The organism is Blautia sp. AF17-9LB (assembly GCF_003479185.1).
In the GTDB taxonomy this organism is placed as follows: domain Bacteria; phylum Bacillota; class Clostridia; order Lachnospirales; family Lachnospiraceae; genus Fusicatenibacter; species Fusicatenibacter saccharivorans.
The window spans coordinates 1-92,929 of record NZ_QUGU01000016.1 but is presented as its reverse complement, the minus strand read 5'-3'; the positions used below and the strand labels follow the sequence as shown (position 1 = coordinate 92,929).

Annotated in this window: 89 protein-coding genes, 1 pseudogene and 1 riboswitch; of the genes and pseudogenes, 85 read left to right on the top strand and 5 right to left on the bottom strand. The window is 48.3% G+C overall.

Annotated elements, in window-relative coordinates; all coding sequences use genetic code 11:
* Positions 1-283 precede the first annotated feature (283 nt).
* From DWX00_RS15685 to DWX00_RS15630, 12 genes are all read left to right on the top strand, one after another.
* The gene (locus DWX00_RS15685; protein WP_055220827.1) at positions 284-766 is read left to right on the top strand and encodes a helix-turn-helix domain-containing protein; all 483 of its coding nucleotides are present in this window, start codon (positions 284-286) and stop codon (positions 764-766) included.
* Positions 767-961: 195 nt separating this feature from the next.
* Positions 962-2,314: an acyclic terpene utilization AtuA family protein gene (locus tag DWX00_RS15680; RefSeq protein WP_118595679.1), complete on the top strand. Its 1,353-nt coding sequence runs from the start codon at positions 962-964 to the stop codon at positions 2,312-2,314.
* A 133-nt stretch (positions 2,315-2,447) separates the two neighbouring features.
* Positions 2,448-2,747, top strand: coding sequence for an AtuA-related protein (locus tag DWX00_RS15675; protein ID WP_022462826.1), 300 nt, complete (start codon positions 2,448-2,450; stop codon positions 2,745-2,747).
* Between the two features lie 4 nt (positions 2,748-2,751).
* Positions 2,752-4,446 carry a CocE/NonD family hydrolase gene (locus DWX00_RS15670; protein ID WP_158578883.1) on the top strand — a complete coding sequence of 565 codons (1,695 nt, stop codon included), beginning with the start codon at positions 2,752-2,754 and terminating at the stop codon, positions 4,444-4,446.
* Between the two features lie 149 nt (positions 4,447-4,595).
* A complete protein-coding gene (locus DWX00_RS15665) occupies positions 4,596-6,269 on the top strand; it encodes an alpha-glucosidase (protein ID WP_118595677.1) in 1,674 nt (557 codons plus the stop codon).
* Positions 6,270-6,382: 113 nt separating this feature from the next.
* Entirely contained in the window at positions 6,383-8,872 is a 2,490-nt protein-coding gene (locus DWX00_RS15660) for a GH39 family glycosyl hydrolase (RefSeq protein WP_158578881.1), read from the top strand.
* A gap of 165 nt (positions 8,873-9,037) precedes the next feature.
* Positions 9,038-10,588, top strand: coding sequence for a carboxylesterase/lipase family protein (locus DWX00_RS15655; RefSeq protein ID WP_117761434.1), 1,551 nt, complete (start codon positions 9,038-9,040; stop codon positions 10,586-10,588).
* A gap of 350 nt (positions 10,589-10,938) precedes the next feature.
* Complete coding sequence (gene rpoB / locus DWX00_RS15650; protein WP_117510452.1) at positions 10,939-14,778, top strand: DNA-directed RNA polymerase subunit beta; 3,840 nt, start codon at positions 10,939-10,941, stop codon at positions 14,776-14,778.
* A 38-nt stretch (positions 14,779-14,816) separates the two neighbouring features.
* On the top strand, positions 14,817-18,542 hold the full coding sequence (rpoC, locus tag DWX00_RS15645) for a DNA-directed RNA polymerase subunit beta' (protein WP_118595675.1): 3,726 nt from the start codon (positions 14,817-14,819) through the stop codon (positions 18,540-18,542).
* Positions 18,543-18,850: 308 nt separating this feature from the next.
* Positions 18,851-19,087 (top strand): hypothetical protein, encoded by a 237-nt coding sequence (locus tag DWX00_RS15640; protein ID WP_055266947.1) that lies wholly within the window; start codon positions 18,851-18,853, stop codon positions 19,085-19,087.
* 21 nt (positions 19,088-19,108) lie between these two features.
* Positions 19,109-20,323, top strand: a complete 1,215-nt coding sequence (locus tag DWX00_RS15635; protein WP_118595674.1) for a hypothetical protein — start codon at positions 19,109-19,111, stop codon at positions 20,321-20,323.
* Positions 20,324-20,795: 472 nt separating this feature from the next.
* A complete protein-coding gene (locus tag DWX00_RS15630; RefSeq protein ID WP_117761431.1) occupies positions 20,796-21,887 on the top strand; it encodes a polysaccharide deacetylase family protein in 1,092 nt (363 codons plus the stop codon).
* 87 nt (positions 21,888-21,974) lie between these two features.
* Here DWX00_RS15630 and typA read toward each other — a convergent pair whose 3' ends face one another.
* Positions 21,975-23,804, bottom strand: a complete 1,830-nt coding sequence (gene typA, locus DWX00_RS15625) for a translational GTPase TypA (protein WP_055266953.1) — start codon at positions 23,802-23,804, stop codon at positions 21,975-21,977.
* Positions 23,805-24,209: 405 nt separating this feature from the next.
* Between typA and DWX00_RS15620 the strand changes: the two genes are divergently transcribed.
* The 10 genes from DWX00_RS15620 (at position 24,210) to DWX00_RS15575 (ending at position 37,959) form a co-directional block, all read left to right on the top strand.
* Entirely contained in the window at positions 24,210-24,839 is a 630-nt protein-coding gene (locus DWX00_RS15620; protein ID WP_055220802.1) for a single-stranded DNA-binding protein, read from the top strand.
* Positions 24,840-24,894: 55 nt separating this feature from the next.
* A riboswitch (Lysine riboswitch) is annotated at positions 24,895-25,069 on the top strand.
* Positions 25,070-25,220: 151 nt separating this feature from the next.
* Positions 25,221-26,111, top strand: coding sequence for a 4-hydroxy-tetrahydrodipicolinate synthase (gene dapA, locus DWX00_RS15615; protein WP_022461866.1), 891 nt, complete (start codon positions 25,221-25,223; stop codon positions 26,109-26,111).
* Between the two features lie 35 nt (positions 26,112-26,146).
* Positions 26,147-26,908 carry a 4-hydroxy-tetrahydrodipicolinate reductase gene (gene dapB, locus DWX00_RS15610; protein ID WP_055220800.1) on the top strand — a complete coding sequence of 254 codons (762 nt, stop codon included), beginning with the start codon at positions 26,147-26,149 and terminating at the stop codon, positions 26,906-26,908.
* A 389-nt stretch (positions 26,909-27,297) separates the two neighbouring features.
* Complete coding sequence (locus tag DWX00_RS15605) at positions 27,298-28,227, top strand: ABC transporter permease (RefSeq protein ID WP_117801346.1); 930 nt, start codon at positions 27,298-27,300, stop codon at positions 28,225-28,227.
* Positions 28,228-28,239: 12 nt separating this feature from the next.
* Positions 28,240-29,160: a carbohydrate ABC transporter permease gene (locus tag DWX00_RS15600; RefSeq protein WP_022461863.1), complete on the top strand. Its 921-nt coding sequence runs from the start codon at positions 28,240-28,242 to the stop codon at positions 29,158-29,160.
* Positions 29,161-29,370: 210 nt separating this feature from the next.
* Complete coding sequence (locus DWX00_RS15595) at positions 29,371-30,954, top strand: ABC transporter substrate-binding protein (RefSeq protein ID WP_118595673.1); 1,584 nt, start codon at positions 29,371-29,373, stop codon at positions 30,952-30,954.
* 201 nt (positions 30,955-31,155) lie between these two features.
* Entirely contained in the window at positions 31,156-32,130 is a 975-nt protein-coding gene (locus DWX00_RS15590) for a LacI family DNA-binding transcriptional regulator (RefSeq protein ID WP_055227760.1), read from the top strand.
* Positions 32,131-32,151: 21 nt separating this feature from the next.
* Positions 32,152-33,873, top strand: a complete 1,722-nt coding sequence (locus DWX00_RS15585; RefSeq protein WP_117761430.1) for a glycosyl hydrolase 53 family protein — start codon at positions 32,152-32,154, stop codon at positions 33,871-33,873.
* 4 nt (positions 33,874-33,877) lie between these two features.
* Positions 33,878-35,944, top strand: coding sequence for a beta-galactosidase (locus DWX00_RS15580; protein WP_022461859.1), 2,067 nt, complete (start codon positions 33,878-33,880; stop codon positions 35,942-35,944).
* Positions 35,941-37,959: a beta-galactosidase gene (locus DWX00_RS15575; RefSeq protein ID WP_055266955.1), complete on the top strand. Its 2,019-nt coding sequence runs from the start codon at positions 35,941-35,943 to the stop codon at positions 37,957-37,959. Before DWX00_RS15580 ends, DWX00_RS15575 begins: the two co-directional genes overlap by 4 nt.
* A 69-nt stretch (positions 37,960-38,028) precedes the next feature.
* Here the strand turns inward: DWX00_RS15575 and DWX00_RS15570 are convergent, their stop codons facing one another.
* Positions 38,029-38,946 (bottom strand): metallophosphoesterase family protein, encoded by a 918-nt coding sequence (locus DWX00_RS15570; protein WP_117761429.1) that lies wholly within the window; start codon positions 38,944-38,946, stop codon positions 38,029-38,031.
* Between the two features lie 203 nt (positions 38,947-39,149).
* Between DWX00_RS15570 and DWX00_RS15565 the strand changes: the two genes are divergently transcribed.
* Positions 39,150-39,794: a DUF4317 family protein gene (locus tag DWX00_RS15565; RefSeq protein WP_055220785.1), complete on the top strand. Its 645-nt coding sequence runs from the start codon at positions 39,150-39,152 to the stop codon at positions 39,792-39,794.
* A 131-nt stretch (positions 39,795-39,925) separates the two neighbouring features.
* On the opposite strand, the gene DWX00_RS15560 is transcribed toward DWX00_RS15565, so the two are convergent.
* On the bottom strand, positions 39,926-40,354 hold the full coding sequence (locus DWX00_RS15560; RefSeq protein ID WP_118595672.1) for a hypothetical protein: 429 nt from the start codon (positions 40,352-40,354) through the stop codon (positions 39,926-39,928).
* Between the two features lie 167 nt (positions 40,355-40,521).
* Between DWX00_RS15560 and DWX00_RS15555 the strand changes: the two genes are divergently transcribed.
* The 10 genes from DWX00_RS15555 to thiI all read left to right on the top strand — a co-directional run bounded on the left by DWX00_RS15555 (position 40,522) and on the right by thiI (position 50,731).
* The gene (locus DWX00_RS15555; RefSeq protein WP_117801352.1) at positions 40,522-40,755 is read left to right on the top strand and encodes a hypothetical protein; all 234 of its coding nucleotides are present in this window, start codon (positions 40,522-40,524) and stop codon (positions 40,753-40,755) included.
* Positions 40,756-40,792: 37 nt separating this feature from the next.
* Entirely contained in the window at positions 40,793-42,016 is a 1,224-nt protein-coding gene (locus DWX00_RS15550; protein WP_118595671.1) for a chloride channel protein, read from the top strand.
* 265 nt (positions 42,017-42,281) lie between these two features.
* A complete protein-coding gene (gene rfbA, locus DWX00_RS15545; RefSeq protein WP_022461852.1) occupies positions 42,282-43,172 on the top strand; it encodes a glucose-1-phosphate thymidylyltransferase RfbA in 891 nt (296 codons plus the stop codon).
* 180 nt (positions 43,173-43,352) lie between these two features.
* Positions 43,353-44,222: a dTDP-4-dehydrorhamnose reductase gene (gene rfbD / locus DWX00_RS15540; RefSeq protein WP_022461851.1), complete on the top strand. Its 870-nt coding sequence runs from the start codon at positions 43,353-43,355 to the stop codon at positions 44,220-44,222.
* A gap of 268 nt (positions 44,223-44,490) precedes the next feature.
* Positions 44,491-45,852: an MFS transporter gene (locus tag DWX00_RS15535; RefSeq protein WP_022461850.1), complete on the top strand. Its 1,362-nt coding sequence runs from the start codon at positions 44,491-44,493 to the stop codon at positions 45,850-45,852.
* A 112-nt stretch (positions 45,853-45,964) separates the two neighbouring features.
* Positions 45,965-46,921, top strand: coding sequence for a 50S ribosomal protein L11 methyltransferase (gene prmA, locus DWX00_RS15530; protein ID WP_022461849.1), 957 nt, complete (start codon positions 45,965-45,967; stop codon positions 46,919-46,921).
* 42 nt (positions 46,922-46,963) lie between these two features.
* Complete coding sequence (locus tag DWX00_RS15525) at positions 46,964-47,716, top strand: 16S rRNA (uracil(1498)-N(3))-methyltransferase (protein WP_118595670.1); 753 nt, start codon at positions 46,964-46,966, stop codon at positions 47,714-47,716.
* Complete coding sequence (locus DWX00_RS15520) at positions 47,716-48,870, top strand: cysteine desulfurase family protein (RefSeq protein ID WP_055266965.1); 1,155 nt, start codon at positions 47,716-47,718, stop codon at positions 48,868-48,870. Before DWX00_RS15525 ends, DWX00_RS15520 begins: the two co-directional genes overlap by 1 nt.
* 16 nt (positions 48,871-48,886) lie before the next feature.
* A complete protein-coding gene (thyX, locus tag DWX00_RS15515; RefSeq protein WP_022461846.1) occupies positions 48,887-49,543 on the top strand; it encodes an FAD-dependent thymidylate synthase in 657 nt (218 codons plus the stop codon).
* A gap of 9 nt (positions 49,544-49,552) precedes the next feature.
* Positions 49,553-50,731 carry a tRNA uracil 4-sulfurtransferase ThiI gene (gene thiI / locus DWX00_RS15510; RefSeq protein ID WP_082424694.1) on the top strand — a complete coding sequence of 393 codons (1,179 nt, stop codon included), beginning with the start codon at positions 49,553-49,555 and terminating at the stop codon, positions 50,729-50,731.
* Between the two features lie 133 nt (positions 50,732-50,864).
* Here thiI and DWX00_RS15505 read toward each other — a convergent pair whose 3' ends face one another.
* Entirely contained in the window at positions 50,865-51,098 is a 234-nt protein-coding gene (locus DWX00_RS15505; RefSeq protein WP_022461844.1) for an HPr family phosphocarrier protein, read from the bottom strand.
* Positions 51,099-51,260: 162 nt separating this feature from the next.
* Here DWX00_RS15505 and mtaB point away from each other — a divergent pair, with 162 nt between their 5' ends.
* The 5 genes from mtaB (at position 51,261) to DWX00_RS15480 (ending at position 55,889) form a co-directional block, all read left to right on the top strand.
* Positions 51,261-52,595 (top strand): tRNA (N(6)-L-threonylcarbamoyladenosine(37)-C(2))-methylthiotransferase MtaB, encoded by a 1,335-nt coding sequence (mtaB, locus tag DWX00_RS15500; protein ID WP_118595669.1) that lies wholly within the window; start codon positions 51,261-51,263, stop codon positions 52,593-52,595.
* A gap of 262 nt (positions 52,596-52,857) precedes the next feature.
* Positions 52,858-53,769, top strand: a complete 912-nt coding sequence (gene murB / locus DWX00_RS15495; RefSeq protein WP_438266870.1) for a UDP-N-acetylmuramate dehydrogenase — start codon at positions 52,858-52,860, stop codon at positions 53,767-53,769.
* A gap of 29 nt (positions 53,770-53,798) precedes the next feature.
* The gene (gene rapZ, locus DWX00_RS15490) at positions 53,799-54,680 is read left to right on the top strand and encodes an RNase adapter RapZ (protein ID WP_022461841.1); all 882 of its coding nucleotides are present in this window, start codon (positions 53,799-53,801) and stop codon (positions 54,678-54,680) included.
* A 10-nt stretch (positions 54,681-54,690) separates the two neighbouring features.
* Positions 54,691-55,629 (top strand): DNA-binding protein WhiA, encoded by a 939-nt coding sequence (gene whiA, locus DWX00_RS15485; protein WP_055220767.1) that lies wholly within the window; start codon positions 54,691-54,693, stop codon positions 55,627-55,629.
* Positions 55,626-55,889 (top strand): HPr family phosphocarrier protein, encoded by a 264-nt coding sequence (locus DWX00_RS15480; protein WP_022461839.1) that lies wholly within the window; start codon positions 55,626-55,628, stop codon positions 55,887-55,889. Before whiA ends, DWX00_RS15480 begins: the two co-directional genes overlap by 4 nt.
* A 99-nt stretch (positions 55,890-55,988) precedes the next feature.
* Here the strand turns inward: DWX00_RS15480 and DWX00_RS15475 are convergent, their stop codons facing one another.
* Positions 55,989-56,744 (bottom strand): GNAT family N-acetyltransferase, encoded by a 756-nt coding sequence (locus tag DWX00_RS15475; protein ID WP_118595667.1) that lies wholly within the window; start codon positions 56,742-56,744, stop codon positions 55,989-55,991.
* Positions 56,745-56,931: 187 nt separating this feature from the next.
* On the opposite strand from DWX00_RS15475, the gene DWX00_RS15470 reads away from it, so the two are divergent.
* From DWX00_RS15470 to DWX00_RS15235, 47 genes and pseudogenes are all read left to right on the top strand, one after another.
* Positions 56,932-57,990, top strand: a complete 1,059-nt coding sequence (locus tag DWX00_RS15470; RefSeq protein ID WP_118595666.1) for a hypothetical protein — start codon at positions 56,932-56,934, stop codon at positions 57,988-57,990.
* Positions 57,991-58,499: 509 nt separating this feature from the next.
* Complete coding sequence (rpsJ, locus tag DWX00_RS15465) at positions 58,500-58,817, top strand: 30S ribosomal protein S10 (RefSeq protein ID WP_117510469.1); 318 nt, start codon at positions 58,500-58,502, stop codon at positions 58,815-58,817.
* 193 nt (positions 58,818-59,010) lie between these two features.
* Positions 59,011-59,646 carry a 50S ribosomal protein L3 gene (rplC, locus tag DWX00_RS15460; protein ID WP_022461666.1) on the top strand — a complete coding sequence of 212 codons (636 nt, stop codon included), beginning with the start codon at positions 59,011-59,013 and terminating at the stop codon, positions 59,644-59,646.
* A gap of 26 nt (positions 59,647-59,672) precedes the next feature.
* Positions 59,673-60,293: a 50S ribosomal protein L4 gene (gene rplD / locus DWX00_RS15455; protein WP_055220759.1), complete on the top strand. Its 621-nt coding sequence runs from the start codon at positions 59,673-59,675 to the stop codon at positions 60,291-60,293.
* Positions 60,293-60,592: a 50S ribosomal protein L23 gene (gene rplW, locus DWX00_RS15450; protein WP_022461664.1), complete on the top strand. Its 300-nt coding sequence runs from the start codon at positions 60,293-60,295 to the stop codon at positions 60,590-60,592. The genes rplD and rplW overlap by 1 nt, the downstream gene beginning before the upstream one ends.
* 61 nt (positions 60,593-60,653) lie before the next feature.
* A complete protein-coding gene (rplB, locus tag DWX00_RS15445; protein ID WP_055266980.1) occupies positions 60,654-61,499 on the top strand; it encodes a 50S ribosomal protein L2 in 846 nt (281 codons plus the stop codon).
* A gap of 11 nt (positions 61,500-61,510) precedes the next feature.
* Positions 61,511-61,792, top strand: a complete 282-nt coding sequence (gene rpsS, locus DWX00_RS15440) for a 30S ribosomal protein S19 (RefSeq protein ID WP_022461662.1) — start codon at positions 61,511-61,513, stop codon at positions 61,790-61,792.
* Positions 61,793-61,825: 33 nt separating this feature from the next.
* The gene (gene rplV / locus DWX00_RS15435; RefSeq protein WP_022461661.1) at positions 61,826-62,212 is read left to right on the top strand and encodes a 50S ribosomal protein L22; all 387 of its coding nucleotides are present in this window, start codon (positions 61,826-61,828) and stop codon (positions 62,210-62,212) included.
* A 12-nt stretch (positions 62,213-62,224) separates the two neighbouring features.
* Complete coding sequence (rpsC, locus tag DWX00_RS15430; protein WP_022461660.1) at positions 62,225-62,881, top strand: 30S ribosomal protein S3; 657 nt, start codon at positions 62,225-62,227, stop codon at positions 62,879-62,881.
* Positions 62,882-62,883: 2 nt separating this feature from the next.
* Positions 62,884-63,321: a 50S ribosomal protein L16 gene (gene rplP / locus DWX00_RS15425; protein WP_022461659.1), complete on the top strand. Its 438-nt coding sequence runs from the start codon at positions 62,884-62,886 to the stop codon at positions 63,319-63,321.
* Positions 63,311-63,520: a 50S ribosomal protein L29 gene (gene rpmC / locus DWX00_RS15420; RefSeq protein ID WP_022461658.1), complete on the top strand. Its 210-nt coding sequence runs from the start codon at positions 63,311-63,313 to the stop codon at positions 63,518-63,520. Before rplP ends, rpmC begins: the two co-directional genes overlap by 11 nt.
* A 16-nt stretch (positions 63,521-63,536) precedes the next feature.
* Positions 63,537-63,794, top strand: a complete 258-nt coding sequence (gene rpsQ, locus DWX00_RS15415; RefSeq protein WP_022461657.1) for a 30S ribosomal protein S17 — start codon at positions 63,537-63,539, stop codon at positions 63,792-63,794.
* A 35-nt stretch (positions 63,795-63,829) separates the two neighbouring features.
* Entirely contained in the window at positions 63,830-64,198 is a 369-nt protein-coding gene (gene rplN, locus DWX00_RS15410) for a 50S ribosomal protein L14 (RefSeq protein WP_022461656.1), read from the top strand.
* A 10-nt stretch (positions 64,199-64,208) separates the two neighbouring features.
* Positions 64,209-64,550 (top strand): 50S ribosomal protein L24, encoded by a 342-nt coding sequence (gene rplX, locus DWX00_RS15405; protein WP_022461655.1) that lies wholly within the window; start codon positions 64,209-64,211, stop codon positions 64,548-64,550.
* Positions 64,551-64,570: 20 nt separating this feature from the next.
* Positions 64,571-65,110 carry a 50S ribosomal protein L5 gene (gene rplE, locus DWX00_RS15400; RefSeq protein WP_022461654.1) on the top strand — a complete coding sequence of 180 codons (540 nt, stop codon included), beginning with the start codon at positions 64,571-64,573 and terminating at the stop codon, positions 65,108-65,110.
* Positions 65,111-65,126: 16 nt separating this feature from the next.
* Entirely contained in the window at positions 65,127-65,312 is a 186-nt protein-coding gene (locus tag DWX00_RS15395; protein ID WP_022461653.1) for a type Z 30S ribosomal protein S14, read from the top strand.
* 24 nt (positions 65,313-65,336) lie between these two features.
* A complete protein-coding gene (gene rpsH, locus DWX00_RS15390; protein ID WP_022461652.1) occupies positions 65,337-65,738 on the top strand; it encodes a 30S ribosomal protein S8 in 402 nt (133 codons plus the stop codon).
* Positions 65,739-65,818: 80 nt separating this feature from the next.
* A complete protein-coding gene (gene rplF / locus DWX00_RS15385) occupies positions 65,819-66,358 on the top strand; it encodes a 50S ribosomal protein L6 (protein ID WP_022461651.1) in 540 nt (179 codons plus the stop codon).
* A gap of 17 nt (positions 66,359-66,375) precedes the next feature.
* On the top strand, positions 66,376-66,744 hold the full coding sequence (gene rplR / locus DWX00_RS15380; RefSeq protein WP_055220751.1) for a 50S ribosomal protein L18: 369 nt from the start codon (positions 66,376-66,378) through the stop codon (positions 66,742-66,744).
* 20 nt (positions 66,745-66,764) lie between these two features.
* Positions 66,765-67,274, top strand: a complete 510-nt coding sequence (gene rpsE / locus DWX00_RS15375) for a 30S ribosomal protein S5 (RefSeq protein ID WP_022461649.1) — start codon at positions 66,765-66,767, stop codon at positions 67,272-67,274.
* Between the two features lie 14 nt (positions 67,275-67,288).
* Positions 67,289-67,471, top strand: a complete 183-nt coding sequence (gene rpmD, locus DWX00_RS15370) for a 50S ribosomal protein L30 (RefSeq protein ID WP_022461648.1) — start codon at positions 67,289-67,291, stop codon at positions 67,469-67,471.
* A 12-nt stretch (positions 67,472-67,483) separates the two neighbouring features.
* A complete protein-coding gene (gene rplO / locus DWX00_RS15365) occupies positions 67,484-67,924 on the top strand; it encodes a 50S ribosomal protein L15 (protein WP_118595665.1) in 441 nt (146 codons plus the stop codon).
* The gene (secY, locus tag DWX00_RS15360) at positions 67,924-69,240 is read left to right on the top strand and encodes a preprotein translocase subunit SecY (RefSeq protein ID WP_022461646.1); all 1,317 of its coding nucleotides are present in this window, start codon (positions 67,924-67,926) and stop codon (positions 69,238-69,240) included. The genes rplO and secY overlap by 1 nt, the downstream gene beginning before the upstream one ends.
* Positions 69,241-69,407: 167 nt before the next feature.
* Positions 69,408-70,052 carry an adenylate kinase gene (locus DWX00_RS15355; protein ID WP_022461645.1) on the top strand — a complete coding sequence of 215 codons (645 nt, stop codon included), beginning with the start codon at positions 69,408-69,410 and terminating at the stop codon, positions 70,050-70,052.
* A gap of 3 nt (positions 70,053-70,055) precedes the next feature.
* On the top strand, positions 70,056-70,826 hold the full coding sequence (gene map / locus DWX00_RS15350; RefSeq protein ID WP_022461644.1) for a type I methionyl aminopeptidase: 771 nt from the start codon (positions 70,056-70,058) through the stop codon (positions 70,824-70,826).
* Positions 70,823-71,074: a KOW domain-containing RNA-binding protein gene (locus DWX00_RS15345; RefSeq protein ID WP_022461643.1), complete on the top strand. Its 252-nt coding sequence runs from the start codon at positions 70,823-70,825 to the stop codon at positions 71,072-71,074. Before map ends, DWX00_RS15345 begins: the two co-directional genes overlap by 4 nt.
* A 3-nt stretch (positions 71,075-71,077) precedes the next feature.
* Positions 71,078-71,296: a translation initiation factor IF-1 gene (infA, locus tag DWX00_RS15340; protein ID WP_022461642.1), complete on the top strand. Its 219-nt coding sequence runs from the start codon at positions 71,078-71,080 to the stop codon at positions 71,294-71,296.
* Between the two features lie 683 nt (positions 71,297-71,979).
* Positions 71,980-73,446 (top strand): VanW family protein, encoded by a 1,467-nt coding sequence (locus tag DWX00_RS15335; RefSeq protein ID WP_158555030.1) that lies wholly within the window; start codon positions 71,980-71,982, stop codon positions 73,444-73,446.
* A gap of 292 nt (positions 73,447-73,738) precedes the next feature.
* Entirely contained in the window at positions 73,739-73,852 is a 114-nt protein-coding gene (rpmJ, locus tag DWX00_RS15325) for a 50S ribosomal protein L36 (RefSeq protein WP_003022746.1), read from the top strand.
* A 297-nt stretch (positions 73,853-74,149) separates the two neighbouring features.
* Positions 74,150-74,518, top strand: coding sequence for a 30S ribosomal protein S13 (rpsM, locus tag DWX00_RS15320; protein ID WP_117510474.1), 369 nt, complete (start codon positions 74,150-74,152; stop codon positions 74,516-74,518).
* A gap of 50 nt (positions 74,519-74,568) precedes the next feature.
* On the top strand, positions 74,569-74,961 hold the full coding sequence (gene rpsK, locus DWX00_RS15315) for a 30S ribosomal protein S11 (protein WP_022461574.1): 393 nt from the start codon (positions 74,569-74,571) through the stop codon (positions 74,959-74,961).
* A gap of 16 nt (positions 74,962-74,977) precedes the next feature.
* Positions 74,978-75,571, top strand: a complete 594-nt coding sequence (rpsD, locus tag DWX00_RS15310) for a 30S ribosomal protein S4 (protein WP_022461575.1) — start codon at positions 74,978-74,980, stop codon at positions 75,569-75,571.
* A 72-nt stretch (positions 75,572-75,643) separates the two neighbouring features.
* Entirely contained in the window at positions 75,644-76,606 is a 963-nt protein-coding gene (locus tag DWX00_RS15305; protein WP_117510475.1) for a DNA-directed RNA polymerase subunit alpha, read from the top strand.
* Between the two features lie 104 nt (positions 76,607-76,710).
* Positions 76,711-77,247 (top strand): bL17 family ribosomal protein, encoded by a 537-nt coding sequence (locus DWX00_RS15300; protein ID WP_022461577.1) that lies wholly within the window; start codon positions 76,711-76,713, stop codon positions 77,245-77,247.
* Positions 77,248-77,433: 186 nt separating this feature from the next.
* A complete protein-coding gene (locus DWX00_RS15295) occupies positions 77,434-78,333 on the top strand; it encodes a diacylglycerol/lipid kinase family protein (RefSeq protein ID WP_022461578.1) in 900 nt (299 codons plus the stop codon).
* Positions 78,334-78,512: 179 nt separating this feature from the next.
* Positions 78,513-79,376 carry a class II fructose-1,6-bisphosphate aldolase gene (fba, locus tag DWX00_RS15290; RefSeq protein ID WP_022461579.1) on the top strand — a complete coding sequence of 288 codons (864 nt, stop codon included), beginning with the start codon at positions 78,513-78,515 and terminating at the stop codon, positions 79,374-79,376.
* 415 nt (positions 79,377-79,791) lie between these two features.
* The gene (locus DWX00_RS15285) at positions 79,792-81,906 is read left to right on the top strand and encodes a glutamine synthetase III family protein (RefSeq protein WP_118595664.1); all 2,115 of its coding nucleotides are present in this window, start codon (positions 79,792-79,794) and stop codon (positions 81,904-81,906) included.
* Between the two features lie 205 nt (positions 81,907-82,111).
* Complete coding sequence (locus tag DWX00_RS15280; protein WP_117761414.1) at positions 82,112-82,798, top strand: WecB/TagA/CpsF family glycosyltransferase; 687 nt, start codon at positions 82,112-82,114, stop codon at positions 82,796-82,798.
* A 5-nt stretch (positions 82,799-82,803) separates the two neighbouring features.
* Complete coding sequence (locus tag DWX00_RS15275; protein WP_117510478.1) at positions 82,804-83,673, top strand: YitT family protein; 870 nt, start codon at positions 82,804-82,806, stop codon at positions 83,671-83,673.
* A gap of 185 nt (positions 83,674-83,858) precedes the next feature.
* Complete coding sequence (locus DWX00_RS15270; protein ID WP_118595663.1) at positions 83,859-84,947, top strand: PucR family transcriptional regulator; 1,089 nt, start codon at positions 83,859-83,861, stop codon at positions 84,945-84,947.
* 26 nt (positions 84,948-84,973) lie between these two features.
* Complete coding sequence (gene ftsE, locus DWX00_RS15265) at positions 84,974-85,657, top strand: cell division ATP-binding protein FtsE (RefSeq protein ID WP_022461638.1); 684 nt, start codon at positions 84,974-84,976, stop codon at positions 85,655-85,657.
* Positions 85,647-86,561, top strand: a complete 915-nt coding sequence (gene ftsX, locus DWX00_RS15260) for a permease-like cell division protein FtsX (protein ID WP_022461639.1) — start codon at positions 85,647-85,649, stop codon at positions 86,559-86,561. The genes ftsE and ftsX overlap by 11 nt, the downstream gene beginning before the upstream one ends.
* Positions 86,562-86,644: 83 nt before the next feature.
* Entirely contained in the window at positions 86,645-87,904 is a 1,260-nt protein-coding gene (locus DWX00_RS15255; RefSeq protein ID WP_055220738.1) for a S41 family peptidase, read from the top strand.
* 119 nt (positions 87,905-88,023) lie between these two features.
* Positions 88,024-89,268 carry an aminopeptidase P N-terminal domain-containing protein gene (locus DWX00_RS15250; protein WP_118595662.1) on the top strand — a complete coding sequence of 415 codons (1,245 nt, stop codon included), beginning with the start codon at positions 88,024-88,026 and terminating at the stop codon, positions 89,266-89,268.
* Between the two features lie 27 nt (positions 89,269-89,295).
* Positions 89,296-90,174: a NifB/NifX family molybdenum-iron cluster-binding protein gene (locus DWX00_RS15245; protein ID WP_055220733.1), complete on the top strand. Its 879-nt coding sequence runs from the start codon at positions 89,296-89,298 to the stop codon at positions 90,172-90,174.
* 228 nt (positions 90,175-90,402) lie between these two features.
* Positions 90,403-92,478: an efflux RND transporter permease subunit gene (locus DWX00_RS15240; protein WP_118595661.1), complete on the top strand. Its 2,076-nt coding sequence runs from the start codon at positions 90,403-90,405 to the stop codon at positions 92,476-92,478.
* Positions 92,479-92,542: 64 nt separating this feature from the next.
* Positions 92,543-92,686: pseudogene (locus DWX00_RS15235) on the top strand (transposase); the annotation flags it as partial.
* Positions 92,687-92,929 lie beyond the last annotated feature (243 nt).

Sequence of the window (92,929 nt, the reverse complement as noted above, 5' to 3'; positions counted from 1 at the left end):
CAGGCGTATCCGCCGATATTTGGTCTGCCGCTTAAAGCGGCCGGAAGCACGTGGCTTTAGTCATGTGAGGTTCACCTGAGTCCATACTTTGTGGCAATAAAGTTAAAAATTGCCGGAAGGTATGGTGATGCCATGTGGTATCAAAATGTAATTGCGACCGTGGAGATAAAATTGAGAATGTGATCTATTTATACAAGACATTTAAGGAGGAGTATAAGGGCTAAATATCCTCATGACAGAAAGACTCCGAGAGTACAGAAAGAGAAAACGGGAGGAACGAAAAATGCAGGTACATTCCGTTCTGGAATCTCTACAGCAGGGAATCCTGATCTGCGATCAGCACAGCAGGATTGTGTTCTTTAATCAAGTCTACAGCGATTTCATCGGCGTTCCGCTTGAAACCGCGAAAGGTCATAAAATCACGGATTACCGCAAATCTGCCATTGCTCCGGAAGTCATTTGGAGCGGCATCCCGGTCGAGGGAATGGTGCGGAGAGAGGGAACGCAGGAATACTTTGCAAGTGTTTATCCGATCTGGGAAGAGCATCAGATCCGCGGAAGCATCTCAATTGTGACGAGTCTCGTACAGTTTGAAAAACGGGAATCAGAGGCTCACATGACGCTGGAAGAGCGGGTGCGCCGCTTTGAACGGCAGGAGATCCAAAATACGTTGTTGCTGTACGGACGGGATATGGAAGGGAAGCAAAAAGCGGCAAAGGAACTCGGAATTTCGCTGGCAACGTTATATAATAAAATCAAAGAATAAGACAGAAGGAGAATGAAATGCCGGAATTTCTGCAGCTTTGGGGCTTTGTGGTATTTTCTGTCTTTGCTGTAACAGAACTCACATAAAAGAGGGATCATGATTTCTAAAATTTTAGAAATTACGATCCCTTTTGTAGTATCTGCCCGGATATCGCATTACAATGATCTCAGATCAAAGAAAGCGAGGCCATAGAACATGAAAAAAATCAGAATCGGAAGCGGCGCAGGCTATGCGGGAGACCGCATTGAGCCGGCAGTGGAGCTGATGGAAAAAGGAAATCTGGACTACATTATTTTCGAGTGTCTGGCGGAACGCACCGTTGCGATCGGGCAGCAGGACAAAGAGAAAGATCCGTCGAAGGGATACAACCAGCTGCTCGACTACCGAATGGAAAAAATTCTCCCGCTGATGGCGAAAAACAAAGTAAAAGTCATTACCAATATGGGAGCTGCCAACCCGGTATCTGCTGCCGAACGGACGTGTGAAATTGCCAGAAAACTGGGTGTCGGAGGATTGAAAATTGCCTGTGTGACCGGCGATGATATTACAGAAGAGCTGGACAAATATGAAAATGAGAAGGTGCTGGAGGATGGCACGCTGTTAAAAGAGAAAAAAGATGTTCTGATTTCCGCAAATGTCTATATGGGCGCAGAAGGCATCACAAAAGCGTTGAAAGAGGGCGCCAATCTTGTCATTACCGGTCGCGTTTCCGATCCTGCACTGACGATCGGACCGCTGGTATATGAGTTCGGATGGAACATTGACGACAACCCGGATCAGATGGGACAGGCGGTTCTGGCAGGCCATCTGCTGGAGTGTGCCGGACAGGTGACAGGCGGCTATTTTGCGGATCCGGGCTACAAGGATGTGCCGGATCTGTGGAAACTTGGATTCCCGCTCATTGAGATCGACGAGACAGGCGCATTTACCGTGACAAAAGTCGAGGGAAGTGGCGGACTGGTGAGTGTGGATACCTGTAAAGAGCAGATGATCTACGAAATCCACAACCCCAAGGCTTACCTGACCCCGGATGCAACAGCGGACTTTTCAAAGGTGACGTTCCGGCAGATCGGGGAAAACCAGGTTCGCGCCGAGCATGCGACAACGCATGGAAGACCGGAAACTTTGAAAGTGAGTGTCGGCTACAAGGACTGCTTCATCGGTGAGGGTGAAATTTCCTATGGCGGAAGCAACTGTATGGCACGGGCGGAGCTGGCGGCGGAGATTCTGGAGAAGCGGATTGAACTGACAGGCATCGAGCTGGAAGAGTACCGTACTGATTTTATCGGATGCAATTCCCTGTATCGTGATGCAATTTCCAAGGAGATCGGAAGTGGAACTCCGTGTGAAGTGCGTCTCCGCGCCGCAGGCAGAACGAAAGACCGGAAAAATGCCGTTCTGCTGGCAAATGAAGTCGAAGCTCTCTACACCAACGGTCCGGCAGGGGGAGGCGGAGCTGTGAAACGGGTGTCCGAGGTTGTCTCGGTCTGCTCAATTTTTGTACCGCGGGATGACGTAACACAGAAGATTCGGTATTTTGAAGTTTGATCGATGCCTCTGATCTTACGGTCAGCAGGAGAAGAGCTGGGATTGTTATAAAACGAAGAGATTGCCGGAACGTGTCTGGAAAACCATTTTCCGCAATCGACAGACAGTAACGAAGGACAGGAAAGGAAGAAGTATGAAATTAAAAGAAATTGCACATGCAAGAACGGGTGACAAAGGCGAGATCTCCAATATTTCGGTGATCCCATATGATGAGAACAATTATGAAATGCTGAAAGAAAAAGTAACAGAAGCACGCGTAGCAGAATACTTCCGCGAAATCTGCCACGGAAAAGTAACCCGCTACGAACTGGATGGAATCCATGCGCTGAACTTTGTCCTCGACAAGACACTCGGCGGCGGTGTCACAAGATCGCTGGCGCTGGACAAACATGGAAAGACACTCGGCATGGCACTGCTGGAAATGGAGGTTTAGGGCAATGGCAGAAGATTTTATGGCGGCAGTGGTAAAACGCGTGGAGGAACAGTTTGCGAAAAGCGGCGTTTCCGAAAGCTGTGCAGCATTTGAAAGAAAAGACAGCCAGATCGAGATGCGCGATGGTGTGAAGCTGCATACAATCTATTATTTTCCAAGGGAAGGCGGATCAGGAGAAAACAAGAAATATCCCGTCATCCTGACTCGTACCTGCTATCCGGGCAACGACCGTATTCACCGTGCCTACGGCGAGGGACTGGCGCGCAGGGGTTATGTGTATGTCTACCAGTATTGCCGCGGCAGAGAGCAGTCGGAAGGAAAATGGGAGCCAAACATTAATGAGCGGAACGATGGCATTGACACCATGGATTACCTTGTGGAGCAGCCATGGTGCGAAATCTTAGGCTACTGGGGCCATTCCTACACAAGCATGACCGGCTGGGCGTTCGCTGATGCCGCGGAGGGGAAAGTTGCCACAATGTTTCTGGAGGACTATGGAACGGATCGTTTTGTATCAGCCTACGAGAAGGGCTGCTTCCGCCACGATATCCTGACCGCATGGTCGATGGAAAATGCGGAAAAACCAGTGAATGCTGACTATCGCGAAAGCTGCCGTTATCTGCCGCAGATTGAAGTGGACGAGGCGCTGTGGGGACAGCGTGTTCCGTCCTACCGCGAATACATCACAAGCCCGAGCCCGGATGCGGCACTCTGGCAGACGGGCTGGTGGAAACAGTTACGGGAAATTCCATCAAAAACGAAGGTTCCGATTTATCTTTTAAGCGGCTGGTACGATCATCACCACGGCAGCAGTATGAAAACGTGGGAGCGGCTGAACGCGGAAACAAAACAGCACAGCTGGCTCGAAATCGGCGCCTGGAACCACTTTTTCCAGATCTGCCTCGAGGGCAAAGAGGTGCTGCACCCGCAGAATGAAGAAATTCCAAAGATGCTGGAATGGTTTGAGCTGACGCTGAAACAAAAAGAAATCCCAACACAGCGGATCCGTGCCTATGAGATCGGCTCAGACCGTTGGATTGATAGCGTGTCCGACGGACTGGGAGAAGAAGAAACTGCGGGAAGCATGACGCTGTATCTGGATGAGAAAACACTGCGGGAAGACGCGCCGGAACGGGAAAAAACGAGAAACTACACGTTTGACCCGGCCACTCCCGTCGAGAGCATCGGCGGAGAAGCCCTTCTGCATACGATGCCGCAGATCGGCAGCCATCTTCAGCCGGAACCGGATTATCGTGAGGATGTCCTGAGCTTTGTATCAGAACCGCTGGAAGAAACTTTCACGCTGAACGGAAAAGCTTCCGTCCGTCTGTTCGTGGAAAGTGATTGCGAGGATACGGCATTTACCGCTAAAATCATGGAGGTAACGCCGGAAGGAAAAGCGTACAACATTCGTTCCTCGATTGCAACATTGGAGCAGGGAAAAACGGAGGCTGGAGCCTATGAACCGGGCAGCGTGGCAGAGGTACAGATTACTATGTGGAATATTGTATACACGATTCCAAAGGGTTCCCGCATTCGTGTAGATATTTCCTCTTCCGACTTTCCGCAGTACCATGTCCACAGCAATCAGAAAGGGCTGTGGTCGGAAAAAACGGAAAATAAAATTGCACATCAGACCATTCATATGGGCGGAAAAGCTGCTTCCTGCGTGATTTTGCCGCTGATGAAAAAACAGTGAGCCGTAACGGTAAGGCGAACATAGGAAAAATCAAAAAGAAAAAAGTAGCACAATCCATTCTTTTGTGATATAGTGAAAATACTATAGGTTTTGCGGTAAACCTAAAGAACGGCCCGCATCATAAAAACAAAATGAACAGGAGAAAAGCAATGGAGAAAAAGTGGTGGCACAAAACGGTTGGATACCAGATTTATCCGAAGAGTTTTCAGGATACCAACGGAGATGGAATCGGGGATCTGAAAGGCGTGATCCGTCATCTTGACAAAATAGAAAAGCTGGGAGCCAATGTCATCTGGCTCTGCCCGGTGTTTGCATCCCCGATGGTAGATAACGGATACGATATTTCCGATTACATGGATATCGACCCGTCGTTTGGAACGATGGAGGACATGAAGGAGCTGATCGCGGAGGCAAAAAAGCGCGGCATCCGCATCCTGATGGATCTCGTCGTGAATCATTCCTCTGACCGGCATGCGTGGTTTCAGGCGGCACTCAAAGATCCGTTTGGAAAGTACGGAAAGTATTATGTGTTCCGGGAAGGAAAAGACGGCAAAGAGCCGAACAACTGGCGGTCGATTTTCGGCGGCAGCGCATGGGAGAAAGTACCGGGATATGATAATCTGTATTACCTCCACATCTTCACAAAAGAGCAGCCGGATCTCAATTGGGAGAATCCCAAATTGCGGGAAGAAATTTATGAGATGATTTTAAAATGGATGGATCTGGGACTTGGCGGATTCCGTCTTGATGCGATCAGCCATCTGAAAAAGAATTATCAGTACACCAACCTTCCGCCGGATGGACCGGACGAGTACAATATGGCGTTCGAGTATTTCAACAATGTAGACGGTCTTGCCGATATCTTGTGTGAAATGAAGGAGCGCACCTTTGCACCGACCGATGCGCTGACGATCGGAGAGTACGATCACATGGGACCGGAGGATGTGGAGGATGTGATTGGGGAAAACGGCAGTTTCTCGTCCGTTTTCGATTTTTGTCACACCCTCGACAATGTGCGTAACCCGAAATGGGGCAATACCGTGGCGCTGTTTGACGATTATCGCGATCAGCTTTTTGCGGCACAGAAAATCGTGGATGGCCGCGGCATGCTCTGTAATTTCCTTGAAAATCATGACAAACCGCGCAGCATCGACCGGTTCCTGATGCCGGAGGATCAGAACCTCTACAGCGAAAAAATGCTTCCGGTCACTAATTTCTTCCTGCCGGGTATTGTGTTCCTGTATCAGGGACAGGAAATCGGCATGCGCGACGACCCGAAACAGTCCATTCAGGGATTCGTCGATAAACCGACCTTTGCTATTTACGACCGCCTGATTGCTGAAGGAAAAACGGATGCGGAAGCGCTCGAGCAGATCAACCGCGAGAGCCGCGAGCACAGCAGAACTCCGATGCAGTGGGATGCATCTGCCGAGGCGGGATTCACAACAGGTACGCCGTGGTTCCCGGTGAATAAAAACTATACGGAACTGAACTATGAGACCGAGGAAAAAGATCCTGATTCCCTGCTGTGGTTCTACCGCAAAATGGTGGCGGTAAGACGACGTGAAGATCTGGAAGAAACCTTCCTCTACGGAACGCTGATTCCGGAATACGAGACGGTAAGCGGCGTTCTGGCGTACCGCAGGAAGGATGAGAAGAATAATATTCTGATCCTTACTACTTCTCTTGCGGATGGCATTACATTGCCATTTACAGATACAATCGAAGAAGTACTTCTGAATAACTATGACACCTGCGAGGCGGGCGAGGAAACGATCCGTCTGCAGCCGTATCAGTGTCTGGTGCTGAAGGTGAAGGAATAATTGCAAAAACTAAAACAAAAACCGAAAAATCGGTCCCACAAAAGGAGAAGATCTTTTTGTGGGATCTTTTTTGTGGTACAATACAACAGAAAAAATCTATTATGAGGTGTGGAATGGAAAGAGACGAAGAAATAATGATGAGAGGAACAAAACAGGAAATGCCGGGATTTCGTTTTCGGCTACTCCGGCCGGAGAAGAAACGGGAACTGTGGAATCCGGATTTTGAACTTTTATTTCTGCTTCGTGGGAGCGGAAGAGTCAGCTACGAGGACGGGGAAGTTCACAATCTCCCGATGGGATCTATCTTTGCGATCAACCGGTTTCAGATCTGTGACCTGGATCTGGACGAAGACGGACTTGCTCTGTCGCTCTGCGTTTCAGCGGAGATGATTGATTCATTTCACATTAAGCTGCTGAAATGTGAAGTCAAATGTCAGTCGTTTTTTTATATGGAAGATAAGCAGGAAAAATTTGATTTGATCCGGCGGGATATGGCACGGATCTTTCTTGAGATGTACAAGAATAATGAGGAACAACCGATCTATATGAAAAGCCGTGTGACGGCGCTTCTGGAGGATCTGCTTTTTTACTTTACATCCGGGGAAAAGGTGGAACAGGGCCGGGGCGGAAGGGAACGCATTCAGCGGGCATCAGACTATATTCTGCAGCATTGCCGGGAAGAGATTACGCTGGAGGATCTGGCGGATCATCTTTATCTGAGCCGTGCCTATATTTCACGGAGCTTTCCGCAGTATTTCGGTGTATCATTTCGGGAGTACGTGACGCAGGTGCGCCTGGCGCATGCCGTACAGGAAATGCACAGCGGCGCAACGCTGACGGAGATTGCCTATCACAATGGATTTGTCAATGAGACGGCGATGATCCGCGCATTCCGCAAATACCGCGGTATGACACCGAGCGAATACCGGAAGCAGATGGAATATACAGTAAAACAGCGTGAAAAGAAAGGAAAAGAGCGGGAAGAGGCGGCGGGAGACCATGATATTTTCCAGAGTCTCCTGCAGTATGCAGCGGTCACGGAGCAGGAGATTGAGACGATAAATGAGAGTGCCGTTTCCGTGACAGCGGCAGTAAACGGACGGAAACCAAGAGTGGCAGGCCACTGGAAGCGCGTGATCAATGCTGGCTATGCGGCAAGTGTGCTGAACCGCGAGGTGCAGGATGAGCTGGAACAGCTGGTGCAGGAGCTCGGCTATGAGCTGATCCGCGTAAAAGGAATTCTTGATGATGATATGTGCGTACTTCGGCGGAATATGTGGGGCGAGATTCAGTTCTGCTGGAACTATATTGATGAGGTGATCGATTTCATCCTTTCCACGGGAGCGAAGCCGTTGCTGGAATTCGGCCATATGCCGTTGCTGCTGGCAAAAACAGACCCGGGAAGAACGATGCGTCCGGCGCTAAGCAGCTCTCCGCGAGATCTGGCTGAGTGGCGCATGCTGATCAAAAACCTGATGGAACATCTAAGGGAACGGTATGGAATCAACCAGATGCGGCGCTGGATTTTCAACCCGTGGATCAGCGGAGACGTGATCACGATTGATGGAGGAGATGAGTTCTTTGAGACGTGGAAAGCATCGTACGAGGAGATGAAACGTGTGAGCCCGGATCTTGTAACATGTCTTTCCTTTGGTCTTGGACCGGAGGAACATCTCAAAGCCTTTATCGAAACTATGAAGGAAAAGGAATGTGTGCCGGAAATTTTTGCATTCCGCTCGTTTGGCACGGTGATCTATGGAGAGGAAGAGGAGAAAATGAATCTGATCCAGAACAACGAGAGCGTCAATATGATTGTGAGCCGCGACCCGGATTTTCTGCGGAACCGCGGGGAGAAGGTAAAAGGTCTGCTGCAGAAGGCTGGGCTTGGTGCACTGCCGGTTCTGGTGGATGAGTGCAGCAGCAACATCTGGCAGAGGGATCTGTGCAACGATACCTGTTATAAAGCGGCATGGCTGTTTAAAAATCTTCTGGAAAATGAAGAGGCGCTGCAGGGAATTGCGTATTTCTCGGTCAATGACCGTTTGGATGAAGTATTTCCGGCGCGGGAAACGTATCATGGAGGTTTTGGGCTGTTCACGATGAACGGCATTCCAAAGGCGGTCTGCACTGCGCTGCGGCTGCTCGGCAGAATGGGATCTCGTCTGGTGAAGCGTGGGGACGGCTATTTTATCAGCACGGAGCCGGAGAAAAACCAAAGCCAGATTTACCTGTACAACTATGTTCACTACGATATGCTGTACCGCTACCGCCATGCCGTGAATATTTCCCGCACGGACCGTTACCGCGTATTCAATATGGGGGAAATCCGGACCTTTTCAGTGAAACTGACCGGACTGGAACCGGGAAAATATTGCCTGCGGCTGTATAAAGTGACAAAAGAGCACGGCAGCAGCTACGATGCGTGGGTGCGGATGGGAGCTCCGGAGCGGATGAACCGGATGGAGCGCGCGATGCTGTGCCACAGTGCGGACCCGGAATACCGTGTCTGGGAGCAGGAAACCGACCCGGAAGGCAGCCTCACGGTGCAGGAACGCCTGGAGCCGCACGAGACGGCGCTGATTGAGGTGGAGCAGATTCTGTAAAATCTTCAAAAAATTGCACTCGCGGTGGGAGAATACAGAGAAAGAGTGGAAAAAAAGCAACAATATAAGAAGATCTTGCGACAATTCGAGTAGAAAAGGACGAAAATATTGTTTATACTGAAAACAACATAAATGCTAAATTCTACAGAAAAGAGGTATTTCAAAATGGGGAAAATATTTGATTACGATGGCGTGCCGGTGCTGCATACCACATCCGGCGATTTAAAAGGTTATTTTTATGACGGTGTTTACATTTACAAAGGAATTCCGTATGCATACGCAGACCGTTTCCAGATGCCGGTTCCGTCCAAATGGGATGGCGTGAAGGATGCGACAAACTACGGCTTTGTATGCCCGCTTCAGAACCAAGATACACCGAACGGCGAGCTTATGGTTCCGCACCGCTACTGGCCGCAGGATGAGCACTGCCAGTCCTTAAATATCTGGACAAACAAACTTGATCCGGAAGCCAAAAAACCGGTTCTCGTATGGTTCCACGGCGGTGGATACGCAGCGGGATCTTCCATCGAGCAGGTTGCGTATGACGGCGTCAGCATCGCAAAGAAAGGTGATTCGATTCTTGTTTCTGTCAACCACAGACTGAATATTTTAGGATATCTGGATCTGTCTCCGTTTGGGGAAAAATACAAAAACTCCGCAAACGCAGGCCACGCCGATATGGTGGCAGCCCTGCAGTGGGTACATGACAATATTGCCCTGTTCGGCGGCGATCCGGAGAATGTAACCATTTTCGGCCAGTCCGGCGGCGGAATGAAGGTGATTGACCTGATGCAGATTCCATCAGCAGACGGCCTGTTCCAGAAAGGCCTTGTCATGAGCGGTGTTATGGAGGACGATCCGCTCGGCGCAGGAGAGAAAGACGGCACGGAGATTATTACGGCAATGATGAAAGCGCTCGGCTTTGACGATGTGGCTCAGCTGGAAACTGTACCGTATCCGCAGCTTGCTGCTGCATATGCAAAAGTGGCTCCGGCGATTGCACAGAGTGGCGGCTACATCGGCGGCGGCCCGAAAAAGGGCGATTACTTCTATGGAAATCCATTCGACGCAGGCTTCCGTGAGCATGCACATCAGATTCCGATGATGATCGGAACCGTATACGGCGAGTTCGCAACGTTTGCACCGGCAGCTTATGATAAGAACAAACTGACAGCGGAAGAGATTCTGGAAATCCTCAAAAAGGTTTATGGAGACAATGCCGAAAAGGTTCTGGACGCTTTCAAAGAAGCATATCCGGAGAAGAACGGCGTAGATGTTCTTGCCATCGACCGTGCAATGCGTGAGCCGACCGTAAAACTTGCCAAACTGTTCGCAAAAGGCGGCGGCAAAGCATATCTCTACAACTTCGCTCTGGAATTCCCGTTCCAGCACGGCAAGCCGGCATGGCACTGCTCCGATATCCCATATTTCTTCGGAAACGCAGATCTCGTAGAAATTTGTGGCATCCCGGATGTCAGCGATAAACTGGAAAGCGAAATCTTCGGAGCACTTCTTGCCTTCGCAAAGAACGGCACCCCGGATCATGCCGGACTCCCGCACTGGCCGGAAGTAGAAGCAGAGGATGCGGATACCATGGTGTTTGACCGCAAAACGGAAGTAAAACACAACTACGATGATAAAGTGTTTGCAGAGATCAACAAAGTTCTGAAACCATGGAGCTTTATGGACATGATGGCTGACAATATTCAGCATTAAAAAGAACGATTCGACGCGGCATAAGCGAAATCGGGATGGAGCTCTGAAATATTAAAAAATTAGAATAAAAAAACCGCCTGTTTGATTTGAAAAATAAAAAAATCAAACAGGCGGTTTTTTCTGAAAATTCGGTGCTTTCAATCACATCTAAAGTATTATTCTAACAGGGTCACGGAAGAAAAACCAGTAAAAAACAGATTGTACTGAAAAAAATACAATCTGTTTTGTTGACACACTTGAAAAAACATGATAATCTAGAAAATGCACTATTATGGCAAGATATGCCTAAAACCTTTTGTTCAGGCATGAGCGGTAATAAATATATTATAACACAAGGGGTGACAACGTCAATGGAGAAAAACAGAATACGTCCGATACCTACCGGAAAAAGTATGCGAATGAGTTACCAGAGACAAAAAGAAGTATTGGAAATGCCCAACTTGATTGAAGTCCAGAAGGATTCCTATGACTGGTTCCTGAGAAGCGGACTCAAGGAAGTCTTTGATGACATTTCACCAATCTCCGACTACGGCGGACGGCTGAGCCTTGAATTCGTAGACTTTACACTGTGTGAAGATGACGTAAAATACTCAATCGAAGAGTGTAAACAGCGTGACGCTACTTATGCGGCACCGTTAAAGGTAAAAGTAAGATTATATAATAAGGAAAAAGACGAGATCACAGAGCACGAAATTTTCATGGGTGATCTGCCGTTGATGACAGCAACAGGAACATTCGTTATCAATGGTGCAGAGCGAGTAATCGTCAGCCAGCTGGTACGTTCCCCTGGTATTTATTACGGCATCGCACATGATAAGCTCGGAAAGAGACTGTTCTCCTGTACCGTAATCCCGAACCGTGGAGCATGGCTGGAGTACGAGACCGATTCCAACGACGTCTTCTATGTCCGCGTAGACCGTACCAGAAAAGTTCCGATCACAGTCCTCATCCGTGCACTTGGAGTAAGCTCCAATGCAGAGATCGTAGAGCTGTTCGGTGAAGAGCCGAAGATTCTTGCAAGCTTCACCAAAGATACTTCCACCAACTATCAGGAAGGTCTTCTCGAGCTGTACAAGAAAATTCGTCCGGGCGAGCCTCTCGCAGTAGAAAATGCAGAGAGCCTCATCATGAGCATGTTCTTTGACCCGCGTCGCTATGACCTGGCAAAGGTAGGCCGTTATAAATTCAACAAGAAACTTGCACTGCGCAGCCGTATCCGCAACCAGATCCTCGCTGAGGATGTTGTAGATCCGTCCACCGGTGAAATCCTTGCAGAAAAAGGCACCACCGTTACTCTGGAACTCGCAGACAAGATTCAGAACGCAGCAGTACCGTATGTATGGATTCAGACAGAGGAGAGAAACGTAAAAGTTCTTTCCAACTTAATGGTAGATCTGAAAGCATGGGTAGATGTTGACGAGGAAGAACTTGGCATCAACGAGAAAGTATACTATCCGGTTCTGGAAAAGATCCTGGAGGAGAATACCGATATCGAAGAGATCAAACAGGCGATTAAACGTGACATTCACGACCTGATTCCGAAACATATCACAAAGGAAGATATTTTCGCTTCCATCAACTACAACATGCATCTGGAATACGGCGCAGGAAATGCCGATGATATCGACCACCTGGGCAACCGTAGAATCCGTGCCGTAGGTGAGCTGCTTCAGAACCAGTACCGCATCGGTCTGTCCCGTATGGAGCGTGTGGTACGTGAGCGTATGACAACACAGGACATCGACGGAATTTCTCCGCAGTCCCTGATCAATATCAAACCGGTTACAGCTGCAATCAAAGAGTTCTTCGGATCTTCCCAGCTGTCCCAGTTCATGGATCAGAATAACCCGCTTGGAGAGCTGACGCACAAGAGACGTCTTTCCGCCCTTGGACCTGGCGGTCTGTCCCGTGACCGTGCCGGATTCGAGGTTCGAGACGTACACTACTCCCATTACGGAAGAATGTGCCCGATCGAGACTCCTGAGGGACCGAACATCGGTCTTATCAACTCTCTGGCATCGTATGCGCGCATCAACGAGTATGGCTTCGTTGAGGCTCCATACAGAAGAATTGACAAATCAGATCCGAAAAATCCGCGTGTTACCGACGAAGTAGTCTACATGACCGCAGATGAAGAGGATAATTACCATGTAGCACAGGCAAATGAGCCGCTGGATGCAGAAGGACACTTCCTCAACAAGAACGTTTCCGGACGTTATCTGGATGAGACCCAGTCCTACGAGCCGCACATGTTTGATTACATGGACGTGTCTCCGAAGATGGTATTCTCCGTTGCTACGGCGCTGATCCCGTTCCTTCAGAACGACGATGCGAACCGTGCGCTGATGGGATCCAACATGCAGCGTCAGGCCGTACCGCTGATGATCACCGATGCTCCTGTTGTAGGAACCGGTATCGAAGCAAAAGCAGCCGTAGACTCCGGTGTCTGCGTCGTTGCAAAAAAAGCAGGAACCATTTCCTATTCCTGCTCCAACGAGATCCGCATGAACAATGATGACGGAACAAAAGATGTTTACCATCTGACCAAATTCATGCGAAGCAACCAGAGCAACTGCTACAACCAGAAACCGATCGTATTTAAAGGTGACCATGTAGAGGCCGGCGAAGTAATCGCAGACGGTCCGTCTACCTACCAGGGCGAGCTTGCTCTTGGTAAAAACCCGCTGATCGGATTTATGACCTGGGAAGGATATAACTACGAGGACGCCGTTCTTCTTAGCGAGCGTCTGGTACAGGATGATGTTTACACTTCCATCCACATCGAGGAGTACGAGGCAGAGGCCCGTGACACCAAGCTTGGACCGGAAGAGATCACAAAAGACGTTCCGGGCGTCGGCGATGAAGCCTTAAAAGACCTGGACGAGCGTGGAATCATCCGCATCGGTGCAGAGGTACGTGCCGGTGATATTCTGGTCGGAAAAGTAACTCCGAAGGGAGAAACCGAGCTGACCGCAGAGGAGCGTCTGCTCCGTGCCATCTTTGGCGAGAAAGCAAGAGAAGTACGTGATACTTCCCTGAAAGTACCGCACGGTGAGTATGGTATCATCGTGGACGCCAAAGTATTTACCCGTGAAAACGGCGACGAACTTTCTCCTGGAGTAAACCAGGCAGTCCGCATCTACATCGCACAGAAGAGAAAAATCTCTGTCGGCGATAAGATGGCTGGTCGTCACGGAAACAAGGGTGTCGTTTCCCGTGTACTTCCGGTAGAGGATATGCCGTTCCTGCCGAACGGACGTCCGCTGGACATCGTGCTGAATCCTCTGGGTGTGCCGTCCCGTATGAACATCGGACAGGTGCTGGAGATCCACCTGAGCCTTGCAGCAGCAGCGCTTGGATTCAACGTTTCCACTCCGATCTTCGACGGCGCAAACGAGAAAGATATTCAGGATACCCTGGAACTGGCAAACGATTATGTAAACATGGAATGGGATGCATTCTCCGAGAAATATAAAGATATTCTGCTTCCGGAAGTATATCAGTATCTGGAAGAGCATCTGGATCACAGAGAACTGTGGAAGGGTGTTGATATCGCAAGAGACGGTAAGGTACAGCTCCGCGACGGACGTACCGGTGAGCCGTTCGATGGAAGAACGACAATCGGACACATGCATTACCTGAAACTGCATCACCTGGTAGACGATAAGATTCATGCCCGTTCTACCGGCCCATACTCCCTCGTTACACAGCAGCCTCTGGGTGGTAAAGCTCAGTTCGGTGGACAGCGTTTCGGAGAGATGGAGGTTTGGGCTCTTGAGGCGTACGGTGCATCCTACACGCTGCAGGAGATCCTGACTGTGAAGTCTGACGATGTGGTTGGCCGTGTGAAGACATACGAAGCCATCATCAAGGGCGACAATATTCCGGAGCCTGGTATTCCGGAATCCTTCAAAGTATTGTTGAAAGAGCTGCAGTCCCTGGCACTCGATGTCCGCGTACTGCGTGATGACAATACCGAAGTTAAAATTATGGAATCAGTTGATTACGGTGATACCAACCTGAACCACATCATCGAGGGAGACCGTTACTCTGACAGAGAGGACGAGAGATTTGGTGACTATGGATTCTCCAAGAAAGAATTTGACGGAGAAGAAATGGTAGATGTGGAAGAGGATGAAGAAGAAGACTCTTATCTTGATCTGGATGAAAGTTCAGATGATGACATGTAACTTGTAGATCTTCGCTTTGCGAGGAAAGGGGTAATCAAATGCCAGAAACAGCAAAAAAAGAAAATTACCAGATGAGCTTTGATGCCATCAAAATAGGACTTGCCTCCCCGGAGAAAATCCGGGAGTGGTCCCATGGCGAGGTAAAAAAACCGGAGACCATCAACTACAGAACGCTGAAACCGGAAAAAGACGGTCTGTTCTGCGAAAGAATCTTCGGACCAAGCAAAGACTGGGAGTGCCATTGCGGTAAATATAAGAAAATTCGCTACAAAGGCGTAATCTGCGACCGATGCGGCGTAGAAGTAACAAAATCCAGTGTGCGCCGTGAGCGTATGGGACACATTGAGCTGGCAGCTCCGGTATCCCACATCTGGTATTTCAAAGGAATTCCGTCCCGTATGGGACTGATCCTGGATCTGTCTCCGAGAACTCTGGAGAAGGTTCTGTATTTCGCAAACTACATCGTTCTTGATGCAGGCGATACCAAATTACAGTACAAACAGGTTCTGACCGAGAAAGAATACCAGGATGCCAGAGAGGAGTTCGGAAACGGCTTCCGTGCAGGCATGGGTGCTGAGTCCATCAAAGAGCTTCTGATGGCAATCGATCTGGAAAAAGAGTCTGCTGAATTAAAGGCAGGTCTCAAAGATTCTACCGGACAGAAGAGAGCCCGCATCATCAAGAGACTTGAGGTTGTTGAGGCATTCCGTGAGTCCGGAAACCGTCCGGAGTGGATGATCCTCGATGCGGTTCCGGTTATTCCGCCGGATCTGCGTCCTATGGTACAGCTTGACGGAGGACGTTTTGCAACATCCGACCTGAATGATCTGTACCGCCGTATCATCAACCGTAACAACCGTCTGAAGAGACTGCTGGAGCTCGGTGCACCGGATATCATCGTGCGCAACGAGAAACGTATGCTTCAGGAGGCAGTTGATGCCCTGATCGACAACGGACGCCGTGGCCGTCCGGTTACCGGTCCTGGAAACCGTCCGCTGAAATCTCTGTCTGACATGCTGAAGGGTAAATCCGGCCGTTTCCGTCAGAACCTTCTTGGTAAACGTGTTGACTATTCCGGCCGTTCCGTTATCGTCGTAGGACCGGAACTGAAGATTTACCAGTGCGGTCTGCCGAAAGAAATGGCAATCGAGCTGTTCAAACCGTTCGTTATGAAAGAGCTGGTTTCCAACGGTACTGCACACAACATCAAAAACGCAAAGAAAATGGTCGAGAAACTCGAGCCGCAGGTATGGGACGTTCTCGAGGACGTCATCAAAGAGCATCCGGTTATGCTGAACCGTGCCCCTACACTGCATCGTCTGGGTATCCAGGCGTTCGAGCCGATTCTGGTAGAAGGTAAAGCAATTAAGCTTCACCCGCTGGTTTGTACCGCATTCAACGCCGACTTCGACGGTGACCAGATGGCTGTCCATCTGCCGCTGTCTGTAGAAGCGCAGGCAGAGTGCCGTTTCATGCTTCTTTCTCCGAACAACCTGCTGAAACCGTCCGATGGTGGTCCGGTAGCCGTTCCTTCCCAGGATATGGTTCTTGGTATCTACTATCTGACACAGGAGCGTCCGGGCGAGAAGGGCGAAGGAAGCTTCTTCCGCGATATGAACGAAGCCATCCTGGCATACGAGAACGGATACATTACCCTGCAGACCAAGATTACCATCCGCTGCGAAAAAGAGATGGAAGATGGTACTGTAATGCAGCAGAACGTAAGCTCCACACTCGGAAGATTCCTCTTCAATGAGATTCTGCCGCAGGATCTGGGATACGTAGACCGTACGGTTCCGGGTAACGAGCTTGCGCTTGAGGTTGATTTCCTCGTTGCAAAGAAACAGCTGAAACAGATTCTGGAAAAAGTCATCAATACACACGGAGCTACCAAAACCGCAGAGGTTCTGGACTATATCAAGGCAACCGGATATAAATACTCCACCCGTGCAGCCATGACCGTATCCATTTCCGATATGACCGTGCCGCCGCAGAAGCCGGAGATGCTCGCCGAAGCACAGGCAACGGTAGACAAGATTACAAGAAACTTCAAACGTGGTCTGATTACAGACGAAGAGCGTTACAAAGAGGTTGTAGATACTTGGAAGAAGACCGACGATGCGCTGACAAAAGCACTGCTCGACGGACTGGATAAATACAATAACATCTTCATGATGGCTGACTCCGGAGCCCGTGGTTCCGATAAGCAGATCAAACAGCTGGCCGGTATGCGAGGACTGATGGCCGATACAACCGGACACACCATCGAGCTGCCGATCAAGTCAAACTTCCGTGAAGGTCTTCAGGTACTGGAATACTTCATGTCCGCACATGGAGCACGAAAAGGTATGTCCGATACCGCGCTTCGTACCGCCGACTCCGGTTACCTGACCCGTCGTCTGGTAGACGTTTCTCAGGACCTGATCATCCGTGAAATCGACTGTGCCGAGGGCAAGGACGAAATTCCGGGTATGTGGGTCAGCGAGTTCACAGACGGAAAAGAGCAGATCGAGAGTCTGCAGGATCGTATCACAGGTCGTTTCTCCTGCGAGACGATCAAAGACAAGGACGGCAATGTCATTGTAAAAGCAAACCATATGATCACCCCGAAACGTGCTGCCCGTGTCATCAAAGACGGCATCAACGAGAACGGTGAGCATTATACAAAAGTAAAAATCCGTACCATTCTTACCTGCCGTTCCGGTAACGGAATCTGCGCAAAATGCTATGGCGCCAACATGGCAACCGGCGAAGCAGTACAGGTTGGTGAGTCTGTCGGAATTATCGCAGCACAGTCGATCGGTGAGCCTGGTACACAGCTGACCATGCGTACCTTCCATACCGGTGGTGTTGCCGGTGGAGATATCACACAGGGTCTTCCTCGTGTCGAGGAGCTTTTCGAGGCAAGAAAGCCGAAAGGACTTGCTATCATCACCGAGATCCCTGGTGTTGCACAGATCAAAGACACCAAGAAAAAACGCGAAATCGTGGTTACCAATCCGGACGATGGCGTATCCAAGACATACCTGATCCCTTACGGATCCCGTATCAAGATCGCTGACGGAACGGTTCTGGAAGCCGGAGACGAGCTGACCGAAGGTTCTGTAAACCCGCACGATATCCTGAAGATCAAAGGCGTACGTGCCGTTCAGGATTACATGCTCCGCGAGGTACAGCGAGTTTACCGTCTGCAGGGTGTAGAAATCAACGATAAGCACATCGAGGTTATCGTTCGCCAGATGCTGAAGAAGATCCGCATCGAGGAAAACGGAGATACCGAATTCCTTCCGGGCGACATGGTAGACTTCCTGGAGTATGATGAGACCAACAAAGCGCTGATCGCAGAAGGCAAAGAGCCGGCAGAAGGAAAACAGGTTCTGCTTGGTATTACCAAAGCATCCCTGGCATCCGATTCCTTCCTGTCCGCAGCATCCTTCCAGGAGACCACCAAGGTTCTGACCGACGCTGCTATCAAGGGTAAGGTTGACCATCTGGTAGGCCTGAAAGAGAACGTTATCATCGGTAAACCGATCCCGGCCGGTACCGGTATGAAGTGTTACAGCAACATTCATCTGAATACCGACAGCATGATCGAGGAAGAAGAGGACGAGGATCTGATTCTGACCGAAGATCTTGAGGACGATGCTCCGGCAGCTCCGATGGCAGAAGCTCCGGTTGAAGAGCCGTCAGCTGAAGAGGAAGAGCCGATGCTCGACTTCGACTTTGAGGAAATGATTCCGTCAAAGGATGATACCGAGGAGTAAACCCTTCAACAAATAATAGCAAGGATTCTCCCACCTCTATAGGTGGTGAGATGAATTGCAAATAAGAAAGTTAACGGCAGTGGCGGGCGGAGAGAAATCGGTATCCCCCACTGACATGAGGCAAACCACAGTCAGCATTCTGCTGACATGTCAGACTCTGTGAAATTACCGACTGTGGATTGAAACAAGGTTAAAAAATAAATATGTCATTTGTGAAAAGCAGAGAATTTTCGGTTCGCCGGGGTCTCTGCTTTCCTTGTGTTTTCGGGAGCATTTTGTTACAATGGAGACAGAAAAGAGGGAAGCCTATGTGGATAAAAAAATTACCTGGCATCGTGGCAAATGCGGCGGTACTGATTCTGGATATATTTGTGATTCTGATGATTGCAGCGCTGTTTCTCCACCAGCAAACGGCGGGAGAGCGTGTGAAAGAGACGATTACGCGTTTTTCCACGACATCGGAGGAGTATTATTCCGAGGGAGAGGCATACAGCCAGAAGAGCGACCGGGTGCATACGTATGCGGTGAAAGAACAGTCTAAATAAGAGGAAAAGATGAGGTAAACTATGCTCCAGAAGTGGAAAAGAAAAGGAAAAAGATTCCGCCATGTGGAAAAAGACGGAGAAGAGACGACGGAGCTTTCTGTGAAAATACGGGCGGCAAAATTTCGTGATCTGCCGATGAGTCTGCGGATTCTGATCGTGAATCTCAGTCTGTTTCTGATTCTGTGCGCCGTATTTTTTATGGCAGGCGCGTATCTGTATGCGCCGCAGGCGGCAGGACGGAATTATGTGGAAGCATGCCTGGCAGGAGACTGGAACAGTGCATACGATGTATGCCAGTTCCCGGACAGCACGTTTCTGTCGCGGAAGAACTACGTCAATGCAATGACCTGGAAAGCAAAACAGGACGGCACTGACGGGCAGGAAACACCGGAGATCAAGAGCTTTTTCATGCGCAGAAAACAGAATCTTGAGACCGGGGAAAACAGGATTTATACTGTGCGGTACACGTTAAAAGGCGTGAGCGACTCGCAGGAAGAAACATTGGAGATCGCCGCCGGGGATACCGTAAAATGGAACTTCAAAGAGTGGTACGTTGTGCCGAAAGACAGCTGCGTGACGGATGTCGAAATCACCGTCCCGGCGGATGCCTCGTTCTATCTGGACGGCGTGCAGGTCGGGAAAAAGTATTTAAAAGAGACGGCAGATAACGTCAGCATCTACAAAATCCCGTATCTCTTCCTCGGCGGCCACACCATTGAACTGACCGAAAAACAGAAAGACCCATACCGCGAGATCGTCCTCGTGCAGGACAACAGCAGCATGGAATTCCTGCCGGATTTAAAACTCAACGATTCCACCGGCAAAACCATCGCCGACCGCGCAGAAGAGTCCCTGGACAAGGTATTCACAGCCGCAGCCGCCGGAAAATCCTTCAGCACCATCAAAAATGAATTTTCCGCCGACACCGCCGTACAGAAAACCGCCAAAGAACAGTACCAGCAGCTCTGCGATGCCTACCTGAACAGCGACACCAACACCGGAATCACCAGCATCACCGTGAGCAGCGTCTCCACAACCGTAACCAACGAATCCAACCAGATGAAGATCGAAACCAACGTGACCGCTGCGATCGAGCGACGAACCCGTTTCCTCCATTTCTTCCGCAAAACCAAAATAGAGACCGTCACCTGGAAACTCGAGTCCGTTGTGACGCTGGAAAACGAAAAATGGGTGATGGGCAGCGATTTCCTGAAGGGCGTTGAGCTGTCGAAGTGATTTTGAGAAAACGGTTGATATTTCTGAGAACTCTGCGTACAATAGAAATACCAAGAGAGAAATCTCTTCCTAAAATAGGACATGAGGCATAAGGTGTTTGCTTCTGTTGTTCTGGCAACGTTAAAATTTTGCAGTTACTCTTAAGCAGAGAGGATAATCAGGCTGGACAGGTGAAAGACCTGTGATTTGGTGGCAAAGCACCAGAAAGAAACCAGGTTTTTTAAAAGAGAGTGACAAAGAGTGATTTTGTATCCGCTTTTACCATGGGTGCAGAGTCACTCTTTTTTTGTGACAAGATGTTAAGAAACGATAAACATTAATTTACCAGAAGTGGAAAAATGTAAGAATTTGTGCCTTGCATCTTAGGTCAGATCACGTTATGATAGTAAGTAGAAAAATGTCGAAAAACGTTTGTGTTACGATGGAAGAAAGTTCCGCAAAGGGGCGGGACGATGGAGTATAAACAGATCATATGGAAAGAAAATCATTGAAACAGAGAAGAAAGCAGATGCGCCGCAGACAGATGATGCAGAAAGTATCACGGATTTCCCTGTGTGTGGTAATCGGCCTTCTTTTTCTTGCGCTTATCTGGAAATTTGCGGGAGCGCAGCTTGCGAAAAAAGGAATTGTACTGAGTAATGACACAGCCGCAAAGACGGTGAGCGAGACGGCGCCGGAGGCGGAGGACGGATCGGGAAATGCGGGAATTAAGAAGCTTGCGGAGACCACGCCGCCGAATGAGACGCCGGGATGGCAGTACAGCTCGTCGGGCTGGTGGTACGCAACGGATGCCACAACGTACTACGTCAACGGCTGGGCAGATATCGACGGAAACCAGTACCATTTTGATTCCAATGGTTACATGGCGACCGGCTGGAAAGCGATCGGCGGAAAAGGCTGTTACTTTGATGACCAGGGTGTTTACCAGCCAGACCGCAACGGCTCGATGATGGTAGCCCTGACCTTTGATGACGGCCCAGGCGTCTATACCAGCACGCTTCTCGATACGCTGGAGCAGTACGGGGCACAGGCGACGTTCTTTATGCTCGGCAGCAATGTGGAAAAATACGGTGCAGATGTGATCCCGCGCATGGCGGCGATCGGCTGTGAGCTTGGAAACCACTCCTATGCGCATCCGAATATGAAAGAACTGAGCACCGACGACGGCCTTGCCCAGTTCCAGATGACGGATGATCTGATCGCCCAGTACAACAACGGACAGGGTGCAACTGTCATCCGTTTCCCGTATGGAAACAGCACCGATGAACTGCTCGCATCTATCGGCCGCCCGAGCATCATGTGGGATGTCGATACCCTGGACTGGCAGACAAAAAATGTACAGGCAAACATCAGCGCCGTTCTCGACAGTGTAAGCCCGGGAGACATTATCCTGATGCATGATATCCACGAGACGACCGTAGAATCGTGTGCAACGATCGTGCCGGAGCTGATCAACCGCGGGTATGAGCTTGTCACGATTCATACTCTTGCAGCGGCAAACGGCGTGGATCTTGCAGCGGGAGAGACGTATTACGGCTTCCATGGCGGAACGACAAACGAATAGAAAACAGAATAGAAAAACGACAAAGAACCGCCGGTTTACTCTCAAATCAAGAGTGAACCGGCGGTTCTTATGTCATTTTATGAAAATTTATTTCATTGCCGCTCTCTTACGAAGTCTGGAATCCAGCTCTTTCTTACGGATACGTAAGGAAACCGGAGTAACCTCAAGAAGCTCGTCCTTGTCGATGAAGTCCAGAGCCTGCTCCAGGGAAAGGATTCTCGGCGGAGTCAGACGCAGTGCCTCGTCGGAAGAAGAAGTACGGGTGTTGGTCAGGTGCTTCGTCTTGCAGACGTTCAGCTCGATATCCTCGGCCTTACCGTTCTGTCCGATAACCATACCGGCGTAAACCTTCTCGCCAGGTCCGATGAACAGAGTACCGCGCTCCTGTGCGGAGTACAGACCGTAGGTAACGGACTCGCCTGCCTCGAAAGCAATCAGGGAACCCTGTTTGCGGTATTCAATGTCGCCCTTGTACGGTGCGTAATCTTCAAACTCGGTGTTCAGGATACCAGTTCCTTTGGTGGAGGTCATGAAGATTCCACGGAAACCAATCAGGCCTCGTGCCGGGATTTCGAACTCCAGACGGGTGGAACCATCGCTTGCGCGGCTCATGCCGTGAAGCTCGCCTTTACGCTCGCTGAGGAGCTGGATGACAGTACCGGAGAACTCGTCCGGAACGTCAACGTATGCGATTTCCATTGGCTCGAGTTTGCGTCCGCGCTCGTCCTCTTTGTAGATAACCTCTGCCTTACTTACTGCGAACTCATATCCCTCACGGCGCATGTTTTCGATCAGGACGGACAGATGCAGCTCACCACGGCCGGAAACCTTGAAGCAGTCTGCGGAATCAGTCTCCTCGACGCGGAGAGAAACGTCAGTGTTCAGCTCACGCATCAGACGGTCACGCAGGTGGCGGGAAGTTACGTATTTACCTTCTTTACCGGCCAGCGGGCTGTCGTTTACGATGAAGTTCATGGAAATAGTCGGCTCGGAGATTTTCTGGAACGGGATGGAAACCGGGTTGTCCAGATCGCCGCAGAGAGTATCTCCGATGTGGATATCCGGGATACCGGAAACAGCAACGATAGAACCGATGCCTGCCTCAGTAACCTCTACTTTTTTCAGTCCGTCAAATTCATACAGTTTGCTGACCTTTACTTTTTTCTTCTTGGTCAGATCGTGGTGGTTGACCAGCATAACGTCCTGGTTCACGCGGATCGTTCCGTTTTCAACTTTGCCGACACCGATACGTCCAACGTATTCGTTGTAGTCGATGGTACTGATCAGAAGCTGTGTGCCAGCTTCCGGATCGCCGGTCGGAGCCGGGATGTATTTCAGAATGGTCTCGAACAGAGGTGTCATATCCTTCGGGGTGTCGTTCAGATCGAGTACGGCATGACCCAGCTTTGCGGATGCGTACAGGAACGGACAGTCAAGCTGCTCGTCGGATGCGTCGAGATCCATCAGAAGCTCAAGCACTTCGTCGATGACTTCGTCCGGGCGTGCCTCCGGGCGGTCGATTTTGTTGATGCAGACGATAACGGAAAGATTCAGCTCAAGTGCTTTTTTCAGCACGAATTTGGTCTGCGGCATAGCGCCCTCGAATGCGTCTACAACCAGAATAACGCCGTCTACCATTTTCAGAACTCGCTCAACCTCGCCGCCGAAGTCCGCATGGCCTGGGGTGTCGATGATGTTGATTTTCGTTCCTTTGTAGTAAACTGCTGTATTTTTGGAAAGAATGGTGATTCCACGCTCACGCTCGATATCGTTCGAGTCCATGACACGTTCCTGAACCTCCTGATTGGCACGGAAAACGCCACTCTGTTTCAGAAGCTCGTCTACCAGTGTAGTTTTACCATGATCGACATGGGCGATGATGGCAACGTTTCTTACATCTTCTCTCGTTGTTTTCATTTCTTCATTCCTCTTCCTATGGGTTGACCCTGCCGGGTTCAATTTTTCAAAATTTCAAGCCGGCCGGGAATGTTTATCACAGCACAAAGGCAGGTGCCTTGCCGTTTTGTCTCTGCTGGATGCCTGCCTATCTGAACTATTATAGCACAGAACAGAGAAAAAAAACAGGGAAGATGTGACATTTTTTGTATTGCAATGGTAGAAAATACGAAGCATGTGGTGCGGTTTTTACAGAAACATATACAAAAAATTGGGCAGAATGCTGATTTGAATAGAAATAAAAAAATCTGGAAAAAAGTGGTTCTGAAAAAGAAATGTGGTTCATACATTAGGATTATAGATCAGCAAAGTACCGATCAGAAATCAATATTCAGAAAGAAAAGACAAAGGAAGGGGATTTTCATTATGGCAGACAAGATGATTGAAAACAATCAGGTGGTTATCATGGGAGAGATTGTCTCCCCGTTTACATTCAGCCATCAGGTATTCGGAGAGGGCTTTTACCTCGTCGATGTGATGGTCAAGCGGTTGAGTGAATCGCAGGACATCATTCCGGTGATGGTCTCCGAGCGGCTGGTGGACGTATCACAGGATTACCAGGGTGAGTGGATCTGCATCAGCGGTCAGTTTCGGTCCTACAACCGCCACGAGGAGAAGAAGAACCGTCTGGTACTCTCCGTATTTGCGCGGGAATTAAGCTTCGTGGAGGAAGAGGACGATTCCGTCAAATCCAACCAGATTTACCTCGATGGATACATATGTAAACCGCCGGTCTACCGGAAAACACCTCTGGGAAGAGAGATCGCCGACCTTCTGATCGCGGTCAACCGTCCGTATGGAAAATCAGATTATATCCCGTGCATCTGCTGGGGACGGAATGCGCGGTATGCCTCTGCGTTTGCCGTGGGCGGCCACGTTCTCATCTGGGGACGGATCCAGAGCCGGGAATATATGAAGCGGCTGAGCGAGACGGAAATGGAAAAGCGGACCGCGTATGAGGTTTCGGTGAGCAAGCTGGAATATAGTGAGAGTTAAAGCGCGATCCGCTGTTGACAAGAAAATTTAATGATGCTATAGTAAAAGCAGAACTGAAGTGGATAGAGGTCGCATTACTTCAAGAGTACCTTTTCGGATGCCTCAGCAGCAAAAGAAGAAGAGGAAAAGGGAAGAATGCCGAAGGACATCCGGCGCTGAACCGGTATGCTCCTGGGCGCAGGTTGAAAAAATCTGCGACTGTCATCGAGAGATGGAGAGCTATCTGATCATAGATACTGCGTATGTGTGAATTTGGAGGCGATCTTATCTGGGATGAGGCGCCTCTTTTTTAAACGGAAAGTGAAATTTTCCGTGGGAGATAAGCTCCGGCGACTGATTTCTTATGGTTTTATCTGACACAACATACAGGAGGAAAAGAGAATGTCTATTTTTAAAGGTGCAGCTGTTGCAATTATCACACCGATGACCGAAACACAGGAAGTGAATTACGAAAAACTCGGAGAACTGATTGAGGAGCAGATCGCCGGCGGAACCGACGCCATCGTTATCTGCGGAACCACCGGTGAGGCTTCGACCCTGTCCCATGAGGAGCATCTGGATGCCATCAAATATACCGTGGAAAAAGTAAATCACAGAATCCCGGTAATTGCAGGAACCGGCTCCAACAGCACGGAGACAGCAATTTATCTGTCTCAGGAAGCAGAAAAATACGGCGTGGACGGACTTCTTCTCGTTTCTCCGTATTACAATAAAGCAACACAGAAGGGCCTGATTGCACACTTTACCGCAATCGCAGACAGCGTCAAAGTGCCGGTCATCCTTTACAACATTCAGGGCAGAACCGGCGTAAACATTGCACCGGAAACGATCGTCTATCTGTTCAACAACGTTGAGAATATCGTTGCAGTCAAAGAGGCTTCCGGAAACATTTCCCAGGTCGCAAAAATTATGCAGCTGACCGATGGAAAGATCGATCTGTACTCCGGAAACGACGATCAGGTTGTGCCGATCCTTTCCCTTGGCGGAAGCGGTGTAATCTCCGTTCTTTCCAACGTAGCACCGCGTGAGACCCACGACATGGTACAGAAATTCCTCGACGGCGATGTGGCCGGATCCAGAGAAATCCAGCTGAGAGCACTGCCGCTCATCGATGCGCTGTTCTGCGAAGTAAACCCGATTCCGGTAAAAGCAGCGCTGAACCTGATGGGCAAAGAGGTTGGCCCGCTTCGTCTGCCGCTGACCGAGATGGAGCCGCAGAACCAGGAGCGCCTGGCAAAGGCTATGAAAGATTTTGGAATCAAACTGGCTTAAGTTAAGAATACACGAAGTAAAGAAGGAAAAAGACAATGGTTAAAATTATTATGCATGGCTGCAACGGCCATATGGGACAGGTCATCACCGGCCTGGTAAAAGAAGATGCAAATGCAGAAATCATAGCCGGAATCGATATGAACGACAACGGCCAGAACGATTATCCGGTATTCAAAAGCCTGGCAGAATGCGATGTTCCGGCAGACGTAGTCGTTGACTTTTCTTCCTACAAGGCAGCGGACGCACTGATGGATGCGTGCAAAGAGAAAAAACTGCCGCTCGTTTTGTGCACTACGGGTCTTACCGAGGATCAGTTGAAAAAAGTGCAGGAGACCAGCAAAGAAATTCCGGTTCTCCGCTCCGCTAACATGTCTCTTGGCGTAAATACTCTGATGAAACTGGTACAGGCAGCCGCAAAAGTGCTCGCAGAGGCAGGCTTTGATATGGAGATCGTGGAGAAACACCACAAACTGAAATGCGATGCTCCGAGCGGAACCGCCATCGCCCTGGCTGACAGCCTGAATGAGGCAATGGACAACCAGTACCACTATGTTTATGACAGAAGCCAGCGTCACGAGCAGCGTGATCCGAAGGAAATCGGAATCTCTGCCGTACGCGGCGGCACCATCGTCGGAGATCACGACGTCATCTTCGCGGGACCGGATGAAGTTGTTACTCTGTCCCACAGGGCATATTCCAAAGGAGTTTTCGGAAAAGGAGCTGTAGAGGCTGCAAAATTCCTGGCTGGAAAACCGGCTGGCATGTATGACATGCAGGATGTCATTGCTGCGAAATAAGGCAGAAACAGGGAAAAAGTGAATAGAAACCAGAAAGTGCGCAACGAAAATGCGAAACGTTGCGCACTTTTTCTTTTCTTACAACGGGATTTTCGGAATTGAGGAAGTTATTTTGCAGAATATTTGGCAGAATACACAAGAAAAAATACGGAATATCAAAAGAGAACGTGAAAATCGCAAACGGTAATGGAAAAATCAATGCGCAACAAGGTAAAACGCTAAAGTTGCGCGTTTTGCACAAAAAATAGTAAAACAGTATATTTCGACAAGAAATATCTTATAAAAACTGCGAATTGTAAACAATATGCCGAAATGATATGATAATGGCACAAAGAAAAATAAAGAGTTGAGCAACAAAAAGTTGCGCAAACAAGAAAGGGAATGAGAAGATGAAAAAGAATGGTTGGAAAGGGTTTTGCAAAAAGCTCTACAAGTACCGGGTATTTCTTCTGATGCTTGCACCGGCAGTAATTTATACCCTGATTTTTTCCTACTACCCGATGACAGGAATTGTAATGGCATTCAAAAAATACTCCTACGCAGGAGGTATCTGGGGAAGCCCGTGGAACGGATTTGATAACTTCAAGTTCTTCTTTAAATCAGGACAGGCCGGACTCGTTACCAGAAATACCGTGCTGTATAATCTGGCATTTATTGTGATCAACACGACGATGCAGATTGCCGTTGCCGTGCTTCTGACCGAGATCCGCAACAAACATTACCGTAAGATCACACAGTCGCTGATGTTTCTGCCGTATTTCATTTCCTGGGTTATCGTAGGAGTTATGGCATTCAATATTTTCAGTTCCGACTACGGTTTTCTAAACCGACTGATTGAAACCTTCGGTGGAACACCAATCAAGTTTTACACGACACCAAAGGCATGGCCGTTTATCCTTGTCTTCTTTAATGTATGGAAGGGAATCGGATACGGTTCTGTTATGTACCTGGCAGCGATTATGGGAATTGACACTTCGATTTATGAAGCAGCCCGCATCGACGGAGCAAACGTGTTCCAGCGAATTTTCAAAGTAACAATCCCGATGATCATGCCGACCACAATCATCCTGCTTCTGCTATCCGTCGGAGGCATCTTCAAAGGAAACTTTGATATGTTCTACAACCTGGTTGGAAGTAACGGTCTTCTGTACAACTACACCGATGTAATTGATACCCTGACGTTCCGTGCCTTAATCAGCAGCAACGACTTCGGAATGTCCGCAGCTGTTGGTCTGTATCAGTCGGTACTGTGCTTTATCACTGTCGTAATCGTAAACAAACTGGTTGGTCTTTATGATAAAGACTACACCTTATTCTAGGAGGGATGAAAAGTGGGATCTTCCAGTCATACAAGTAAAATCAAAAGAGGAAAAGATGCGGTTGCACTTGATATCATCGCGTACGGATTCTGCGGAATCATCGCGCTGGTCTGCCTCGTTCCTTTCATCATGATCGTATCCGGCTCGTTTTCTTCGGAATCGGCCATTATCCAGAACGGTTTCAGCCTTCTGCCGCAGGATTTCAGCCTGGAGGCATACAAAACCGTATTTAAAGATCCTATGGTTGTCTTCCGCGCATACGGCACGACCATCGGTCTGACCATCGTCGGAACGGTACTTGGTCTGCTGCTGCAGACTATGACAGCTTATGTACTGTCACGTAAGGAGTTTGAGTGGAGAAATCAGTTTTCGTTTTTCTTCTACTTTACCACTTTGTTTTCCGGCGGTCTTGTTCCGTACTACGTACTGATGACACAGACCCTGAATCTGCGGGACAGCTACCTTGCACTGCTCCTTCCGCTGCTGTTCAGCGTATACAACCTTCTGATCATGAAGAGTTACATCGTGGGACTTCCGGATTCTCTGATTGAAGCGGCCAAGATTGATGGCTGCGGCGAGTTCCGTATTCTGTTCCGGATTGTAATGCCGCTGATCAAACCGGCACTTGCTACCGTGGGCCTCTTCATTGCACTGGCTTATTGGAATGACTGGTACAATGCGATGCTGTATATCAAAGACACGAACAAGTATCCGCTGCAGTATTTCCTGTATCAGCAGGTTAATGATATTGAGGCATATAAAAAGCTTCTTGCAAACAACGCCGCAGGCTCTGCCGTCAGCGCAATCTCATTGCCGACCCAGTCCCTGAAAATGGCACTTACCATTGTAGTAACCGGCCCGATCGTTCTGGCATATCCGCTGGTACAGAAATACTTTGTACAGGGTATCACAATCGGAGCAGTCAAAGGCTGATACAAATCATGTTAATTTAACTGAATCAAGTAAGTCCCCTGTTTCCATTGCGAAAAGCAATAAGCAGGCGGGTGGGGACTTGCTTGTATCAGGAGGAGTGCAAGCTCCTTCTGATAAACTGCGGAGCAGTTATTCGGTTATGAGCAAGTAGCAAAGCGGATTGCGAATATCCGCTTGAATTACACATTATATTTATGAAGGAGGTTCTTTATGAAAAAGAGCACAAAAAAACTGGTATCTGTATTACTTGCATCCGCAATGGCAGCCGGCATGCTGGCAGGATGCGGTTCCGGCAACGGAAAGGGAAGCACGGGCGACAGCAAAAGCAGCTCCGCAGCTTCCGGCACATCGGGAGACAACCTGAGTGCAGACACTTCGGAGCATGTCGATCTGACGATGTATCTGATCGGCGACCGTACCCCGGATTTTGATGAGGTTTACGCCAAAATCAATGAGATTCTGGAAGAGAAGCTGAACTGCTCTCTGAACGTAGAATTCCTTTCCTGGGGCGAGCATGACACGAAATATTCCCTGCTGTTCTCCTCACAGGAAGATTTTGACCTGATCTTTACCGCATCGAGCTGGTGCCATTACGAGCAGACCGTTTCCCTCGGCGGATTTGCACCGCTTTCTGAGGACTTTATCAAAACGTATGCACCGGATATCTGGGAGGTTGTTCCGGAAATGGCATGGGAGCAGGCAAAGATTGACGGACAAATCTACATGGTTCCGAGCTATGCCAACGAGTTTGGTCAGGAAGTTCTGGCAGTGCGCGGTGACCTGATGGAAAAATACGGTATGGATGATATTACATCCTGGGATGACCTGATGAAGTTCTACAAAGCATGTGCAGCAGACGGTATCTATGCAAGTCAGGGCGGACCGTGGTATCCATTCTTCCAGTCCCAGGGCTACTCCACAACGGGCGGAGCACCGAAGGGCGGCGAGCTGATTCTGTATCATACCCAGGATCCGAAAGATCTTGAATTCCAGTACATCGGTGAATGGGATGCGTTCCGTGAGTACTGCCAGGAGATGAAAGACCTGGTAGACGCCGGAGCATGGTCCAGCGACGTATTAAACAGCAGCGATGAGAGACAGACCGGACTTCTGACCGGAAGAACAGCAAGCATGAGCTGGAATCTCGGAACCTGTCTTACCTACGGAAAACAGGCAAATGAGGAACATCCGGATTGGAATGTAACGATGGTAGACCCGAACAAAAACCTGTCGAAAAAAGTAAACTCTTACATCAACAACGGTGTTGCCATCAACGCAAACAGTAAAAACAAAGAGAGAGCCATGATGGTATTAAATGAATTCTACACCAACCCGGATGTTTACGATCTGGCTATGCTCGGTATCGAAGGAAAGCACTGGGAAGCAGTCGGTGATGATCAGTACAAAGTTATTGATGAGAGCGGCTATGGTGTAGCAAGTAACTGCAACTGGGGATGGAACAACTGCACCATCCAGAGAGAGGAATATCTTGAGAACAGAACGGCTCTGGACGACAAGTATGAAAGCATCAAAGATGCCTTCAACAACAACATCAAAGAAGATCATGTTTACGACGGATTTAACTTTGATTCCAGCAATGTAAGTACACAGTTTGCAGCAGTAGAGGCAGCCATCGACAATTATTATAACCCGCTGATCAACGGTCTCGTTGACGATGTGGACGCTTCCATCGATGCCATGAACGCAGCTATGGACAGCGCCGGAATCCAGGATATTCTGGATGAGATGAACCGTCAGGCAGCAGAGTATGTAGCGGAGAAAGAAGGAAAATAAAACAGTAAAATAAAACAGTAAAATAAAACAGGGAATGGACGCGCTGGTCTGCCAGAAGCTCCGGCGCGGCCGTTCCTTCTTTTAGAGATCAAGTGATGGTTCAAAAAGCTTTGAGGGATGACTTGATTTCTAACAGCATTCGTATTAAATATAAAAATATAGGAATTTTTCAAATTTAACAGAAAGTGACAGGGTATTTTTATGACACTGGAGGAAATTGCAAAAGAGATAGGGGTATCAAAAAGTACCGTTTCCCGTGCACTGTCCGGTAAGGGCAGAATCGGAGAGAAGACCAGAAACCGGATTCTCGAGGTGGCAAAACGGGGAGAAGAGCGGGAGGAGATGGCGCGGACCCGAACGGTGACGCACAACATCGGCGTGGTACTGCCTTCAGACGTTTATTATGGAAGCGGTGTTTATTTCCAGAACTGTCTGCTCGGCGTCTGCGAATCGGCATCGATGCTCGGGTACAATGTGCTGATTACGACGAGCAACGCGCATGATATTTCAGAGCTGCAGTCGCTGGTGGAGTCGAACCGGGTGGATGGTATGCTCCTGACACGTGCGCTTGAGGATGACCGTGCGCTGCAGTATTTAAGTCAGGCAAATTTCCCGACAGCACTGACGGGAACATGCCGGTATGACAACATTATCCAGGTGGATACCGACAATGAGGGTGCGGCAGAGAAAATGACAACGCTGCTGATCGGAAAGGGATTCCGCAGATTTGCGTTTCTTGTCAAGGATATGAGCTATAACGTAGACCGCAAGCGTCACGAAGGTTTCTGCCGGGCGCTGATTAAAAATGGAATTTCCGAGAAGGATCAGCTTTTCTACAATGGTTCGATCCGTATGGAGTTTCTGGATGCGATCATTGAAAATATTATATCCAAAAAAGTGGAATGCATCATCTGTGGCGACGACGAGATTTGTACGATGGTGATGTCCCGGCTCCAGGCGGAAGGCTATCGAATTCCCAAGGACGTCGCGATTGCTTCGCTCTACAACAGCACCAATCTGGACTGCTATTCCCCTGCAGTTACAGCAGTCAGTGTGGCAGCATCCCAGATGGGAGGCACAGCCGTGCGTCAGCTGATCCAGCGGCTCCGAGGGGAAAATTATGAGAAGAAGACGATGCTGGATTACGACATTTTATTCCGAAAATCGACAAACTAACGTAGCAGGGAGGGCAGAACAATGGAATTTCAGAAGGGAATGGATCTATCTTTTATACCGGAGCTGGAAGATGCCGGAGTACAGGTGAAGGACTTTGACGGAACTGTTATGGATCCGCTGGATCTCGTTCAGAAATACGGGGTAAATTCCGTACGGCTCCGTATTTGGAATGCGCCGGAGCATGTCAGGGAGTCCGGCGGATACTGCAGCTATGCGCATACACTGGCGATGGCAAAACGGATCCGGGCACATGGCATGAGCTTTATGCTGGATTTCCATTATTCTGATTTCTGGGCGGATCCCGGTCAGCAGAGAAAGCCGAAAGATTGGGAAAACTTAAGCTTTAAAGAATTAAAAGAGGCTGTTTTTTCTTATACAAGAGATACGCTGACGGCATTAAAAGAGGAGGACGTTCTGCCGGATATTGTTCAGATCGGAAATGAGATCCGAAGCGGCCTTCTGTTTCCGGACGGAGAGCTGCCGGATTATACAAAAATGGTACAGCTTGTAAATGCCGGAATCCGCGGTGCGCGGGCTGCAGCCGGAAAAGATGAGATGCAGGTTATGATCCATCTCGACCAGGGCGGACGGTATTTCTATCTGAAAGAGTGGTTTGACTGTTCCTTTGAGGCAGGACTCGAGGATTTTGACCTGATCGGACTTTCCTATTATCCATTCTGGCACGGCACTTTCACGGATCTGAAAGAGACAATGACGAAGCTGATCCAGGATTGCAAAAAGCCGATTATGGTCGTTGAGACGGCGCATGCATGGAGAAAGAGTGCGCATGGGTTTATCGATGAACAGCAGGAAAAAATCGCAGGATTTCCGGCGACGCCTGCCGGACAGAAGCAGGTGCTGGATCTGGTTGCCAATATCGTTGCTTCGCTGCCGGATGAAATGGGGCAGGGTATCTATTACTGGGAACCGATCTGTGTTCCGAAAGACGGTGAGGGCGGCTGGTCGGAAAATATGGGTCTGCTGGAGGAGAAGGGAACCATCATGGAGGGCATTCGTTCTTTCCTGTTTACACGGAATGATGCCTGTCCGGAAAAACCGGCCAAGATTTACGAGCCGGAGCCAATGACCGTAGTAAAAGACGAAGCATGCGGTCTGCCGGAGATGCTCCCGGTTTTGCTGTATGACGGAATGGTGGAGCAGCGGCGGGTAAACTGGAACGAAGTGCCGGACACACGCGTGACAGGCGAATATGATGTGACAGGAAATGTGGAAGGTGTTCCGTTTGCTGCACATGCGAAGATCTGCGTGGTGGAAGAGCTGCCGGAGGCGGAGAATCTGTTGCTCGATGTCGGCTGGGAAGACGGCCTGGCGCGCTGGAACGTAGAAAAATCCGAGGATGCCGTTGCAGTACAGCTGTTTCCGGAGTTTGTCGATCCGTTCCCAGCTCCGCCGGTGAATGCGGTACGCGTAGAAGCACCGAAAAACTTTACGTTTTCGATCTGCCAGACGGTAAAGGTACAGGAGGCAGGAACGTATACATTATCTGTTGCCTTTCAGGGAACCGATACAACAAATGTGGATGTGCGGCTGTTCCTCAATACGGAAGAGGGAAAAGAAGAGACTGTGATTCATCCGACAGAACATGCATGGACCGGCTACAAAGTGACATGCGAAATCAGAAAACCGCAGGAAGTCACTGCCGGAATCCGAATTTCATCGCCGCCGATGTACGGCATGATGCGGAATTTCTGTCTGCAGACAGTAAAAAGAGAGGGACAATAAGACGATGAGAGCAGAGTACAGCTATTGCAGGGATTATCTGATTAAAAATGGAAAACCGTGGTTTCCGGTGATGGGCGAAATGCATTACAGTCGGTACCGCAAAGAGTGGTGGGAGGAATCACTGCGCAAAATAAAGGCGGGCGGAGTTTCTGTCGTCTCGGCCTATGTGATCTGGATTCACCACGAGGAAGAGGAAAATGTGTTTGATTTTGAAGGATGCCGGGATATCGGAACGTTTGTAAGACTGTGCCGGAAAGTCGGACTGTCGGTATTCTTGCGTATCGGACCGTTTGTGCACGGGGAAGTGCGGAACGGCGGATTCCCGGACTGGATCATCGAGAGAGAGAAAGAGGGCATGGCGATCCGCTGTAACAACGAGGAATATCTTGGCTATGTCAGACGGTTCTGGAAAAAGGTTTATGCGCAGGTCGATGGATGCATGGAAAAGGACGGCGGTCCGGTGATCGGTATTCAGATCGAGAATGAGTACGGCCACGTCGGCGGTCTGCAGGGACCGGAGGGCGAGGCGCATATCCGCACATTGACAGCAATGGCAAAGGAAATTGGCTTTGATGTGCCGCTGTACACGGCGACCGGTTGGGGCGGAGCCTGCATCGGCGATCTGCTTCCGGTCATGGGCGGCTACTGTGAAGCACCATGGGATCAGAGAACGTGCGAGATTGAGCCGAACGCAAACTTTGTGTTCAGCCACACAAGGAACGATGCACTGATTGCGTGTGATCATCATGTGGAAAATGCAAACAGTTACAACGAGGAGGATTTTCCGTTTTTGACGGCAGAACTTGGAGGCGGGCTTCAGGTTACCATGCACAGAAGACCGGTGGCGAAGGGATGCGATGTCGGAGCGATGTCTACCGTAAAAATGGGAAGTGGAGCAGGGCTGCTCGGCTACTATATGTACCACGGCGGCAGCAATCCGAAGGGAAAACTGTCCACCCTGCAGGAGAGCCGCGCGACAGGATATCTGAACGACCTGCCGGAGATCAATTACGATTTCAACGCGCCGATCCGGCAGTACGGAACAATCTCGGACAGCTATCGGGAGATCAAGCTGCTGGCGCTGTTTTTGAATGATTTTGGCGAGGATATGGCCTCACTTCGGTCTGAAATTCCAACGATAAGGATTCTGCCGGGAGATATGCACACTGTTCGGACAGCGTGCCGTCACGATGCGGACCATGGATACGTCTTTTTTAACAATTACCAGAGAAGATGGAAGATGGATGATCATCCACAGGTGAAACTGGAGGGACTCCTGGATGGAAAGGCGAGCGTGGGATTTCCGGCATTTGACCTGAAAGAGGGAATGTATGGATTTTTTCCGTACAATATGAAACTAAACGATGCGGTTCTTCACACGGCACTTGCCACACCGCTCTGCGTTTTACATACGAAAAAGGGAGATGCGTTCGTATTTTACGGTGATCTCGACCCGCAGATTCAGTGGGAGGGCGATGCGCGCGCAGAACTCTGCCTGATTTCCCGGCAGGAGGCGCTGAATGCATGGAAGGTGCATCTGGATCAGGATTATCTCGTTCTTTCCGAAAATTATGTCTGGGAAGAAAACGGTGAGCTTGTTGTGACAGGCAGTGGAAAAACCATGATCGCTGTGTATCCGGCAGTGGAAAAAGGCATTGTGGATTTCAAAGAGTGTGGAAAAAGAGGAAACTTTACGCTGTATGAGCGTATTTACAAAGCACAGGAGCCGGAGGCAGAGCTTGTCTGCAAAGAGCAGGATAAAGAGAAAGCAGTATACGAACTGAAGCTTGCTTATCCGGGCGAAAAAAATTATCACGATGCGTTTGCTTTTCTGACCTGGTACGGAAACCGTATGGAAGTGTTTGATGGGGAAGAGAAAATCAACGATTATTTCTATACCGGTCAGGAGGCCCTGTTAAGCCTTGGCTATTTTGAGTTTCCGGAGAAACTGAAACTCGTTGTCTATCCTCTGCATCCGGGTGATCCGATTTTTCTGGAAAAGCAGCCGGATGCAGCGGATGGATGTGCCTGCAAAATTGAGAAGCTGCACGTGGAGACGATATTTCGATGAACAGAGAAAGGAAAACGAACATGAACCAGAGTGGATTTATCTATGGAGGGGATTATAACCCGGAGCAGTGGCTTGCGATGCCGGAAATTCTGGAGCAGGATATCGAATATATGAAGGAGGCGCATATCAACGAGGTGACGCTTGGTGTCTTTTCCTGGTCTGTGCTCGAGCCGGAGGAGGGTGTATACCACCTGGAATGGCTGGAAAAGATCATGGATCAGCTGTATAAGAATGAGATTTCAGTAATTCTCTCGACACCGTCTGCAGCACGCCCGAAGTGGCTTGCAGACAAATACCCGGAGGTACTGCGCGTAAACGCGGACCGCACGAAAAATCTGTTCGGCGGACGCCATAATCACTGTTATACTTCGCCGGTTTACCGGGAAAAGGTGGGGAAAATTGATCGCCTGCTGAGCGAGAAGTTTGGAAAGCACCCGGCGGTAAAAATGTGGCACATTTCGAATGAACTGAGTGGAGAATGCCATTGCCCGCTCTGCCAGAAGGCATTTCAGGGGTGGCTGAAGAAAAAATATGAGACGATTGATGCATTGAATATGTCGTGGAATACAACGTTCTGGAGCCATTCGTATCAGAATTTTGAGCAGATTGAGAGTCCGTCCCCAAAGGGTGAGATGGGGCTTCACGGACTGAATCTTGACTGGAAACGGTTTGTGACAGATCAGACAGCAGACTTTGTTGCCTGGGAAAAAGCAGCGATCCGCGCGGGCGGTTCCGAACTTCCGGTGACAATCAACATGATGTATGATTTCCAGGGACTGAATTATCATAAGTTCAAGGATCTGATTGATGTGGTGTCATGGGATAATTATCCGACCTGGCACAAGGAAGCAGAAGAGGTGACTGCGCTTGATGCGGCACTGCAGCACGATTTTATGCGGAGTTTGATGAAAAAACCGTTCCTTCTGATGGAGTCCTGCCCGACAAGCACGAACTGGCAGAGTGTCAGCAAGCTGAAACGGCCTGGGCTTTTAAAGGCGGCATCGCTGCAGGCAGTGGCGCATGGTTCCGACAGTGTCCAGTATTTCCAGATCCGCCAGAGCCGCGGTGCGAGCGAGAAGTTCCACGGGGCGGTCATTGACCACTACGGCGGAAAGGATACGCGCGTGTTCCGTGAGGTGACAGAGACGGGCGAGGCGCTTTTGGATCTGGCGCAGATTGCGGGAAGCACGACGAAGGCACAGGCTGCAATTTTGCATGACTGCGAAAGCCGCTGGGCCATGGAGGATGCGCAGGGACCACGGAATATGGGACTGCATTACATGAATACCGTGAAGAAAGTATATGGCGGTCTTCGGAAACTGGGTGTGAATGTGGATTTCCTTGACATGGAGGAGAGTCTTTCCGGCTACCGGATTGTCTTTGCACCGATGCTGTATCTGTTTCGGGCCGGAATTGAGGAAAAAATCCGGAATTTCGTGGCAGACGGCGGCACCTTTGTGATGACATACTGGTCGGGAGTTGTGGATGAAAACGACCTCTGTTTCCTCGGCGGAACCCCGCACGGACTGATGGATGTATTCGGCCTGCGGAGCACCGAGCTGGACGCATTGTATGATCAGGATGTGAATGCGGGTGTGGGAGAAGGAAAGACATATGAAATCCGAAATTTCTGCGACCTGGTAAAAACGAACGGTGCCGAAACGCTGCTGGCATACCGTGACGATTTCTATGCGGGATATCCGGCACTGACGAAAAATGTATTTGGAGAGGGCGAGGCGTATTATGTCTGCGCAGATTTTGAACAGGCATTTTACGATGACTTCTGCCGGAAATTGGCAGAAGAAAAAGGCCTGGAACGCGCGGCAGCCGAAATCCCGGAAGGGCTCGATGTTGCAACAAGGGAGGATGAGAAATACAAGTATCTGTTTGTACAGAACTACGGAGCTGAACCGGCTGCATTTCCGATGGATACGGAAACATACCAGCCGATGACGGGAGAGTATGATGGAGTGGTCAGAAGATTTGAGACGGTTGTGTTTCGAAAAGAAAAATAGAAGTTAGGGAATAGAAACAGACGGCAGGCTGTGTGTGAGTACACAGCCTGCCGTCTTTTGAATGGACGGTTATTTCAGTTCCTGTTCCGCCTTTTTCCAGACCTCTTCGTCCAGATCGGTCAGTGCCAGTGCATCGGCGAGTTCACGCACTCGTTTTACGGTGAGATAAAAATAATTCACGCCGCAGGTCAATGTCCGTTTTAAGGAACGGGCAAGGACACTGCCATGCGTTTCCAGCCCGGCGCGGTCGAATTCGGCGAGGTAGCCTTCGAGATCGTAGGGAATCTGAAAACATTCGATCTGCCATGTGCTGTTTTCCAGCGTCAGAATCGCGAAATGGGCATGGCCGCCGACTCCATCAAGCGCAAGCCCAAGGGAACCGGGATTCAGGTATGTTTTTCCGGCATATTCTCTTTGCTCCTGCTTGTGGCTGTGCCCGCCGAGCAGGATTGCGGCATCGAGATTTTCCAGATGGGACAGCAAAAGCTCCGGATGCAGACCGAAATTCCCACGGAGTTCTCCGGGCGCGCCGTGACAGAGACGAAGTGCCGGGAAGAGAGATTCGCGGCAGGTATCCGGTATGATTTCTTCCTGCGGAACAAAAACAGGAATCAGCCGGCCTGACTCATGCATTTTTCCGATCAGAACTCCGTCTGTCGGCAGCTGTTCGAAAAATTCCAGATCCTGTCCGGTAAGATTCCGAAACGTATAATCCAAAAGTCCGCTTGTCGAGGAACCTGCCTTCCAGTTCTGCGGATGCCGGAGATTTTCCAGCAGATATTCTTCCCTGTTTCCCCGCACCAGATAGCAGGGAAACTCCTCCTGCATTTCGCGAAGCACTCTCATCATCCGTTGCGGAAAAGGCCCGTCTGTTACAAAATCTCCCAGCCCGATGATACCGTCGATCTCCTGACTGCGAAGAAATGCCAGCACCTTTGCGAGCGCATAATAATTCCCGTGAAGATCACTGATTACTGCTAATTTCATGTGTCGTCCTTTCTGTGATATTGAGTCAAAAGGTGTTTTGTCCCAACATCTCTCTATATCAAAATTATAAAATGCGAGATACTGTTTCGATTTTATCAGATGGAGAGAAAGAACGCAATTTAAAAACCTGCTGACAGAAAAAGCATGTTATGATAAGATCAAAGGCAGAGAGTTTCGAATATCTTTACTGTCGGAGGGAATGTATGATTAATCGGGAAGACATGCTGGAGCTGACGAGGAGGATGACGCCGGCGCGGACTTCGTTTGTGCGGATGGCGGGTTGCTATACGGATTCGGATGGGGAGTATGACGGCAGTTTCAACATTCATTTTCTGAAACTGTCCGGTTCGGAAAAGGCCAGGAATCTGGCGATTGCCAAGAAAATTCCGTTTGCGGAATCGAATGAGAAGCTGCGGGAATACCGTTTTCCGGAAACATCCCAGGGGCCGGGCAGTATCTGGCAGATGCTGATGGCGCTGCGGGAATGCGGACTGAAGAACGATGCGCTGTTGGAAACGTTCTATGATATCCTGATCGAAGGATTGCAGATTCACGGGGCTTATGCCATTTACATGTTTTATGACCGGTATGATATTCCTGCAAAGGCTTCCGATAAAGAGCGCCTGGGGGAATCCGAGGAGATGTTCCCCTATCTGATCTGCGCTGTCTGCCCGCTGGTTGGAGAATACGAGCCGGGAAATCCTATCTGTGGATTTCTGTTCCCTGCTTTTGTGGACCGGAGCGGAGATCTGGAACGGGTTGATATTTATGCAGAGCGTGCAGCGTGGGGCGATCAGATGGCCAGCATTCTTGGCGCGAAGGGCAGAAAATTCAGATGCGGTCTGTAAAAGAAAAAATCAAAAGTGACGGATCAAACCAGGTGCTGATGTGCCTGGCAGTAAAAAAACTTCCCGGCGAACCTGCATATATCGTTCGCCAAGGGAAGTTTTTTAGATACGGGAGCAGCAGAAGTGCATATTTACTGTGCCATCCCCGCTCCATTCTGTGTAGTTGCTCCGTTTTCCTGCGGATTCTGCGTCTCATTGTCGCCGCCGCTTACCACATCGTCCACCGCGCGGCCGACATCCTCAACGCCCTCACCGACACCACGGGTCACATCTTCAGCGGCGTCGCCGACATCATCTCCAAGGGTATTTCTATCCCCGGTATTTGTACCGTTCGTACCGTTGGCATTCCCATCGGTGCCCTCCGTCACATCATTTACATTGTCGTTTGACGGCATCTCTGTCGTATGGACATCGTTTCTGTTATCCGTCTGTCCCATGTCACTCTCCGTGTTGGTATTGCCATTTCCGGTGTCATTCGTGGTGTTGTTTCCACAGGCCGTCATCCCGGCCAGTAATACCGCCAATGCCAGCGTCATACACACTCTTCTGATTTTTCTCATCTTCAAAATCTCCTTTCCCTAACAGTGTCTGGACAGTTGCTAGTATTTGAAAAATGCCGGAAAATATACGGAAAAAAGAGGCTTTTGGAAATCTTGACAAAGGAAGAAAAAAACACTAAAACAAAAAGTACGAAAACGGACTAAAAACGAAAACAGGATATATCGAAATGGAAGTCAATCCGGCAAACCGGCGGGAAAAAATCATCAGTCTGACTGAAACGGGAAAACAGTATGCGAGAGAGCTGGTTCTTCCGCTGTTTCAGTCCGAGGAGGAAGCTGCGGCGCAGTTTACGGAGCAGGAGATGAAAGAAGTAATCCGGATGCAGGAAAAATTTGCCGATGCACTGGCAAAGAGTATGGAGGAAAAGGTATCCATAGTTCACAATCTGTCCGCTTCGTGATATGATAACAGCAGAATTCGAAAAGGAGAGAAAGAGAATGAAAGAAGAACTGAAGAAATCCCTTCGCACCTACGGCGCCCTGCTGCTGCTCGGTGTGACCGGCGTTCCGCTCGGTGCGGCAGTCGGTCTGATTGAGGCGCTGTTCTGCCGTCTGCTTTTGAAAGTCACGGCTGTTCGCGTGGCACATCTTTTCTGGTGTCTGCCGTTTCTCGCTATGGCAGGTCTTGTGATCGTGGCAGTCAATCAGAAATTCGGTGGCAGGGGAAAAGGAGGCATGAGTCTGATTTTTGATGTAGCGTATGAGGAGGAGACAGAGCTTCCGCTTCGCATGATTCCGCTGTCAATGCTCTCAACGGCGTTGACGCATCTGTTCGGTGGAAGTGCCGGCCGCGAGGGCGTTGCCGTTCAGATCGGTGCTGTGTTTTCCTATTTTGCCGGCAAAAAATTACCGTTTAAAAACGCGCCCGGTATCTTTCTGGTAACCGGTATGGCCGCCGGCTTTGCGGGCATGTTCGGAACGCCGATTGCAGCTGTGATCTTTGCGGTAGAGGTGCTCGCTGCGGGTGAAATGCGGTACGAGGCACTGCTTCCGGCGTTTACCGCATCTTTCTCTGCGAGCGCTGTAGCTTCCCTGCTTGGAATCCGCAAAGAAAATCTGGCTGTCCACATCAGCGAAAGCCTGACACCGTTCCTGCTGGTGCGTCTGATTACACTTGGTATTATTTTTGGAATCACAGGCGGCCTCTTCGCCTGGTGCTTAAAGCACACGAAAAAATATCTCGGCGAAAAAATCAAAAATCCGCTGGTACGTGTTTTCTCCATCGGTGTTATCCTTAGCATTCTGTTCCTGCTTCTGTACCGCGGACGGTATTGCGGCTTTGGAACGAATCTGGTGGAAGCGGTATTTCATGGGGAAAAGGTATATGCATATGACTGGGCGCTGAAATTTATCCTGACAATTCTGACGCTGTCCGCCGGGTTTCAGGGCGGCGAGGTAACACCGCTGTTTACCATCGGAGCAACCCTGGGAGCAGTCCTTGGCAATCTGTTCGGTATTCCGGTGGAGCTTTCCGCGGCGCTTGGCTATGCGGCGGTTTTTGGCGGCGGAACCAACACCTTACTGGCGGCTATTTTCATTGGCGGCGAGATTTTTGGCTACGATTATCTGCCATATTTCTTTATTGTCTGCACCGCGGCCTACGTATTCAACCGCAACAGCTCGATCTATTCCCGCCAGAAACTGACGAAATACAGCTGCTGATAACAGAAACGTCACAAAGTTATCACACACCGTTACGTGTTACAGTTCACTGGTGCCCAGCGAACTGTAACATTCGCAACCTTCATTTAAAGTTTTGCTTCGCAAAAGGAGGGTTGCTCACACCTGAAACATGTTCTTACGCAGCGAAACAGCAAGTGTTTCACTGCTGAGTGAACAGTAACGGTTACGTTACGATACGGGTTGACGCGTTTCCGGGAATGAGGTTATACTAGAGGTATCATATACGAAAAAGGAGTAACGAATTATGAAAGGTATCGTACTTGCCGGAGGTTCCGGCACACGTCTTTATCCGTTAACTATGGTAACATCGAAACAGCTTCTCCCGATCTATGACAAGCCGATGATCTATTATCCGCTGTCTGTTCTTATGAATGCAGGCATCCGCGACATCCTGATCATCTCCACCCCGCAGGACACCCCGCGTTTCGAGGCACTGCTCGGTGACGGCCATCAGTTCGGTGTACAGCTTTCCTACAAGGTACAGCCAAGCCCGGACGGACTGGCACAGGCCTTCATCATCGGCGAGGAGTTCATCGGGGATGATTCCGTTGCCATGGTGCTCGGCGACAACATCTTCTTCGGACACGGTCTGAACAAACGCCTGAAAGCAGCAGTAGAAAACGCTGAGACCGGAAAAGGCGCAACCGTATTCGGCTATTATGTAGATGATCCGGAGCGTTTCGGGATCGTAGAATTTGACTCCGAGGGAAAAGCCATCTCCATCGAAGAGAAACCGGAGAAACCGAAATCAAACTATTGCGTTACAGGTCTGTACTTTTATGACAACAAAGTCGTAGAGTATGCAAAAAACCTGAAACCGTCACCGCGCGGAGAGCTTGAGATCACCGACCTGAACCGGATCTATCTGGAAGACGGCAGCCTGAACGTTGAGCTTCTCGGACAGGGCTTCACCTGGCTGGATACCGGTACACATGAGAGTCTGGTAGAGGCAACCAACTTCGTAAAAACCATCGAGACGCATCAGCACCGCAAGATTGCGTGCCTCGAGGAGATCGGTTACCTGAACGGCTGGATCGGCAAAGACCAGCTTCTGACCGACATCGAGCCACTGAAGAAAAACCAGTACGGCCAGTACTTGATGGATGTGATGAACGGAAAATATATCGACAAATAAAAGCGAACAGCGTTGAAGAAAACTGCCCCGGAAGAAAAATCCGGGGCAGTTTTTGAAAAAAGTGCTTGACCATGACATAACGTCATCCTTTATACTCATGGTACAAACAGAAAATCAGACTGAAAAACAAGAGACAGACAAAACATAACGATAACAAAATCAGAAAAAAGGAGAACCATTATGAGAGTATTTGTAACAGGTGTAAAAGGCCAGCTCGGCCATGACGTCATGAATGAACTTGCAAAACGCGGTCATGAAGGAATCGGCGTTGATATTGAAGAAATGGATATCACCGATGCAGAAAGCGTAAGAAAAGTCATTACCGAAGCAAATCCGGATGTCGTAATCCACTGTGCAGCATGGACCGCTGTAGACCTTGCTGAGGATGATGACAAAAAAGAAAAAGTACATCAGGTCAATGCAGTCGGAACCGAGAACATCGCAAAAGTCTGCCATGACCTTGACTGCAAAATGATCTACATCTCCACCGACTACGTATTCGACGGCCAGGGTACCCGCCCGTGGGAGCCGGATGATGAGCGTCATCCGCTGAACGTATACGGCCAGACGAAATACGAGGGAGAGCTCGCGGTAGAGAAATGGGTGAAAAAATTCTACATCGTCCGCATCGCATGGGTATTCGGCGTGAACGGAAAGAACTTCATCAAGACCATGCTGAACCTTGGAAAGACACACGATCATCTGACTGTTGTAGATGATCAGGTAGGAAGCCCGACCTACACCTACGACCTGTCCCGCCTGCTTGTTGACATGGCAGAGAAAGAGAACTACGGCCGCTACCATGCAACAAACGAGGGACTCTGCTCCTGGTATGAGTTCGCCTGCGAGATTTTCAAACAGGCCGCTGAGATCGATCCGGCTTACGGAAAAGTAAGTGTATCACCGGTAAGCTCTGACCAGTACCCGGCAAAAGCAAAACGTCCGTCCAACAGCCGCATGAGCAAAGAGAAACTGACCGAGAACGGATTCGAAAAACTGCCGACCTGGCAGGATGCGCTGCACAGATATCTGCGCGAGATCGAATTCTGATAGCAAACCCCGAAAATAACGCAAGTTTCTGAGATTGCTATAAACATTTCCAATAGGCGGAGCCCCAGGTAAAACGGGGGCTCCTTTTTCTTATGCCAAACTCATGCATTCAACAGGGAGAATGCCCTTTTTTCTTTTGTGAATATTGACAGAAAATGCCGTTGAAATTCTCACATTGGATCCGGGTATTTCTGTTGACATTTGAACATGAAATTGCCATTATGAAAGCAGAATCTTTACGTATCCGGCAGGGGGCAGGAACGTGAAGATGACAAAAGAAGGTATGGGGGATGAAGCAATGAAAAAGAGTCTGTTTTACCGGGCAAAAAAGATGCCGCCATCTGCGCAGATCATGCTGCTGTTTGCCGTCGAGGGTGTATTTCTGCAATATATCACATCGATTAACGGTTTCGGTCTGAATCTGTATGCGACAAACATGGGTGCAACCGACAGTCAGATCGGCATTATCCAGATGGTGCCGAACATTGTAGCGTGTGCAGCATTGCTGCCGCTTGGAATTCTGGCGGATCATCTGAAGTCGACAAAGACGATACCGCTGCTTACGCTTCTTATGATGTGTGCCGGTTATGCATTTCTTGGCAGTGTACCGGTACTCGGCGAGAGACGTATGGATCTGTTTTTTGTATCGCTGGCATTTACTGCGGGTGCACTTGCCATCTACAATGCGCAGTGGCAGGCGATGTTCGGTGCTGCGGTTTCGCTGCGGCAGCGAAATGATGTCTATGCCTTTCGGAATCAGTTCATGTTTGTGATTGGCATTTTTGCACCGGTGATCTGCGGGATTCTGATGGGAAGATGCCACACGGCCGATGGAAAGCTTCTGGTACTCCGAAGCTTCTTTTATTTGTCTGCTGTCTGTGTTCTGTTGCAGGCCGCTGCAATCAAAAAAATTCCGGTGAAACAGCAGGAGGAGGGCAAAGCTTCGGCAGAAGCGGGAAATGCATCCTCACGTTTTTCTGTTTCTGACCTGCTGGAGGCGATCACAAGTGTGGGAAAAAATAAAGCACTGCGCTGGTTTTTCGTGCCGGTGGTCTTTTTCTATATCACCTGGCAGCTTGACTGGAGCATGTGGTATTTAGGACAGGTCAAATACTGTAAAATGTCGGAGATGACACTTTCCATCTGCAACGGTGTTTTCAATATCGGTCAGCTTGCGGCAGTTGGAATGATCGCGAAGGTTGTCCGGAAAAAATCGCCGGATTTTGCACTGATTTTCGCCGGGATCGGTCTTTGCTTCTGCCCGGTTATCATGATTCTGGCTCCTCATCTGCCCCTGGCGTACCGCGGGGTTGCTTTTATTGTTTTGATGACGGTTCTGAATGCTCCGCAGTGTGCCGTTGCACTTTGTACGATACAGATTCTCTTAAATGCCGCGCCGGAAAAGAACCGTTCGCTTTTGATCAGCCTCTTTACGATGATTACAACGCTGACCAACAGTGTTCTGCCGCTGCTCGGTGTCCGTCTGTATACGGCACTTGGGGCAGACCTTACGGCACTGTACCGGTTCAATCTGATAGATCTTGGGGTTCGCATTTTATCCACACTCGGGCTGGTATGGCGTTATCAGAAGGCGAAAAAAGATGGCTTTCTGACAAAGATTTCGGATTGAGACGGGCCGTAAAAGCCGAAAATAACATTTACAACAGGAACGATATCGTGTATGATAAACGTGGTTTTCTTTGCACGTATGGAAAAGAGAAGCGCAAAAAGGAGTTTAAACAATGAAATGGAATAAATTTACATTAAAAACAAGATCGGAAGTGGAAGACATTGTGATCTCCACTCTGGCCGATGTGGGAATCGAAGGCGTGGAAATTCAGGACAAACAGCCTTTGACCGAGAGCGACAAACAGCAGATGTTCGTGGATATCATGCCGGATATTCCGGATGACGACGGCATTGCCTATCTGAATTTTTACCTCGATGTGGATGAGGACAAGGAGAAGGTTCTTGCAGATGTCCGCGCGGCACTTGCAGAAATGCAGGAGTTCCTGGACCTTGGAGAGTGCACCATCACAGAGTCTGAGACAGAGGACAAGGACTGGATCAACAACTGGAAACAGTATTTCAAACAGTTCTATGTGGACGACATTCTGATCATCCCGTCCTGGGAGGAAGTAAAGCCGGAAGACCGGGATAAAATGATCATCCATATCGATCCGGGCACAGCCTTTGGAACGGGTATGCATGAGACAACACAGCTTTGCATCCGTCAGTTAAAGAAATATGTGACAAAGGATACCGAGCTGCTTGATGTCGGAACCGGAAGCGGTATTCTTTCGATTATTGCACTGAAGCTTGGTGCGCGTCATGCGGTCGGAACAGACCTCGATCCGTGTGCGGTTCCTGCGGTTGAGGAAAACAAAGAAGTTAATGGAATTCCGGTAGAAGCTTTTGATATGATGATCGGAAATATCATTGATGACAAAGAAGTACAGGACAGAGTCGGATACGAAAAATACGATATCGTTACCGCCAATATTCTTGCAGATGTTCTCGTTCCGCTGACGCCGGTAATCGTACACCAGATGAAGCCGGGCGCTGTTTATATCACATCCGGCATTCTCGATGTGAAAGAGGAAGTTGTCAAAGAGGCAGTCGTTGCAGCGGGACTTGAAGTGGTTGAAGTTACACATCAGGGCGAATGGGTTTCTGTTACAGCAAGAAAACCGATGTAAATTAAGAAAAGCGAAACACCAGAAGAGAAAGAGAACAGATTCATGTACCGTTTTTTTGTAGAAGAAAGTCAGATTTATGACGGCACTGTCCACATCACGGGCAGTGACGTTAATCACATCAAAAATGTGCTCCGCATGCGGCCGGGCGAAAAAATACTGGTCAGTACCGGAGGCGAAAAGGAATATCATTGTGCCGTTTCGGATTTCCCGGAAGGGGAGGTTCTTGCCGCAGTAGAAGAAGTCACAGCAGCAGACAGAGAACTCCCGTCCGGAATTGTACTGTTTCAGGGTCTGCCAAAAGGTGACAAAATGGAACTGATCATCCAAAAAGCAGTGGAACTTGGTGCGACGGAAATTGTTCCGGTGGAGATGAAACGCTGCGTTGTGAAGCTGGACCGGAAAAAGGCGGAAAAGAAAGCAGAGCGTTGGCAGACGATCGCACTTGGTGCGGCAAAGCAGTCCAAACGGATGCAGATTCCGACGGTACACATGCCTGTTACATTTCAGCAGGCGCTTGCAATGATGGCAGAATCAGACGTTCGCCTGATGCCGTATGAGAACGCAGAGGGGATGGAAGGAACGAGAAAAATTCTGGAATCCATTGAACCGGGTGAATCTATTGCGATCCTGATCGGACCGGAGGGCGGCATCGACGAAGCGGAAGTGGAAATGGCCATGAAGGAAAAGGTAGAGCCGATTACGCTCGGAAAGCGCATTCTGCGCACGGAAACGGCCGGAATGACCGTGCTTTCCATTCTGGTGTATCTTTTAGAAGGAAGGGAACGAACAAGATAATGGAAGCATATCTGGACAATTCCGCAACCACCTGTGTTTATCAGGAAACCGCAGATCTCGTCTGTGATCTGATGGTAAATCATTATGGAAATCCGTCTGCGATGCATCAAAAAGGGGTAGAAGCAGAACAATATATCAGAACCGCCCAGGAAACGCTGGCAAAGATTCTGAAAGTCAAAGAAAAAGAAATTTTCTTTACCTCCGGTGGCACAGAGTCCGACAACTGGGCGCTCGTCGGAACAGCAATGGCAAATAAGAGAACGGGAAACCACATCATCACAAGCGCGATCGAGCACCCGGCCGTGTCGGCACCGCTGGCATTTCTGGAGGAGCAGGGGTTCCGTATTACGCGCCTGCCGGTAAATAAAGAAGGCCTTGTGGATGTGAACGAACTCGAAGAAGCGATCACGCCGGAGACGATTCTCGTTTCGATTATGTATGTCAACAATGAGATCGGTGCTGTTGAGCCAATCGGGGAGATCGGACGCAGAATCAAGGCGAAAAATCCGAAAACGTATTTTCATGTCGATGCGATCCAGGCGTTCGGCAAATACCGGATTTATCCGAAACGGATGGGCATCGACATGCTCTCCGTGAGCGGCCACAAGATCCACGGACCGAAGGGAAGCGGCTTTTTATATATTGATGAGAAAGTAAAAATCCGTCCGCTGATCTTAGGCGGCGGCCAGCAGAACGGCATGCGTTCCGGAACCGACAATGTGCCGGGCATCGCAGGCCTTGCGAAATCCGCTGAGATCGTTTACAAGCATTTTGACGAGCAGACCGCGCAGATGCGTGCCTGCAAACACCGTCTGATCGAAGGCTTACGGGAGCTGGACGATGTGGTCATCCATGGCATGCCGGAAGAAGAGGGTGCGCCGCAGATTGTCAATGCATCATTCTTAAATGTGCGCAGTGAAGTGCTGCTGCACACGCTGGAGGACCGCCAGATCTACGTTTCCGCCGGAAGCGCCTGCTCATCACACAAGAGAGCCGGAAGCCCGACGCTGACTGCCATCGGCGCATCGAAAGCCGAGATGGAGTCTGCCGTGCGGTTCAGCTTCAGCGAATTTACGACACTGGAACAGATTGATTATACCCTGGATACGCTGCGCGAGGTACTGCCGATGCTGCGCAGATTTACCAGGAAATAATAGAAAGAGGAAAATTATGATTACAATACAGCCGGAAATTGAAATCCTGAGCACCGAATCCTACGAGGATATGCTGCGCCGGATCGAGAAAATCGGAAGAGTCTGCTACAAGAGCGAGGAGCGCATTGGAGAAGGCACTGCAGAGAAATTCATCGCAGGCATCATCAAACGCGGCCATGAATCCGTCATTGAGCACGGCTCCATCACCGTAAAAGTAACGTGCGACCGCGGCGTGACCCATGAGATCGTCCGCCACCGTATCGCAAGCTACAGCCAGGAGAGCACCCGCTACTGCAACTATTCGAAAGATAAATTTGGAAACCAGATCACCTGTATCGACCTGGCAACCGGATTTTCCTATGATCTGGACGACGAGAACGACCGTAAAAAATACGAGGTATGGCAGAAAGCAATGGAAGCTGCAGAGCAGTATTACTTCCAGATGCTCGAACTCGGAGCAAAGCCGGAGGAGGCAAGAAGCATTCTTCCGAACTCCCTGAAAACCGAGATCGTCATGACCATGAACTTAAGAGAGTGGCGCCACTTTATCCGGCTTCGAAGCGCCAACGCCGCACATCCGCAGATGCGTCAGGTATCTGACCTGATCCTGAAGAAATTTTCTGAGGAATATCCTCTGTTCTTCCGCGATCTGGCTGAGAAAAAAGGAGAATAAAAAACGATGATGTACAAAGCATTTCTGGTAAAATATGCCGAGATCGGCATTAAAGGAAAGAACCGTCATCTGTTCGAGAAAGCGCTCTGCGTACAGATGGAGCACGCGCTTGCCCCGGTAGACGGAAATTTCCAGGTCACCCGTGAGATGGGACGAATCTATGTCAACACCGAAGGAGACTTTGATTACGAGGGCGCTGTCGATGCGCTGACAAGAGTTTTCGGTATCGCCGAGATCTGCCCGGTTGTCATTTTAGAGGACACCGGCTTTGAAGATCTGGCAGAGGCAGTGGTTTCCTACGTGAAAGAGCTGTACCCGACCGAGGAGAAAACCTTTAAGGTATGCGCACGCCGTGCGAACAAAAACTATCCGATGCACACAATGGAAGTCAACTGTGAGCTGGGCGGCCGCATCCTCGATGTCTGCCCGAACCTCAAAGTAGACGTTCACGAGCCGGATATCTATCTGAACGTCGAGCTGCGTCAGAAGATTTATCTGTACTGCGAGAGCATCGCAGGTCCTGGCGGTATGCCGGTCGGCACAAACGGACAGGCCATGCTGCTGCTTTCCGGCGGTATCGACAGCCCGGTTGCCGGATACATGATCGCAAAACGCGGTGTTAAGATTGATGCCGTTTACTTCCACGCTCCGCCGTACACCAGCGAGAGAGCTAAACAGAAGGTTGTGGATCTTGCAAAACTCGTTGCACGCTACAGCGGCCCGATCCGTCTGCATGTGGTCAACTTCACCGAGATCCAGCTTGCAATCTACGAAAAATGCCCGCACGACGAGCTGACCATCATCATGCGCCGTTATATGATGAAGATCGCAGAAGCGTTTGCACGTCAGGACAAATGCCTTGGCCTGATCACCGGAGAGAGTATCGGACAGGTGGCAAGCCAGACGATGCATTCCCTCGCCGTTACCAACGAAGTCTGCACCATGCCGGTCTTCCGTCCGCTGATCGGTTTCGACAAACAGGAGATCGTCGATATTTCCGAAAAAATCGGTACGTACGAGACATCCGTTCTGCCGTATGAGGACTGCTGCACGATCTTCGTTGCAAAGCATCCGGTGACAAAACCGAACCTGAATGTCATCAAATGCTCCGAGCGCCATCTGGACGACGTGATCGATGAGATGATGGAACGCGCAGTTTCTACCGCAGAGACGATCGAGGTCTGCTAAGGAAAACTTGCTTTAAAGAACAAAAAGGCCGGATCTTGTTTTGGGGGTTCTGAAAAACAAGATCCGGTCCTGATGATAAACAAAGACAAAAAAAGAGCCGCGGTGAGTGCGCGGCCCTTATGTTCTATCGTAATTATACAATGTACGGAGCAAGAACATCAAGTACGGTCTGAAGAGCATCTCCATCAGCATGGACGTTCAGGTCGATCGGTTTGGAAAGGTCGAGGCTGAAGATTCCCATGATGGATTTTGCGTCGATTACGTATCTTCCGGATACCAGATCGAAATCAAAATCGAATTTGGAAATGTCGTTGACGAAAGATTTTACTTTGTCGATAGAATTAAGAGAAATCTGTACTGTTTTCATGTTTGTAATCCTCCCTGTTATTTGGTTAACATTATTTATTACCCTCATTTAACAGCTTTATCTTACCGTCTGGAGGGGAAAAAGTCAATGCGAAAACATACAAAGATAAAGTGGAATCTTCGTGATTTTTAATAATAAAGATGAAGAAGAAAGGAGTATGGCATGAAAAAAACGGTAGCTTTGCATAATCTTGGGTGTAAAGTGAACGCATATGAGCTGGAAGCCATCCAGCAGCTCCTCGAAAACAGAGGGTACGAGATCGTGCCTTTTGCACCGGGAGCGGATGTTTACATTATCAATACGTGTACCGTGACGAACATTGCGGACCGGAAATCGCGGCAGATGCTGCACAAAGCGAAAAAGATGAATCCCGATGCGGTTGTCGTGGCCTGCGGCTGTTATGTGCAGGCGGCTGGGGAAAAACTCGAAGAGGATACGGCGATTGATCTGATCATCGGAAATAATAAGAAGAAAGATCTTGTGGATATTCTGGAAAACTTTCTGGCAGAACGTGAGGACGGTGGAAAACCATCCGACGCGGAGTGTAAGAGCTTCCTCGTGGATATGACACACAACCGTGAGTACGAGACACTCTCGATCAGCAAAACGGCGGAGCACACCCGCGCATTCCTGAAAGTACAGGATGGATGCAATCAGTTCTGTACTTATTGTATTATCCCGTACGCGCGCGGCAGAGTCAGAAGCCGCCGCCAGAGTGATGTGGTAGAAGAAGTAAAACGTCTGGTGGAGGCCGGATACCAGGAAGTCGTGCTGACCGGTATCCACCTTTCCTCCTACGGACTCGATTTCCCGGAGGGCGAAAAAGAGACGCTGCTCGACCTGATCCGCGCTGTTGATGCAGTGGACGGCATCAGAAGAATCCGTCTCGGATCCCTGGAGCCGGGCATCATCACCGAAGAGTTTGCAGAGGCGATCGCCGCAATGCCGAAGGTGTGCCCGCATTTCCATCTTTCGCTGCAGAGCGGAAGCAATGGAACACTGAAGCGGATGAACCGGAAATATACCGCAGAAGAATACAAACACAAATGCGATCTGCTGCGTAAGGTATATGGAAATCCGGCGCTGACGACCGATGTGATTGTCGGTTTCCCGCAGGAGAGTGAGGAGGAGTTTGAAGAGTCGCGCGCCTTTGTCGAGGACATTCATTTCTTCGAGACTCACATCTTCAAGTATTCGAGAAGAGAAGGCACCCGCGCCGCAGCGATGGCAGGCCAGATTCCGGAGCAGGAGAAGACGAAGCGCAGCCACGTTCTGCTGGAACTGGACGAGAAACGGAGACAGGAATATATGGAAGGCTTCCTCGGAAAAGAGCTGGAAGTGCTCATGGAAGAAGAAGTCGAGATCGACGGCGTCCGTTACTGGACGGGACACACGAGAGAATATCTGCGCGTTGCCGTTCTTTCGGAAGAAAATCTCATGAATCAGATGGTGCTTGTCACCCCGGCGAGAATCCATGGAAAAGACTGTCTGATGTAGGAAATGATACCAATCCGGAAGATCTGATAGAAAAAAGAGCCAGAACGAAAAAGTTCGTTGCACTTTTTGAGGGTTCGTGGTAGAATACCCCGTGAGCCTGCAAAAAGGCGGGCAGACGAAGAAGAAAAACAGCGGCTGGCAGAACGAACGAAGAAGTGAGGGATGTCGGCTGCTTTCACGTCTAAAAAAAGTATAATCTGTAATTCGTAGTAATTCGTAATGAAATGTTCGGCCGCAGATGCGGCAAAGGGTAAAAATCGTGATCAAAGAAGAGATTGTCAGAGAACTTTATGCAATTGCAGGGGAAGATGCGGTACAGACCGCAGAACCGATGAAAAATCATACGACCTTCCGTGTGGGCGGTCCGGCAGATTATTTCGTCGCTCCTCATACAGAAGAAGAAATCAGAAAAATCGTGGCTTTCTGCGAAGAAAAAGAGATTCCGTGGTTCGTCACCGGAAACGGCAGCAATCTCGTTGTAAGTGACGAGGGCTACCACGGTGTGATTCTTTCGGTTTACAAAAACTTTCAGGGAATCGAAGTGGAAGGAAACAGAATCCGGGCGAAAGCCGGAAGCATGCTTGTATCCATCAGCCGGGCGGCAAGAGAAGCCGGTCTTTCCGGTATGGAGTTTGCCTCCGGAATCCCTGGAACTTTAGGCGGCGGCGTCCGTATGAACGCGGGAGCCTACGGCGGAGAGATGAAGGATATTGTACAGAATGTCACTGTACTCACAAGAGAAGGTGAGATCCGGGAACTGGAAAAAGAAGAGCTCGGCTTCGGCTACCGTGCCAGCGTCATCAAAGACAGAGGCTACGTCGTACTTGGAGCAGAACTTATGCTTGTTCCGGGAGATAAAGAAGAAATTCTTGCCCGCATGCAGGAATTGAAAAACAAGCGGGTAGGGAAACAGCCGCTCGAGTATCCGAGCGCCGGCAGCGCATTCAAACGGCCGGAAGGCTATTTCGCAGGCAAGCTTGTGATGGATGCCGGACTTTCCGGCTACGCAGTCGGCGGTGCAAAAGTATCGGAAAAACACTGCGGCTTCCTGATCAATGCAGGCGGTGCAACCGCATCGGATGTGATGGAACTGATCCGTCAGATCCAGGCAAAAGTAAAAGAACAGTTTGGCGTACAGCTTGAGCCGGAAATCCAGTTCCTCGGGGAATTCTGATTTTCGTTATCCACCAAAGGAGAAAAAACATGCGTTTTGTAATTGTGACCGGCATGTCCGGTGCGGGAAAAAGTACTGCGTTGAAAATGCTGGAGGACGCGGAATATTTCTGCGTCGATAACCTTCCGATCCCGCTGGTTGAAAAATTTGCACAGCTTACCGCCGACGGTACTTCCGGAGAAATCCAGAAAGTGGCAGTTGGAATCGATATCCGAAGCGGCCAGGCGCTTCCGGACCTGCAGAATGTTCTGGAGTGGATGAGCATCAACGGAATCTGCTATGAGATCCTGTTTCTGGACGCGTCCGATGACGTGCTGGTCAAACGATACAAAGAGACGAGAAGAACGCACCCGCTGGCAGGTCTTGGACGGGTGGATGAGGGAATTAGAAAAGAGCGCAAAGCACTTGAGTTCCTGAAAAAAGATGCGGACTACATTCTCGATACGAGCCAGCTTCTCACAAGAGAGCTGAAAGCGGAGCTCGATAAGATTTTCGTGCAGGATCAGAAATTCAAAAATCTGATGATTACTGTGCTCTCATTTGGATTCAAATACGGAATCCCGGCGGATTCGGACCTTGTTTTCGATGTGCGGTTCCTGCCGAATCCCTACTACGTAGAAGGCATGCGCCCGCTCTCCGGCAACGATGCTCCGGTGCGGGATTATGTGATGGGATTTGAGACAGCGCAGGTGTTTGCGGAAAAATTAGAGGATATGATCCGTTTTCTGATTCCGAATTATATTTCCGAGGGCAAGCATCAGCTCATTATCAGCATCGGCTGCACCGGCGGAAAACACCGTTCCGTAACCCTTGCCAACGAGCTGTACCGGCGTCTTTCCAACGCGAAGGACTATGGAATCCGGATTGAGCACCGGGATCTGGAAAAAGACGCCATCCGAAAAGGAATTTAGAGGTGGAAGGATGTCATTCTCAAGCGAGGTAAAAGAGGAATTATCGAGACATCTTCCGACGGCACGCCACTGCCAGATTGCGGAAACAGCGGCGATCCTGTCACTCTGCGGACAGATTTCCGAGAAGGACGGGACGATACGGATTCAGACAGAGAATGCGTATGTGGCAAGAAAGTACTTTACTTTATTGAAAAAAACATTTAATATAGAGGCAGAGCTTGCAGTTAAGCTGAATCAGAAGGAAAATACGTATCTGATCCGCGTAAATGACAGGGAAGAAACCCGTCAGATTCTGCAGGCAGTGAAGTTACACGAGACAGACCGGCAGTTAGCAATGCCGATTCCGGCTGTTGTGGTACAGCGTCAGTGCTGCAAACGGGCATTTCTGCGGGGCGCATTTTTAGCGTCCGGTTCCATCAGCGATCCCAACCGGTTTTACCATCTCGAAATTGTCTGCCCCGATGCACCGAGAGCAGAACAGGTGCAGGAACTTCTGAAAAGCTTTGGAATTGATGCACGGATCGTTCTCCGGAAAAATCACCATGTGGTTTATATGAAAGAAGGCGCACAGATTGTGGAGATGCTTGGCATCATGGAAGCCAACATCGCACTTATGAATCTGGAAAACGTGCGGATCTTAAAAGAAATGCGCGGCAGTGTCAACCGAAAGGTGAACTGTGAAACTGCCAACATCAACAAAACGGTCAGCGCGGCGATCCGCCAGATCGAAGATATCCGGTATATCGAAGAAACCACAGGCTTTTCTTCTCTGCCGGAACCGCTGGAGCAGATGGCAAGGCTCCGTTTACAATACCCGGAAGCATCGCTTCTGGAACTGGGCAAGATGTTAACGCCGGTTGTTGGTAAATCCGGAGTTAATCATAGATTAAGGAAACTAAAAGAGATTGCAGAAGATTTGCGAAGAAAACAAGGAGGAGAAGTATTATGATTAAGAAACCAATCACAATTCGTCTTTCAAGCGGCCTGGAGGCGAGACCAGTTGCCATGCTGGTACAGGTAGCGAGCCAGTACGAAAGTGAAATCTATGTCGAGAGCGGCAGAAAAAAAGTAAATGCGAAGAGCATTATGGGTATGATGACACTTGGTCTGGACAATGGCGAGGAAGTTACCGTGACCGCAAACGGAAAAGACGAGAGCGAAGCCATGGACGGCGTTGAAAAATATTTAAGCAGTCCTTTTGCTGAATAATCTTACTGCACTTATAGCATAAACATAGAGCAAAACGGCATGTCAGAAAATTTTGACATGCCGTTTTGCTATGCTTTTTTATGTGAAATCAGACGAAAATCAGACCACGTTCTTCGCGCGGAACCAGTAGGTATAGAGATAGGAAAAACCGAGCGATTCATACAGTGTGATCGCAGGCGTGTTTCCCTCAACAACCTGAAGATACGCTTTCGTTGCACCGAGCCGGATTCCCTCGGAGAGGATTGTGCGGCAGATCGAGGAAGCGTAGTGGCGGTGGCGGTACGCAGGATGCACATGGATGGCATAGACACCGACGTAATCGCGGTCGCGGATGCCAAGGCCGGTGGCAATGATCGTTCCGGTTTCATCCTGGATGGAGGTACAGATGGTTTCTTTTGGAATGGCGCGGTACATCGAAGGAACGACCATGCGGTGCATCACGTTCGTCGTGCTCTTTAAAGCAAAGAGGCTGTCAATCCATTTCGGCGGGATAAAGCTGCTGACGGTCACGGCAACGGCAGGATTCTTTTTGGCAAAGTTCGCCAGATCCATTGTCATGACGTGCGTCGTGTGCTGGACTACATAGCCGCGGTCGGCGAGCATTGCATCAAAGCCGGGATTGACAAGCGGACTGATCTTGAAAATTGCCGGTGTACCCCAGCGACGGTAGATCTCCTCACAGTACTGCACTTTTTCCTCCACCGGAATCGTGGACGGCCCGATCTGCTCGACGCTGTTGGTCCGGTGTGTATAAAAATAAGAAAAACGAAGAATCCATCCGTCGTACAGCTCGATCTGGTGAGACGGCCATGCGTTCAGGGAAAGATCTTCGATGGTTTTGATCAGTGTATTCATATGAAAGTATTCCCCCTTTGGTTATGCATATAGTATAGAAGAAACAGGACAGATCTTCAAGAAAAAATCGAAAAATTCGACACGCGGAACCGGGCGGCTGGGACACGATGCGTAACGTTTTCTTGCATAATCGAAGAAAAGGGGTTATAATAGGGGGCAAAGACTGAGAATACAAGGAGAATTGAATATGTCAAAATTACTGAAGGTAATTGTGAATACGCTGCTTCTGCTTGCAATCCTGTCAGCAGGCGCACTGGTGATTCCGCCGTTTGCCGGCATCACGACACTTGTCTCAGACGGGATGGGAAATACCAACATTTCCCGCGGCGCTGTTACGTACGCAAAGAAGACAGATACGTCATCGGTTGCGACGGGAGACAAAATCCTGGTTGATGACAATTCCGGAAAGTATATCTATACGATACAGTCCCTCGACACCGCTGCCGGAACCGCATCCGTAAAAAATGTGATCAGTGGAGACACAACGGAAATTACCGTGAGAGCAACCGTGAGCAAAGTGATCATCACGATTCCGGTGATCGGCTTTCTGTCGATGGCGGCGCAGAGCAGAGAGGGAATCATGATCATCGGACTTGCCATTCTGTTTCTGGTCATTCTGTTCATCCTTTCCGAGGTATGGAAACGTGATGAAGAAGAGGATGAGGAAGAAGAGGAAGAAGACGAAGACGAGGACGATGAGAAAGCGTCCGAAGAGCTTCGCAGCAGAAAGAAAGCTGCTCTGGAAGAAAAAAAGAAACGGGAAGAACAGGAAATGACCGAACAGTTGAGAGCAGCCGACCAGAAAACGGCAGAAGAAGAGAAACAGGACGAATTTGAAATTCCGGATCTGGAAGAAGAAGAAACGGAGCAGGTGTCCTTTAATACCGTCGATCTGCAGAACCTTGTAAGAGGAGAAGAAACCGAAGAAATTCCGGAAGCCGTGGAAGAAACGGAAATCGTCGAAGAAGCTGCCGCAGAAGAAACAGCGGAAGAAGTGACAGAAGAAACCGAAGAACCGGAATCAGCAGAGCCGGAAACTGTGGAAGAAATCGAAGAGTTTGAAGAAACCATCGAAGAGCCGGAAGAAGAGCCGGAACCGGAACCGTCCGAACCGATCGAACTTGCCATGCCGGTTTACACGGCGGAAGAACTCCTCCAGAAGGCCCACGCAGCCGGAGATGACCCGAAAGTCATTGAAGATCCTGCAACCGGCATCACAATCTTAGATTATTCCGACATTCTGTAACTATTCAGAGCCATGCAAACGAAAAGAAAAGAACGCGAATCATGCTTGCATGAATGGACGTTCTTTTCTTTTTGTTCATATGGCAAGAAGCCACATCGAGATGCATCGCAGTGGAATCGAGATGGGGCTCTGAATAGTTGGAAAACGTCAAAAAAGAGAGAGATATAGGAAAAGTGCACAACACGGCACCCCTGTATTTCTCTTTTTGCATAAAAACGGATAAATCGAAAAAAATAAAAAAAAACCTTGATTTTTCGCGGAGTTTCTTGTATACTAACAACTGTTGTGACATTGATAGCGTTGAAGCGCGAGGTTGCCGCTGAGAAACAGCGGGTTTTCCGTGGAGCGAATGTCAAGTTAAAGAAACTGGCGACAAGTCACTGTACCCACAATTAAGTCCACCTGTAAGAGTGGAAACGACCGTGTGCAAACATCAGGACACACACGGGTAAGTGTACAGTCACCGCTTGTCGTACTCGTAAAAGTGCGAAAAGGAGGCGACTTTTTTTATGGCAAGTCAAGTAATGAGAATTACACTGAAAGCGTATGATCATCAGTTAGTAGATGCATCTGCACAGAAAATTATCGAAACTGTAAAGAAGAACGGAGCAACGGTGAGCGGACCAGTACCGCTTCCAACGAAGAAAGAGGTAGTAACAATCCTTCGTGCAGTTCATAAGTACAAAGATTCCCGTGAGCAGTTCGAGCAGAGAACCCACAAGAGACTGATTGATATCATCGCACCTACCCAGAAAACAGTGGATGCATTATCAAGACTGGAAATGCCGGCTGGCGTTTACATCGACATCAAGATGAAAAACAAATAAGATCAGCTGTAAAAAGTCCGGGATCAGCCCCCGGCCATCAATTAAGTAAGCAATAGATGATATAGAAGCAACACTCATTCGAAGGAATCAACATCCCTAAGGGTCATAGTGTTCCACTTATATCAACTGTTCGCTAGAATGAACTTCTTTATAATAGGAAGTTCCGCTGTAGATAAAACAGGAGGTAAAAGGAATGAAGAAAGCAATTTTAGCTACAAAAGTCGGAATGACTCAGATCTTCGACGAAAACGGTGTTTTAGTACCGGTAACTGTATTGCAGGCAGGTCCGTGTGTTGTAACACAGGTGAAAACCGCAGACAACGACGGGTACAGTGCAATTCAGGTAGGCTTCGGCGAGAAGAAAGAAAACCGTGTGAACAAACCAATGAAAGGCCAGTTCGCAAAAGCAGGTGTTTCCTGCAAGAGATATCTGAAAGAGTTCAGATTTGAAGATGCTGAAACCTATACATTAGGACAGGAAATCAAGGCCGATATCTTTGGCGCAGGCGACAAAATCGACGCTACTGCAACAAGCAAAGGTAAAGGATTCCAGGGTGCCATCAAGAGACATGGTCAGTCCAGAGGACCTATGGCTCATGGTTCCAAATATCATCGTCACGCAGGTTCCAATGGTGCTTGCTCCGATCCGAGTAAGGTATTCAAAGGAAAAAGAATGCCAGGACAGATGGGTGGAAAGAAAATCACCGTACAGAACCTGGAAATCGTAAAAGTTGACGTAGAGAACAATTTACTGTTAGTCAAAGGTGCTGTACCAGGACCGAAGAAATCCATGGTTACCATCAAAGAGACAGTAAAATGCGGTAAATAAGTTCGTTGAAAGGAGGAACACACGTAATGGCTAACGTATCTGTATTAAATATGGAAGGCAAAGAAGTTGGCAGCATGGAGCTTAATGATGCAGTGTTCGGTGTAGAAATCAACGAGCATCTGGTACATCAGGCTGTAGTGCTTCAGCTTGCAAATAATCGTCAGGGAACTCAGAAAGCTAAAACCCGTTCCGAAGTAAGCGGTGGCGGAAGAAAACCGTGGAGACAGAAAGGAACAGGTCACGCAAGACAGGGTTCAACAAGAGCTCCTCAGTGGACAGGCGGCGGAGTTGTATTCGCTCCAGTACCAAGAGATTACTCTTTCAAAATGAACAAGAAAGAGAAAAGAGCTGCATTAAAATCCGTTCTGACAAGCAAAGTTCAGGAGAACAAATTCATCGTTCTTGATGAGCTGAAACTTGCAGAGGTTAAAACAAAAGAGATGAAGAAAGTGCTTGATAACCTCAAAGTAAACAACGCACTGGTAATCATCGGAGATGACAGCGAAAACGTAGCACTGTCCGCAAGAAACATTGCTGGCGTTCAGACTGCATCTGTTAATACCATCAACGTATTCGACATGCTGAAATACAACACCATCATCGCAACCAAAACAAGTGTTGCATCTATCGAGGAGGTGTACGCATAATGGCAGATATCAGATATTACGACGTAATCCTGAAACCAATCGTAACTGAGAAGAGCATGAACGCTATGGGCGAGAAGAAATACACATTTATGGTTCACCCGGAAGCAAACAAATCTCAGATTAAAGAAGCAGTTGAGAAAATGTTCGAAGGAACAAAAGTAAAAAGCGTAAACACCATGAACATGGACGGAAAGAACAAACGTCGTGGAATGGTAGTTGGAAAAACTGCAAAGAGCAAGAAAGCAATCGTTGCTCTGACCGAGGACAGCAAAGACATCGAAATCTTCGAAGGACTTTAATTAGCAGCTGTTCGAAATATGCACACATAAGTGCGATACGAAATGAAAGGAGAACAAAGTAATGGGAATCAAAAGCTTTAACCCATATACACCTTCCAGAAGACACATGACCTCCTCTGATTTCAACGAAATCACGAAGAGCACACCGGAGAAATCTCTGGTAGTGTCCCTGAAGAAAAACGCTGGTCGTAACAACCAGGGTAAAATCACTGTAAGACACCGCGGAGGCGGAAGCAGAAGAAAATACAGAATCATCGACTTCAAGAGAAGAAAAGATGATGTTCCGGCAATCGTTAAATCGATCGAGTACGATCCGAACAGAACAGCAAACATCGCTCTGATCTGCTATGCAGACGGCGAGAAAGCATACATCCTGGCTCCGGAAGGACTGAAAGTTGGCATGAAGGTTATGAGCGGCGCTGCTGCCGAGGTAAGACCTGGAAACTGCCTGCCGCTGTCCGAGATTCCGGTTGGTACCATGGTTCACAACGTAGAGCTTCATGCAGGCAAAGGCGGACAGCTTGTTCGTGCAGCTGGTAATGGCGCTCAGCTGATGGCTAAAGAAGGTAAATACGCAACCCTTCGTCTTCCGTCTGGAGAGATGAGAATGGTTCCGATCAACTGCCGTGCATCCATCGGTGTTGTTGGAAATGGCGAGCACAGCCTGATCAACATTGGTAAAGCAGGACGGAAACGTAACATGGGTATCCGCCCGACTGTACGTGGTTCTGTCATGAACCCGAATGACCATCCACATGGTGGTGGAGAAGGAAAGACCGGTATCGGACGTCCGGGCCCGTCTACTCCTTGGGGAAAACCGGCTCTTGGCCTGAAGACCAGAGCAAAGAACAAGCAGTCTAACAAGTACATCGTAAGAAGACGCGATGGAAAAGCTTTATCGAAATAAGGAGGTAAACGATGTCTCGTTCATTAAAAAAAGGACCATTTGCAGATGAAAGCCTGTTAAAGAAAGTTGACGCTGCAAACGCTTCAGGAGATAAAACAGTCATTAAAACCTGGTCACGTCGTTCTACAATCTTCCCGTCATTCGTTGGACACACAATCGCTGTTCATGACGGAAGAAAACATGTGCCGGTATACGTTACAGAGGATATGGTTGGACACAAACTCGGTGAGTTCGTAGCAACCAGAACCTACAGAGGTCACGGCAAGGACGAGAAGAAATCCGGCGTCCGCTAAGTAGAATGATTTGAGAGAGGAGGTTTTTTAGCAATGGCTAAAGGACATAGAAGTCAGATTAAAAGAGCAAGAAATGCTAACAAAGATACCAGACCGTCTGCAAAGTTATCCTACGCTAGAATGTCTGCGCAGAAAGCTGGATTTGTTTTAGATGCAATCCGCGGTAAAGACGTAACAACCGCACTTGGTATTGTAACTTATAACCCGAGATATGCCTCCAGCGTAGTGAAAAAACTGCTGGAGTCCGCAATCGCAAACGCTGAGAACAACAACGGTCTTTCCAGAGAAAACCTGTATGTAGCTGAGTGCTTCGCTAACAAGGCTCCGACCATGAAGAGAATTCATCCGAGAGCACAGGGCAGAGCTTACAGAATCCTGAAGAGAAACAGCCACATCACGATTGTGTTAGACGAGAAATAAGGAGGACATGTCATGGGACAGAAAGTTAATCCACACGGCCTGAGAGTCGGTGTTATTAAAGACTGGGATTCCAAATGGTATGCCGAGGGTGATTTCGCAGATAACCTCGTAGAGGACTACAACATCCGCACATACCTGAAGAAGAAACTGTACAGCGCAGGTGTTTCCAAGATCGAAATCGAAAGAGCATCTGACAGAGTAAAAGTTATCATCTACACCGCAAAACCGGGCGTTGTTATCGGTAAAGGCGGAGCAGAGATCGAGAAAGTAAAAGCTGAAGTTCAGAAACTGACTGACAAAAAGCTTATCGTAGATATCAAAGAAGTAAAAAGACCGGACCGCGATGCACAGCTCGTTGCTGAGAACATTGCATTACAGCTGGAAAACCGTATTTCCTTCCGTCGTGCTATGAAGTCTACCATGCAGCGTACGATGAGAGCTGGCGCTAAGGGAATCAAAACATCTGTATCCGGACGTCTTGGTGGAGCTGATATGGCTCGTACCGAGTTCTACAGCGAGGGAACTATTCCGCTGCAGACCCTGCGTGCCGATATCGATTATGGATTCGCTGAAGCAGATACCACTTACGGTAAAGTTGGCGTAAAAGCATGGATCTACAATGGCGAAGTACTTCCAACCAGAACTAAAAAGGAAGGGAGCGAGAATTAATTATGTTAATGCCGAAGAGAGTAAAACGTCGTAAACAGTTCCGTGGTTCCATGAAGGGTAAAGCCCTCAGAGGAAACAAAATTAACTACGGTGAATTTGGTCTCGTAGCCCTTGAGCCATGCTGGATCAAATCCAACCAGATCGAGGCAGCCCGTATCGCCATGACACGTTACATCAAACGTGGTGGTAAAGTTTGGATCAAAATTTTCCCGGACAAACCAGTAACCGCACAGCCGGCTGAAACCCGAATGGGTTCCGGAAAAGGTTCTCTGGAGTACTGGGTAGCAGTAGTAAAACCAGGCCGTGTAATGTTCGAAATCGCAGGTGTTCCAGAAGAAACAGCCCGCGAGGCATTACGTCTTGCCATGCATAAGTTACCATGTAAATGCAAAGTTGTTTCTCGTGCAGACTTAGAAGGCGGTGATAACAGTGAAAACTAACGAATTTGTAAAAGATTTAAATACAAAGAGCGCAGCTGAGCTGAATGACGAATTAGTAGCTGCTAAAAAGGAACTCTTCAATTTAAGATTCCAGAATGCAACCAACCAGCTTGACAATACAAGCCGAATCAAAGAGGTTCGCAAAAATATTGCAAGAATCCAGACTGTTATTGCCCAGAAGGCAAACGCAGCTGAGTAATTAGGAGGAAAATATCGTGGAAGAAAGAAATCTTAGAAAAACTCGCGTGGGCAAAGTTGTCAGCGATAAGATGGATAAGACTATCGTGGTTGCCATCGAAGACCATGTAAAACATCCTCTGTACAAGAAAATTGTAAAAAGCACATATAAGCTGAAAGCACACGATGCAAACAACGAGTGCCATGTAGGTGATACCGTACGAGTTATGGAAACAAGACCTTTATCCAAAGATAAGAGATGGAGACTTGTGGAGATCGTTGAGAAAGCGAAATAAATAAGAGATCAGAATGCTAAAGGAGGAATACCAGCATGATTCAGCAGGAAACTAGACTGAAAGTCGCTGACAACACCGGTGCAAAAGAAATCTTATGCATTCGTGTTATGGGCGGTTCTACAAGAAGATATGCCAACATTGGTGATGTAATCGTTGCTTCGGTCAAAGATGCAACACCAGGCGGCGTTGTTAAAAAAGGTGACGTAGTAAAAGCTGTTGTTGTAAGAAGCGTAAAAGGCGCTCGTCGTAAAGACGGTTCTTACATCAAATTTGATGAGAACGCAGCAGTTATTATCAAAGATGACAAAACTCCAAAAGGAACCCGTATTTTTGGACCAGTAGCCAGAGAGCTTCGTGAGAAACAGTTCATGAAGATTGTTTCCTTAGCTCCGGAAGTATTATAGGAGGACAGCTATGTCAATGAAGATTAAAAAAGGCGATACCGTAAAGGTAATCGCCGGCAAAGATAAAGACAAAACCGGCAAAGTAGTCAGCGTTGACGTAAAGAACAACCGTGTTGTTGTTGAAGGCGTAAACATGATTACAAAGCATGAGAAACCGTCTATGAGCAATCAGCAGGGCGGAATCGTTAACAAAGAAGCTCCTATCGATGCATCCAACGTAATGCTGGTTGTAAAAGGAGTTCCGACCCGCGTTGGAATCAAAGTTGAGATGGTTGAGAAAAACGGCAAAACAAAAGCTGTTAGAACCCGCGTTGCAAAAGCAAAAGAGCTGAACGGCGCAGTAATTGATTAAGGAAGAGAGGAGGCAAAACCGTGAGTAGACTGAAAGATCTTTACAACGAGCAGATCGTTGATGCAATGACCAAAAAATTTGGATACAAAAACGTGATGGAAGTGCCGAAGCTCTCCAAAATCGTAATCAACATGGGTGTTGGTGAAGCTAAGGAGAACGCTAAACTTCTGGACGCTGCAATCAGTGATATGGAAGCTATCACCGGACAGAAAGCAGTTACCACCAAAGCGAAAAATTCCGTAGCAAACTTTAAAATCCGTGAGGGTATGCCGATCGGATGCAAAGTTACCCTTCGTGGCGAGAAAATGTACGAGTTCGCAGACCGCCTGATCAACCTGGCACTGCCTCGTGTACGTGACTTCCGCGGCGTAAATCCGAACGCTTTCGATGGCAGAGGAAACTATGCTCTTGGTATCAAAGAGCAGCTGATTTTCCCAGAGATCGAGTATGATAAAGTTGATAAAGTCAGAGGTATGGACATTATCTTCGTTACCACTGCTAACACAGATGAAGAAGCTCGTGAATTACTGACATTATTCAACATGCCATTCGCAAAGTAATAGGAGGAATTGATTCATGGCTAAAACAGCAATGAAAATCAAACAGCAGCGCAAAGCTAAATTCTCTACAAGAGAATACAATCGTTGCAGAATTTGTGGCCGTCCACACGCATATTTAAGAAAATACGGAATCTGCAGAATCTGCTTCCGTGAATTAGCATACAAAGGCCAGATTCCTGGCGTTAAGAAAGCTAGTTGGTAAAATTTTAGAAGGAGGCAAATTCAAATGAGTATGAGTGATCCGATTGCAGATATGCTTACAAGAATCCGTAACGCTAACACTGCAAAACATGATACAGTAGATGTTCCGGCATCCAAAATGAAAATCGCAATCGCTGATATCCTGGTAAACGAGGGATACATTGCAAAATATGAACTCAGCGATGAGGGTGCATTCCAGAATATGCACATCACCCTGAAATACGGCGCTGACAAAAACGAGAAGATCATCACCGGTCTGAAGAGAATCTCCAAACCGGGTCTGAGAATCTATGTTGGCAAAGATGAGCTGCCGAGAGTACTTGGCGGACTTGGAATCGCTATTCTTTCCACAAACCAGGGTGTTATCACCGATAAAGAAGCTCGTAAGCTGCAGGTCGGCGGCGAGGTTCTGGCATTCGTTTGGTAATAGAAACGAAACAAGGCAACTGAAAACAGAGAGAGCTTAAAGCTCTCTCCGAAAATCTAAGTTAATAGGAGGAAATTGGTATGTCACGTATTGGAAGACTGCCAGTGGCAATTCCTGCAGGTGTAACAGTAGACATCCAGGAAAACAACCACGTTGTAGTAAAAGGACCAAAAGGAACATTAGAGAGAACTCTCCCGTCTGAAATGACCATCAAACTGGAAGACGGACACGTAGTAGTTACAAGACCGAACGATCTGAAGAAAATGAAAGCTCTTCATGGTCTGACCAGAACTCTGATCCACAACATGGTAATTGGTGTTAGCGAAGGCTATACCAAAACACTGGAAGTAAACGGTGTAGGTTACAGAGCTGCAAAACAGGGCAACAAATTAGTTCTGTCTCTTGGATATTCTCATCCGGTAGAGATGATCGATCCGGAAGGACTCTCCTCCGCTGTAGACGGCAACAAGATCATTGTTTCCGGTATCAGCAAAGAGAAAGTTGGCCAGTATGCCGCTGAAATCAGAGACAAGAGAAGACCTGAGCCATACAAGGGCAAGGGAATCAAGTATGCTGATGAAGTGATCAGACGTAAAGTTGGTAAGACTGGTAAGAAATAATTAAGGAGAGTGTGAACATGATTAGTAAAGTATCAAGAGCGCAGATGCGCCAGAAAAAGCATAGAAGATTACGTAATCATATCGTAGGTACTGCACAGCGTCCGCGTCTGTGTGTATTCCGCAGCAATAACCATATGTATGCTCAGATTATCGACGATACGATTGGAAATACTTTAGTTTCTGCTTCTACTCTTCAGAAAGAAGTGAAAGCAGAGCTTGAGAAAACCAACAATGTAGATGCAGCAGCATATCTTGGAACCGTTCTTGGAAAGAAAGCTGTAGAAGCAGGTATTACTGAAGTTGTATTTGACCGTGGCGGATTCATCTACCAGGGAAAAATCCAGGCATTCGCAGACGCAGCTAGAGAAGCTGGGCTGGTATTCTAAGAAAGGAAGGAAAAGAACACATGAAGCATACAATTATTGATGCAAGCCAGTTCGAACTGGAAGAAAAAGTCGTATCAATTAAGCGTGTTACAAAAGTTGTTAAAGGTGGTCGTAACTTCCGTTTCACAGCTTTAGTAGTTGTCGGCGACGGCAATGGACACGTAGGCGCAGGCCTTGGAAAAGCAGCCGAGATTCCGGAAGCTATCCGCAAAGGTAAAGAAGACGCTATGAAGAAACTGGTAAGCGTAGCAATCAATGAGAACGGAAGTATCACTCATGACTACGTAGGTAAATTCGGAAGCGCAGAGGTTCTGTTAAAGAAAGCTCCTGAAGGTACTGGTGTCATCGCTGGTGGCCCAGCCCGTGCCGTAATCGAGTTAGCTGGTATTAAGAACATCCGTACAAAATCCCTTGGATCCAGAAATAAGCAGAACGTAGTTCTGGCTACCATCGCTGGTCTGTCTGAGCTGAAGACTCCAGAAGAAGTAGCAAGACTTCGCGGCAAATCTACAAACGAGATCTTTGCTTAAGGAGGATGTGAAAAATGGCAGATAAATTAAAAGTAACACTGGTGAAATCCCCGATCGGATGTGTTCCGAAACACAGAAGAACCGTGGAAGCACTGGGTCTGAAAAAAGTTAACAAGACGGTAGAACTGCCGGATAACGCAGCAGTTCGCGGCATGGTTAATCAGGTTTCTTACCTGGTTAAAGTAGAAGAAGCATAAGGAGGTACCGTAATGGACTTATCTAATTTACAGCCGGCTGAAGGTTCCAGACAGAACGATAACTTCCGCAGAGGCCGTGGACATGGTTCAGGAAATGGTAAAACAGCAGGTAAAGGCCACAAAGGACAGAAAGCACGTTCCGGAGCACCGAGACCGGGATTTGAAGGTGGTCAGATGCCTTTATACAGACGTCTTCCGAAGAGAGGTTTCAAAAACAGAAACGCCAAGGAAATCGTTGGAATCAATGTAGATGCTCTGAATCGTTATGAGGACGGAGCTGTTGTAACCGTAGAAACTATGATTGAGACTGGTCTTGTTTCCAATCCGAGAGATGGCGTAAAAATCCTTGGAAACGGTGAAGTCACCAAAAAACTCACTGTAAAAGCAAATGCTTTCAGCGAGAGCGCAAAGGCAAAAATTGAAGCGGCAGGTGGAACAGTCGAGGTGATCTAATGTTTAAGACCTTTATCAATGCATTTAAGGTCAAAGATGTTCGTCGCAAAATATTTTATGTGCTTATGATGCTTGTTGTCATCCGGTTAGGCTCTCAGATGCCTGTACCGGGTGTCAATACAAGCTTTTTTGCGAATTATTTTGCAAATAATACGAATGAGGCATTCAGCTTCCTGAATGCATTCACGGGCGGCGGTTTCGACCGTTTCTCCATCTTTGCTCTGAGTATTACACCGTACATTACTTCTTCCATCATTATTCAGCTGCTCACCATTGCAATTCCACGACTTGAGGAAATGCAGCGTGACGGCGAAGAGGGAAGAAAGAAAATGACTGCGATTACTCGTTATGTGACAGTAGGTCTTGCATTGTTTGAGTCTGTTGCCATGGCAGTAGGCTTTGGACGCCAGGGACTCCTCACCACTTTTAACGCAGTTAATGTGATTGTTGTAGTGGCAGCTCTGACAGCCGGTTCTGCCTTCCTTATGTGGGTGGGAGAACAGATCAACGACAAGGGCGTTGGAAATGGTATTTCTATGGTCCTGTTAATCAACATCCTTTCCAGAATCCCGCAGGATATGGTAACCCTTTACGAAACCTTCGTAAAAGGCAAAACCATCGCGCGTGGTCTGCTGATGTGGATTATCATCGCTGTTGTGATCATCGCTGTTGTTGTGCTGGTACTGATCCTGAATGGCGCTGAGAGAAGAATTCCGGTACAGTATTCCAAGAAAATGGCCGGAAGAAAAATGGTTGGCGGACAGTCATCCAATATTCCGCTGAAGGTAAATACAGCGGGCGTTATCCCGATCATCTTTGCATCATCCATCATGTCTTTCCCATCGATTATCCTGTCGTTTGTCGGAAAGTCGGATATCAAAGGCATCGGCGGAACGCTGATCAAGATGCTGAATTCCAACAACTGGTTTGATAAAACCAATCCAGTTGCTTCGCTGGGCCTGATTCTCTACATTGTCCTTGTTATTTTCTTCGCTTATTTCTATACCTCCATCACCTTCAACCCGATGGAAGTTGCAGATAACATGAAAAAACAGGGCGGCTTTATCCCAGGCATCCGCCCGGGTAAATCCACGGTAGATTATCTGAACAATCTGCTCAGCTATATTATTTTTATCGGTGCAGCAGGTCTTACCATTGTTGCAGTGATTCCATTTTTCTTTAATGGATTTTTCAAAGCGAATGTATCCTTTGGAGGTACTTCTCTGATCATTATTGCCAGCGTAATTCTGGAAACCTTAAAACAGATTGAATCCATGATGCTGGTACGCAATTACAAAGGATTCTTAAACGATTAAGGCATAAGAGGGACTGTCTGGATAAGACAGGCCCTTTCTTTTGTTTAAAGCGCTTTTAAAGAGGCTTTAACAGAGAAAATTTTTGCTATTGTGGTTTATTTTATGGTATAATAGGGTAAATTACACGCAGTGGATTGCTGCAAATTCAAACATGGGAGGAAAAGCGCATGAAAATTATTATGTTGGGGGCACCTGGTGCCGGAAAAGGTACACAGGCAAAACAGATCGCTGCAAAATATGAGATTCCTCATATTTCAACCGGCGATATCTTCCGCGCAAATATCAAAGAGGGAACCGAGCTTGGAAAGAAAGCGAAAGCATTCATGGACAAGGGAGAACTCGTTCCAGACGAGCTGACCTGCGATCTTGTTGTAGACCGTATTTCCAAACCGGACGCAGCAAAGGGCTACGTGCTGGATGGCTTCCCAAGAACGATTCCGCAGGCAGAGGCACTGACCAAAGCCCTGGAAGCACGCGGAGAGAAAATTGACTACGCAATCAATGTAGAAGTACCGGATGAAAATATCGTTCACCGTATGGGCGGACGCCGTGCCTGCATCGGATGCGGAGCAACGTATCATGTAGAATTTAACGCACCAAAGGTAGAAGATGTATGCGATACCTGCGGCGGCGAGCTGGTTCTTCGTGATGACGATAAACCTGAGACCGTACAGAAGAGACTGTCTGTATACCATGCTCAGACACAGCCTCTGATTGACTACTATAAGAAAGCCAATGTTCTGGTGGAAGTTGACGGAACCCAGGATATCAACGTGGTATTTCAGGATATAGTAAAGATTTTAGGAGCGTAAAGGATGTCCATATCAATTAAAACTGCCCGGGAAATTGAAAAAATGCGCCGTGCCGGTGAACTGCTGGAGAAGGTACACGATGAATTAGGCCGCGCCATCCATCCGGGAATGTCAACCTGGGAAATCAACAAGCTCGGAGAAGAGATGATCCGCAGCTTCGGATGCACTCCCAACTTTTTAAACTATAATGGGTATCCGGCTTCGATCTGCGTTTCTGTGAACGAAGAAGTGGTTCACGGAATCCCAAGTAAAAAACGGATTCTGAAAGAGGGCGACATTGTCAGCCTGGATGCGGGACTTATCTATGAAGGATACCATTCCGACGCAGCCCGCACACACGCGGTCGGTGAGATCTCGCCGGAGGCAAGAAAACTGGTGGAAGTAACACGCCAGGCCTTTTTTGAAGGAATCAAATACGCAAAAGCAGGCCATCATCTTCATGAGATTTCGGCGGCGATCGGTGCATACGCAGAGAGCTTCGGCTACGGCGTTGTCCGCGACCTGGTAGGCCACGGCATCGGAACGCACCTGCACGAAGATCCGGCAGTGCCGAACTTCGCACAGCCAAGCCGCGGCGTCCGTCTGCAGCCTGGCATGACGCTCGCCATCGAGCCGATGATCACAGCCGGAGGCTATGCAGTCAGATGGCTGGATGATGACTGGACCGTTGTGACAGAAGACGGCTCTCTTGCCGCACATTATGAGAACACGATTCTGATTACGGAGGGAGAACCGGAAATTCTGACACTTTCGCATACGGAGGAGGATTTATGAAACCGATTGTGAAAGGAATGTTTGCCAGAAGCCTGGCCGGCCACGATAAAGGAAAGCTGTATGTGATTTCGGATGTACAGGAGCCATACGTATTCCTGGTGGACGGAAAAATCCGTACCGCCAACCGGCCGAAAAAGAAGAAGCTGATTCACGTACAGCCGGATTACGAAATGACGGATGCGGTTCGTGATGAAGATATCCGTAAGGCATTAAAAGAAAAAAGTTGCAAAGAGTTGAAGGAGGATTAATCAATGTCTAAGGCAGATGTAATTGAAGTAGAGGGAACTGTCCTCGAGAAATTACCAAACGCAATGTTTAAAGTAGAACTGGAAAATAAACACGTTGTACTGGCTCATATCAGCGGAAAGCTGCGTATGAACTTTATCCGTATTCTTCCGGGAGACAAAGTAACCATCGAGCTGTCCCCATACGATCTGGACAAGGGACGTATTATCTGGAGAGATAAATAAGAAATACGATAAAAAAAGCCATCCGGCATGCCGGATGGCTTTTTCTCTGTATGTGTTTCTCTGTATTCATCCCCAATAACAGTAACCGTTCTACAGAACAAAGATTTCGATCACCGGCCTTCAGATTTCTGACAGCCACAAAGCAAGCACCAGTCTGCAAACCCTGCAGCATCCGCGGCGGCGGGCATCTGAATTTCTTTTCAGTCCCTTTTGAAACCTTCCAGATGTATTATGCAATATTTTAATAGAAAAAGCAATGAAAAAAGTATAAAATTTTATGAAAACTTTTTGTAAAAACCAGGAGAATTTGTGCACTTTTGAAACAAAATTTTTAAACCGTCAGAAAAAAAAGAAAAAGTGAAAAGACAGGAGAAAAGAGCGGCCGGAAAACCGTGAAAATGACAGATGAGGGCTCGAAAGCGACAGAAGAATATATGTTTGTGAATTCTGTGTGAAGTTGAAATATTTGGTTGAATTCTCAAAATAATGTGATACAATGCAATAGAGAAACTTTACGGAGAAATTTTACCGGGAAGGATCTCCTGTGCGGTGCGGTAAAATCCATGTACCGGCAGAAATCAGGGAAACATTTTATGAAACAGCAGGCTGCAGTCTGAAAAAAATTCGGATCTGCAGCAATGGCATCGCTGCTCCTTACAGATAACAGGAAAGGAAAATGTGCAATGACAAAAAGGGGAAAGAAAAAAGGCCTTGTTGCAGCATTGAGCGTAGTTGCAGTGATTGTTTTACTTGCCGCTGCATATGGAATCTTCTGTCTGATCATCGAGGATGACAAAATCTGGGCAGATGCTTCTATTAACGGAGTAAACATTCAGGGAATGAGCAAAAAAGAAGCTGCGCAGACAGTAGAACAGAAGTTTGAAGAAGATTATAAAGATACAGCTGTTACCGTTGAGCTGGATGGTCAGCAGTATACGATGAACGTATTTCCAATGCTGGGGATGGATGCTTCCGCAGAAATTGAAAAAGCATATGAAAAAGGCCATGGAAATCTTCTGGTTCGCGGTCTGGAGTGGGTCGAGATGAAATGGGGAAAGGCAGAGAAGCTTTCCTATGATGTGCAGCCGACTGCGACCCATCCAGATGAGGTGGAAGGAATTGTACAGGCATCCGGCATTCAGGATTACAACTCCATGCAGGATACTACATATGAAGTAACAGATACCGGCCTGATCGTGCATAAAGGCATTTCCGGAACCAGACCGGATGTGGATGCCTTAAAACAGCAGATCCAGACGAATGTGACAGCAATGAATTTCCAGGATGTAATTTCCTGCCCGACGGCAGAAAATCAGCTGACAGAACCGGATTTTGCCGGAATTGCAAGCCAGATTTATACCGATCCCGTCAATGCGACGCTGGATCCGGATAACGGATATTCCGTTGTGGCATCGAAAAACGGAACCTCAATGAATGCGGACAATGCGAAAGCCGAGTATGAGAGTGCAGAAGAAAATACGGATATCACGATTCCGTTTACATTTACCGAGCCGGAGATTACAACCGAGAAGATGAACGCAAACCTGTTTAAAGACACGCTTGGAAGTTACAGCTCCAGCGCAGCGGGTGGAACGAGCGGAAGAATTCACAACGTCGGACTTACGGCATCTATATGCAACGGACAGATTGTTCTGCCGGGAGAAACCTTCTCTTTTAATGGTGTCGTAGGTGATACAACGGCGGAAAAAGGATATCAGGAGGCAGCAGGCTATCAGGATGGCAAAGTCGTCCAGGTACTTGGAGGAGGCGAATGCCAGGTGTCCTCCACACTGTTTTCCGCTATTTTGTACACAGACCTTGATGTGGTGGAAAGAGCCAACCATTCGATGCCGGTACATTATGTGCCGTCTGGAATGGATGCAACCGTATTCTGGGATTCACCGGATTTCAAATTTGAAAATAATCATAAGTACCCGGTGAAAATTGTGATGAATATGGACAGCAGTGACACACTGACCGTAAAAATTCTCGGAACAAAAGAAAACGACTATACCATTGAGCCAAGGGTAAAGCAGATCGATGAAATGAGTAATGTAACGTATCGTGATTACAAAGATGCAAGCGGAAATGTAGTAAAATCAGAATCCGTATGCGCAAGCAAATACAAACCGCTGAACTCAGGATCATGATGCAAAAAAAGATGTTACCTGTAAAAACAGACGGGACAGAGAAAAAAATCTGTCCTGCCTGTTTTTTTTCTTACCGGTGGGAGAAATGAAAAAATGCACAGAAAAGGAGCAAAAAAAAGTGAAAAAATATGTAAAAAATTCCTTGCATTTCCGGGGACAAAATGCTATACTATAAAACGAACTTTTGCGCGTGGACTTTTTTCTAACCCACAAAAAGAAAGCGCATCCCAAAAGTTTACAACAGAAAATTCCCCTACACGGGGCGCTAGGAGCAAAGAAAGGAGGATTCATCATGAAGGTTAGATCTTCTGTAAAACCGATCTGCGAGAAATGCAAAGTTATCAAAAGAAAAGGTAGCATCAGAATCATTTGTGAGAATCCAAAGCACAAACAGCGCCAGGGCTAATCCGTCATTAGGCTTGATCGTAATTGTGCAGATTTTAAGTGCGGCTGCAGCAAAGATGCGCGTGAGTGCGTTGTTTTGCTGTTAATATTATAAAGTGAGACACCTGGCAGACAAAGCAGCCAGGACACCTCCGGCGGATGGACGCGCGGAGCGCAGACATCCCTTATAATATTGCTTAATACTCCCATCTGTCAGGTGGCAGAAGGAGAAAGGTCGTGCGAACACGGCTGGATACACGCATACCTGTATCCCAATTAGGAAAATATTAATGTTTTAGAAAAATGGAGGACAAAGTACATGGCTCGTATAGCTGGTGTAGACTTACCAAGAGACAAACGTGTTGAGATTGGTCTGACCTATATCTACGGAATCGGTAGAACAAGTGCAGATCGTATCTTAAAAGAGGCTGGAGTAAATCCAGATACACGCTGCAGAGATTTGACAGACGATGAAGTAAAGAGACTCAGCGCAGTTATCGATGAGACTCAGGTTGTAGAGGGAGATCTTCGTAGAGAAATCGCTATGAACATCAAACGTCTGCAGGAGATCGGATGCTACAGAGGTATCCGTCATCGTAAAGGCCTTCCGGTTCGTGGTCAGAAAACAAAGACCAACGCAAGAACCCGCAAAGGTCCTAAGAGAACTGTTGCAAATAAGAAGAAATAATTTAACCAGTAGTCCAATATAAGATTAAGAAAGTGTAGGTTAGTTTTAAAATGGCAAAAGTGACAAAGAAAACGACAAAACGTCGTGTCAGAAAAAACGTTGAACACGGACAGGCACATATCCAGTCTTCCTTCAATAATACAATCGTAACACTGACTGATGCAGAAGGAAACGCTCTTTCATGGGCAAGTGCCGGCGGTCTGGGATTTAGAGGTTCAAGAAAATCTACTCCATACGCAGCTCAGATGGCTGCAGAAACTGCTACCAAAGCAGCGCTGGTTCATGGCTTAAAGACTGTTGACGTTATGGTAAAAGGACCAGGATCAGGTCGTGAAGCTGCAATCCGTGCCCTTCAGGCATGCGGTCTTGAAGTTACAAGCATCCGCGACGTAACACCGGTTCCGCACAACGGATGCCGCCCACCAAAACGTAGAAGAGTCTGATTAGGAGGTTAAGAACATGGCAGTAAATAGAGTACCAGTCCTGAAAAGATGCAGATCCCTCGGAATGGATCCTGTATATCTTGGAATTGATAAGAAGTCCACAAGACAGCTGAAAAGAGCAAACAGAAAAATGTCTGAGTATGGTCTTCAGTTAAGAGAAAAACAGAAAGCAAAATTCATCTACGGCGTTCTGGAGAAACCTTTTGTTAACTATTACAAAAAGGCTGACAGAATGGAAGGACAGACTGGTGAGAACCTGATGATCCTTCTTGAGCTCCGTCTGGACAACGTTCTGTTCCGTATGGGAATGGCTAGAACCAGAAAAGAAGCACGTCAGATCGTTGACCACAAACACGTTCTGGTTAACGGCAAACAGGTAAATATCCCGTCTTACCTTGTAAGCGCTGGTGATACCATCGAAATCAAAGAGGGTAAAAAATCCTCTCAGAGATATAAAGACATCGTAGAGGTTACAGGCGGCCGTCTGACTCCAGAATGGATCGAGGCTGATCTTGAGGCACTCAAAGGTGTTGTAAAAGAGCGTCCTACCCGCGAAATGATCGATGTTCCGGTTGACGAAGTGCAGATCGTCGAGCTGTATTCTAAATAAAGAATCGCCATACGCGGAAGGCTTTATTCCCATGAGTAATGAGCCAACCAATTTAAAAGGAGGGGCTTTCGAGTGTTTGATTTTAACAAACCGAAAATTGAAATTACTGAGATTTCTGATGACAAGAAGTACGGCAGATTTGTGGTTGAACCTCTGGAAAGAGGCTACGGTATCACATTAGGTAATTCTCTTCGCAGAATTATGCTTTCTTCCCTCCCTGGAGCAGCAGTAAGCCAGGTTAAAATCGAGGGCGTTCTTCATGAATTCAGCTCCATCCCTGGAGTAAAAGAAGACGTTACAGAAATCATCATGAACCTGAAGAGCCTTGCAATCCGCAATAACAGCGTAACCAACGAAGCAAAAGTTGCTTATATTGAGTTCGAGGGCGAGGGAGTTGTAAGAGCATCCGATATTCAGGTAGATCAGGATATTGAGATCATGAATCCGGATCAGGTAATCGCAACCCTGAACGGCGGCCCGGACAGCAAGCTGTACATGGAGCTGACGATCACAAAAGGCCGCGGTTATATCAGTGCTGACAAAGGCAAGAGCGATGACATGCCGATCGGCGTTCTCGCTGTGGATGCTATCTATACACCGGTTGAGCGTGTAAACCTCAAAGTGGAGAACACCCGTGTAGGTCAGATTACCGATTACGATAAACTGACACTGGATGTTTACACCAGAGGAACACTGGATCCGGACGAGGCAGTCAGCCTGGCAGCTAAGGTTTTAAGCGAGCATCTGAAACTCTTCATCGATCTGTCTGAGAATGCGAAGACAGCAGAAGTTATGATCGAGAAAGAGGACAATGAGAAAGAGAAAGTTCTGGAGATGAACATCGACGAGCTTGAGCTTTCCGTGCGTTCCTATAACTGCTTGAAACGTGCCGGTATCAATACCGTAGAAGAGCTGTGCAACAAAACTTCCGAAGACATGATGAAGGTTCGTAACCTGGGCCGCAAGTCTCTGGAAGAGGTACTTGCAAAGCTGAAAGAACTGGGACTGTCACTGAGTCCTGGGGACGGAGAATAAATCACAGCGATTTATCTTTCCGTTTGATTTGTAGACGAAAACCCCCTGTCAGTAAGTCCGAGGCAGCATGACTTGCGGGTTCCACAAATGGAGGAAAATTTAAAATGGCAAAATATAGAAAACTTGGCAGAACATCTGACCAGAGAAAAGCATTATTAAGAAACCAGGTAACCAACCTTCTGTATCACGGAAAAATCGTTACCACTGAGACCAAGGCGAAAGAGATCCGCAAGATCGCTGAAAGCATGATCGCACTGGCTGTAAAAGAGAAAGATAACTTTGAGACCGTTACCGTTACTGCTAAAGTAGCTCGCAAAGATGCTGATGGCAAACGTGTGAAAGAAGTAAAAGACGGCAAAAAAGTTACCGTATACGATGAAGTTCAGAAAGAGATCAAAAAAGATCTTCCGTCCAGACTTCACGCTAGACGTCAGATGGCAAGCTTCTTCTATCCTGTAACAGAGGTTCCGACCGAAGCAGCAGGACGCAAGAAAAACACCAAGTCCATCGATATGCCACAGAAAATGTTCGATGAGATCGCTCCGAAATATGCAGACCGTAACGGCGGATATACCCGTATCATCAAGATCGGACCGCGTAAAGGTGATGCAGCTATGGAAGTTGTAATCGAGCTGGTTTAATCTGTAAATAGTTTTGAAATTCGCAGGGGCTGCCTCTTAGTAGGTGGCTCCTGTTTTGTTGTATATCATATTTTATATGACACAATTGCGAAATTGTGGCAATGTACGGGGTTGCATCTGCTTTGCGAATAAGGTACAATACAGAATACAGAACAGCTAAAATGGGATACAAAGGAGAGCATTTGCATGGAGAGCAAGAAAAAAATGTTGTTTATTTTTAATCCGTTTTCCGGAAAAGCACAGATTAAAAGTAAACTGTTTGAAATTATCGATGTTTTTGTAAAAGGCGGATATGAAGTCATTGTCCACCCGACGCAGGCAGTCGGAGATGGTTTCGAAAAGACAAAGGAGCTTGCGCCGCAGGTGGATCTCGTTGTCTGCAGCGGGGGCGACGGAACACTGGATGAAGTTGTCAGCGGTCTGATGGAAGTGGATCAGCGCGTTCCGATCGGTTATATTCCGGCCGGAAGCACCAATGACTTTGCAAACAGTCTTTCTATTTCGAAAGATATGGTACAGGCGGCAAAGGATATCATCGAGGGAAACCTGTATTCCTGTGATGTGGGAGCGTTCAACAACGACAGCTTTGTCTACATCGCTGCATTCGGCCTTTTCACGGATGTTTCCTATGAGACAGATCAGCACATGAAAAACATTCTCGGCCATCTGGCATACCTGCTGGAGGGATCCAAACGGATCTGGAATGTGCCGACGTACTGGATTAAAGTCGAGGCAAACGGGGAAACCTTTGAGGGAGAGTATATCTACGGTATGGTGACGAATGCCAAGTCCGTCGGCGGCTTCAAAAACCTGCCGGGACAGGATGTACGCCTGGATGACGGACTCTTCGAGGTAACCCTGATCAAACGCCCGAAAAACCCGCTGGAACTGAATGAGATCATTGCGTCCCTGCTGATGCAGGAGGATCACACAGACCTCATCGATTCGTTCAAGACCGACCGCATCATCATCGAGTCCAACCAGGAGATTTCCTGGACTCTGGACGGCGAATACGGCGGAGATCACGGCTATGTCTGCATCGAAGCGCGCAAACATGCCATGGAACTGGTTCTGAACAATAAGTAGGCACGGCTTTTTGATAAGTTTTTCACAAAAAAGTGCAAAAAAATGGATTTCGCTACGAAAATCATTTGGCATTTGCAGAAAGATGTTGTATAATAAAACCAGTTATGAAAGTAACAAGTATGCCGTAAGCCTGAAAACGGTACACGGCACAATTACAGACACAGGAGGTCATTTGAGCTATGTTAGTATCAGCAAAAGAAATGTTGGACAAAGCAAAAGCTGGCCACTATGCAGTTGGTCAGTTTAACATCAACAACCTGGAGTGGACAAAATCCATCCTTCTTACCGCACAGGAGATGAATTCTCCGGTTATCCTTGGTGTATCTGAGGGTGCAGGAAAATACATGACAGGTTTCAAAACTGTAGCTGCTATGGTAAAAGCTATGATCGAAGAACTGAACATCACTGTTCCGGTTGCTCTGCATCTGGACCACGGAACCTACGAAGGATGTTACAAATGCATCGAAGCAGGTTTCTCATCCATCATGTTTGACGGATCTCATTATCCGATCGAAGAGAACGTTGCAAAAACAAAAGAACTGGTAGCTGTTTGCAAAGAGAAAGGAATGTCTCTGGAAGCAGAAGTTGGTTCTATCGGTGGAGAAGAAGATGGTGTTGTAGGTATGGGCGAATGCGCTGATCCGAACGAGTGCAAGATGATTGCAGACCTCGGTGTAGATATGCTTGCAGCAGGTATCGGCAATATCCACGGTGTATACCCGGCTAACTGGCAGGGACTGAGCTTTGAGACTCTGGCAGCTGTACAGGAGCTGACAGGAACTATGCCGCTCGTTCTTCACGGTGGTACAGGTATCCCGGATGACATGATCAAGAAAGCCATTGACCTTGGCGTTTCCAAAATCAATGTAAATACAGAGTGCCAGCTTGCATTCGCAGCAGCTACACGTAAATACATCGAAGAGGGAAAAGATCAGCAGGGTAAAGGATTCGATCCTCGTAAACTGCTTGCTCCTGGCGCAGAAGCTATCAAAGCTACTGTAAGAGAAAAAATCGAACTGTTCGGTTCTGCAAACAAAGCCTGAGTTTAAGCACGAAAATGCTGTGCAGGATTCCTGGGGGACTTCCTCCTCAGGGTCCGCACAGTATTTTTTTTCGCGAGCAACGAGTCAAAGTCTGTGCTTGCACGAGACCTTGACGACTGCCGCGAAAGCTTTCATCGAATCCGCTAATTTTTTCGCCTGAATTAGGAAAGTTTTGTAAAATAATACGAAAAAGGGACTGAGTTCAAAAAAGCACTTGCGTTTTTGGGGTTTTTGAGTTATTTTAGTATCAGTTGGAAATCAAATCCATATGCGAATGTAAAACAAGGGCGTTCTACAAAAAATATAGCTTTTTTAGCTACCTTTTTGAGAACTCCTTTTTCTTGTATTAGGATCTTTTTAGAATCCGGCGGGAAGGTCGCATCGCAAAATTCACAAATGGAAAGGAAGAAAGAAAATGGGAGAATATGTAAATCCAGCCAAAATTTTTGGCGAAAATGTATTCAATGACACTGTAATGCAGGAACGTCTTCCAAAAAATGTTTACAAGAAGCTGAAAAAGATCATCGAAGAAGGCGGTGAGCTGGATCTTGCTACTGCAGATACGATTGCACATGAGATGAAAGAATGGGCAATTGAAAAAGGAGCAACACACTATACACACTGGTTCCAGCCGCTGACCGGTGCAACTGCAGAAAAGCACGATTCTTTTATCACAGCACCGATGCCGAACGGCAAAGTACTGATGAGCTTCTCCGGTAAAGAGCTGATCAAAGGCGAGCCGGATGCATCTTCTTTCCCGTCCGGTGGACTGCGTGCTACCTTTGAGGCAAGAGGATATACAGCATGGGACTGCACCTCACCGGCTTTCGTTCGTCAGGACGCAGCAGGCGCAACCCTCTGCATTCCGACTGCATTCTGCTCCTACACAGGAGAGGCGCTTGACCAGAAAACACCGCTTCTTCGTTCCATGGAAGCTCTGAATGTACAGTCCCTGCGTCTGTTAAAACTGTTCGGAAACACCACTTCCAAGAAAGTAACTCCTTCCGTAGGACCGGAGCAGGAATACTTCCTGGTAGATGCAGAGAAATTCCTGCAGAGAAAAGACCTGATCTACACCGGACGTACCCTGTTTGGCGCAATGCCTCCAAAAGGACAGGAGATGGACGATCACTATTTCGGAACCATCCGTCAGAGAATTGCTTCCTTTATGAAGGATGTCAACATTGAGCTGTGGAAGATGGGTGTTACAGCAAAGACACAGCACAATGAGGTTGCACCGGCACAGCACGAGCTGGCTTCCATTTATTCCGAGGCAAACGTAGCAGTTGACAACAACCAGCTCGTTATGCAGACTTTAAAGAGAGTTGCATGCCAGCACGGACTGAAATGCCTGCTGCATGAGAAACCGTTCGCAGGTGTCAACGGTTCCGGTAAACACGACAACTGGTCCATCACCACAGATGACGGCATCAACCTTCTTGAGCCGGGCAAAACACCGCACGAGAACATTCAGTTCCTGCTCGTATTAAGCTGCGTTCTGAAAGCCGTTGATGTTCACGCAGATCTGCTTCGTGAGTCCGCAGCCGATCCGGGAAACGATCACAGACTGGGAGCTAACGAGGCGCCGCCAGCTATTATTTCTGTATTCCTTGGCGAGCAGCTGGAGGATGTTGTAGAGCAGCTCATCAGCACCGGAAATGCAACCAAGAGTAAAAAAGAGGGCGTTCTGGAGACTGGTGTTAAGACACTTCCGGATCTCAAGAAAGACGCTACCGACCGTAACAGAACCTCACCGTTCGCCTTCACCGGAAACAAATTCGAGTTCCGTATGGTTGGTTCCCGTGACTCCGTTGCAGCTCCGAACATCGTACTGAACACCATCGTTGCAGAAGCATTCCGCGATGCATGCGATGTACTAGAAGGCGCTGAAAACTTCGAGGACGCTGTCCATGATCTGATCAAGAAGAACTTAAGTGAGCATCAGAGAATCATCTTCAATGGCGACGGATATGCAGATGAGTGGTTAGCTGAGGCAGAGAGAAGAGGACTTCCGAACATCAAATCCATGGTGTACGCAATCCCGGCACTGACCACTGATACCGCAATCAAACTGTTCGGCGATTTCAAAGTATTCACCGAGGCAGAGCTGGTATCCCGTGCAGAAGTTAAATTCGAGAACTATGCAAAGACCATCAACATCGAAGCAAAGACCATGATCGACATGGCAAGCAAACAGATCATCCCGGCAGTCATCAAATATGCGACTTCCCTGGCTGGATCTATCAACACCATCACCGCAGCAGGTGTTACAGCAGTTGGTGTGCAGAAGAATCTGCTGAACGAGACAAGTGCACTGCTTGAGGAAACCCAGAAAGCACTCGACGAGCTGATCGCAATCGAGAATGCAGGATGCGAGATGGAAGACGGTGAAGCAAAAGCAAAATACTACTACGAGAAAGTTACTCCGGCTATGGAGGCACTCCGTGCACCGGTTGACAAACTGGAGATGATCGTAGACAAAGAGATGTGGCCGATGCCGTCTTACGGCGATCTGATGTTTGAGGTTTAATCCGCAGACGGTCCGATAAATTGTAAAAATTCTGTGAAAACAGGGCAGAAAAAGAGGCTGTTTTTGACAACAGCCTCTTTTTTTAGTATAATGAGGATTAGCTGTTGCCAGAAGAAAAGGGCGGACAGCGCTGCCGGAAGAAACGGCAGGAAAACATGGAGGAAACGCTTCTGGATTTCGAAGGAAAACAGAAGTATACAGAACAATGAATGCAGAACTGGAAATTTTAGGTGTGAAGCTGAAACATTACCGCGTCGATGCGGCAATGGAGATTGCAGAGGAATACCTCTCGAACGATAAGCTGAATACCATCGGGATTGTTACGATGCAGATGCTGATGCAGGCGAGCAAGGAACCGACGTGGAAACAGTATATCGAAGATCTGGATCTGACGGTCATCGGGGAAACCGAAGTGCTGGAGGCAGCAGGAATCGACCCGGAGACGCCGTCCTATGAGGAAGTGGAGACGAACGAGTTCATCGCCCGTTTTTTCTGGGGACTGATTCAGAAAAAAAGCCGGATTTTCGTACTGGGCGACACTGAAGAAGAACTGCAGACACTGCAGAAATATCTGACAGAAACGTATCCCGGCATTGAGATCGGAGGCGGTGCTGTTGTCGAGACGCTGGAGGAATCCGCGTTTGACAGCCTGGTCAACGAGATCAACAGCCAGACGACGGACGTGATTGTGAGCGGCCTTGCAGGAACGCGGCAGGATCGTTTCGTTCTGGAAAACAGCAGCAAAATCAGCGCGAAAATCTGGCTGAGCCTTGGCGAACACTCAACACTGCAGAACGAGGCCGGTATAAAAACGAGCTGGTGGGGAACTCTGCTAAAGAAGAATACGTTCAAGTGGATGGTAACAAAATATAACAGCGAAAAGGACGGTTGAAGTTCATGAACTGGATACGGAACAAACAGCAGTGGAGAGATTATCTGCTGATTACGCTGGGAACCGCGGTCATGGCGGTTGCGACCAGCTCGATTTACGACCCGGCGGGGCTTGTTACCGGAGGATTTTCCGGTCTTGCAATCGTCATCAAACAACTGAGCCAGATGCTGTTCGGAAAAGGAGTTCCGCTCTGGGTGACGAACCTTGTGCTGAACATTCCGCTCTTTCTGTTCGGAATCCGTATGAGCCGCGATTTTCTGGTGAAAACCATCTTCGGAACACTGATGAATACGTTCTGGATTGCCGTTCTCCCGGTGCTGCAGCTGGTGCCGGATGACAGGATGCTTTCCGCACTGTTCGGCGGCGTTCTGATGGGAGCAGGCATCGGCCTCGTCTTCATCGGAAACGGTACGACGGGCGGAACGGATATGATGGCGGCTCTGATCCAGAGAAAGCTGCGCCACTATTCCGTTGCACAGGTTATGCAGGTGCTTGATGGAATCATCGTCATCGCCGGTATTTTTGTCTTCGGTATCCACGCTTCGCTCTATGCGATCGTGGCAATCTACGTGACGACGAAAATGACGGATGCCCTGATGGAAGGTATGAATTATGCGAAATCCGCGTTTATCATTACCGCGCATCCGGAGCAGGTAGCCGATGAGCTCATGAAAGAACTCGACCGCGGCGCGTCCGGCATCCACATCAAGGGAATGTACACGGGCGAAGAGCGTATGATGGTATTCTGTGTTGTGGGCAAAAAACAGATCCCGCAGCTCAAACAGATCGTAGGAACGATCGATCCGGACGCGTTTGTCGTTGTGTCGGATGCAAGAGAGGTCTTAGGAGAGGGCTTCCAGACGGATTTCTCCTGACCTTTTTACGTATTTTGTGGTATAAATGTTGTGTTTTCTCTTCCTTTTTTGTCTATTTTGTATTAAAATAAGTATATCTGTGAGGTACTTTGCATCAGGCGCAGAACCATGGGGGTGTGGATATGCCTGGCAATGAAAGCGGGTGCAGCCGGAGACAAACTATAGGATGAAAGAGGGAAGAAAATATGATTTCAAATCAGATTTTACAGAGTACCATTGAGGGAATCAAAAACATTTCGCGTGTCGAACTCTGCGTGACTGATATAGAAGGAAAAGTTCTGGTAACAACTTTTCCGGAGGTTGAGATCAGCCAAAATGATATTGTAACGTTTGCGCAGTCTCAGGCAGATTCCCAGACCATGAAAAATTATCAGTTTTTTAAAGTATACGATGAACACCAGCTGGAGTACATTCTGGTTGTAAAAGGCGGAAACGATGACATTCACCTGATCGGGAAAATGGTTACCTTCCAGATTCAGGGCCTCCTTACCGCCTACAAGGAGCGCTTCGATAAAGACAACTTTATCAAGAACCTGCTGCTCGACAACCTGCTGCTGGTCGACATCTACAACAGGGCGAAGAAGTTACATATTGAAGTGGAAGCACGCCGCCTTGTATTTATTCTTGAGACAAATCCGGATAAGAACAGCGGGGCGCTGGAAAGCGTCAAGAGTCTGCTCGGTACCAAATCCGGTGACTTTATCACTGCAGTTGATGAGAAAAACATCATCATCGTAAAAGAACTTGCTCCAGGTGAGGATTATGCCCAGATGAACAAAGTGGCAGCCACCATTCTGGAAGCAGCAGGAAGAGATGAGGAGGGGAAAACCCACGTTGCTTACGGTACCATTGTCAAGGAGATCAAAGAAGTATCGCGTTCCTATAAAGAAGCCAGAATGGCGATGGACGTCGGAAAAATTTTCTCCGCTGAGAATGATATCTATGCATACAGCTCACTGGGCATCGGCCGTCTGATTTACCAGCTTCCGATCCCACTGTGCAAAATGTTCATCAAAGAGATTTTCGGCAACAAATCGCCGGATGACTTTGATGAAGAGACACTGACAACGATCAATAAATTCTTTGAAAATTCTCTGAATGTCTCGGAAACCTCGAGACAGCTTTATATACACCGAAATACCCTTGTCTATCGGCTGGATAAGCTGCAGAAGAGCACGGGACTCGATCTTAGAGTTTTTGAAGATGCGATCACATTCAAGATTGCGCTTATGGTTGTGCAGTACATGAAATACATGGAAACGCTCGATTATTAAGCGAGAACCCTTGAAGGAGGAATTGCATGATAACATTGGATAGTGTAAGTAAGAGTTACGCGAAAGGCCAGCCGGCCGTCAACAACGTATCCTTACACATCGAGAAGGGGGAATTCGTCTTTATCGTGGGAAACAGCGGTTCTGGAAAATCGACGCTGATCAAGCTCCTTTTGAAAGAACTCGAGCCCACATCCGGTACCATTAAGGTAAACGGACAGATCTTAAATAAAATGAAACGCTGGAGAGTGCCGAAATACCGCCGCGGTGTCGGCGTCGTATTCCAGGATTTCCGCCTTTTAAAAGACCGGAATGTCTATGAAAACGTAGCATTCGCACAGCGTGTCATCGAGAAACCGAACCGCGTCATCAAAAAGCGCGTGCCGGAAGTCCTGACGCTGGTCGGACTGGCAGAGAAGTACAAATCCTTCCCGAAGGAGCTTTCCGGAGGAGAGCAGCAGCGAGTTGCCGTGGCAAGAGCCATTGTCAACCGGCCTGACATTCTTCTGGCGGACGAGCCGACCGGAAACCTGGACCCGGGAAACTCCATGGAGATTATGAAGCTCCTGGAGGAAATCAACAACAGAGGAACGACCGTTCTTGTGGTAACCCACAACCGTGAGATCGTCAACTCCATGAAAAAACGCGTTATTACCATGCGAAAAGGCGTGGTAGTCAGCGATGAGAAGGAGGGCGAGTACCATGAGGTTTAGTACACTGGGCTACAGCATCAAACAGGGTGTCAAAAACATCTGGAGAAACAAGATGTTCTCGCTGGCATCCATCGCAACCATGGGAGCCTGTATCTTTCTGTTCGGTATCTTCTTTGCGGTTGTCATCAACTTTAACTACATCGTAAAAAATGCCGAGACAGACGTATCCATGACCGTCTTCTTCAACGAAGATGTGGATCAGGCGACGATCGATGAGATCGGAACGGAGATCAAGGCCAAGACCGATGTGGTCAAGGAATGTAAGTATGTTTCCGCGGATGAGACGTGGGAAAACTTTGCAAAACAGTATTTCGAAGGAAAAGAGGAATACAAGGACGGCTTTAAGCCAAACGACAACCCGCTCGCAACTTCTGCTCACTACGAGGTTTACGTATACCAGGTAGAGACGCAGGATGCACTGGCTGAGTATATCCGCTCGCTGGACGGTGTCCGTGAGGTTAAACAGGCCGAGGGCGCAACAACAACGTTGACGACGATGAACCGTGTCATTGGCTACGTTTCCATCGCGATCATCCTGATTCTTCTTGCCGTATCTGTTTTCCTGATCAGCAATACCGTCACGATCGGTATTTCGGTCCGGAAAGAGGAGATCGGTATCATGAAGCTGATCGGTGCGACGAACCTGTTTGTAAGGGCTCCGTTCCTGATCGAGGGTATCCTGATCGGTCTTGTCGGAGCAGCGATTCCGCTGGGGCTGCTGTACGTTGTATACAACAGAGTCATCAGCTACGTTATGACGGAGTTCAGCGTACTGTCGAACTTTATGGCATTCATGCCGGTATCGGCCGTCTTCCGGATTCTGCTTCCAGTCGGACTCATTCTCGGTATGGGAATCGGTCTTGTCGGCAGTATCTTTACGATTCGAAAACACTTGAAAGTCTGATAGGATTAGACAATATAATGAAGTAAAAATAAGTCCCGGAATCCGTCAAAAGATTCCGGGATCTTTCGATTGGGAGGCATATTTTGGAAGAACTGATGAAGGAAGAAAAAGAGGGCGTAAAAGCGGCAGAGCAGGAAAAACCGAAAAAGCGCAGAAACAGAAAGAAAAACCGAAAAAATGAGATGCGGAAGAGCTACTTTGCGGGCATGATTTCGATGCTGGCGATTGTAATGATCGTGCTTGTCGGAACAACGTTTCTCTGGCCGGGAAGCAGTGCGGACCACCCCGGCGGCTTCTGGTCGTGGCGGAAGACGGCGGCGATCAAAGCGATGATCAGCCAGCTTTACGCGGGCGATGTGGATGACACAGAGCTGTCGGATGCGATGTATAAAGGGATGATCAGCGGCCTCGGCGACAAGTATTCTACGTATTACACGAAAGAGGAATACGAAGCGATCAAGACAGCGCAGGAGGGTTACTATCAGGGCATCGGTGTTACGGTGACGCTGGACGGCGATAAGCTGCAGGTCACCGGCGTACAGGACGATACCCCGGCGGCGAAGGCCGGTATTCAGGCGGATGACCGCATTGTGAAGATTGACGGGCAGACACTCGAAGGCTTAAGCCTCAACGATGCGGTCGGTCTTCTGAAAAACAGCGAGAACGATACCGTGACGCTTTCCATCGAGCGGGAAGGCGAGGCGGATCTGATTGAAACGGAAGTCACAAAAGAGAAGCTTGCGGCGATTGTGGCAGACGGTAAAATGCTGGACGACAAGATCGGCTATCTGGCCATCAGCGAGTTTACAGGGCTTACCTCCGAGCAGTTCCAGAAAGCATACCAGTCACTGCAGGATCAGGGCATGGAGCGCCTGATCATCGACCTGCGCGGCAATCCGGGCGGCCTTGTGACGGCAGTCTGCGACACCCTGCGCCAGATCCTGCCGGAGGGACTCATCGTGTATACCGAGGATAAAAATGGAAAACGGGAAGAGTATACCTGCGACGGCGATACCCCGATCTCGATTCCACTCGTCGTGCTGGTCAATGAAAATACGGCAAGTGCGGCAGAAATCTTCACGGGAGCAGTCAAAGATTACGGCATCGGAACGATTGTCGGAACGACGACATTCGGAAAAGGCATTGTCCAGAATACATTCCAGCTCTCGGACGGCAGCGTGGTGAAACTGACGATTGCCCATTATTACACGCCGCTCGGAAACGACATCCACAAGGTCGGCATTACGCCGGATGTCGAGGTGGAGCTGCCGGATGACGCGACGAGCGATGTGCAGCTCGAAAAAGCGTTGGAAGTTGTCAAAGGACTGGAAAGTGCGGAATAAAATAAGAATTTTCACAGAAAAGCAGGAAAAAGGTAGGAAAAAAAGCACGAACGTGTTATCTTAGTAGAGGAGCCGAAAACAGATCTTGGCAGGCTCTAAAAGAAAGTGAGGAAAGACAGATGAACTTTACAGAAAGAAGAAAACAGGTTTTTGATAAAATGGACCAGGATTCCGCACTGCTTTTGTTTTCCGGAATCGAGCTGCATGTCAGCGCAGACGAATATCTGCCGTTTGAAGCAAACCGCAACTTTTTCTATCTGACCGGCCTTCGCAGAGATCACATGATCCTGATGATGAAAAAGACCGCAAAAGAGGAGAAATCCATTCTGTTTATCGAGGAAGCGGATCTGAACCAGGAGAGATGGTTTGGAAGAAAAGTAACCGTATCCGAGGCACAGGAGATTACCGGAATCGACGACGTTCGTTTCCTGGATTCCTTTGAGGGTATGGTAAACCGTCTGATGGCACGCGAAGACATCGGAACACTGTATTTCGACTGCTACCGCTATCAGTTCGAGGATCTGCCGGACTACAACATGGTAAAGGCAGAGGAGTTTGCAAAGAAATTCCCGGGCAGACCGATCAAAGACATTGCGCCTGTCATCGCGGCACTGCGTATGCAGAAGGATGCGGATGAGATCGCACTTGTCCGCCAGGCAATCAAAATCACGGATGATGCGCTGAAATTTGTAATGAAAAACCTGAAACCGGGCTGCACCGAGTATCAGGCACAGGCTGATTTCGAGTACAAGATTTTCCACGAGGGAGCAGACGGAACCGCATTCCCGACGATCGCAGGAAGCGGTGCAAACGGAACGATGCTGCACTACGACACCAACCGTGACGTGTGCGAGGATGAGACCCTGCTTCTGATGGACCTCGGAGCAAAATTCCAGGGCTACTGCGCAGATATCACCAGAACGTATCCAGTCAACGGAAAATATACGGACCGTCAGAGACAGGTTTACGACGTTGTTCTGGCAGCAAACCGCGCCGTTGCAAAAGCAGCAAAACCGGGTATGACATTAAAAGAGCTCGATGATATCGCAAAAGATGTTCTCGGCGAGGGCTGTGTGAAACTTGGCCTGATCGAGAAGAAAGAGGATGTTGGAATCTATTACATGCACGGCGTTTCCCATCACCTCGGCATCGATGTACACGATGTGACCGCGGCATGGAACGACAAGCTGCGTCCAGGCGCCATCATCACCGATGAGCCGGGTCTTTATATTGACGAGTGGGAGATCGGAATCCGGATCGAGGATGATATCCTGATTACAGAGGACGGATGCGAGGTTCTTTCCGAGAATCTGATGCGTGATCCAGATCAGATTGAAGCCTTTATGCAGGAAAAAGAGGCGTAAGAAAAAAACTACGGAGGATTTAGTTAGATGAAAATTGCAGTTACATACGATAACGGGAATATTTTCCAGCATTTTGGAAAAACAGAGAATTTTAAGGTTTACGAAGTAGAAGACAATCAGGTGGTTTCCAGCGAAGTGATCGGATCCAACGGAACCGGCCACGGCGCACTGGCAGGCCTTCTTTCCGAGCAGGGCGTGGATGTTCTGATCTGCGGCGGCATCGGCGGCGGTGCACAGGCTGCTCTTGCCGAGGCAGGCGTAGAGCTCTGCTCCGGAGCAGAGGGAGATGTGGATGCAGCGGTGGAAGCTTACTTAAACGGAACGCTCACATCTGCGGGTGCAACCTGCGATCACCACGATCACGAGGAAGGCCATTCCTGCGGCGGCCACTGCGGAAGCCATGAGGAAGAGGAGAGCTCCTGCGGCGGTTCCTGCGGAACCTGCGGCGGCGGATGCGGTGCACCGACTCCGGTTATGGAAGGTAAGAATGTCGGAAAAACCTGCCGTACCCACTACAGAGGAACCTTCAACGATGGAACCCAGTTTGATTCTTCCTACGACCGCGGCGAACCGCTCGAGTTCATCTGCGGTGTGGGCCAGATGATCCGCGGCTTCGATGCAGCCGTTGCAGAGATGGAAGTCGGCGAAAAAGTCAACATCCATCTGATGCCGGAGGAGGCTTACGGAATGCCGGATCCGAACGCAATTTTCACCGTTGCGATCGCACAGCTTCCGGGAGCAGAGGAAGTAGAGGTCGGACAGCAGGTTTATCTGCAGAACCAGTACGGCCAGCCGTTCCCGGTAAAAGTTACCGCAAAAGACGAGACCAATATCACGTTTGATGCCAACCATGAGATGGCTGGAAAAGAGCTGAATTTTGAGATTGAGCTGGTTGAAGTGAAATAAAAAAATGCATAAAAAAGAGTGTCAGGACGAAGGAGCCAGGCACTCTTTTTTGATGCGCAGAAAAATCAACGATTCCCATTTCCGATTTCCGTTATTTTTTGTAAAAGTAAACAAAAAATGACCAAAATTCATTTTTTACCATTTCAAATATTGACTAATAGTCATTTAAGTTGTAAGATGTGGTACTAGAAAAACAAGTTAAAAATGAATCAGAGGAGATGAATGAAAATGGTTAAAGTTGGCAAATGGATTGCCAAGCACAGGATTCTGATGCTGATCATTGGATTTCTGCTGATTATTCCGTCAGTCATCGGAATGGCAGCAACGAAAGTAAACTATGATCTGCTCAGCTATCTGCCGGAGCATCTGGAAACTGTAAAAGGACAGGACATTCTGGTAGATGAATACGGCATGGGTGCGTTCTCCATGGTTGTCGTGGAAAACATGGAAATGAAGGACGTACAGAAACTCGAAGAAAAATTCGAGCAGGTAAACCACGTAAAAGAAGTTTTATGGTATGACGATGTGGCAGACATCAGCGTGCCGGTTGAGATGATCCCGGAAAAACTCCGGAAAGCATTCTACAATGGGGATGCAACCATGATGCTCGTTCTGTTCGACAATACGACTTCTTCCGATGACTCCATGGAGGCAATCGAGGATCTTCGTAAAATTGCGAACGAGCAGTGCTTCATCGGCGGTATGACCGGTGTTGTTACCGATATCAAAAACGTAGCATTAAAAGAGCTGCCGGTTTACGTTGTCATCGCCGCAGTTTTGAGCCTCGTTGTCATCGAGCTGACATCGACTTCCTTCGTTGTTCCGATCCTGTTCCTGTTAAGTATCGGACTTGCAATCCTTTACAACCTGGGAAGCAACGTGTTCCTTGGTGAGACTTCCTACATCACAAAAGCGCTGACCGCCGTGCTGCAGCTTGGTGTTACGATGGACTACTCCATCTTCCTGCTGAACAGCTTCGAGGAGAATAAAAAGCGTTTCCCGGATGACAAAGAGCGTGCGATGGGCCATGCAATCGCCAACACGTTCAAATCCGTAGCCGGAAGCTCCGTTACCACCGTAGCCGGTTTCCTGGCACTGTGTGTTATGACCTTTGCCCTTGGCCGCGACCTTGGTATCGTTATGGCAAAAGGTGTTTTGATCGGCGTTGTCTGCTGTGTCACCGTCCTGCCGGCCATGGTTCTGGTATTTGACAAGGCAATTGAGAAAACGAGACACAAACCGCTGGTAAAAAGCCTGGATAAACCGTCCGCCTTTATCACCAAACATTATAAAGTATGGGTTGTGATCTTCCTGGTTCTGCTGTTCCCGTCGATCTACGGAAACAATCATACCCAGATTTATTACAACATCGCACGTTCCCTTCCATCTACCCTGGACTGCAACGTGGCAAACGATGAAGTAAAAGCGCAGTTTGACGTAAGCAACATGCATATTGTGATGATGGATCGCGATATGGATTCCAAACAGAAAAAGAAAATGATGGAGGAGATCGGCAACGTAAAAGGTGTCAAATCGACCATCAGCATGAGTTCCCTGCTTGGACCGACGATTCCGGAATCCATGATCCCGGAAAATCTCCGAAGCATGCTGCAGAGCGATGAGTATGAGCTTGCATTTGTGAGCTCTGAATATGAGTCCGCAACAGATGAAGTAAACGAACAGGTCAAAGCGATTGACAAAATCGTAAAATCCTACGATAAAGATGGAATGGTCATCGGTGAAGCACCGTTGATGAAAGACCTGCAGGATGTTACCGATGCTGACCTTGTCAACGTAAACGTGCTTTCCATTGGTGCAATCTTTATCATCATTCTGCTGATCTTCAAATCGATTTCTCTGCCGATTATTCTGGTAGCAGTCATCGAGTTTGCAATTATGCTGAATATGGCAATCCCGTATTATCAGGGAACCAGCCTTCCATTCGTGGCCAGCATCGTAATCGGAGCGATTCAGCTCGGTGCAACCGTGGACTACGCTATCCTGATGACAACCCGTTATCAGAAAGAGCGCCAGAATGGAAAAGACAAAAAAGAAGCTATCAGTATTGCGCATAAGACCAGTATGCCGTCCATCATCAGCAGTGGCCTGAGTTTCTTTGCCGCAACCTTCGGTGTAGCCTGCTACTCTCAGGTTGAGATGATCGGTTCCATCTGTACCCTGCTTGCGCGGGGCGCGATCATCAGTATGGTCGTTGTTATCCTGATTCTGCCGGCAATGTTTATGATTTTCGATAAACTGATCTGTAAGACATCGATTGGATTTTTAAAGAAGAAAACAAAATAAAGTATGACAAATCCCCTGTACCGGAAGTAGCTGGTGCGGGGGAATTTTTTTGCTTTGCGTTCAAATTTCTGATGTGACGGATAAGATTCTGCCACGGATTGAAGACTGGAAGAACCGGCCACTGGACGAGGTCTATCCTATTCTCCACATCGATGCAATCCATTATTCTGTAAGGGATAATGGCGTGATCCGAAAGCTTGCTGCTTATCCAATGCGTCGTAAAACCCCTTGCTGTGGGGAGTGTCAAATGGAAGAAGTATACCGGAAAAGAAGAAGGATAATATGGAAAATCTGAAAAGATAAAAACTACTCTTTATGAAGCGTATTCTCATAGTGACAGATCACTGGATGATATCCTGGCGTTTATTGAAAACTGCGCGTCGCATTCTCGTTACTTCAGTGATGAGTTAGACGCGCAAAATTTGCACCAAAAAAAGGAACAAATGTTTGA

What these genes read in the sequence shown, in the direction of transcription:
- DWX00_RS15395 (WP_022461653.1), top strand. Translation starts at nt 65,127, where the DNA reads ATGGCTAAAACAGCAATGAAAATCAAACAGCAGCGCAAAGCTAAATTC.
- DWX00_RS15345 (WP_022461643.1), top strand. Translation starts at nt 70,823, where the DNA reads ATGAAACCGATTGTGAAAGGAATGTTTGCCAGAAGCCTGGCCGGCCAC.
- DWX00_RS15355 (WP_022461645.1), top strand. Translation starts at nt 69,408, where the DNA reads ATGAAAATTATTATGTTGGGGGCACCTGGTGCCGGAAAAGGTACACAG.
- DWX00_RS15655 (WP_117761434.1), top strand. Translation starts at nt 9,038, where the DNA reads ATGGGGAAAATATTTGATTACGATGGCGTGCCGGTGCTGCATACCACA.
- DWX00_RS15620 (WP_055220802.1), top strand. Translation starts at nt 24,210, where the DNA reads ATGGCAGACAAGATGATTGAAAACAATCAGGTGGTTATCATGGGAGAG.
- DWX00_RS15585 (WP_117761430.1), top strand. Translation starts at nt 32,152, where the DNA reads ATGGAATTTCAGAAGGGAATGGATCTATCTTTTATACCGGAGCTGGAA.
- DWX00_RS15630 (WP_117761431.1), top strand. Translation starts at nt 20,796, where the DNA reads ATGGAAAGAAAATCATTGAAACAGAGAAGAAAGCAGATGCGCCGCAGA.
- rplN (WP_022461656.1), top strand. Translation starts at nt 63,830, where the DNA reads ATGATTCAGCAGGAAACTAGACTGAAAGTCGCTGACAACACCGGTGCA.
- ftsE (WP_022461638.1), top strand. Translation starts at nt 84,974, where the DNA reads ATGATAACATTGGATAGTGTAAGTAAGAGTTACGCGAAAGGCCAGCCG.
- DWX00_RS15505 (WP_022461844.1), bottom strand. Translation starts at nt 51,098, where the DNA reads ATGAAAACAGTACAGATTTCTCTTAATTCTATCGACAAAGTAAAATCT.
- rfbD (WP_022461851.1), top strand. Translation starts at nt 43,353, where the DNA reads ATGAGAGTATTTGTAACAGGTGTAAAAGGCCAGCTCGGCCATGACGTC.
- infA (WP_022461642.1), top strand. Translation starts at nt 71,078, where the DNA reads ATGTCTAAGGCAGATGTAATTGAAGTAGAGGGAACTGTCCTCGAGAAA.
- DWX00_RS15605 (WP_117801346.1), top strand. Translation starts at nt 27,298, where the DNA reads ATGAAAAAGAATGGTTGGAAAGGGTTTTGCAAAAAGCTCTACAAGTAC.
- rplR (WP_055220751.1), top strand. Translation starts at nt 66,376, where the DNA reads ATGATTAGTAAAGTATCAAGAGCGCAGATGCGCCAGAAAAAGCATAGA.
- DWX00_RS15665 (WP_118595677.1), top strand. Translation starts at nt 4,596, where the DNA reads ATGGAGAAAAAGTGGTGGCACAAAACGGTTGGATACCAGATTTATCCG.
- DWX00_RS15635 (WP_118595674.1), top strand. Translation starts at nt 19,109, where the DNA reads ATGCTCCAGAAGTGGAAAAGAAAAGGAAAAAGATTCCGCCATGTGGAA.
- dapB (WP_055220800.1), top strand. Translation starts at nt 26,147, where the DNA reads ATGGTTAAAATTATTATGCATGGCTGCAACGGCCATATGGGACAGGTC.
- DWX00_RS15295 (WP_022461578.1), top strand. Translation starts at nt 77,434, where the DNA reads ATGGAGAGCAAGAAAAAAATGTTGTTTATTTTTAATCCGTTTTCCGGA.
- typA (WP_055266953.1), bottom strand. Translation starts at nt 23,804, where the DNA reads ATGAAAACAACGAGAGAAGATGTAAGAAACGTTGCCATCATCGCCCAT.
- rpsJ (WP_117510469.1), top strand. Translation starts at nt 58,500, where the DNA reads ATGGCAAGTCAAGTAATGAGAATTACACTGAAAGCGTATGATCATCAG.
- fba (WP_022461579.1), top strand. Translation starts at nt 78,513, where the DNA reads ATGTTAGTATCAGCAAAAGAAATGTTGGACAAAGCAAAAGCTGGCCAC.
- DWX00_RS15245 (WP_055220733.1), top strand. Translation starts at nt 89,296, where the DNA reads ATGAAAATTGCAGTTACATACGATAACGGGAATATTTTCCAGCATTTT.
- rpsD (WP_022461575.1), top strand. Translation starts at nt 74,978, where the DNA reads ATGGCAGTAAATAGAGTACCAGTCCTGAAAAGATGCAGATCCCTCGGA.
- DWX00_RS15280 (WP_117761414.1), top strand. Translation starts at nt 82,112, where the DNA reads ATGAATGCAGAACTGGAAATTTTAGGTGTGAAGCTGAAACATTACCGC.
- whiA (WP_055220767.1), top strand. Translation starts at nt 54,691, where the DNA reads ATGTCATTCTCAAGCGAGGTAAAAGAGGAATTATCGAGACATCTTCCG.
- DWX00_RS15675 (WP_022462826.1), top strand. Translation starts at nt 2,448, where the DNA reads ATGAAATTAAAAGAAATTGCACATGCAAGAACGGGTGACAAAGGCGAG.
- DWX00_RS15560 (WP_118595672.1), bottom strand. Translation starts at nt 40,354, where the DNA reads ATGAGAAAAATCAGAAGAGTGTGTATGACGCTGGCATTGGCGGTATTA.
- DWX00_RS15480 (WP_022461839.1), top strand. Translation starts at nt 55,626, where the DNA reads ATGATTAAGAAACCAATCACAATTCGTCTTTCAAGCGGCCTGGAGGCG.
- DWX00_RS15575 (WP_055266955.1), top strand. Translation starts at nt 35,941, where the DNA reads ATGAACAGAGAAAGGAAAACGAACATGAACCAGAGTGGATTTATCTAT.
- rplD (WP_055220759.1), top strand. Translation starts at nt 59,673, where the DNA reads ATGGCTAACGTATCTGTATTAAATATGGAAGGCAAAGAAGTTGGCAGC.
- DWX00_RS15640 (WP_055266947.1), top strand. Translation starts at nt 18,851, where the DNA reads ATGTGGATAAAAAAATTACCTGGCATCGTGGCAAATGCGGCGGTACTG.
- DWX00_RS15595 (WP_118595673.1), top strand. Translation starts at nt 29,371, where the DNA reads ATGAAAAAGAGCACAAAAAAACTGGTATCTGTATTACTTGCATCCGCA.
- DWX00_RS15285 (WP_118595664.1), top strand. Translation starts at nt 79,792, where the DNA reads ATGGGAGAATATGTAAATCCAGCCAAAATTTTTGGCGAAAATGTATTC.
- DWX00_RS15570 (WP_117761429.1), bottom strand. Translation starts at nt 38,946, where the DNA reads ATGAAATTAGCAGTAATCAGTGATCTTCACGGGAATTATTATGCGCTC.
- DWX00_RS15240 (WP_118595661.1), top strand. Translation starts at nt 90,403, where the DNA reads ATGGTTAAAGTTGGCAAATGGATTGCCAAGCACAGGATTCTGATGCTG.
- DWX00_RS15470 (WP_118595666.1), top strand. Translation starts at nt 56,932, where the DNA reads ATGTCAAAATTACTGAAGGTAATTGTGAATACGCTGCTTCTGCTTGCA.
- rpsE (WP_022461649.1), top strand. Translation starts at nt 66,765, where the DNA reads ATGAAGCATACAATTATTGATGCAAGCCAGTTCGAACTGGAAGAAAAA.
- rplC (WP_022461666.1), top strand. Translation starts at nt 59,011, where the DNA reads ATGAAGAAAGCAATTTTAGCTACAAAAGTCGGAATGACTCAGATCTTC.
- rpsH (WP_022461652.1), top strand. Translation starts at nt 65,337, where the DNA reads ATGAGTATGAGTGATCCGATTGCAGATATGCTTACAAGAATCCGTAAC.
- DWX00_RS15300 (WP_022461577.1), top strand. Translation starts at nt 76,711, where the DNA reads ATGGCAAAATATAGAAAACTTGGCAGAACATCTGACCAGAGAAAAGCA.
- DWX00_RS15270 (WP_118595663.1), top strand. Translation starts at nt 83,859, where the DNA reads ATGATTTCAAATCAGATTTTACAGAGTACCATTGAGGGAATCAAAAAC.
- rpsS (WP_022461662.1), top strand. Translation starts at nt 61,511, where the DNA reads ATGTCTCGTTCATTAAAAAAAGGACCATTTGCAGATGAAAGCCTGTTA.
- DWX00_RS15660 (WP_158578881.1), top strand. Translation starts at nt 6,383, where the DNA reads ATGGAAAGAGACGAAGAAATAATGATGAGAGGAACAAAACAGGAAATG.
- rpmJ (WP_003022746.1), top strand. Translation starts at nt 73,739, where the DNA reads ATGAAGGTTAGATCTTCTGTAAAACCGATCTGCGAGAAATGCAAAGTT.
- rfbA (WP_022461852.1), top strand. Translation starts at nt 42,282, where the DNA reads ATGAAAGGTATCGTACTTGCCGGAGGTTCCGGCACACGTCTTTATCCG.
- rplP (WP_022461659.1), top strand. Translation starts at nt 62,884, where the DNA reads ATGTTAATGCCGAAGAGAGTAAAACGTCGTAAACAGTTCCGTGGTTCC.
- DWX00_RS15685 (WP_055220827.1), top strand. Translation starts at nt 284, where the DNA reads ATGCAGGTACATTCCGTTCTGGAATCTCTACAGCAGGGAATCCTGATC.
- DWX00_RS15555 (WP_117801352.1), top strand. Translation starts at nt 40,522, where the DNA reads ATGGAAGTCAATCCGGCAAACCGGCGGGAAAAAATCATCAGTCTGACT.
- rpsK (WP_022461574.1), top strand. Translation starts at nt 74,569, where the DNA reads ATGGCAAAAGTGACAAAGAAAACGACAAAACGTCGTGTCAGAAAAAAC.
- DWX00_RS15670 (WP_158578883.1), top strand. Translation starts at nt 2,752, where the DNA reads ATGGCAGAAGATTTTATGGCGGCAGTGGTAAAACGCGTGGAGGAACAG.
- rplW (WP_022461664.1), top strand. Translation starts at nt 60,293, where the DNA reads ATGGCAGATATCAGATATTACGACGTAATCCTGAAACCAATCGTAACT.
- rplO (WP_118595665.1), top strand. Translation starts at nt 67,484, where the DNA reads ATGGACTTATCTAATTTACAGCCGGCTGAAGGTTCCAGACAGAACGAT.
- secY (WP_022461646.1), top strand. Translation starts at nt 67,924, where the DNA reads ATGTTTAAGACCTTTATCAATGCATTTAAGGTCAAAGATGTTCGTCGC.
- DWX00_RS15565 (WP_055220785.1), top strand. Translation starts at nt 39,150, where the DNA reads ATGATTAATCGGGAAGACATGCTGGAGCTGACGAGGAGGATGACGCCG.
- DWX00_RS15250 (WP_118595662.1), top strand. Translation starts at nt 88,024, where the DNA reads ATGAACTTTACAGAAAGAAGAAAACAGGTTTTTGATAAAATGGACCAG.
- DWX00_RS15590 (WP_055227760.1), top strand. Translation starts at nt 31,156, where the DNA reads ATGACACTGGAGGAAATTGCAAAAGAGATAGGGGTATCAAAAAGTACC.
- thyX (WP_022461846.1), top strand. Translation starts at nt 48,887, where the DNA reads ATGATTACAATACAGCCGGAAATTGAAATCCTGAGCACCGAATCCTAC.
- DWX00_RS15475 (WP_118595667.1), bottom strand. Translation starts at nt 56,744, where the DNA reads ATGAATACACTGATCAAAACCATCGAAGATCTTTCCCTGAACGCATGG.
- DWX00_RS15580 (WP_022461859.1), top strand. Translation starts at nt 33,878, where the DNA reads ATGAGAGCAGAGTACAGCTATTGCAGGGATTATCTGATTAAAAATGGA.
- rpoC (WP_118595675.1), top strand. Translation starts at nt 14,817, where the DNA reads ATGCCAGAAACAGCAAAAAAAGAAAATTACCAGATGAGCTTTGATGCC.
- rplB (WP_055266980.1), top strand. Translation starts at nt 60,654, where the DNA reads ATGGGAATCAAAAGCTTTAACCCATATACACCTTCCAGAAGACACATG.
- prmA (WP_022461849.1), top strand. Translation starts at nt 45,965, where the DNA reads ATGAAATGGAATAAATTTACATTAAAAACAAGATCGGAAGTGGAAGAC.
- rpmD (WP_022461648.1), top strand. Translation starts at nt 67,289, where the DNA reads ATGGCAGATAAATTAAAAGTAACACTGGTGAAATCCCCGATCGGATGT.
- dapA (WP_022461866.1), top strand. Translation starts at nt 25,221, where the DNA reads ATGTCTATTTTTAAAGGTGCAGCTGTTGCAATTATCACACCGATGACC.
- thiI (WP_082424694.1), top strand. Translation starts at nt 49,553, where the DNA reads ATGTACAAAGCATTTCTGGTAAAATATGCCGAGATCGGCATTAAAGGA.
- rplX (WP_022461655.1), top strand. Translation starts at nt 64,209, where the DNA reads ATGTCAATGAAGATTAAAAAAGGCGATACCGTAAAGGTAATCGCCGGC.
- rplV (WP_022461661.1), top strand. Translation starts at nt 61,826, where the DNA reads ATGGCTAAAGGACATAGAAGTCAGATTAAAAGAGCAAGAAATGCTAAC.
- DWX00_RS15275 (WP_117510478.1), top strand. Translation starts at nt 82,804, where the DNA reads ATGAACTGGATACGGAACAAACAGCAGTGGAGAGATTATCTGCTGATT.
- ftsX (WP_022461639.1), top strand. Translation starts at nt 85,647, where the DNA reads ATGAGGTTTAGTACACTGGGCTACAGCATCAAACAGGGTGTCAAAAAC.
- rplF (WP_022461651.1), top strand. Translation starts at nt 65,819, where the DNA reads ATGTCACGTATTGGAAGACTGCCAGTGGCAATTCCTGCAGGTGTAACA.
- rpsC (WP_022461660.1), top strand. Translation starts at nt 62,225, where the DNA reads ATGGGACAGAAAGTTAATCCACACGGCCTGAGAGTCGGTGTTATTAAA.
- rpoB (WP_117510452.1), top strand. Translation starts at nt 10,939, where the DNA reads ATGGAGAAAAACAGAATACGTCCGATACCTACCGGAAAAAGTATGCGA.
- rapZ (WP_022461841.1), top strand. Translation starts at nt 53,799, where the DNA reads ATGCGTTTTGTAATTGTGACCGGCATGTCCGGTGCGGGAAAAAGTACT.
- DWX00_RS15335 (WP_158555030.1), top strand. Translation starts at nt 71,980, where the DNA reads ATGACAAAAAGGGGAAAGAAAAAAGGCCTTGTTGCAGCATTGAGCGTA.
- DWX00_RS15520 (WP_055266965.1), top strand. Translation starts at nt 47,716, where the DNA reads ATGGAAGCATATCTGGACAATTCCGCAACCACCTGTGTTTATCAGGAA.
- DWX00_RS15680 (WP_118595679.1), top strand. Translation starts at nt 962, where the DNA reads ATGAAAAAAATCAGAATCGGAAGCGGCGCAGGCTATGCGGGAGACCGC.
- DWX00_RS15525 (WP_118595670.1), top strand. Translation starts at nt 46,964, where the DNA reads ATGTACCGTTTTTTTGTAGAAGAAAGTCAGATTTATGACGGCACTGTC.
- map (WP_022461644.1), top strand. Translation starts at nt 70,056, where the DNA reads ATGTCCATATCAATTAAAACTGCCCGGGAAATTGAAAAAATGCGCCGT.
- DWX00_RS15535 (WP_022461850.1), top strand. Translation starts at nt 44,491, where the DNA reads ATGACAAAAGAAGGTATGGGGGATGAAGCAATGAAAAAGAGTCTGTTT.
- DWX00_RS15550 (WP_118595671.1), top strand. Translation starts at nt 40,793, where the DNA reads ATGAAAGAAGAACTGAAGAAATCCCTTCGCACCTACGGCGCCCTGCTG.
- mtaB (WP_118595669.1), top strand. Translation starts at nt 51,261, where the DNA reads ATGAAAAAAACGGTAGCTTTGCATAATCTTGGGTGTAAAGTGAACGCA.
- rpsM (WP_117510474.1), top strand. Translation starts at nt 74,150, where the DNA reads ATGGCTCGTATAGCTGGTGTAGACTTACCAAGAGACAAACGTGTTGAG.